The organism is Paenibacillus sp. BIC5C1, from assembly GCF_032399705.1.
Lineage (GTDB): Bacteria > Bacillota > Bacilli > Paenibacillales > Paenibacillaceae > Paenibacillus > Paenibacillus taichungensis_A.
Window position 1 is genome coordinate 6,860,880 of the sequence record NZ_CP135922.1, and the last position, 115,343, is coordinate 6,976,222.

Consider the following 115,343-nt stretch of genomic DNA (forward strand, 5'->3'; position numbering starts at 1 on the left):
GTGCTTCCGCCACAGCCTCAATGACTACTGCATGTTCATGGCGATCTTTTGCTGAAGCCAGCAGTGCTTCTGCACGGCGGCGGTCTTCAGCCGGATCTTCACTCCGGGCAGCAGACCCGGCGAGTGGATTGGCTCTCACTTTGGATCCTTTCCGGGTAACCAGCAATTCGGGACTCGCTCCGACATACGTCCGATGGGTGTCATTTCCCTCCTCAACAACAGCGCGATTATTCGTTGTTATATCACCTTTCAATTGAGATAGCTTCGTCATTGGAACTGCAAATGTATATCCGTGTGTGTTATCCCTGAACAAATTACGGAGTAACTGATGCGTGTTCACTAACGCCTGTGAAGTCACATGAAGTGTACGAGATAACACAACTTTGTGGAGATCGCCTTGATTCAGATTCAATAAAACGTTGTTTACGCTTTGTTGGAACATGGCTCCGGCAGGTTCTTCACGTACCTCACAATCCACCGCGGCTGGATATTTTCCCACCAATGCTCTGGCGTCCGGGGATAAGGGCTCAGCCCATTGGATCTTCTCTGGCACGAATAGCTCAGCAGAAGAATGTATCGGATCGAACGGAATGGCGCCAACCACAATCGGTTTCGGTTGGCCCAAGCGTCTCGCCTTTTCCATCAGCTGCTCCATCCGGTGAATGAAAAGCTGCGTTGCTTCATTACGCTTTTGTTCGTTAATACTAACCGCGCCCATGGAATCAGGTGTATTCTCTTCTGATACCTCCATGGCAGACCATCGAATCTGTTCCCCTTGAGCTAACAGGGTATGTTGCGGTGAAGACCAGAAAAAGGACGTCCCCTCCCGATATTGTTCCAGAAGGTGTAAGGCGGAAGTTGCAGCAACCGTACCCGCTTTTGACATGATTATCATCTCCTTATCTTGATTCAGGCACCTAACGTGGCGCCTCCGTCCACACACAAGTTATGCATCGTAATATGTCTAGCCTGATCCGATACCAAAAAAAGCACACTATCCGCGATATCCGATGGCAACGCCAGCCTGTTCAGTGGTATGCCCAGTCGATAAGCTTGCGGAGAACCCGCGATAACGGCCTGTGCTCCATGCTCATCCACCCACAATGCACGCTGCATATCGGTATCCGTCGAACCTGGAGATACAATGTTACAGCGGATATGGTCTGAGGCGTATTCAAGCGCCAAACATTTGGTGAACATGGTTGAAGCCGCTTTGGAAGCTACGTAAGCAGACATGTGCATCCGGGGCACGCCAGAAGCATTTGAACCGACAGTAACAATCGCTCCTGATTGACGTTCGGCCATGTATCGCACCACAGCACGGGACATGTAAAATACACCATGTGTATTCACATCAAAAGTTCTTGTCCATTCTTCATCACGGAGCTCACTCACAGCCCCTGTGTATAGTACTCCCGCTGCATTCACCAGAATGCCAATCGGACCTAATGTCTTCTCAATACGCTGGATTGCATCTTCAACGGATTGACGGTTAGATATATCCATAGGACAGGCTGTTGCCTGATGACCCTGACTATGCAGATCTGTGACCAGTTGATTCAACTGATCCTCACGTACGTCGAAAGCTGCAACAATAGCGCCCTGCTCGGCAAGCAACCTTGCCACGGCTTCACCGATGCCTTGCGCAGCCCCGGTGACTACGGCTACTTTTCCATCAATCCCTGTGTAACTCACTCCTGTTCCTCCCTTGCATTACTGCTCCCTCTCCTGTTGGAGAGATATGTTAGCCTGCTGAACCTGATTGGATCATCCGTAAATCCATAACATTTCACTCCGCTTGTCTTTCGCCCAATCTCCCTACCGATACGTCAGATTAAAAATACTGTCGCCTCTTTCCTTCTACGACTCCGGGCTGCAGGCAAAACGCATCGTACGACTAATCAGAAACGGCAATACGGATACATGGTTTTCTTCTTCAAACTCGGTATATTTAATGTCCAGACCCGGCTGATTCAGCGCCGATAACCGTTCTGTAAGACTCGAAGCCTTATCGTTGTTGCGGGCAGGATGCGTCTTCTCCTGTTCACCCATGCCAATCCACACCTTGACGTTCACGGGATGCTGCTCCAGCCGTGCGACAAACTCCTGTTCCTCCGCCTGCATGACGTTCTGATTCCAGTGAAGGGAAGGACTGCCGGCAATGTAATAGCGGAAAGCTTCCGGTTTCTTGAACAACGTATGCAAAACGAACAATCCACCAAGGGAATGACCAAAAATAGCCTGTCTGCTCCGGTCAATCCGGAACTGCTGTTCCATATCCGGCTTCAGCTCTTCTTCAATAAACTGCAAGAATTCATCGGCTCCACCCTGCTTCGGTAAAGGCGTTCCATCCGAATTCTGTGTATATTCTGTTGTCGCTTGCGGGGTAAAGTCATAGTAACGGTGCGGTGAAAAAGGGCCCGCCGTTGGATACCCGATGCCAACAACAATGGCCGGAAGTGCTCCGGTCTTCTCCGGTCTGCGGCCCTGTACACGAACGGCCTCCACCATGGTGCCAAACACCGAGTTGGCATCCAACAGGTAGATCACCGGATATCCTGATGGCGGTGGCGCTTCTGCCGGTTGGAATACCATGATCTGATAGGCATGATTGCCGCTCTGTGATTTCATGGTCCATTGTTCGGCACGTGGAATCTGTACGGTACTGCGTGCGATATGTTCAAGGGTGCCAGATGCGGGTTGATTGGGCTGAAACTTCATTACGGATGGTTCCTCCTCGTTGTTCTGCGTATATAAGATGAATACTGAACTACACATATTTGTATGAGATTGATTCTCATTACCAATTATAAGAGAGTCCATCCTGCTGTCCCATGGACGATATCCAGAAATGGTTTTGATTATCTCCATATTTCCACATTTCTGTAACTTGCCTGGTTACCCCTAAAAATAAAAAAACTCCCTCACGAAATACCTGAAACGCTGGAATTTTTCCAGTTGTTTCTGGCACTCCGTAGGGAGCTACATTTCTCATATTGTGATCAATACATCAATAGATTGTCTCTATTATTGCGTTAACGCCTTCAGCGTGTCGTCAATGACATGACCGTAAGCAATCAATCCGCCGCCCAGCCACGGAGCTGGCTCCACTGCGTATACATGTCCAGCTTTAACGGCTGGCATGCTATTCCATACTTTCGTATCCGTCATTTCCTTCATGCTCCCAGGACCCTGTTCCACCGTGAAAATAAAGTCGGCGTCAATCTCAGGCAACACCTCGGTCGATACCGTTGCGCTGTTCTCCGTTTGCACCAGTGTTGGCTTGCCAAGTCCCAATTGCTGATATACCACGTAACCACTAAAGTAGTTACCACCCATCATACTGATCCCACGAGGTGCAAAACGAATAATCGCTGCTTTCTTGCCCTCGGTCACTTTGGCGAGCTTGGCCTTGGCATCATCTACCTTGGCATGATACGTTTCAATGGCTTTTTCGGCCTCGGCCGTTTTGCCCAGCAGATCACCAATTACCTGCAAAGACTTCTCGACATCACCCGAAGCATTCGTAAATACGTAGGTTGGTGCAATTTTCGAATAACTCTCATATACACCGTTCTCGGCATATTGGGCCGTGTGTAGAATAATGAAATCCGGATTGTACGCCATCAGTGCTTCAGGAGAAGGCAATCCACTGGAGAAATCCAGTGTTGGCACTCCGCTTAACTGATCCTGAAGGTAAACATGGCCTTGCGTACCACTCGCCCACTGAGCTACCGGTTTAACGCCTAGTGTCAGCAGAGAGTCTTCCAGATAAGGTGCAAAAACACGCTCTGTATGCTCAGGAACGATAACATCATGTCCCAGATCGTCTTTGACAGTTCGTTCACCTTTGGTTTCTTCCGTGTTCTCTTCGGATACAGCAGTCCCTGATGAGGCCGTAGTCGAAGCCTCCGTTGTTGGCTGCTCTTTCTGTGCTTCTCCCTCATTTTCTGATTTTGAGCCACAGGCTGATAGCAGACCCGTAATCAATACCAGTACGAGCAAGGCCGAGAAACCGGCACTACGAAATGGACGAACGGAACGGTGTCCGTTACCTTTTTTCTGTTGAAACATGACATATCCCCCTTGATAAACATTCTCATTTAGATAGATGGATTATATGTCATGTAGCCTGGGAATCACCATGGACGTTATCCAGATATACATTTGGACAATATCCCGTGAAAATCAGCAGCGCTTCATCCAGCATGCGCATCACACCTACGGCAGAGTAGTCAAACCAGGGATCACCTGTAATTAGATGAATCTGGTACTGCCTTACTGCCTTAAGCTGACGCCATACTGGCGAGTGTTGCAGACTGAGCCAGTAGGCACGTGATGCAGCTTCAGGACACACCATAACAAGAATCCGATCTGGATTTAGCGCAGCCAGTTGTTCCAAGGTTAACTGTGTGTTGGCCTGAACATCAGGGAACGTCTCCAGTTGTAATCCATTATTGTACAAGACTTCTTCAATGCCGGGATTTCGATACAAATACAGGTGCTGACCATACACTCGGACAACGATGACCTTCTCTCGGCCCACTTTCTGCTTTACGGAATCCCGTGCCTTCTCGACTCGCTGACTGTATACGCTAATCCACTGCTCTGCCTGTTCCTCCCGTTCCAGAAAAGCAGCAATCATGCGTAACTGCGCACGCCAATCCAAGTGATACTTCGGTACAAAACAACATGGTGCAATCTCAGCCAGCTTGGCCTGATCCTGTTCACCGATCTGGTCGGTACCCACAATAGCGTCCGGCCGAATATGAACCAACCGCTCCACGTTGGCTTCAAATCTCAAGCTGGTATAAGGGTCGGTCAGTCTCAGATGAGACTGAATCTCTGTCCGGTGCACGTTATAATAATAAGCGGTCCATTTGGGATCAATCGGCGCAGCGACAGGCATGACATTAAGCGCCAGCAGCTGTCCAATGATACTGGAGGAGCAGGTGGCGATTCGTTTCCTCGCATTTTTGGCATAATCCGAAGGAGATACGCCCACTTCCTTTTTAAATTTGCGGCTAAAATAATACTCATCGCTATAGCCTACTCTCAGTGCGATTTCACGGAGCTTGTACCCTGTTTCTTTCAGGTATCGTTTCGCACGATTAATGCGAAGATCGGTCAGATATTCCATTGCACTCTGTCCGTAGGTTTTCTTGAACAGATCCACGAAATATTTCGCACTGATATTGGCTTTGTGGGCGAGATCGGCAATAGACAATGGTTCGTCATAGTGCTCGTCCATATATACTTTTACCTTGGCAAGATCCGTCTTGGGACTGCGGCCGGTAACGGGCAAGTGCGCAGAGGTCTGCGAATCATTTTCCAGTAACATAAGGCCACTCCTTTCGATCTGCTTGATCGGTTTGATATGAAAATGTACAGGGCATTACAGCCGGTACTATATTAGACTAACGAAAATGATAATCATTATCAATTAAAATATCACATTCTTTTCCATTCAGTCAATCCATATATGGAAGAATGTACACAGTTCGATGTTATGACTATCCCGTAAAAGGCAAAAAAGCTAACTGCGTGTTTTGAGCACGAGTTAGCTTTTGAAGAGATAATATATGATTAGGTTTGAAGAATTTTGAATTGAATTAATCCCGGCTCCGCAGCTTCCCAAGCAAACGAATAATTTCAATATACAGCCATACCAGCGTAACCATTAATCCAAATGCACCGTACCACTCCATATATTTCGGAGCACCGTTGTCGGCACCACTTTCAATAAAGTCGAAATCAAGTACCAGATTCAGTGCGGCCACAATAACGATGACGACAGAAATCCCGATTCCGATCAGGCTGTTGTCATGCAGATAGGGAACGGTAATCCCGAACAAACCAAGAACAAAACTGAGGAGATACATAATCATGATGCCTCCGGTTGCCGCGACAACCCCCAGCTTGAAATTCTCCGTAGCTTTGATCAGTCTAGTCTTGTATGCCATCAGCAGAGCAATAAAGACAGCCATGGTCAGCAATGCAGCTTGCAGCGTAATGCCGTTGTACAAGTATTCATATGTAGCCGAGAGGGCACCGAGGAACATCCCTTCAGCCACGGCATAGATCGGCACAAGGTAAGGCGCTGCAACAGGTTTAAATGAAATAATCAATGCGAGGATAAATCCGACGATTGCCCCTCCATATGCAAGAGGAAGCACTTCCTGCCCATTGAAAAACATCATCCAGGATGCAAATGCACTGCCCAGCAGAATTACCAGCGTAATAAACGCCTTGTTTACCGTACCGTTGATCGTCATTCTGGTCTGATACCGGTCATCTCCATAACCTCTGGAGTCTTCAAACGTACTATCTTTGAGTGTAGGGTTACCGCTACGTCCGATCAAAGCAATCACCTCTTCTATGTATTTGGTTAATCCTGTATTACCATCTCTACGTTCTACATTGCCATTTCTACGAACTACATATTAAATTGCATATTGAAAAATAAAAATTCTAATGCTTCCAAGCAGACGTGGGATGCAATCCGCAGATCACACCCTTGTCTGTTGACGCAAGGCATAGGCTATATGTCCCAAAACTTTGCGAAAAATACTTTACACTTTATTCAGTACATTCCATCATTTGATTCCCATTCTTATCGCTCTTGGGGCACATTCGAGATACTTATTTGTACAACACTTTATCTACATTGTATTTCGCACGCATCGTGTTGATGATATAGGTCTCGTAAATTTCGCGATCCACCGGATCTTCAATAACGCACACTTCAATGGTGGTTACTTCCTCGCGGTGTGACTTCATTGGTGATACGGTATCTTCAAAATGCTTCTTGATGCGCGGTCTTAATTTTCGTGCTTTCCCGACAAATAACAACTCATCATCGGCATTGTAAAACATAAAGATACCGCCCTTTTCCCGCGTAATCAGGTGGAAATCGGTGAATCCATAAATGTGGCTAAGCTGTGGATCAGCCTGCTTCGTGATAATGACATCTGGTGTTGGCACAGTAATATTAATCAATAGGTTCACTTCCTCATTATCTATAGGTTTACATCCTATCATATATTATAAAGGGAAACCATTTCATTAATAAGAAGCAAGATTCAAGCTTTTTTCAACTATTACGACAAATATTTCAAAAAAAAGGTTAACTTCCCTGATTCAAAGTGGTACTATAGGGGTATGAGGAAGAATTTGGGCACTAAGACATATGTCTTTATATCTACTTCCGTCTATTGTACCCTATGATTGATCATCTTTTTCATACTGAATTCTGTTACGCGCGCACGACAAGAGTACAGTTAGCAAGAACTTAGCCTTATAGCTTTAAGATTCATCATCTAATCGACCCTTGCAGCAAGCAAACGTAGAAAGATCCTAGATTTACGAAGCTAGTATAGAATTGGATTGACCTAGAAAGCCTGCAATTATAGCCGTACGAGAGTAAATAGACACACGTAGAAGGACAGACAGCTATCGATCCTAGAGAGACTAGTCATGCAACGCCAACCTAGAAAGTTATAGCAGCAGCACTATAAAAGATGGATCACGTTTCACCCCAGCCCGGCATGATGCCAGGGCTTTTTTACGTTTTGCCCAAACAACTAACCACTCCCGCAGGGAAACAGAGGTATCGTGGTTCTTTCTGCGGGGGTTATAATATGGCAAGATAGCAAATAAGGGAGTGATGGGATGTATTCCGATCTGCAATTGACGGAGGACCGCCCTGTATATATACAAGTCAAAGATTATATGAAGCGATTGATGCTCAAAGGCGGCCTGCAAGCCAAACAAAAGCTTCCTTCTACCCGCGAACTCAGTACACTCATGAAAGTAAGCCGCAGCACGATTCTGCTGGCCTATGCTGAATTGGAGGAAGAAGGCCTGATCTACGCGGTCAAAGGAAAAGGCAATTACGTTAGTTCAACCATTGATGCACCTGAGGCAACGTCCGGGTGGCAGCTGGACTGGAACGAACGTGTCAGTGACTACGCAATTCAGGCGGAGCAATATGATCTGATGAAGCATGGCTCAGGATCGGAGCGCGGTGAGATTTCATTTACCAGCATTGCGCCCGATGAGAAGCTGTTCGACATGCACAATGTAAAAAGAGCCTTTCTCGACCGGATGTCGCTTGAAGGTGAAGTGCTGTTGAATTACGGATATGCGCAAGGCTACAGGCCTCTTATGAAGTATCTGCTGCAATATATGGAAAATAAAGGTGTTGACCTGACCGGCAAGGATATTCTGATTACCAACGGATTTACGGAAGGTTTTGATCTGGTACTGGGTGCACTTCGCAAAAAAAGCGGTAGGGCCCTGTGCGAAAACCCGACACACCATACCGCTGTTAAAAATCTGAGGCTTCATCAATTCCATCTCACCGGTGTGGATATGGAATCAGATGGTCTGAATCTGCGGCAGCTGGAACGGGAACTTGAAGCAAACCCGTATGATCTGGCCTATCTCGTACCCTCTTACCACAATCCAACCGGGATCGTCACATCACCTGCCAAACGGACAGAGATCATTCGGTTGATGAACCAGTACCATGTGCCGATTATTGAAGACGGCTTTAACGAGGAATTGCGGTATTCCGGTTCCCATGTCTCCCCTCTGATTGCCAGTGTGGGCAAAGGGAACGGACTCGTATATCTGGGTAGCTTCTCCAAGGTTTTGTTTCCGGGACTGCGCGTAGGCTGGGTCATTGCGGATGCGGCGCTGATTGATTATCTGGAAAGCATGAAACGGGCGCGCAGCATTCATACCTCGACGCTGGATCAGTCACTGCTTTATCAATATCTGAGCAACGGCAATTTCGAGAAATACTTGAAGCGTGCCCGCACGGAGTACAAGCGAAAATATGAGCTGGTCGTTCGCTGCTTGCGGCAGTATCTGCCGATGTGCCGGGTTTCCGGTGAAGGCGGCCTTCACCTGTTCGTACAATTTCCATCAGAATACCGCACGAGGGAACTGCTGGCGGCTTGCAAGGTAAAAGGCGTTACCTTCATGCCCGGGGATACCTTTTATCTTGAACCGGGTCAGGGACAAAACACAATGCGTTTGGGCTTCTCCCGGGTCAGCGATGAGAACATTCGCAAAGGCATTCGCATCATTGGCGAGACGGTTGCTCAAATGAGATGAGGAGGATTCACATGAAAGTTGGCGTTATTATGGGTGGCACATCTTCGGAGCGGGATGTTTCCCTGCTCACCGGACAGGAGATGATCAACCATCTGGATGGACAGAAGTATGAGGTTATTCCGGTGGAAATCAACAGCAAGCGTGATCTCATCGAGAAAGCCGCAGGATTGGATGTGGCACTGCTCGCTCTGCACGGCAAATACGGCGAGGATGGCACGATTCAAGGTACGTTAGAGTCGCTGGGCGTTCCTTATACAGGCTGTGGTGTACTCGCGAGCAGTGTATGCATGGACAAAGATATGTCCAAACGGCTCATACAGCATGCGGGTATACCTACTGGCGAGTGGCTTCAGGTAAGCAGTCTGAATGAATTGTCATCAACCGCTGTGCAGCAGTTAACATATCCCGTTGTGGTAAAGCCCAATTCAGGTGGTTCCAGCATCGGTACACAAGTGGTGCAGGAACCCTCGGCTCTTCATGCGGCTGTAGAAGCGGCTCTCGTTTGGGACGAAGTCGTCATGATCGAGCAATATATTGAGGGCGAAGAGATTACCTGCGCCGTTCTGGATGGTCAGATGCTTCCTGTTATCTCGATTCGTTCAAATGCCGATTTTTTCGATTACACCTCCAAATATAATGACTGCGGCGCTGAGGAGCAGGTCGTTCATTTGCCTGCCGATTTGCATAAACGTGTAGAAGCGGCGGCATTAACCTGTTACCGGGTGTTGAAATGCAGTGTATATGCTCGCGTGGACATGATGATTCGAGATGGCATGCCCTATGTGCTTGAGGTGAACACGCTTCCGGGTCTTACCCGAAATAGCCTGCTGCCCAAAAGTGCAGCCGCTGCTGGTATCTCCTTTGCCAGTTTGCTGGATTCCATTATTGATCTCTCGTTAAAAGAACGTCAAAAGGAGGCAACGCGATCATGAGTCTGAATGTATCGATTCGTAACAGTACCCCTGAAGATCTGCAGGATATGGTCATTCTTATGGATCAACTCGGTTATCCAACCACGTATGCCGAGATGAAGGTGCGTTATTCGCATATCGCTGCGGATTCAAACTTTGCAACGTTGGTTGCCGAAGTCCGTGGCCGTGTCGTTGGATTGATTGGTCTACAGACATCTTACCTATATGAAAAAAACGGAAGACACTGCCGCATCATGGCTCTCATCGTGCATGATCAGTTCAGAAGCTCCGGCATCGGTCGTCAGCTTATTCTGGAAGCAGAGCAGTGGGCAGCCACTCATGGCGTGGATTCCTTATCTCTAAACAGCGGTAATCGCCCGGATCGTGAAGCTGCGCATGAATTCTACCAACAGATGGGCTTTACCGCGGGAAGTACCGGATTTAGCAAAAAGCCTCAGGCTTTGCAGCATAGCTGACTGTTTACAACGTAACATCAAAAAAACGCCCATTTCCAACACAAAGGTCGGAAACGGGCGTTCTCTATTTCGCTATAAGTAATTTATCTTTTGGCCTTCATGGATTCATACGCAGCAAGTAACTCCTCTATAGCCACTCCATTAATCTTCATTCCTGCCACCTGGCACCGTTCCAACTGTACGTCGGATAGATCACAGTCATTGAAATGACTGCCCTTGAGATCACAATGCTCCCAACGCATGGGTACTCTGTCTTGGCCGAGATGTGTATCCTGAAATTGAACACCATCCAAAGCACAGAATTCAACCTTGCTATCTGTTAAACGTAAATCGGCCAGTAATATGCTGGTCATATTCAGATTGGTGAATTTACCCCCACTCAGGTTGCAATCGGTGATCCGGATATCCCGAAGATTGCTGGTGCTGAAGCGAAGTGAATCGAGATCAGCTTGGTAAAATTCATTAATCGACTCACCCTTAACGTTGGATAATTCCTCGGATGGGAGCTGGATTACAGGCTCTATTGTTATGATTTTCTCATATCCATATTCATCTTCAGACGCATAGAGACAGACATAACCCATTTTCTCATAAAAATGATGATTATCCCGCTGTCTTCCCGAGGTCTCCAGCTTCCATACCCCAATCTCAGGGAATTCGGCCTCAACAAGCCTGATGACCTGAGATCCTATACCCCGACCATGACAAACGGGATCAATAAAGATTTTATCCAGCCTCGCATGCCTGCTTCCCAATACATTGACACTGACTCCACCAATGGTGCATCCATCCCATTCAATAACGTAATAGTCCCATTCACGGATCACGTAACTGTGCATACGAACAGACGAATAGCCTGGTGGACAAAGGTTGCTGTCCGGAACTGTGTCTCCCATAGCCCAGACCCTGATCGCATGATCAAAGGCTCTGGTACATATCTCCGTAAGCACTTCAGCATCCTCTTGGCGTGCACGGCGAAGATGAACTTGAGATTGCAGCCCCAGTGAAGATGCTGGTGCCGGCTGTACTTTATATCGTTCAAAATAATCGTAGTCAGCCTGATCCGAAAGTTTTCTGCGAGAGACATAACGAAATCCAGCATGTTCAAGCACCTTGCGTGAAGGCTGGTTAAACGGCTTTACAATACCCACGATTCGATCCAACAGAGTATTCTCGAACAAGTATGTCGTTAAGGCATTCACTGCTTCTGTGACATACCCTTTATTCCGATAATCCCTTGAAATGGCGTAAGCCACTTCACGATCATTACTATCCAGCATGTCATTGGGAAACACACCACACCAGCCAATGATTTGCTGATCTTTGTTGTGCACAACAGCCAGCATGACCCTTACATCTTTCGGGTCGAACTGCTCGTAACTGCCAACAACGAATTGCAGAAAACCATGCAGCTGTTCCTCTGTCATCCTCCATTCGGGAAGAATATCCGTGATTTCGGGTTGTCGGGTTAATGCATACAGTGCGTCCTGGTCTTCCAGCGTTAGTGGACGTAATGTAATCGAACTGGATTGGATGGTCAATTGACTTTTCATATATAACACCTCTGGGGATATATTTGGGATGACACGACAAAGAGGAGCACCTCCAATAGAGGCACTCCCCGATTCGTTTCATCATTTCAGAAACGCCGAAGCTCCTCGTAATGGGTCAAAAAGGACACACGTATCCCGTTATTGGTCTAACGGAATTTTTTCGATGTGTTCTTTCATGATCATTACGAGAAATCTGGCATACTCTGAAATCCCCTCTCAACCTAAGGCTTACATACAAATCTTACTTATGGCCGGTCAATGAAAATCCAGCCTGTTTCTTTTTCCTTATCTACAGATGCCCCAAGAGACTCTGCCATAAAGCGCAGCGGGACATAGGTTTTGCCGTTTTTGCCTACATAGGCGGGTTCAACCATCGTTACTTCCTTGCCTGCAACGGTTGCCTTCTTGGAACCTACAGTCAGGATAATCTCATCGCCAGTGATATCGTCAATAACGACGATTTTATCCGACCCTTTGGTCCATTTCACTTCAGCATCCAATTCCTCGGACAGATAACGAAGAGGAACAAATGTTGTATTTTTAACAGTGATTGCACCATAGGATTCGTCGTCCGGATACAACATGACATATTTACGGGTGATTCCCGCTTCATCCTTCAACAGCTGATACACAAGTGAATTGGAATCAAAATTGCGCAACATCTGACCTGGCGTGATATCTCCCTGCATCAGATCAATTGCACCGTCCGTTTTGTCCACGGCATCCACAGTTACTGGTCCACCAATATTCCACAGTTCACTGTCACCGTATACGGATACCGATTTGATCGGCAGATCTTCAGAAGCAGGCAACGCTACTTTGAAATCATAAATCTGTTTACGGATATTCAGCGCGCTGTCCAGATAAAAGTCCAATTTGAGATTGGTATCTGTTCCGAATACCGTCTTCAGTTCAGGTGTTTCGGTCAACAAGCTGGCTAGTTCCTTGTCGTAATTGGCAAGAATCTCGTCAAGACCGCCCTTAATCGTTTCGTACAATGAAGCAACTTCGGCATCCCGTGATTCGCTAATCGTAGACGGAAGGGCACTGCCGTCGCCATTATCAACTGTGTTGATTGTAACGAGGATAGGGTAGAACACATCATACAGATCTCCAATCAGATCCTTGAGTCCTTGCTCGTCCTGAGCAACACTTGTCAGAAACGGTTTAACCATGGCAAGAAGCTCTTCTCCACTGATCTCCACATGCAGCTTGGAGAGACTCAGCGATTCACCGTTAACCGATTCCTGTACCGGGGTTACGGAAATATTTTTCGGGTTGGACAAATGCTTCAGCGCAAAGGTCAGCAATTTCGGGGAAAGCTCCTCAATCTGCTTCTCCAACGCCTTCGTATCTAGCATAGGAAGCGTGTCATCCTCCAAAGATATGTATAGAGGCTTTTGCGCTCCATCTACATCAATGACCATTTCCGATTTATCCATCGACAGATGGAAAGGCAATTTCTTTCCTTGCATACTTAGTGTCCCTTTGACAGACGCCGTGCTGGAGTCCTTCACTTTGGCATCTTCAATATCCAATGAAATGGAATTAATGAGTTCAATCATTTGAAGAGCATCCTCATCGACGAGGTTTGCTGTCGGTTCAATTTTTATATGCATGGACTGTTTGGATTCACCGGACTTGACGGTTGTACTGTTGACAACGGCTTTGCCAATATCTACGCCACCTACGGCTTGACATCCCGTAAGCGCAACCATCATCAAAACGAGTGGTACGGCAAGCCACTTCACTAGCTTGTGATTTTTGATACGATCTCCTCCTTAGGAAAAATGTGGTTCACTCCTATTATGAGGGTTATAGGTAATTGTTGTAAACCAGATCCATAAATAAATACCAAAAAAAGGCCGAACAAATGTCCGACCTCGGGTACGACGTATATTTAAATATTTGATGTAATTGGCTGCTATAACACTACGCCTATTCAAATCATAAACAGTTAAGTTTATTCTTTTTCTCTATCCTCTGCCTCTGTATCCTCATCCGATTCTTTACCATCGGTACGTGCAGGGGTTTCAAATTGATCCGGCTCGTCGTCTTGAATGGCTTTGTTCTCTTCATTCTGGTCCTGTGTCATATCGTATTCCCTCTCTTCTACCGGATTTCAGGCACAGTCTGTGCCTTGTTTCTATCAATAACCGGAATTATGAAGAACTAAACAAACGTAGGTGCGAAATTTCAATTTAAAATTTAGAAAATATAAAAGACAATCCCGTTCCCGCTTGCAGCCGTTGCCTGAAATAAAGCCTGAACATCATTCAGTGCCTGAACGATCTCCTGGAATGTCTCCTCTGCGTCCCAATCATCCATGACAGGATACACGCCCTCAGCTACCATTTGTTCCAGGCTAAACCGTTTCTTCAATTCTTCAGGTGTCAGTTGTTCTAACGCCATGTACGCCTCAAGCACCTGTTCATTGTTCAGCAGGAACAGATCCATGTCTGAATAGTTGCCCAGATATTGTTCACCTGCCAAAGGGACCACATATCCCAGAGGAGGCTGCCCCTCTACCACTTCACCAGTCAACGTAAACTGTAGCATCTGCCACATTTTATCGATATCCAGCTCGACCGAGCAATCATGTACACTGACTTCACCTGACTTAATGGATTCAACCAATTCATTGGTGACAACAAGATATCTGCCGGACATGCCCATACCCTTATCCCTCCTATGTATATACTTCTCTTCCTTCCCATTAACCGTGCATGTTGTACAAGAATCGGGGTAAAGAGGTGGAAAGGAACAATAATCTTCAAGGAGGAGCGGAATCCATGAAAAAGTTTGATTACAGCCTCAATTACGAGGAGCTTGATCTGCGCAAGCAGCCTGAACTGTATACCATTGGCCGGGGGGAACAAGGGGTATTAATGGTGGAGCCCTACAAAAGCGAGATTCTACCGCACTGGCGGTTCAAAACACCTGAAATTGCGAAAGAATCCTCGCAGAAGATCTACGAACTATTTTTGGAGTATAAGAAAAGGGATGACTTTGTCGGTATGGATATGGCACGCAAGTTTTTGCAAATGGGTTATACGCGGGCAAGGCGGTATACGAATCATAAAGGCGGACGCAAATATTCGAAGGAGGACGGCTCCATCCTGCCTTATCAGAATGATAAGGTGAAGGCTGAATCAGCAGCCATTTTCAAAGCACAATGGGAGATTGCCAAAACGGACCGGGATTATGTGAAAATGAAGCAGGAGCACCGGGAAAAGTACGAGTCGGAGAACACGCAGGAGCATGGGTGAAAATACATGATTCATGCAGATGTTCATTTTGATATAATGCAATACATCAAGCTTCATACACGAGATTAACGATGTACACCCATCCAAAGGAGCCCTCATGAACCCACCTAGCCACCATTTCGTTCTGACGCTTGTTTGCATCACCCTGTGTCTGTTTATTCTGCTTCCTCTGCCTGCGTCTGCAGCCAAGTCTGAACTTGCCAGACAACATGAAATGACGGCCTTTGGTCCGCTACAAAGCGATGTTGACGGGATGCAGCCGGGATGGAACCTGGGAAATTCCCTGGACACGGTCGGACCTGATGAAACGTATTGGGGAAACCCGCGAGTTACCCGCGAACTGATACAGCAGATCGCTGCTAAGGGATACCGAAGTATTCGCATTCCCGTCACATGGGATGGGCATATTGGGGATGCACCAGACTATACTGTTGATCCAGCATACATGGCTCGTGTTCAGGAGGTTGTCCAATGGGCGCTGGAAACCAATCTCTATGTCGTTGTGAACGTTCACCATGATTCCTATCTGTGGATTAGCCAACTGGAGACGGACCATGATCAGGTGCTTTCCCGTTATAAAGCAATATGGGCTCAGATTGCCACGCAGTTCAAAGATAAACCACGTAAGCTGATGTTTGAGAGTGTTAACGAACCGCGCTTTAACCGCGGAGCAACAAATGCAGGCGACATGGGCTCAGGCAGCAATATTAATGAGGCACGGCAGCTGGAGCTTTTGCATGAATTAAACACTGCATTTGTTGAGCTGGTACGAGAAACGGGTGGAAATAACAGCGAGCGCCCGTTAGTCCTGCCTACGCTGGAAAGTTCACCAACACAGGTGAGACTCGACAGTTTGAGGCAGACGATAGCCGGGCTGAAGGACCACAACCTGATTGCTACGGTGCATTATTACGGATACTGGCCGTTCAGCGTCAACATTGCAGGACATACCACCTTCGACACGGATACGAAAAATGATGCGGCCAGCACGTTCAACAATGTGTACAACACGCTGGTTGTTCAAGGTATTCCGGTTATTCTCGGTGAATACGGCCTGCTCGGTTTTGACAAACATACCGATGTCATCGAACAGGGAGAGAAGCTGAAATATTTTGAATTCGTCGGCCATCAGTCAAAAGAAAAAAAGATCGCGTCCATGTTATGGGACAACGGTCAGCATCTGAATCGGCAAACATTCCAGTGGGCTGACCCGGATTTATTCCAGATGATCCAAGCTTCCTGGACAGGACGCTCTGCCATAGGTGAAAGCGATCTGCTCTATTTCAGACAAGGTTCGCCTGTGGGAGACAGACAATTGACGATCAAGTTAAACGGAAACAAACTGGTTGCCCTGTATGCGAGTGATCAGATGCTGCAAGCTGGCACGGATTATTCGTTCACTGGCAGCACGTTGACCGTCAAAGCCGCTGCGTTATCCCGGATGATCAGCTCAAGTCAGAAGCTTGGGAACAACGGGATACTCACAGCGAAATTCAATCAGGGGGCAGAATGGAACTGGAATGTGATTGTGTTTACGGAGCCTGAGTTGAGCGGCGCAACAGGTACGGTAGACTCCTTCTCCATTCCTACCCAGTTTCAAGGTGATCAGCTTGCCACGATGGAGGCTGTGTATACATCTGGTGAGAATACCACGCCACAGGACTGGACACCGTATAAGGAATTCTTGAGTACATTTGCTCCTTCTTATGAAACGAATGAAATTAAACTACAGCCCGATTGGCTCAAAGAACTGCGCGACGGACAGATCGAGCTGACATTTCACTTCTGGAGTGGTGAGCTCATTCGCTACACTCTGATTAAGAACGGAAATCTGGTGACTGGCAAGGTACAAAATAATTGAAACTGATCGCGGGTTGGGATTGTACGACCCGTTGATTGCAATGGGCGCTGCTGGATGCAGCCTGACCTATGAAGTATTGAAGATTGTTCAAGTAAAGACGCTACCAGTGGGTAATCCCCGCTGGCAGCGTCTTTCGGTTTGGTAAGTTTGGTATGGTTAAGCCTGTGCCTTTTGCGGCTTGCCGCTTTTCGAACGGGGCCGAAGCATGCCCCCTACGATGCGCAGCATTTGTCTGCGCGGCATAAGGCGAGCAAACTGGGCCGTCCAGTAATTGGAGGCACCTGGCACAGCATACGGCTTGCCTGACGCCAACGCCTTCATCGCTACTTCCACAACATGCTCGGGCGTATCCCGTTTGCCTACCGAGGCCTCTTCGGCTCCTACTACGTCAAAGAATGAGGTATCGGTCGAGCCAGGGCATAGAGCCAAAAACTGAACGCCTCGCTTCCGGTTCTCTTCATACAACGCCTCTGTAAAAGAAAGAACGAAAGATTTCGTAGCCCCATATACAGCCATGTATGGGTCAGGTTGAAAAGCAGCCGTTGAAGAAACGTTGATGACGGTGCCGTTCCGTTTTTGCAGCATGCCTGGCAGGAAAAGATGGGTCATGTTCATGACTGCGAGTACATTCAGCATAATCTCTTCCTGCTGCCGTGCACCATCCACCTGTTCAAACATTCCATGCGTGGCAAATCCCGCATTGTTGATTAATACATTAACCTGTATGCCCCGATTCATACATTCCTCATAAACGTGTTGTGGTGCATCCGCCTGGGATAGATCCGCTACAATTACTTCCGTCTTCACTTGATAGGTTCGCTCAATCCGTTCTGCCAGTTGACGCAATTTGGACTCTGTTCGAGCCACCAAGACCACATGTTTGCCTTTTGACGCCATCTCCAATGCAAAAGTCTGCCCAATTCCTGAAGAAGCCCCCGTAATGAGTACCCATTGATTTTGAACCTGCTTCATATCTCATCCACCTTTTTCGGACACTCGTTTTTTATTGGAAACACTGTTTCCTAATGAAATCATCGTACTCCCTTGTCTTCTTACTGTCAACTTCTTTTGATCATTTGACGATTTCCAACGTAAAACAGTAGAATGACGATAAGAAACACGGTTTCCGTTAAACAACAATATGGATGTATGAGGATGAGATAGATGAAAGATCACAATTCGGGTTCCAAAGAATCCGCTCACACAGTTACTACCTTTCAGGAAGCCAGACTCCAGCACTCCGAAAACCTGCGCCAAAATATTGTGCATGCCGCCGCATCCTTGCTGCAAGAGCACGGCCCCGAGGCCGTTACAGTTCGGCGCGTGGCAGAACGAATGGAGTGCTCCACCAAAATCATATATAACCTTTTTGGCAAGAAAGAAGGGTTAGCCAAATACCTATATATGGAGGGGTGCTCCCTCCTATCCCAATCGTTTGAATCCGTGCCTCAGCAAGCATCATTCGAGAATTATTTTCGCGATCTCGCTTATGCCTACTGGGATTTCGGAATTACACAATCCAGCTTCTATCAGCTGATGTTTGGCGGTTCATTTGCAGAATTCAAACCAGATGCAGAGAGTCTGCAAGGAACAGCAACTGCTCTCAAACAAATTACGTCCCTGGTTGCGGCCTCAATTGAGCAGGGAATGCTTAAGGAGAACGATCTACTGCTTGCTGTCCGTATGATATGGGCCCCTCTACATGGTGTCATCCACCTGTACCTGGGAGGCCATATTGAGACTGAAGAGGCCGCGAAACGGCTATACGATCATACGTTGTCCATGGTTATTCTCTCCCTTGTTGGGGTATCTTCCAATGGCTAAGCCATGAATTGATAAGGAAACGAAAGAAGGAGCAGGCACTTCATCGCTCGGATGAAGGACCTGCTCCTTCTTATAATTATATATAAGGGATTACTATCGCTAATTAACGTGCGGCTTCGTTCTCAGCTTCCCAACGCGAAATTTCAGCACGTACTTTGGGAGCGACTTCTTTGCCGAGCAGTTCAATAGCTTTCATCACTTCTTCATGCGGCATCGTACCGAGGGGAGTGTGTAACATGAAACGTGTGATACCCACCTCTTTGCGCAGATAGATAATCTTCTGAGCCACGGTATCTACATCACCCACATACAATGCGCCTTCCAGACTGCGTGCCGCGTCAAAGGTTGCACGGCTGTAGTGTCCCCAGCCGCGTTCACGGCCCAGTATGTTCATTACAGCCTGAGCTGGAGGGAAGAATTTCTCCACGGCTTCATCTGTTGTATCCGCAATGAACCCATGAGAGTGGGAAGCCACAGTCAGTTTGGATGCGTCGTGTCCTGCATGTGCGGCTGCTTTTTTGTACAACTCCACCAGTGGTGCGAATTGAACGGGGCGTCCACCAATAATGGCGAGCACAAGTGGTAATCCAAGCAGACCTGCGCGGACAACCGATTCCTGGTTACCACCACTACCGATCCATACCGGAAGTTTTTCCTGTACCGGACGCGGGTAGATGCCCAGATTATTAAAGGAAGGGCGGTGTTTGCCTTCCCAAGTTACTTTTTCCGAATCACGCAGCTTTAAGAGTAGCTCCAATTTCTCGTCAAACAACTCATCATAGTCGTTCAGATCATAACCGAACAATGGGAATGACTCAATGAATGATCCCCGCCCTGCCATAATCTCCGCACGCCCATTCGAAATGCCGTCCAGCGTTGCGAAATCCTGAAATACCCGTACCGGATCAGCCGAAGATAGCACCGTTACAGCGCTGGTTAGGCGAATGCGTTTGGTCTGTGAAGCTGCGGCAGCCAGAATGACAGCTGGTGATGAAGCGGCATAGTCAGAACGATGGTGTTCTCCCACACCATACACATCCAGCCCCACCTGATCTGCCAAAACAATCTCTTCAACAACGTCGCGAATACGCTGCGCATGACTTATAAGTTCTCCTGTGTTTACATCTGGGTTCGTTTCCACAAATGTACTGATTCCGATTTCCATTGTCTATTCCTCCCTGTTATGAAGCGATCCGTCGTTTATCTAACCTATTGTAAGTAGATCACCTTTTGTTATTTGTCTTAATATTGAACTATTTTGAGGAAAAATACAAGTGCCCCCTGTTTTCCAGAGGGCACTTTCGTGACATATTCTTATCAAAATCCAATGATTTCATGATGATTTCTTTTTCCCAATGTACAGCAGATGAGACGAGATTCCCAGTATTGACGGGTCTTTGGCCGCCTCAATCATATACTGGATCAACTCATCGTATTCCCCGCGTTCTTTCCAATATTGCTGCTGCTCTTCTGTGAGCATGGCTCTCAGACTGGACGATCCAATCAGGTCTACCGTTTCGAATCCGTACTGCTCCATAAATGGGTTAATATCCTGTATATTAAAATAATACGCTCCCGTAAACCGTCCTTGATCCAGATGATCGAATGTCCCCTTTTCCACAAAAGACCGGATAGCTTCCATGTGGTCATGTGGTTTCCATTGCTGCGGGAATTGCAAAGAGGTAATGCCCATTCGCATCCGGCTCTGCATCGCTACAAACACAGTTCCCCCACGCTTGGTGACCCGATGCAGCTCCCGTACCGCAGCCACTCGCTCTTCTTCCGTCTGCAAATGATACAACGGTCCCAGCATCAGCGACGCATCATATGTCTCATCTGCAATACCGTCCAGATGGGTCGCATCCAACGCATAAAATCCTTCAAACTTCCGTGTCAAATCCAATTCCTTTGCCTTCTGCTGAGCCATATCCACAGATGCAGGGGTCAGGTCTGACAGCGTGACATGGTATCCGAGCTTAGCAAGCTCCATCGCATATTTGCCTGGTCCTGCGCCATTATCAAGCACAAGTCCGGTTGCCGGAAGTGACTCTCGGATATAATGCATATTAATGATGAACTCCAGCGGTTCCCGGTCCAACCTTCCCCACTCGTCAAATCTGGAATAATACTCAATCACACGTGATCTTTCCATAATTCTGCACCTGCCTTTTCTCAACATCAAGGCCATATAAAAAACAAAAAACCTGCCGCCTCAACTAAGAGGCGACAGGTCTGACCTTCGCGGTACCACTCTTCTTGATCCATGAACAGGATTGGATACATCATGCTCCAACCTACCCTGCCATAACATCTCAGGACCTGATGACGGAGGTTAACCGTCAGGATCTACATGAAGTCAGCGTATAGCATCATTTTTAACATCCAGCCCTTTGTGCGCTGAGCAATGATGATATTCACGTAACTACGGTTCGATTCTGCTGCTCACAGGTGAGTTGGGGATAGGTTGGACTGCCTTGCACCATAGCGACAGTTCTCTGAACCAAACCTTGTGCCTTAATACTCCTGGTCATTGCATGTGACTGTTAAATTTTATCCAGTATATTACTTCTAAATATTTCCTGTCAATTCTTATTTTCCAGCTGCACAGCTACTTCACGTTCCGGTTCTTCTGTGCTGTACATCCATGGATATACGGTTGCTGTATCCGATGTGTAATTATTATACCGATCAATACCCAGGTTTTTTCCGTCACCAGCAAATTGAGTTTTGGCCGGAGTACCATAACTTCGTTTGCCCTTTTGGATCGTATAGGTCTGATTAATTCCACCAAAATGTAGATCATCACTATATCTCTCCACGTACAAATCACCATCCTTACGGTAATATGTCCAATGGATTGTAGAACCGCCCAGATTCGAATTAATGTATTGTGGTTTCTCCCCAATCTCGGACAACGTAATCGGCTCAAATTCACCCTGAAAATAACTGACTTTATGGCGGGCATACAAGGTCATTGGGGTATCCTGATTAACTTCAAGACCAGAGGTCACTTCGAAGCGCAGTTCTGCTTCATGTGCCGGATCGTCCGACGGCCACACCCCTCCAATCAACTTGCTGCCATTTACATCAAGTGTGTATTGCAAATATGGTAATTGCATGAAATATTCGCTATGAGTAACGATCAGCCTGATTTGGGTGGGTGTAATTATGGCTTCCTTGATGACTGCTCCATCCGACTGCTCCTCCAGAGGTATATTTAGCATCCTTGTGCTAGTACCACTGAGCATCTCTGTTTTATCCAGACGTATACCAATATCCAGTGGTTGGTCCATTTTGCTTTCTTCTTTGCTATAAGCCAGTACATAACTTGCTGCTTGTTGCTTCAACTTTTCTAAGTTATAGAACTGTTCCGATATATATTCACCATGTTCTCCTGGCTTTCCATATATGCCTGCTGCATTCCCTTCCAGAATCTGTCCTTTCTGATCGTATATCTTTAAATACGGAAAAGCATAGTCACGAACCTCCGGTTGATCAAAGGTTAATGATGTAGACAACATAATCTTATTTTCCTTCTCGTTGAATGCGCTCACTACAAGTTCACCCAAACCATCCTTGTTGATATTGAACACCTGTGATTGCTGCTGTAAGGGATCTAGGGTAATTTCCTTTTCTTCCGGAACTAACACTTGGATTCCACCTACAGTGAATTCGACATTCGCTTCTTTTCCTGATGGTGTCCACTCCGTCTCAAAGTACCCTTTAAACTTCCCATCGGTCTGATCAGGAACATGGTAATACCTGCCTTCGATCAGTTTGCCACTCTCATCCCGCATGCCAATAGAAGGGAATTGTAATGTATCACCTCTGTACTTACCAGGGTCCAATGTATACAAAATAACCGTGCGGTTATCATCGGAAAAGGCTGTATCTAAGGTTAAAGTCACCCCGTTGACCGTTACGGACTGATTCAGTTTCTGTCCAAGCTCCTTTTGCATGGCATTCTGGATACCACTACGGTCATTTAAAAGTTCACCCCAATTATAGTGAACTGCTGCATATACTGGCGTCGCCATAAGAATAACTGCAGCGGTTCCTATCAGTGCAGTCTTTTTCCATTTGATCTGTTGCGGCATATGTTCTTTACTCTCTGATATATGAAGCTCTGGGCAGCGCTCCTGATCCTGTCGAATTTGATTCCACATGGCATCAAAATCGGGATAGCGAATATCCGCATCATTTTTCAGATGACGAGACAACAGATTTTCCGTATGCTTCACTATACATTTCCCCTTTCTGATGTTGCTTTCTGGCTTGATCCCATTTTTTCCTAAGCAATCGAATACCCTTATATACTCTTGACTTCACCGTTCCCAGTGGCACTTCCAGAATCTCGGCAGCTTCGGATAAACTTAATTCGTTCATATAACGCAGCAGAATCGCTGAACGTATCTTTTCAGGCAACTCATGAACCCATTTTGCCCAGACCTCGGACTCCTCCACATGTTCGATCAACGTATCAACCGGATCAGCGGTTCGTTGAGGGGTGAGAATAAACTGCCTTTTCTCCCGCTGTTTGGCTGTGCGTTCCCTCTTCAGAAAGTTAAGACAATGATTCACCGTAATTCTCATCAGCCATGTCTTCATGTATTCAACCTTCTGCCAATCCTGACGAAATACCGTAATAAAAACATCGTGGCATACATCTTCTGCATCCTGAGCATGATGGAGCATGTAATAACAAGTTCGGTACACATCCTTGTTGTACATCTCAAACAATTCCTTTTCGTTCAAAAGCTTTCCCTCCTTTCTCTGCATCAGCCATCTCAAATCTATAGACAAAGCCGATCCTTCAAAGGTTCATTCTTACCCTTTCTCCACTCAACAAAAAAGAACCTTCACTTCCACAGCATTGCAGAAATGAACGTTCTTTATGGGTTAAGACAAGACCAGAAACATGGCATTCCAGCGATACCTAAGGGGATTTGCTAGATTTTTTTCACAAACTCGGACTTCAGCTTCATCGCGCCCAGGCTGTCGATTTTGCAGTCGATGTCATGGTCACCGTCAATCAGTCGGATGTTTTTGACTTTGGTTCCCTGCTTAACTACCAGCGAGCTGCCTTTCACCTTCAAATCCTTAATGACCGTAACAGTATCGCCATCATTCAGGACATTACCATTGGAATCGCGTACTACTTTAGTTTCTTCCGCATTTTCTTCTTCTGACGCTAGCGCCCATTCGTGCGCACATTCTGGACACACCAACAAATTACCGTCCTCGTAAGTGTATTCGGAATTACATTTGGGGCAATTAGGCAAATTAGACATATGTACTAAACTCTCCATTCATTTTGTGGCTTCCTCGCAAGTATACGGGAATACAGTCCATTCTTCCACATAGGTACGAGTTTCATTGATTTAAACTAAATTTAAGATTACCCCGCCCCCTGATTTAAGGATGGTTCCTTATACTGAAGCTATAATTGAAATTCTTTTCTCACTTGAAATGCTGATATACATCCTATAAAAGGAGTTACTGCTTATGTCTCCCTATGTTTTTCCTGTCCAAACGGCTTTCTTTATTTTTGTCCTCATCGCCATGTTTCTGCTCGTGCCTTGGTTGATCTACGGATATCGGAAAGATGGATTTTTTAGCTGGTCACGATTTGGCGTCAGCTTTTCATTTATTTTCTACTTGCTGGCTGCATATTGTCTGGTTATTCTTCCTTTCCCGACCACTCGTAATACCTGTGCGCAGCAAGCAGCGGATACCGTATATTACAACCTTGTTCCGTTCACCTTTGTAAAAGATATTATGAAAGAAACACCAATCATCTGGTCTCAACCCTCCAGCTATATGGGAATGATTCAGGGCAGAGCTTTTCTGCAGGTTCTGTTCAACGTAATGCTTCTCATGCCACTTGGCGTTTATATCCGGTATTTTTGGCAAAAGAGATCTTACTGGAAACAGGCCTTGTTAAGCGGATTCGGCTTATCCCTGTTCTTTGAGATTACCCAAATCACCGGTTTCTACGGTTTTTATGATTGCCCGTATCGATTGTTTGACGTGGATGATCTCCTGCTAAATACTTCTGGAACGGTGTTTGGATTCTTCGCAGCTCCCATCCTGCTTGCCTTATTCCCGTCTCGTGCAAGTATTCAGGCGAAGAGCGAACAGATTCTGGAACAAGATAAGGTCTATCCTGTGCCTCAGTTGCTCGCACTTATCATTGACGGTGTAGTTGTCGTATTCCTGTCCAATCTGATGTCCATTTTCAATTGGAGTAATACAAATGTGATTGTCAGTACGCTAAATACTGTGATCGCCATGCTGTTTGTATTTTTCTTTATTCCATCCTTGCGAGATGGCAAGACTCCAGGTTCTGCCCTAATGCGGTTTAGATATGTTAACCGGGAAACTGGCGAGCCTTCAAGCGCATCCCTGTTTAAAAGGTTGCTGGCACTTTACGCCCCTTGGATCTTGGTTACCGTAGCCCAATTCATAACCGATTATGCCTTTCTGAACGAAAATGCGATGCTCGAACCTTATAAGGTGTGGATCTCTGTCGGAATTTTTGGTCTGCACATGCTTATTCTCTTGGTATTGTTTGTTCATGTCATGCTGGTGCTGTTCTCCCGGGGCAAGCGATCTTTTTACTGTGACGATGTATCCAAGACACGAGCATCCCGAAAGTAAATGCTGTACTCTGGCCACTCACAACACATAGGTTCAGGTGAAAAATAGTACCGTTGTGTTTGCCATTACAGTCGGCAAGTTTGATCCATCGTAAAAAAGGTGTGCCTCGTCAACTAATGACGAGGCACACCTTTTAACTATGTTGAGATGAAGTCCAGAGGACGTCGAACTATAGCCCCAGCAGCTCACGTTTGGAAGCTTCCGGGTCATGAACCAACTCCACTTCATGATTGAAAATCAGCGTAGCGCGATCATCTTTGTAGGCAGGCCAGTTCACACCTGCTGTCTCAGGCTTGCCCTGTTTGGCAAACGAAATCCATGCATCCTGCACTTTACCCGCAAGTTTTACCGCAGCGGCATCCGGTTCGGCATTCATAAACTTCAATACAGGTAACGTATTAAAAGCAAAAAAGATATCGATGCTATGAATTGATTTATGTAGCAGTGGATGCTCCGGCATCACCCAATCAAAGCGATACATCCATACAGGTGCATGTTTCTGCTGAGCTGCCGCATATTGCACAGCCGAGCGCCAGAAGAACAGATCTGTCATCACTTGGGCTTGACCATCTGCAGTTTTGGGATAACTGTCCGCAATGGCTGCCCGATTCTCCAGATCAGGTGTCATAAAATCAACAGCTTTCACCATGTTGATCTCTTCGGAGTAAGGTACCTGAGGCTGAATGAACAACGAGCCTTCATGCAAAGTGGTTCCGATCAGTACAGGGATATCCTGTGCCGCGCCCTCCTCTACTGCCTGAAGAGGCGACTTCGGAAGTGTAACTCCCTCCAGTACGGGCTGGAACAACAGGGCCATGCCTGCACCGCTTTGTTGTTTGACCGTTTCGCCAGCAGCGATGATTTGCTCCACTGGAATGGTTTTGAGTTTATGCAGGTCATCTGGTGTTACCCCCAGAACCTTCAGCATGCCATCACGAATGGCTGAGGCCTGCTCTGCTGGCACAACTTGTGAGGCTCCACTTTGCATAATGGCACGGTGGAACAATACTTTGGCTGCTGGCATCGCCATCAAAGCCGCAATACTCATGCTGCCCGCAGATTCTCCGAATACAGTGACATTATGCGCATCGCCGCCAAAAGCTTCGATGTTGTCCTGCACCCATTGCAATGCAGCAATCTGATCCAGTAAACCCACATTGGATGCAAAACCCTCTCCAAGCGGAGCCAAATGCAGGAACCCTAGCGGCCCCAGACGATAGTTGATCGTCACGACGATAACGTCTCCCCGGAGGACGAGTTGTGTTCCATCGTACATCGGCTGGCTGCCAGCGCCTGAAACAAACGATCCGCCATGAATCCATAGCATCACGGGAAGCGGCTCATGGCTTTCTTTTTCAGGTGCCCATATATTCAGGTAAAGACTATCTTCCGATTCCACCGGAGGCTGTCCGGATATGGCCTCAGTTTGAGGATTTCTTGGCTGCATATTTTCAGGACCGAATTGTTTCGCCTCTCTGACTCCGTCCCACGACTCGGGTGGAACCGGAGCCTGAAAGCGTAATTCACCCACGGGTGGCGCAGCATAAGGAATACCTTTCCATACGCTCGCTCCATGCAAAAGCTCTCCTTGAACCGTGCCATATCTTGTATTCACTTGAAGTTCCCTCATGCGCACATACATCCTCTCTACTGATCGATAGTTCCAGCTTACGGCTGGTGTAGCTCAGATCCGAGTGTAACTTTGAGCTGACGAAATTCTGTCTCAGGTTTATTAAATAACGTACACGATGAATAATTTTGTATTGATTCAACGCCCTTTCGTACGTACTGTACTGGCAAGGGTGTTTCCACTTATTTGAGTATAGATCTACGCGATACCCATTTACAAGTTTGTCCAGATTTAAGCGCCACTGCTACGTTTCACGTGGAACTTTTACAGCAAACATAAAGACCCCGCTTCAATTAACGAGCGAAGTCTTCTATTGCTGTTCTGCATATTCCATCAACTTTCCCGATGTATGGATTAATTACCGCCGTTTACTTTTACCGGATAATGAACCGTATATTCTGCGCCTTCAATCCAGCTCCCGGTCACATGATTACGTCCCTTAACGACAACCCGATCACGGTATACATCCACATGCAAACTTTCACTTCCCTCCAGATGCTCATCCTCATCCGTCCAGAGATAAGCTACAGAGGAGGCATTAAACATCGTTGGCAGCTGTCCGCCACCTTCGTACATGGTATGCTGAGCCTCTAATTGCCAATGGGTGTGCCCAGAGAAGAGGATGACCTGCGGATAACGACTTAGCACAGCCTTTAATGCTGCATCCTGATTCACGCCATGCCAACCTTGTTCCTTCATGGAACCCGCAACTGTATCCATCAGTGGTTGATGGAGAAAGGCAAAAATCGGCTGCTCAGGCAATGCTTGCTCCGACAGTTTTGTTTCCAGCCATTGCAGTTGATCGGCAGACATATCACAATCTTTCGGATGAGGCTGCTCCGTACCCAGGAAGATATAATGATACCCGTCGATCCAGTGGTCGTGGTACGATCCGTTCATCCCTGTGATTGCTGTAAAATCACTCAACCGCTTATGCCACAACTCTTCAGTTGAGATGGAATTCTGGTTTTTTTCAATATCATGAGCCTCGACCTGGCCCATATCCCCTGAATACCCCAACACCTCACCCACCTCGTGCTGGGTCATGGTGGTCAAGTTCAGCGGTGGATCTCCCCATAGAATGGCTCCAATATCATGATTGCCTACGGTATAACGTATTGGAGGCAGTGATTCGCCGTGAGCCCGCAATATACGCTGCAACTCCTGGTATTCTTGAGGCAGTCCACGATCGGTCACATCGCCCACATGCATAATTCCGCTGCTGCCATGGCTATACGTTGCGATGTCTTCCAGCGCTTTCTCCAGATGACGGTTATGGATATGATCAGCCTGCTCTCTCACATGAGTATCTGTGATGACCTGGAAGCTGATTATCGGCTGTTCGTGTTTATTTTCATTTCCCATCAGGAATCACTCCATTTCAGTCCAATAATGCCAATCAGAATAAAGCCCATCCAGACGATCGACATCGCCTTCAGACGTTCACCCAGAAAGTAATGTCCCACTATCCCAATCAATGTAATGCCTACGCCCGACCAGATGGCATAAGCAACCCCCAGCGGCATATACTTCACAGCAAAATTCAACAGGGTAAAGCTCGCTCCATAACAGGCAAACATAAGAATGGAAGGCCATACGCGGGTAAAACCATCCGAGACCCTCATCAGAATCGTACCACTGAGCTCCAATCCAATCGCCAGAGCAAGCAGTATCCATCCCGTATATGAATGACTCGTCATCGGTTTACCTCAACTTCCAGCAATTCATCAAACGAACGAACCGTAAGATCCGCAAGCTTGATATGAGCAGGTTCACCCACAGCAATCTTCCAGGCAGCTCCCGCAGCACGGGCCATCTCCATATCACCATCCGTATCGCCAATGACGACAACTCTTGCAGTAGGTACACCCAGACGCTCACACGCCAGCAACAACATGTCAGGAAACGGTTTTCCCCGTCCAACCTGATCCGTTCCTACAACTACGGTGAAAAAAGATTCTATCCCCATCCACTTTAAATGACTTAGGGCATTTTCTGTCTCATCCGCTGTGACGACACCCATTTTCAGTCCTTTGCTGCGACACTGCTCAAGAAAGGCAAGGACGCCTGGAAGGGGCTGAGCAGGGCGCTCCTTATTCATTGCGTATTCTGCCTGCAGCAAACATTCCCTCACAATAATTTTCGCTTCCGCCCAGCTTAATCCTGCACGATAGCCATGCCAAGTTAATACGGCGTAGACTTCCTCCATTGTTCCCATAGCAAGGGGGCCTCGCACATCATAACCGTTCATTCGTCCCTGCTCATCATGGAATGTTCCCCATATATGAGGAATCTCTGCTGCATTGAACTGAAGGCCACGAGCAGCAAGCTCTTCCCGGAAGTTCTCCATCACACGATCGGTCCAGAAGCCCCACATGGCTGTAAAATCAAGCAGAGTCCCATCCTTGTCAAATAAAATAGCCTCAATTGGGGTAGAAAGGCTCCCCAGCGTCAATTCGGGCATTGGTTACGCTCCTTGTCTGCTGAATTACTAAGTCAGAAAAGCGGTACAACACTGCACCGCTCTTCCAAGTTAAGCTTGTTTCCCCTTGTTATTTCACGCGATCCAATTCTTTTTGGGCCTTTTCTTTGGCTTCTTTCAGCGCTTGTGCTGCTGGAATGTTATTAATCTGTACCTGATCTGCTGCATCCTTCAGCGCAGCATTGATTTTGCCTCCAGTCGGGTCCTGGAACGGAGCCGAAGCATGGGAGGCCTGCTGCAATGGAACCTTGATTTGCGGGTTCTCTTCACTGAATGTTTTGAAAGCAGGATCTTCTTGAGCAGATTGACGAACTGCAATGTAACCTGTGTTCATGGACCAAGCTGCTGTATTCGCTGTTTCCGAGAAATACGTCAGCCATTTATAAGCTGCTTGCTGCTGTTCCGGACTTGCTTCGGCCGGGATACCTGCCATGATCGCACTCGCCACAGGCTTGCCTTGGCCTACACCTTCCCAACCCGGTTGTTCCATGGCTGCAACGATGCTGAAATCCAGATCTCCCTGGTCACCGCTGGAACCGGTATATCCGGCTGCTTTATTTTTCATAACATCATCAATCGTTTTGTACCAGTACTCCCAGCCTTGGCCGCCAAAATGAATACCCATGGTCTTGTCCTCATTAATCCACTTGCGGAACAGCTCCCACGTCTCTACCCATTCCGGTGAATCAATCGTTACAGTCTTGCCGTCATCACTCAGAATTTTCCCGCCTTTGCCAAGCACGGCGTCAATCATGTTATCGCTACCCCACATTGGCTCCCACCCGTAGAAGGTTGTCTTGCCATTCTCCTGCTTGCTCATCTTCGCTGCCGCTTCAGCAAGTGCCTCCCATGTCGTCAGAGTGGCTGGATCGATATTATTCTCTTTTAGAGCATCCATACGGTAATACATGATCTGAGTTGTTCCGTACATCGGTAAGAAATACTGCTTCCCATCTACTTTTCCCTGCTCCAGGAAGGTCTGCACGTAATCTTCCTTGTTAAAGCCCTGATCGGCAGCGGTCAGCTCATCCAAGGATGCATAGTACCCTTTGCGCGCCCAGTCGATATTGGAGCTTAGTACAGCGGCGGGTACTTTTTTCGAGGCAATGGCAGCCTGGAGTTTTTGTTCGGTTTCCGTGTAATCTGCTTGTACAATTCCTTTCACAACAACTTCGCTCTGGGATGCATTGAAGGCATCAATCGTCTTCTTCATGTTATCTCCCAGGTTGCCACCCAGACCATACCAGAACTCAATCTCGACAGGACTGCTTGATGCAGAATCAGCTCCATTCGCAGCAGCTGCATCTGAACCCGTGCCTGTACCGCTATCAGCTGAGGAACCACATGCGGTGATCAGGGCGAAACTCGCAGCCAGTACCAGCGACATGCCCCCTCTCCACCTGAGCTTTAATTTGTTCCGCCATTTCATACTCGCTTGACTCAATTTCATTTTGATTCCTCCTATATAAAGTATGTTGTGAAAATCAGTTCTTGTTCACGCCGGCAGTAATATTCACACTCTGCATGATCGTTTTCTGGGTAAACAGGAAAAGGATCAGCAGCGGTGCGATGGTAAAGGCACTGGCAGCCATGATCTGCGGCCATGCCAGACCGTAGGCTCCACCCTCCACGAAAAAGCTGCGCAGACCTGCGGATACCAATTGCAGATTCGGGTCTTTGGTAATGAGCATCGGCCAGAAATAGTTGTTGTACTGGTCAATGAACGTAATCAACACCATCACGGCAAACGACGAGCGAACCAGCGGCGTCATAATGGTCCACAGAATGCGGAAGTGCGACGCCCCATCCAATTGTCCAGCTTCCACCAGTTCGTGAGACACCTGCATAAATGCCTGACGGATCAGGAAAATGGAGAACACACTGACACAGTTGGACACAATCAGTCCGGTATAGGAGTCCAGTAATTTAAGTTCGCTGAGCACCAAATAACTGGGCAAATAAACGGCGGTACTCGGAATCATGTAGCCTACCAGAATCAGTCCGGTGAGTACCCCTTTTATACGAAAGCGCATATGGGTGAGTGCATAGGCCATCATGCTGGAGTTAATGACCTGAATCAGACAGATCGCAGCCGCTACCCCTGTACTATTCAGAATGTAACGGGCAAATGGAGCAGCTTGCCACGCATCCACATAATTGTTCCAACGGAACGTTTCGGGCCAGAAGGTTGGCGGGAACTGCCAGATCTCGTCATTGGTTTTGAAACCGCTAATGACCATCCAGTAGAACGGAAATGCCATCGTCAGACTCACCAGCGCAAGCAGCAGATAGCGAAGTGCGGTAGCAAATCCTTTTCCCGTACGAGGGACCTTCCGTTTCTGCACTTCTTCACGACTATTATCTTTTCTAGTTTGGTTGGTTAAAGTGGTCATGTTCATTAGTAATGCACCAGGCGTCGGCCGAGCAGGAAGGATACTCCTGACAGCAGAACGCAGATCAGAATAATAACGACGGCGATGGAGGAAGCCTCGCCCACATTGAAGGACTCAAATGCAGATTGATAATACATGTAAAGAAGTGTTCTTGTTGATCCAGCTGGTCCTCCTTGCGTCATCACGTTGATCTGGTCATAAGCCTGCAGCGACTGGATCGTCAGGATGATGGACAGGAAAAACGTGGTGGGTGAAATCAACGGCAGTGTAATGCTTCGGAACTTGTCCCAGCTGCCTGCCCCATCAATCGATGCCGCTTCAAGCAGATCGGATGGCAGGTTACGCAATGCGACCAGGTAGAATACCATGGACCAGCCAATTGATTTCCACAGCGTGACGATGAGCACAGCTACCAATGCCCAGTTCTGATCTTTCAGCCAGCCTATCGGGGATATGCCGACCCAGCCAAGCAACAGGTTGGCCAGCCCCACTTCAGGTTCGAAAATCCAGGACCACGCAATGGAGACTGCGACAGTCGGGGTCACCCAAGGGGAGAACAGCAGCGTCCGGAACAGGCCGGAGGACTTAATCTTGCTGTTCATGAGCATGGCCAGCGCCAATCCACCCACAATCGTGGGCACTACACTTCCAAGACCGAACAACAGCGTAACTTTTAATGAACGGTAAAATTCAGAATTGGTTAGCAGATAGCTGTAGTTATCCAAACCGACGAATAATTTGTCAGGACTCATGAAGTCCCAATCCGTAAAACTCAGATATACAATGTATCCCAAAGGCCCAAGCCAGAAAATGAGTAATGGGATAAGGGCAGGAAGGGTGAAGAGAACCGCTTCTGTCTCCCTCCATAATTTCACACGCAATTTGCACACTCCTAATCGTCCAAATTTTATTTAATTTCTCTAAAAATCACGCCTTAAAACTCCCTTTAATCTCTTCTGTACAAAAATGATTGTATAATACATTTGAAAAAACTAATTCCGGGTTATGTTAAAATAACGCGAGGTCATGTAAAATATGAAAAGGAAACAGGGAGTCCCATCCATATACTAGAGGTGAGATTGTGGGAAAAGAAGCTGCCGAGGACCAGAACCATTCGTCGTTGTCCTATCGGCCCGAGCTGAGGGAGAAAGTCATTGACGCCATTGCCAATACCATGGATCTGTATGGAGTCAATCATTCATTTGGTCAACTGTATGGCATTATGTATTTTGAGGATCGCCCGATGACGCTGGAAGAGATGAAAACGTCCATGAACATGAGCAAAAGTAATATGAGTTATGCTGTACGTTCGCTTACCGAATCTCAGATGATCTATAAATTGGAGGAAAAGCGGGAACGCCAGGATCAATATCTGGCGGAAACCAACTTTTTCCGTACGTTTCAAAACTTCTTCGGGGCCAAGCTTCAACGGGAAATCGACGTGATGCAGGAAAGCCTTCGGGAGGTGATTCCGCAGTTATCGGAGATTATTCTTGCCAGAACAACTCCTCCGGAAGAACGGGAAGACGCATTGCGAGATTTGCATAAACTTCAGCATGCCGGGCAGTATTATGATTGGTTGCAGGGATTTGTAGACCAACTGCGGGATGGTGTTTTTTACAAAGATGCCCCACATGAAAGTGATTAAACACGCTAAGGAATCATATACGCTTTATTATGAATAGCATTCACTCCGTCCGTTAAACTAAAAAAAGTCAGCTCAACAACGCCGATGGTTGCAGGACTTGTACTGGCTTTCAATAATTAAAAGAGGAGCCCCACCATTCTTTCATGGTTGGGGCTCCCCTTTTATAAATATGGTTATCTTATTTCTGTGCCGCAGCCTCAATGTCTGCATAAGCCCAGTGTGTTGCAGGTACGTCTGTAAAAGATGGCGTAGTTACACCTGTTACCGGCGTCCGTTTGAACAGTACGTTTAATACTTTCACCGCTTCAGCGCGGGTCAGTTTGCTGTCCGGTTTAAATGTACCATCGTTATACCCTGTCATCAGGCCAGCCGATTGTACGTAGGCAATCGCATCGGAAGCCCAAAGGTTAGCAGACACATCTGTGAATCCAGCACCATCCGTTGCTTGCGATGTGCTGCTTGTTGCATCTGCGCTTTGTTGCTGCATCCAGCGGTACGCAATGGTCGCCATTTGTGCACGTGTAATTGAACCCTCTGGCGCAAATTGAGTGGCGTTCATACCGTTCATGATACCTGCGGATTGCGCTTTTTCAATATCACTCGCTGCCCAATGGGTTGCAGATACATCGGCGTAGTTTACAACGTTCGCAGATGCAGTTCCCGCATCATCAGACAGATTACGAGCCAGCATTGCTGCCATTTGCGCACGGGTTACGAATGCATCCGGGCGGAAATCAGCACCAAATCCGTTGATATACGGGTTGTGCGAGCCTTTGGAAGCTTTCAGTCCATCCACCACAACGAGCGTGAACGTGCTGAATTTGTTAACTGTAAATTCGATACCTTCACTGGAATCGCTGAGACTCACCAGTTTGCCTTGAATCAACTCTTTCGTACCGTCACTGTGTTCAATGTACACAGCCAGGTTGTCCAAAGCTTGTTGGCGGGCAGCAGGGTCAGTTGGCAGACTGTCGCGCAGCGGCAATGTCAGTGTTACTTCATGGCTTTGCATATTTGTTTCGATTTCTACTGGACGAGCCAGTACTTTCACGTTTGAATTTGGAGTAATCTGTTGAATCAATCGCTCTTTCTTCGCACGCTCTTCCACATCCTTACGCTCGGATTCCTTTTTCAACGGAACGACGCGGAAGTACAGATCTTGGTCAAATCCGGCAATCGACTTCGTTGGAACCGAGATAATAGCGTTCTCTGTGGAAATCTCAAGATTAAGCCCACCATCATTCAGCTGTTTCACCGCTGCTTTTGGCAGTTCAATGCGTGTCTCAGACACAGCATCTTTGGCGTCAGGGATGACAATGCGTGCCGTGTTCATGTTCAATTGCTTCGCTTTTTCCACCGATTCCTTAGCAATCGCCTCAGACATTTTCACGAGGTCCTTGATCGTGCCGTCTGCCTCGGTTGTACGTGTAATTGGCGTTTTAGTAAGGTTGGTGCCATTCGCTCCGTTCACGTCCACGACGATTTGTTCCTGCTTGGTCGTCGGTGTAGTCGTTGCAGGTGTAGTCACTGACGATCCATCACCTGTGCTTGAGCCAGGGTTGGTCGAACCATTGCCGTTATTGCTATCGCCATTTGCCGTGAAGACAATCTTCACCGCACGTCCTGGCAATAAGTCACTGATGGCTTTGTAACGAACCCATACCGTTTTGTCACCACTAAAATCAAATTTCTGAATAGAAGCAACATCAATCCAGGTCTGTTTGCCATTGAGGGAAATCTCCATCGTGTCATTCAAGCCCGTTATGGTGTTGGTGATATCATTTCCCGTTACATTAGGAGCCGTAAAGAATCGGTTGAAGACATACTGTAGATTCCCAACATCCTCGTAGCGGTCTTGTTCATTAAGCACCCATTCGGCCAGTTCTTTTCGGCCTTCCGTGCTGAGTTCAGCTCTTTTGGACAAATCAAGGGCACCTGTGCGTCTAAATTTATAGTTATCGAAGAATGCTTCCCCTGCAATCCATTCGTTCATGGCATGATCAAGCCACTCATCCATTAGCGGAATAGAAGTAGCATTCTCAAAGGATTCCAAATGCATAGAAAAGAGACTCAGTACAATCTCCGGATTAACAATATTCCCTTTAAATTCTCCTTCCAACCTTTCAAAAGCCACCTGATGCAAGTATTTATAAGCAAAAACACCTTTATCTACTTGGCTACGGTCCAAATGTTGTTGCCCCAGGCTGCGCAGCACATATGTTTGTTGGTCATTAAAATAATCGGGTCCATCCACCAACTTTTGTGCAAATAAATCCAGTTTGTTTTTAAGAACGTCGAATTCCTTCTGCCCCCAGATGGATTGTGCCAGAACAGCGAGTTCAATCATATATTGAACCTGATCTTTATTTCTATAATCGTTCTTCACATAATCAATCAGGAAACCAGCAATGAATTTCTTAACTTGCAAGGATTCATAGTATCCATTCGGTAAATTAATTTCCAGATCAGGATTTTCCACGGCCAGAATCATACCATCAATATCGTTGCTACTCTTTGCAGCATTTACAGCAGCCAACGCATCAATTTCATTACCAGGGAAAAATTCGTTAAATGTAGTCTGAATGGATTCAAAACTTGCATATCCATTAGTCGGTCTTTCAGTAAGCATATGATCAGCCAACTGTTCCTGCTCTTCTGGTGTCAAGTTATTCCATTTACTGATATTCAAAGGGAAGCTTCCAAGTGGAGTTTCCGGGTCATTGGAGTTATACGACTCAATATCTGACTGAATGTCAAACATCTTTTGCAACACTTCCAACATGTCTTCTGATGTTTCTACCTTATTTATATAAGGGGTATCGTCCAGAGCTGATTCTGTGTAATCCAGTATATCCGAGATCTTAAGGTTTCTTGTGAGTTTACGCTCATATATAAATGCGGTCATACGTCTTTCAACTGCGGAGGAATTGAAATAAAAGCGAATGTGCTCATAGTATGGATCATTAGCTTCCATATCATTGAAATATTGAATTCGCTGGTCTTGTTTATTGAAAAATTCATCAAGGATTTCTCTGGAGTCTGCTCCTCCAATTTTGCGAGGAAGTTCTAAAGTCTGTAGAGCCAACTGTACCAAATATTGAACTTGTTCCTTATTTTCAAACCCATCAGATGTCGGTGGACTTGCATACAGCAGCATGTATACTGCGATGTCAAACTGATCATCCTCAGACAACATGTTGAAATCAGGCTCAGCTACCAATTGCTTATGACGAAGCAACTCCAACACTGCCGGGATAAAGTTGGCGTTCTCTCCTTGCTGATTTCTTTTCTTATAATCGTTCAATTGGCTTAATAGAGCTTCACTATCCGGTTCAAAGAACGCATCAAAGGCTGCCTGAACTTCCGATACCGTTTCATAACCGTTTTGCGGCTTGTGATCAATCATCCATTGAGCCAGTTCAGATTTCTTGGTTGTATCATTTTCAATTGTGGACATTTTCTCCATATCAAAAACAAAAGGTTGAATATCAGGATTTTGCTTGAAATCTATATGTGGCTGAATAAATCCGTAAATTTCATAAAGTTTATCAAGTGATTCTCCCATACTTAATGTATCTATTGCTTTATTTATTTCTCTATAACCAGATATTTTTGAGACCATAAATTCGAGCTGACTATTAAAGTACGTTGGAAAAGAAAAGTCTTTAAATGTAATATTATAAAACAATATGTCACTCACAAACATTTTCAGATCTGCACCCGTTAAACTTGTATAATCATTTCCAGCTTGTACCCACTCAGTTTTTCCTACATTTGGGAAATAGGTATACCATTCTGCTAGCAGGCTATAAACTAGAGTGATGTTTTCCTGCAATGTGCTCGTCTCAATCTGCTTTGGAAGTTTGATGAGTTGGTACACTAAATCAAATACGTACTTGATTTGATTGTCGTTCTCATATGAGAATTCGAGTGGAAGCAGCATCACCATACCTCTGGCAATTTCATATTTTTGAATATCATTGAATGCTACATAATCTTCCGGTAGTGGAAACAAATTTTGTTGTTCAAGTAAATTTTGAACATTAGCCATTGTAACCTCTGCATCTGATTCAATATACGACTCTCTCTCCATATTTAGCTGCTGAAAGAGGGTAGGAGCTGGACCCGCACTTGCAACCCCTCCCACACTAACTACCTGTAATATCAAAACCACAGCTAATAAACAACTTATAAGCTTCTTGTAATACATTTAACGTTGTCCTCCTTGTCTCATGTTTTTTAGGCTTCATGTCTAATCGCCTATCAATCTAGGTCTAGTGTAGTACGCAACTCTGAACGGATTCTGAACATTCACTCCAATAAACGGAAAAAAATCCGGCCAGTAGGTGAAAAACAGGCCGGATTTCAAATATTTTTCGTCATTATTCATCATTTTTATTTCTGCATTTAATTATAGAGTCCTAAATTTCATAAATTTAAGAGGGTTCTCAAGCCCCTGTACACATACACCGCTCCTTGCACAACAAACAAGTAGGCGCATCAAATCATCGTATATCCACCATCCACAAACAATGTGCTTCCTGTCGTAAATGTATTTGTCATGAGATACGTAACCGTATGCGCAATCTCCTCATTGTAGCCCACACGCTTGAGCACAGACAGCTTCTCATAGTCTTTGAAATGTTCGCCGCGAGGTGTACCCTCCTGCCCCTCTCGCCAGATGGTTCCGGGGGATACGACATTCACACGAACAGGCGCCAGCTCCACTGCAAGTGCTTTTCCCAGACTTTCAATTGCCCCGTTACATGCAGCGTAAGAGGCACCGCCATCCAGCGGGCGCTGACTGAATCCGCCCGACATTAACGTGATCGAACCCGAATCCGATAGATATGCAGCAGCATATTTGGCAGCAAAATATTGAGGCCAGAACTTGCCCTTGAAGCAGCTTTCGGCCGTCTCCCGATCTGAAGTTAACGGACCACGAGTGTATGCAGCTCCAGGGGTGAACAGGTGATCGAATGCGCCAACCTGATTGAAAAATTGTTCGATTTGCTGTTCATCCTGGTTATCCAACACATAAACTTCGATGGACACCTCGCCAATCTTATCTTTGCCTCCGACATGAGCAATCTGCTTCCTCGCTTCCTCTAGCCTGGTCTCCGATCGTCCCGCGATAACCACATGTGCGCCAGCCTCAGCAGCCTGCACAGCTGTTGCAAGTCCAATTCCAGAGCTTCCTCCGATAATCACGACACGTTTATTCTCCAGTGTAAATGGACTCATTCTGCATCTTCCTCTCATAGCGCCAGAACTTTCGTTGTACCAGCGTTTTGTTCATTATTATTGAAATCAACAACGCTGAACAGTACGCAATTGGATCGTACCAGGTACGAAAATTCGTACTATTGGAACCAGATGACACAGTTATTACTGCCCAATTCACACAGACAAAACAAGCGGAAAGTGAAAAAATCAGGTATGATGAAGTTATATAGTTGTTTAATTCGAGGTGAATACTATGAATTTACAGGAACCACGGTTACAAGGTGTACTCGTTACGCTGGAAGCCATTAATGGAAAATGGAAACCGCTCATCCTGTTTATTTTATTGAAGGAAGGCACGAAGCGATTTGGTGAGCTAAGACGCATGATTCCCGATGTAGCGCAGGGCACGTTAACGAAACAGCTGCGCGAGCTGGAACAGGACCAGATTATTGTGCGCACTCTCTATGGCGATGTTCCACCAAAGGTGGAATACAGCCTGTCCGCACACGGGCAGACGATTGGTACGCTGTTGGATGGCATGTGTGGCTGGGGCAAAGCGCATCTGGAATATTTGAATGAAACCCAGCAGAGATTTAATGCGGAGAAATTAGCCGGGACCTCCAACATGAAGCAAAAGCGGAATAAAAACAACAAGGTTTAGCCTTTTACCGTTTAGGAAACAAACTTGTTTAAGACAAGCACGTCAGCTATACTTTCGTTCAGATGCACAACGGGCGAGGGGGATATGTAATGTTGCAGCTTTCGGAAAAACAGGCACAGGATATTGTCGATAAAATGATGCAAGACATTCCGTACAACATCAACATCATGAATGAGCAGGGCATTATCATTGGAAGCGGACAGAAGGAACGCGTAGGCACGATTCACCAGGGAGCGGTCCGTGCCCTGACCACCGGTGACCGCGTCGAGGTCTGGCAGGATGGCAAACTGGAGAAAATGGGCACCAACGAACCGATTCGGATCAATCATCAGCATGTCGGTGTCATCGGCATATCCGGCCATCCGGATGAAGTCCGGCCGTTCTGCAACATTGTGCGTACAACCGTAGCTCTCCTGATCGAACAACGTAATCAATTGGAAAGTCTGGCCCATGAAGCTTCTCGGAAAAAAGCCTTTCTGGAACGGCTGCTTGCCCACTCCGGTTCCTATTCAGAGAAGATCAGGCGGGAAGCGGCGCAATACCATATCGATCTGCAGCTCCCGACGGTTCTATTATACATTCGCTTTCCCCATGAAGCCCCTGAGTTTGGCACGGAGACAAGCCGGGCATTACTACAGCTTCCCTCGTTCTCAATCGAGGAGAATGGTCACGTGCAGATTATTCTGATCCAGAGCGAATCGGACGTTGACTCCATAATCCAGCTTGTACATCAGGAACAACCTCAAGCCTTCATCTCTGTTAGCAGACGGGATGCCAGTATATCCGCCAGTTATGAACAGGCAAGATCTGCGATGAATATTTTGCTCGCGCTTCGACCTGTGGCACCATTGATCCGTTATGATGATGTACAGTTTCTGGTGCGCTTCAGCAAAGCCAACCTGGCCCGCCATAACAATGTCGTCAGTAAGCTGGAGGACACAGCCGATCTGCTGGACACACTTCGCAGTTTCATTCATCACAATGGCAGCATGTCAACGACTGCAGAGGATCTCAACATCCATCGCAATACCCTGCAATATCGGCTCAAACGGATCCAGACCCTTACAGACAAAGATCCGCGCAATTGGCTGGAGCTCATTGAACTTACCCACGGTCTACTCGCGTCTTATCAGTAGATCCCACAACAAAAAGAGACTGAACCGGAATGCCCTGTTACTTGTGGACGTCCCTACGTTCAGTCTCTTTATACTCTTGGAACCCCTCATAACCGAACCACAGAATGTTAAGAAATCAGTCCCAATCTCAGCACCCTCGCAATATTCTCGGTTGTGCGCTCCACATTCTCCGGGCCTTCGCGCAGAAGTTGTTCCAGATCAGCCGCACCTGGCACAATACCAAACACCGCGTCAATACCTTCAGTGTACAACGTATCTATCCCTTCACCAACGTAACCTGCAATGGCGATAACTGGCTTGCCTGCTTCCTTGGCTGCCCGTGCCACACCGTAAGGGGTCTTTCCAAATTTCGTTTGAAAATCAATGCCGCCTTCGCCCGTAAATACCACATCCGCATGTACCAGCTTATCACGCAATCCAGTGTATTCAATGACAATTTCAATGCCTTTGCGCAACACAGCCTGTGTAAAAATCAAAAGTCCTGCGCCCAAACCACCTGCTGCACCAGCACCCGGCACATCACGTATATCCTTGTGCAGCTGCTGTTTGACCACGTCCGCATAATGGGATAGATTCGCATCCAGCACCTGCACCATCTCCGGTGTAGCTCCCTTCTGCGGTCCAAACACCCGCGAGGCGCCATGCTCCCCACATAACGGATTGGCTACGTCACAGGCGACAATGAACTCCACATCCTGCAATCGTTCATCCAGTCCAGTCACATCGATATGCGCCAGCTGATCAAGTGCCCCACCTCCACGCGCAAGCGGCTGGCTGGCCGCATCCAGGAATTTTGCGCCAAGCGCTTCGGCCATACCTGTACCACCATCGTTAGTCGCACTGCCGCCGATTCCGATAATGATTTTGCGCATCCCCTGATCCAGACACGCCCGAATCAGCTCTCCAGTACCATAGGTTGTCGTGCGAAGCGGGTCCCGGGTTTCCTTGTTCACTAGATGTATACCGCTCGCCGATGCCATCTCAATCGCTGCCGTTAACCCATCGCCCAGTATGCCATACTGTGCCAGTACAGGCTGTCCCAGCGGCCCGCTCACCTCTCTTTGGTGAATTACACCGCCAGAAGCATCCACCAGCGACTGCACGGTGCCTTCGCCTCCGTCAGCCATCGGTACATGAATATAGTTGGCGGTTGGATAGATTTTACGCAACCCTTTTTCCATGGCCACACATACTTCTTTCGCTGTCATGCTCTCTTTAAATGAATCCGGTGCCAGTACAAATGTCGTCTCTCTCATCTTCTCCCACCCCATCCGTGTTATTAAAGAATAAATCCGTAGATTAACGTCGCTACAATCGCCATCGTTCCACCCACGATCGCCTCATAAGGAATAACGCCCATCCGCTGCTTGATTGTCATCTTCATGCTGTCAGCCGAGACGTGGAAGTAATTGCCCTGTGGCAAGGAATCGATAACTGTCGCACCCGTGTGCACCATAACCGCCGCTGCGAGCGGAGCGGTCCCCATGTTCAGAATTGCATCTCCGAATGAACCGGTGGCAAGGATAACTCCTGTCGAGGTGGAAGCCGTCGCTGCCGCCATCAGAATACCAGCAATCGGCGCCAGGAAAGTACCAGATATCCCGGATGCTTCAATAAGACTTACCACCTGACCTGACAGGTCGGATGCAGAGATCAGTCCCGCAATGCCACCGGCTCCGACCAGAATAAGCACGGTGGCAGTCATTTTATTCAACCCAGAAGTCGTGTATTTCACAATGTTTTTGCTCTGCCCCATCGCCAGCATACCGATAATACCCGCAATCGGGAGAATGTACATCGCATCCACTTTGAATGTAGATAGTGCTGTTATACCTGTAATGGAGCCGATCGGATTAATCATCAGAAGAATGATGGCAACTAATGGTGCCACAATCGCTTTTTTCAGTGGTGGGTACTGTGATGTATCCACATCACCCTGCTCCGCTTCCTGATCGGTTACCATTACACCCTTGTTTTTAAGCATTGAAGCTACGATAACAGTTACAATTAATCCGCAGATGGCTGGAATCACACCTGCCAGCATGACATTGCTGAGATCCAGATCGAATCCCCGCGCCGCAGCAATCGTATTGGGATTTGGGGAGATAATATTCCCCGCCTTGCCTCCACCGGATAAAGCCAGCAAAAGCGCCAGCTTGGATATGCCCATTTTGTTACCGACGGATAGCGCAATTGGCGCTACAATCAGTACGGCCACGGGAATAAATACCCCAACGGCTGTAATAATCATCGTTGCCAGCGCCAAAGCCAGAATGGCCTTGCTGCCGCCAAATTTTCGCACGATGGCCTGGGCGATTGTCTCAGCTGCCCCCGACTCCATCATGACACCAGCCAGCACCCCGGCTGCCAAAACGCGGAGCACGGTACCCATGACACTTTGTGTGCCGTTCACCAGTATATTTACGGTCTCTTCCAGATTGGCTCCGCCAATTAAAGCGCCTACAATTGCGCCCAGAAATAAAGAGTAGACCGGATTCAGCTTCTTCAGAATCAGTATAATCGCAATCGCAAGTCCTGCCAGCGCGCCGATCCAGCTAATTGTTAAAGGTTCCATTGTCCATTGCCCCCCATGCACTTGTTGAACACGCTTTCATTATAGTTGCTGGTGAGCCAAATAAATATTGATGAACAGACGAAATTCATTGTGCACATGCACAATGAATAGTGGCAGGACCGAATATCCTGCCACCATTACACTAGCGTGCTTGGCCACTTCCTAGAGTAGCACACGGTGTTCCATTATATTTTTCATACTGATATGGGATTTGGATGGCCCTAGCTTCACAAGGGAGTCCTGGAACTCCGCAAGTTCTTCAATGGTTGCCGTCTGTACCTTGATCAGATAGTTGTACTCACCGCTAATCCGATATAAATCCGTGACCTCAACCGCCTGTTCACAGAAGCGAACGAATTCCTCACAATGCTCTGTTTTGAGCAAAATAAAAGTCGTTGTTCCACGGTTTAGTTTGGCCAGATCATAGATGGTTGAATATCCCGATATGACCCCATTTTCCTCCAGTTTGAGAATTCTCTCCTTGACCGAAGGTTGGGACATGTTCACCTCTTTGCTAATCTGTACAATCGGCAGGCGTGCATGGTGCTGCAGCAAACGCATAATCTGCTGGTCGATCTCATCTATAACATAACCCATTTGTAGACCCTCCTGAGTATCAGGCTAATTTAATAAGTTTTTTGGGATAAAAGAACTCATAAATTACAACTCTTACTCCATTATATCCTTTGATATCGCATGGTTCCAATGCACCGTTCCCTTTATACTTTAGAAAACAATCTGAAGAAGGAGTGATGAGCATGAGTGTAAACGGACTTGCTCACGTAGCCATTCAAGCACGTAATTATAAGGATACCCTCTCATTTTATACCGATGTATTAGGATTTAAAGTTGGCCACTCCTGGAGTCTGCCCGTCTTTCAAATTACCGAGGCGTGCATGCTGATCTCACCGGATCAACGCACCTGCATTGAACTGTTTGACCCCGGAGCCGTAATCGCGGCCGAAGGCGAACCAGCAGACTCTCCCGAAGCAGTGAAACATGGGGCCTTGCTGCATTTCGCCTTTTACGTAGACAATGTGGAAGAGATATACGAGCGAGCGCTTGCTCATGGTGCCAAGCCTTATGTTCAACCCGATTGGATCTCACTTGGTGAACCTCCACTTCAAGTTCGAAATGCGGTTGTGCATAGTCCAAATGGTGAAGTAATCGAATTCCTCGAAGAGGTTGATTTTGACCGTTCCTCTACACCATCGATTTAAGGTTATGCAAACCGAACAGCCTGTTGCCCGGAAATCCGTGGCGGCAGGCTGTTTTATACTATGTTATTTGAGCAATAGGACAGCGAGCGTATGGGCACTCCTTGCCCTCATTCCCTCTCTTCAATCCGGCGTATAATCGCTTAACTTCCCTTCATACACCAGCTGCAGTTGTTCACTTTGGCGAAAATCATCCGGGGTCACCAGCGCAGGCAGCTTGTTCCACAGTTTGATGCCTGAACGTTGCAGAATCTCGGCAACAAATTGCGAGCAAAAGTAGGAGTTGCTGAACTCTACTGGCTCCTTCAACGTAATGCCAATCACACCAAGCAGATTGTACATATATTTCTGGCGGCTGCGAATGAAGATGTGCAGCACCCGTTTCATTTTTTCCACCTCACGCTCCGTCACCTGAAGCTCATAAATGACACATGTGGTATTTGGATACTTGCTGTATGTACCTGTCTGAATATCTTCCTTCACGAACCCGCCGTTCAGCGGATTGCTCGGATGCTTGCGACCAAAGCTGTACAGCTCGGATAATTCCCGGTCAAATGAGATGGAGGCATGGTTGTATGGTGCTCTCGTGTAACTTTGAATGACTTTGGTAAACAACGTTCCCGTATTCGTAAGCAGGATATAGATGGAGCGTGGTTCTGTCATAACGAAATTTCCCCTTATCAAGTTGGTACTATTCCTTCATAATAACATAGGTACCCTATATTGGAATCTTACTTCTGGATAAGCAGGTGATTGTACTTGAGCAGTTCACTCTTTACCTTAACACTGATTTTTATTGCTTTACTGGTCATACATATCGTGTACAAAATCATTACGAAGCTTCAGCCGGACAAGGATTATTCGGGCATTGGCAACAAAATCAAAACCTGGTGGGGCATGTTGGTCATCTTCTGCCTCGCCACCCTCTTCAATCCGATTGTCTCCTTGATCTCTCTTATGGTACTCACCTTTTTCGCGCTGAAGGAGTACTTCTCCATGATCCGCAGCACCCGCAAAGCTGATCGTAGGTTGTTTCTATGGGCGTATCTGGCGATTCCGGTACAGTTCTACTGGATCTATATTGGATGGTATGGGATGTTTATCGTGTTTATTCCGCTATATGTCTTCCTGGTGTTGCCCCTGCCACGTCTGATTAATAAGGGCACAGTTGGCTTCCTTCGCAGTGTCAGCTCGACGCAATGGGGTTTGATGCTGATGGTATTTGGACTTAGTCATCTGGCCTACTTCCCGTTCGCAACACCGGAATATGGTTCAAAGCTTGTCCTGTTCCTGGTCGTGTTAACCCAGCTGAATGATGTGGTGCATTATCTGGCCTCGCTCTATCTGGGCAAACGTAAAGTGGTGCCCACGGCCAATCCTTTTTTGACATGGGAAGGGTTCGCCTGTGCATTCGTTATAACCACCGCTGCCTCTTATTTCATTCATCCTTACCTGACTCCGTTTGATGCACGTTTCGCGCTTTTCATCGGTGTGTTAATCGCTCTGGCTGGGTTCTTCGGAAGTCTGACGGTTTCTGTTCTGAAGCGGGATTTGTTAATCGGAGATGACAATAAGTTCGATGCGCTGAAAAAAAGCTACCTGAGCCGGGTCGACAGCCTGACGTACACCTCTCCGGTCATGTTCCACGTGGTGCGTTATTTCTTCGACTTTATGTAGGAGCAGCAGTATCTGTTACAGATACGAGGTGCGGAAACGCTCAGTCGATAGAACAAAGTGAGAGCTCACAATAAAAAGCAGCCTTTACGGCTGCTTTTACTCATTTATGGGCGAAATGAAGGCGCATGTATAATGTGCCTATTTCATTTTCCATTTTTGAATCCACAGAAAAGACGGCACATAACTATGATTTGCCTGATTATTTTAATTTAATTTCCTTCTCCGAGGTCACTTCTTTCCCCTCTTCATTGGTAAACACAAACGTGGCTTTGCCACGTTCACCCTTCATCTCATCCGAATAGATAAATCCGGAGAATTGCCCGTCACCACTGATATAAAACCCCTCTTTTCCATTCGCGCCATGCTCGATCGCTTCTTTGTAGGAATTCACAATCGTTACCGTGTTGGACGTCCAGCGCATCTCGGATAAAGCGTAGCCCTCAGGAATTTGTTTTATCGCAAAATCAAAGCTATTGCCCTCGGACGGCTTATCCGTCTGGTCAATGACGATCATGACCTGTCCTTCCGCATCAGCGGAGGATTCCGATTGGGCCGTAGGCTTGCCTTCATTTCCACTTTCATTCGCCTGATTATTGTTATTCTTCGCCTCAATATTGGGAACGGAACTATTTCCTGCTTCCTCTATGGGCTGCTTCGATTGTGGATAGGCGTGTTCCTGTACGGATTCGTTGTTGTTTTTCGCCCCACATGCACTGGTCAACAGCAAAATACATAGCGCAGACACCCAGAGTATAGATTTATTTTTATTTTTTTTCATCATTGGAACTCCCTCCATTGATCTAAAGTAACAAGCACGATGCATTCACCCAAAGAGAACTTTCCATTCAGCACTTCTATAGTAATTACTACACCATATCGTCTCACATTAAGCTCCATATTATGTAAATGAGTTATAAAACAGCTCGATTATTTCATCAATTGTGCGTGTTCACCAGAATGGATCAGGCGTAAAAAGGGGGCAAAGCAAGCGATCGGACGTTCCCGCGGAGTACGAAGCACCAAAATTCATGCCGTAGTTGATGCACTTGGAAAACGGATGTTGAAGTTCCTGACTCTGTCCAGGACTTTATTGGAAATTGTTGATTGTGATTTAGATAACATAAAGTTAACCATATTCATAAATAATGTTAATTTTATGTCATTCATCACTTAAATTGCTCTGATATAATTTCTGCTAGGTAGATAAAAGGGGAATAAATTGTTGAAAAATGAGCGACATCGAAAAATAAAGTAACAGCATCCCCCCCATTTGATATACAGCAGGGAAGGATTACTCGCTGCATGGAAATAGCTTTTAGCACATGGTGATATAAAAAACGATGGAACAGGAGATTTTAATCCATACGGGGATTAACTCAGTTATCAAGCGAGTAACTTGCGAAAACATTATTTTATAGTAGGAGTGTGAGATATGAAAAAAACATTATTGGCTTGTATGATGATAATGCTGATGTTAGCATCAGCTTGTGGAAAGGTTGAAACGATTTCAAGTTCAAATACATCTAGTGAGCCAAAACCTGAAGCAAAGGAGTCTACCAGTCCAGCTAGCACCTCCGAGTATTGTTCGCAAGGACGTGAAAAATTGGATAGTGAAACTGAAAAATTTATTTACGGAACTTGGAAAGTCAAGAAGCACCTTGGGTTTGCAAATTCTTATAATGATGCTTCTGAATATCCAACAGGGCAAAAATTTATTGGAGATGAAATTGTAATCAAAAAAGACTTTTTTTCATCAAAAGGATTAAAAAACTATAGTAATTATCAATATGAGCTGAAGAATCCATTATATGAAATTACATCAACATGCGATAACGCTGACGCATTTTATAGACTATATAAAATAGATATGCCGGATCTGAATGCTAATGATTTAGTAAAAGCCATCGATATAAGTGATCCATCAACAAAGCTCAGTATACCTGTTAGCGTAAGTTTCTTTGTTGTTAATAACGATAGGCTGATCTTATTATCAGAGGCGACTATTTTTGAGCTTGAAAAACAGATGACTAAATGAGTTTGCTTGTGGTAATAAATTCTGTGATAAAAGAAAGAAAGGTCAGCCATAAAGGCTGACCTTTCTTGTTTGTGTTGTAAGACGATTGAACTATAGTGTATATACTGGATATTTATGAGTATAACCCGAGCCTTTACAGAATAATTCAGCTTCTTCATTTCTACGTCTTTGCAAACTTCTATCATATGAAAATGCTTTACTTACTAGTTTAGAACAATTGTCAAGTTCCTGAGTTGAACGTGGCCCTTGGAAAGATGGGTAGATTAGCTTGTATGCAAGCAGAGCTACTACATCATCGGTACTAAGTACCCCAGAGCCTGCATTAAAAGTAAGCGAAACAAGTGCATCAAACTGATTTTGTGAAAGGGACATACCTGCAGGAAGTGACACTTTATTTACGGATGATACAGCACTTGCAGTATCATTGGTGAAAAATGTATTTGCCTGAGACTGAGTAATTGGAGAAGTATAACTGAGTCCCAAAGATTTTGATAGAGCGTCAGCTTGAGCTTGGGTTAAAGTTGTATTCGCTGTGTATGTTTTAGACTTTGTTATCAGATGTCCATATCCAACTGTTGGAAAGCCTTTTGGATCGGCATAGAATTTTAAGTTAAGTCCCTCATGCCCTTTCATAAAAGTTGCTCCATTAGCGCTTAGATTTGCCATAATAATCACTCCTGAAATTATTTTTAATAGAAGAACAATAAGGAGGAATCATAGCAAGAACAACCATTCCCAAGTTTTCTGCAATGCCGTATTGCCTTCACATATATATAAAGAGAAATGAGTCTCTTTTTTTACAACCACGCTCCAAATTTTATTTCAATTCACTAGTATCGAAAGTCTGTATCACCTCAATCATTTTGACATAGAGTTCCTGTCTTAAATCATCTCGATGATCGGGGGCACTCGTCGCAAGGAAGCTTTGATCTTTGATATAAAAGATTCTAGGATATGTAATGTTGCCTCCTGATCGTGGTGTTGCTGTGCTTGTACTAAAAGTTCGACCAACATAAAATCACCGCTTTACGTTTTTTTGTATTTCATTCTTCAAGGCATTAATGGCATCATCGCTTAGATAAGATATTTTTTTCGCCATGTCAAATAGTGAACATTATCCTTTAAAAAGTTGTTTTGCCGCAGGTGGGGCAATCGGTGTCTTATCCGGCTGGCTGCTTCTGGGCGAAGTCATTCGGGATTACGTCTATATGGGCGGGTTATGCATATTCCTGGGGATCTTTCTGGTAAACTGGACTGGACGAACAAATCAAAAGAAAACATCTTCCCAATAAACATGCTACTTGGTGAAATAAAAATATTCATGCCTGATTTTCGGCGATGCCCTGTGCATCGTTTTTTTATAATAGCAACAAGGATAAACTTTACTGATATAAGGACGTGCGCCCAATGATTTCTGCTGAACTGAAAGAACAATACTATCAGGCTCTGGTTGCCAAGGATTCGGAATACGAAGGTTTATTCTATGTAGGCGTCAAGACGACGGGTGTATTCTGCCGGCCTACATGCCCCGCGCGAAAGCCAAAGTTCGAAAACTGCGAATTCTATGAGACGGCGCAGCAGGCTTTGCTTGCTTCGTATCGCCCTTGCCAGCGCTGCCGCCCGTTATCTCATCCCAATCAGGTATCTGATGTGGTCCGCGTATTGGTGGAAGCCGTGGAGAACCATCCGGAGAAACGCTGGAAAGGCCAGGATTTTAAGGCATTATCCATTGACGAATCCACGGCCAGACGTCAGTTTAAGAAGCGATTTGGCATGACCTTTGTGGAGTATGCCCGTGCCCGTCGCATGGGACTGGCGCTGAAAAATATTCGCTCCGGTCGCACGGTCATTGATACCCAGCTGTCCACCGGTTACGAGTCCGGCAGCGGGTTCCGGGATGCCTTCTCGCGTATCATGGGCGCAGCACCTACACAAGTAGATGAAGAACATGTCTTGAAGGCGTCCTGGATCGACACACGTCTCGGACCCATGATGGCTGTAGCGGATGAGAAAGCATTATATCTGCTTGAATTCGTGGATCGCAGAGGTCTGGAGCGTGAGGTGGAACGATTGCGCAAACGGACGAAGTCAGCCATTGTACCTGGAGTAACAGAGCCGATTCATTCCATTGAACGGGAACTTGCGCAGTATTTTGAAGGCACGCTAACTGTATTCCTTACCCCGTTGTTCTGGTTAGGAACACCATTCCAAAAGAGTGTATGGGAGCAATTGATCGCGATCCCGCCGGGCGAGACGAGGTCCTATCAGGATATCGCGAATGCACTGGGTAAACCCACAGCATGTCGAGCGGTAGCACAGGCCAACGGAGCCAATCAGCTAGCCATTGTTATTCCTTGTCACCGTGTAATCAATGCCAGTGGTGAACTGGGTGGATACGGAGGTGGCCTAACACGCAAAAACTGGCTTTTAACTCATGAGAAACAGGGGATCTGAGTAACCCAAGAGAGAAGAAAAGAACGGCAAGTGGTATGAAGAGGATTACAGCTATGTATCGGAGGAGATAAGTTTTATGAGTACTCTACAAGAAAAGGCGTCGCTGTTCCAGCAATTCCATGTCAAAGGCAATCCATTGGTTCTGGTCAATGTGTGGGATGCCGGGAGTGCACTCGCCATCCAATCTGCTGGAGCAACGGCAATCGCTACGGGCAGCTGGTCAGTCGCTGCTGCCCACGGTGAACAAGATGGCGAAGCGATGCCATTCCGGCTGGTATTGGACAATCTGGCCCGGATTACAGCGAGCGTGAATTTGCCTGTAACGATCGATATTGAGGGAGGGTATGGCAGGTTTGCATCAGAAGTGAAGGAAACTGTGAGCCAAGTGATCCATCACGGTGCCGTGGGAATTAATATTGAGGATCAGCTCCCTTCTGGCGCAGGACTGTACGAAGTGGAGGATCAATGTCTGAGACTGTCGGCTGCCCGGGAAGCTGCGGATCAGTCAGGCATTCCATTATTTATTAACGCCCGCACAGATATCTTTTTGCAAAATGCACCTGAACGCCACAATCACGCTCTCCTGGAAGAAGTACTGACTCGTTCCAAGGCTTATGCAGAAGCAGGGGCCAGTGGTCTGTTCGTTCCGGGTTTACAGAATCAACAACTGATTCAGCAATTGTGTGAACGTTCGTCGCTTCCGGTCAACGTGATGGTCACATCCCATGAGCCTTCACCAAAACAACTTGCCGGGCTGGGTGTGGCACGCGTAAGTTATGGGCCTTATCCTTATCTGCAAGCGATGGAACACCTGGAAGAACTGGGGCAAAGTATTCTATCTGGAAACTAACAAAAAGGCGCGCTTCTCATTTTCATCAGAGGTAGGCATACTTTCTCATGATTTCGATAAAAGTGATTAATGTAAAGCGGTTATAAAATGATCATCAATGATGTGAATCCTCAAACAGGTGCTAGAGTGCGCCTGTTTTTTGATGCTTATCTTTTCACCTATGTATGTTATAATCACCACTACCCAACACTAACAGGAGGAAAATATGCTTAACGTTGAACAAAAGCTTGAAGTGCTGCAATCGTATCCCCAACTGCAACGCAAAGATGTTTCTCTCGGCCGTGTTAATTTTCACTACGAAGAAAGTGCGTACGAGAAAAAGATTGTTGCTCTCCATATTCATCCTAACGGTAACGGTTATATCTATGCAGGGCTGCTGCCCAACTATGAGACCGATGATAAAGGGTTCGTCAATATTCGTGATTATTCCGAAGCAGATCTACGCACATTGTTAGATGAAACCATCAAAGCGATGTCAACCAATCCCAACGCAGTAGAATCACAAGAGCCAGAACAACAAGCAAAAGCTGCTCCTACATTAGCAACCTCTACTAGTGGCGGAACATGGATCGATGAGGATGGACATACACTTACTTTAAAATATGAAGATGACATGTGGTATGTGTATTCCGGTGTTAATCTGGATATGGCTTTTGAATCTCGCAGCGAAGCTGGAGAGTATCTCAAAGAAGAAGGATTCAAACCACAAGCTCAGGCTTAACTCATACAATAAAACACGAGGCGTGTATGTACGCACTCGTGTTTTTCTGATCTGATCAGTCTTTTCTGCCTTTCATTGTAAGCGGCGCATTCTTCATCATGGGGTACGTGCTCAGAAGCAAAGCACCTCCAAGGACCCCCAGAGTGGTGAACAATGCGATGAGATTGACATTCGTAAACCACTGGACCCACATGCTCATGTCTGATAGAACAATTACCAGCGTGACGATTAAGCTAACCCCAAAAAACAGGACGAAAAAATTGCGCATCCCCAATCTAATCCAACAAACAGTTGAGAAGATGGATAACCCCAGCACCAGAAAACCAATCATCAGATCGATCCACAAATAGGAGAAAAATTGATATTGGCTTGAGTACAGCATGCCTGGTTGATAAAAGGTTACGCCAAGCGTTCCATATTCATGGAGAAGATGCATAATGAAATAGATGACATTCAGTATCGTAATTGTTCCTACGACCATCCATACTGAAACGATATAGAAGGATTTCATAAACTGTATTCGTGTACTACCCATACCTATCGCAACCGGAAACAATGTGATGATGCCCGCGACCGCAAAAGCACAGATTCCTCCGTACATTGGACCAAATAGTTGAGTCGTATACGTCACATTGAAGATGAATCCAATGGCCAAATAGACAACTGTAAGCATGAGTGTAATTGACGAGAAAATCATTAAATACCAGCGCATATCGTCCAGAATCAGCCGATTCGTACCTTTCACCGAGTTCATCGCTTAATCCCCTCCTGATTACGCGTCCTGTTGACCAAATAATCCTGTAATGTTGCCTTTTCAATGGAAAGCCCCTGTGTATGAGCGATGTCCTTCCACGTTTTCGAGTATGGCTCATCAATCATCACTTTCAAGGTAGATCCCATCTGGGAAGATTCTATGACCTTCACATCTGCAGTGACTCGATTAATATCTTCCATTCTCCCTGTTAGAAGAACTCCTTTTTCACGCATCTCTTCCATCGGTTGGTTAAACAACACTTCCCCGGCTTGCAGAACGATGAGGGACTCACATAAAGGCTGAATCTCCTCAATATGATGGCTTGATATTAGAATTAGACGCGGATTATCTTCATAAGTCTCCAATAAAGTATTGTAGAAATATTTACGTTTCTCAGCATCAAGTCCATTGGTGGGCTCATCAAGAATCGTTACTCTTGCGTTACTGGCAAGACCCAATATCATCTGAGCGGCAGTCTTCATGCCTTTTGAGAATTTGGTGATCTTCTTTTTCACTGGTAGTTCGAACATGTCGATTAGTTGCTCAGCGAGAGCCTGATTCCACTGAGGATGGAAGTATTGACCGAATCGAACCATGTCGTTGATCGTCCAATTTCTACCCAGGGGATGGTTCTCCTGGATATAACACAGGTTCTCTTGTGCGGCCAAGTTATTGTATGGATCCTGGCCCATCACTTGGATGGTTCCAGCATCAGGTCGGTTATGGCCCGCGAGTAGACTCATCAAAGTCGTTTTGCCGGCACCGTTTCTTCCCCACATTGCACTAATGATCGGCTCACTCTCATGTAAAGTCACGTTTTTTAGCACCGGCGTCTGTTGATAGCTGTAGGTCACCTGCTCGATCTGAATCATAACTCACTCTCCTTATCCTTCTTACCTCGGATCAAATCAACAATCATATCCTCATTCATATGAATCCGTCTGGCCTCTTCAAGTAAAGGCTTAATATATTCTTCGTAGAAATGCTGCTTTCGTTCAACAAGCAATGCTTCTCTTGCACCCTTTGCAACAAACATTCCAACACCTCGCTGTTTGTAAATGATACCTTTGTCCACGAGCGTCTGAAGCCCTTTGCGTGCTGTGGCTGGATTAATATTGTAAAAGCGAGAGAGTTCATTGGTTGAAGGAACTTGTTCCTCCACCTTCAATCTTCCGTCTACAATGTCATCCATAATCATCATGGATATCTGATGAAAAATAGGCTGAGATTCATCCAAATTCGATTTCATGCGATTCCAACTTTCATCCATCGTTAATTAGTTAGTCGGTTAGTTACTCATGCGACTAACTATAGTACACGGATACCAATATGTAAATAGGCGAAGCACTAATTAATCAACTTTTTCATTTTGGCTCGATTGTATTGATTAATAAGACCGTCCAGAACTACAGATTGCTGGATGACTTCAGGATGAAGCAGACTGCCGTATTCCGACTGCAAGCGGTGAAGCTGTTGTCTGGCTTCTTCGATCTGTGACATTAACTCCAGGCAATCCATAGTACCCCTCCTTTTTGTCATATTTTAGTTTATTATGCCAATCGATAGGCCGCAAGGGGTACGACATACTTATTCTTCCACCAGACGCAAAAAAAGACGCCTCTGAATGTATATTCAGAAGCGTCCCTTGGTTTAGGCTTATGTCCCTAAACCGTGGTCATTAGTTCGGTAAATTGAAGGGTTCGGAACTTCCTCAGTGGGGACAGGTCCAATAACAGGTGCAACGATGTTCACCACTATACTACATGTAACTATCAGCAAAGCCAGCTTTCTCTTCATTGAGTTTCTGCACCTCACTAATCAAATTTTTGTACTGCTGTATAGCTGTGTCAGACGCATAATCCCTATATTGCTCAAATAGCCCGACACCTCTAAGCATACCTCGTCCGTCACTAATTTCAAGTGAAAACCTCAAACTATTTAGAACAAAATCTATTCCCTTGGCAAATTCATCTTTTTTAAGGTAATAGGTTCCCAATCCTGCCAAGAGGCGAACATATCGATCATCCGTTACCTGTTTACTAACTTTCCCAATTCGATTACTTTGTTCTTGATAAGTGAAGTAGGATTCGTATTCCTTTAGTACATAGTCAATATTCATATCATAGCGGTTTGCAGCAGTCACAATGTCACACAGTGCAGGGAAAATCTCATTTTCTTTCGTTGAGATGTAATCGAGATAGTCAGGCAATATCTCAAACTGACCAGCCATTAATTGATATATATAGCGATTTCCCTCAGCCCATTCCTGAAATTGATTAATGACAACCATCTCATCCGAATCAGGCTCTTTTACCCAACTGTAGTCCGTATATAAAGAAACGTATTTCAGTGCAATTTCATAATTATTTAGATGAAAGTTAGCACTTCCAGATGCCAAATAGGCATACATAATATAAAAGATAATCGGTCGTTTCGTTTCTTCCTGTTTCCTTCTCCCATTCAACTCATAATGAATGGTCGCTTTTACTTTTAACTTTTCAGAGAGCTCCTGAACCTTGCTCCACCTGTGAAGAGATGCAAAGGCATTGATCAGTTCGTTGAGCGCATCCAGCTGATAACGCTCATCCAGCCGATCCACGTAGTATTCGAATTGGGCCGCGATGATTAGATTTCGTTGCTGATCATTGGTCAGCCCCAATCTGAATAGTCGATACTGACATAGTGCAAGCCGTTCAGAGTGTTGCATTTTCTCACTTTCGGCTATCGTTTCATATAGTAGAACGGCCGGTTTGAATTTACCAGCATGATAGAATTCTTCAGCCAGATCAAATAACAAAGGAATATAAGATAGATTATCCATCATCAGCCGGATAACATCTTCAATACAATTCAATTTATCCAATTCTGCACATCGATGAAGGAATGGTCCCAGTCTTCGCCAGTCAGGGGCAGCATGGACAAAACACTCATCTATATACAATTCATAGAAGTAACCTTCCTCAAGGTTCATAGCTGAAGTGATTCGGTCCAGCTGCTGCATCGCAATCGGACGATTCTTGTTCAAAATATTGCTCAGCGTACCCGAGTTAATTCCTGACGTTTCCGAAAAAAGACTAATGGACATCTGCTCACGCTTCAGATAACTCTCTAAATGATCGCGTATCGTGGTTGTCGGCTCCAAACTAACACCACCCTCCAAAATAAAAAAACCATAAACAGGATTAACGGTATGCAAAAGTAATTATATGTAATAATTAAGCAAGGGTCAATAAGATAAATTCAACTAATTTGTATTAATTACAAAATAATCCTTTTGTTAAAATAGAGGCCCTACTCTTATTTTATACCGGGAACGAATAAGCATCAAATAAAGGATAAAATAAAAACACGAGCGGTATATACGCTCGTGTTTTACATGCAATACAGCAGATCATTCTGCTATGTAGTGATTTGGGTTTTAAGGCAGAATATTGCCAGCTGCACGATAGATTTCGTACCACTCTTGGCGTGTAAGGTGAACATCGCCAGCTTTGATGCAATCCTGCAAACGCTGGATATTCATTGTACCTGTCACAGGCTGCATTTGCGCCGGGTGACGCAGCAACCAAGCAATTGCGATAGTCGTGTTGCTCACTTCATATTTAGCAGCAATCTCGTCGATCTTCGCATTCAATTCCGGGAACTTATCGCTGCCCAGGAATACGCCTTCGAAGAATCCGTATTGGAACGGGGACCATGGTTGAATCGTGATATCGTGCAGGCGACAGTAATCAAGAATACCGCCATCACGGTTAACCGCAGCATCGTTCTCCATATTTACATTGATTCCACTGTCAATCATCGTGGTGTTAGTAATACTCAACTGCAACTGGTTGGCTACCAGTGGCTGTTTAACGTATTTTTTCAACAGTTCGATCTGGTTCGGATTCTGGTTGGATACCCCGAAGTGACGCACTTTGCCTTCGCGCTCCAGCTGATCAAAGGCTTCAGCCACTTCTTCCGGTTCAACCAAGGTGTCCGGGCGATGCAGCAACAGAACATCCAGGTAATCGGTTTTCAAGCGTTGCAGGATGCCATCCACCGAATTCAAGATGTGCTCTTTCGAGAAATCAAACATGCCTTTACGGATACCGCATTTGGATTGAAGAATCATATTTTCACGAACCTGGGGATTCATCTGCACAGCCTCTGCAAAGATCTCCTCACACGCCCCGTTTCCGTAAATATCAGCATGATCGAAGAAGTTCGCGCCTGCTTCCATGGCGGAATGAACAAAATGTTCAGCTTCTTTGCTGCTTAATGAATTAATTCTCATGCAGCCAACGGCTACAACCGGTATTTCGAGTGCGCTGCTGCCAAGTTTAATTGTTCTCAAGATGATTTCCCTCCATATTCGAATAGTATCGTACATTCATTCTTGTGATCTTTGCCAACTAGTATATACTTGTCTTCCGTCTATGATTGTGACACAGAACTGCAATCGGTTTCAATGGAATTTTAGAATTCTTATATGGAATAATGGAGGTTTTTTTCTGCATAATCCACTCACCTATACTTCTTCCGGGACGATCACTTCAATATGTCGAGGCAGTACACTAATTCGAATGGGCAGAGAAGGCCCTTCTTCCCCATCCACATTTGTACGAATCGCTTCTGTAGTACGGACGTGAACTTCTTTTGCCGTAAAATAATCAACATCCTTATGATTCTTCAGGTTGCCAAACAATAGGGACGTTCCAAGTGTTACCGTATTAAAGACATTCATGCTACGGATCACAAAACAATGTATTAATCCATCATCCACCGCTGCTTCTGGGGACAATTTCTCGAAACCTCCAACCGAATTGGTCAGTGCCGCGAGAAAAAGTGGAGACTCCCCTTCCCAGAACTGCCCGTCATACTCAATAGTGAGTGGCTTGGCCGGTGTGTTCATCAGGTCTTTCAATCCTTCTTTCAAATATGCGAATGAACCCAGCTTCGATTTCTCTTCCGACGATACCGAGAACAACGCCTCTGCCAACGAACCGGCTGCCACCACGTTGGCAAACAGACGATCATTGATTTTACCGAGATCCACCCTATGAATCTGCTCCGAACGCAACTGACGAATGGCTTCCTCCGGATCAAGCGAGATATTCAATGCACGCGCAAAATCATTTACCGTACCCAGTGGCACCACACCCAGTCTGGGACGATGCTCCTGATCCATCATGCCGTTAATCGTCTCATGCAGCGTCCCATCCCCTCCGATGGAAATGACGAGATCACAGCCATCTTTGCAGGCACTCAGACAGTAGTTGGTCGCATCGCCCTCCCCGGCCGTCTCATTAACCACCACTTCATACTGCTGTGATTCAAGAATTTCTTGTACCTGGGACACATATTGCTGAGCCTCTTCTTTACCCGACGATGGATTACTAATGATCATGGCTTGGCGCATACCTGCATCTTCTCCTCCAAATGGCATTCTTTACTTCATCTATACCCTTTCTACCGTGGCGTTGAATAACATCTGGGGGAGTTGTACAATTTTTTTTGAAAAAGATGGCTGGAAGAGTGCAGTATGGGGTTTGTATCATATAGAATAGAAGGAGATGTTCTGCCTGTCATGAATTTCTTGTTCCTTTTGCCCCATGATGGGTTAATAACTATAGATGTGTTTATCTATTCTATCTGTCCATACCGTAACAATACTATTTTATCGACATAAATTGGTGCTCACCAAGTACATAAGAACAGTACACTTATCTATCATCAAAATCGGAATCGGAGGGAATTCATGCAATGAGAAGAATGACTCTACTATTTCTAGTCTTCATCCTGAGTCTTGGGGCGGCTGGGCAAGCGATGGCCTACACTACGGCAGACTTGGGCGAGGGAATCATCAAAGATCCTGCACTGGAGAACGGACTGAAACTGATTCTGAACAAACCGGTAGATTCCCCGCTAACCTCCTCCGATCTGGAGCAGTTGAACGTAGTGGATCTGAGCAATGCAGGCATTCAAAGCCTGTCCGGTCTGGAATACGCCACGAATCTGACTCACCTCCGGTTATATGGCAATGAGATTGATGACCTGACACCGCTAGCGCAACTGACTCAGCTTCGCGAGGTTGACGTTCGCAATAACTACATTACATCGATTGATGCACTGGCTGATTTGAAAGACCTGGGACGGCTGTATATCAGCAACAATTCCATTTCTTCCATAGAAGTTGTACGTGGATTCACCCGATTACATACGTTTCACGCCAGCGGTAATCAGATTACCAGTCTCTCCGCACTGGTGGATGCAGATGATCTTCAATGGCTTGAAATCTCGAACAATGCGATAACGGACCTGACACCACTGGCGGATAAGAGAAAACTGAAACAGCTCAATGTGGCCAACAACCACATTCATACACTGGATGTATTGGCTGATCTGCCGAATACACTTCAGAAGCTGAATGTGGCAGGCAACGAGATCTCCGATCTGATGCCCTTGGAACATATGACACGTCTGCAGGCGCTAGACTTCTCCGGAAATCAGGTTCAGCATCTGGCACCCTTGGAAGACCTGGTAGGATTGAGAGAACTGAATGCGGAGTCCAATCAGATCTATGATTTGGAGCCGTTACACCAGCTGTCCAAGCTGGAAGTACTCAAACTGTCCAATAACCGGGTGTGGGATCTGACACCGATTGCCGGTTTTACTTTTACAAGAAACAGCTCTGCAAATACAAGTACAATAACGGATATCTCGGCTTCCACTTCCTTGTCCTCCGGTACGCAGACCTCGGTCTCTGAACCGGAACCTGCCGGACTCACGGTGCAGAATAATTATCTGAATGTTGCGAGCGGCAGTGACACGATGCGCCTGCTAAACCAGATGAATGTGCGGGAGCAGAAACGTACTCCCCAGGGCAATTTTCAGCGGCTTATTGAAGGATCTGCCACGGCCTATGTCGGGGATCGTGCTTACGCACTGGAGGCTGCACCTTTTATCGATGAAGGACGGACCTATGTGCCGCTCCGTTTTGTCTCCGAGCAATTGAATGCCAGCGTGAACTGGAATCCGGATACACAGGAGGTTCAGATTGCGCAGAACGGTACAGTGGTTCGGTGGACCGTGGGCAACAAACAGGTGATTGTAGACGATACCCTTGCGATAAACGATGCCCCCCTGCTGATGAAGGATGGAAAGGCGTTTGTTCCGGTACGTTTTATTTCGGAGCAATTTAATACGACGGTTGCGTATATCGGAAGCAGCAAAACGATTCTAATCTTCGAAAACAAAGCGCAGAACGAGAATGTACAACCTTAATTATACCAAGCATAATTCAAGCACCAGGCACTTATCTCGACTTGTCTCGACTTGTCTCAATGCAAAATACCATTCATATGCTCCCCATGCAGATTACTGTATAACACAGCGAAGTCCCCGTCTGAACATCAGCGGGGATTTTTGGTGAGCATTAAACAACTGGATACGAGCGCACGGGATTCGATTGTTTAATCGAAAAAACGGATGCTGCCCACGGTCTGTCTGTACTCACTGGGACTCATGCCAGTCCATCTTCTGAACTGACGACTGAAGTGCGCAAGACTCGAATATCCAAGCATGGTGGCAACCCGAGTAAGATTAAGATCCGGCTGGTGTATCAGCTGCTTGGCCTCGTGAAGCTTCAGTTCGGACAAATATCTGCGCGGAGAGATGCCGTATACTTTCTGAAACGTCTCCAGTGCATATCCAGGGCTGATTTGAAGCGAGGCCGCAATCTCTTCAATCCGAATCTCCTTATCCCCCAGCCCCTCCCGCTGGATATTCTCGACATTGAACCGACTTTTGATTGCCTCGGCAATCAGTGATGCATAGTGCGCCACAGTAGGCGATACGGCTTCTTGGGAACGGGAGGAGCTTTGCTCTGCCAATATCGCCAAAATCTCCAGCAAACCAGCCTGCATACGGAACAGATCTGATGTTGTATATTCTTCTTTGTGCTGAAGCAGATCCACCCATTTCATCATGACTTCCGTTAATCGCTGATTATCCTCGCCGCCACATGGGAACAACATCTGCACATGTCTGCTCATCTCCTGGCGAAACAGAACCTCATCTACATTGAAATGGGCAATAAAGTAGGTCAACCCCTGCTCCTGATTGCATTCATTGGTATGTTTGCATCCAGGCGGGATAAGCAATATATCTCCTGCGTGGAGATCATAACGGATATTCTCCAGTATCGTCGTCTGCGAACCTTCCAGAATCAATATCAATTCAAAGGCCAAATGCGATTCCAGCGGTACTTGCCAGCCCTGTTTCACCTTCTGCATATGAGCACCAAACAGCTTGACGTTCCAGTCCGTTGCGGGCAGCCACCGGCTCTCCGGAGATAGATAAGAACGGTATGGTTCAGGAATGATCATGGATTGTCACCACCTTGGATTAGGGCAAATTTTACGTGGTTCAGCGTATCTTCTTTTGTAATGCGACTTGATATACTGACTGTACATCATACCTGAGATTCAAGCGAGGAGGAAATTCCAATGTCCCTGACATTACATGGTTATTCCACTACACCAGATCATGCGTGGAAAGAGATTTCTTATACATCTACAAATGAAAACGCTAACTTAAAGCTCACAGGTGAACAGCATCAGCTTGTAGAAGGATTTGGCGGTTGCTTTAACGAGCTTGGTTATATTGCCTTGTCCCACTTGAATGAGGAGCAGCGTCATGACGTATTTCATTCCCTCTTCCACCCGGAAGGTGAACATAAATTCAACATCTGTCGGCTGCCCATCGGCGCGAGTGATTATGCAGAGCAATGGTATAGTCACAATGAGGTGGACGGCGATGTGGCCATGGAACATTTTTCGATCGAACGCGATTTCAAATATCTGATTCCATATATCAAAGAGGCCCTGACCTATAATCCGAATTTGCAATTTTTCGCCTCACCGTGGAGCCCGCCTACGTGGATGAAGTCACCGAAAGCCTATAACTATGGAACGCTGCGCTGGGAGAAGGATATCCTGGAAGCTTATGCGCTGTATTTCGTCAAATTCGTACAAGCGTACAAGGATGCTGGCATCACCATCCATCAGGTCCATGTACAAAACGAAGTCATCGCGGATCAGAAATTCCCTTCCTGCATGTGGACAGGCGAGCAGCTGCGTGAGTTTATCGCCGACTATCTGGGTCCTGCTTTTGACAAGCATGGTCTGGATACGGAAATCTGGCTCGGAACGATCAACGCACCTGATCCGTGGGAAGAATTGATGAAGAAGAAAACGAATGATTTTGACGAATATGCCGGACTGGTGCTTAGTGACCCCAAAGCGTACGCCTATATCAAGGGAGTTGGTTATCAGTGGGCAGGCAAAAATGCCATCCAACGTACAGCCGCGAGCTACCCGGAGCTTCGTTACATGCAGACCGAGAATGAGTGCGGTGACGGCAACAATTCGTGGAACTACGCCAAGTATGTATTTAACCTGTACCAGCACTATTTCAGCAATGGCGTGAATGCGTACATTTACTGGAACATGGTTCTGGAGCCGAAAGGCCGCAGCACATGGGGTTGGGAGCAAAACTCCATGATTACGGTAGACCCGGATGGCAAGGAAATCATTCGGAATCCCGAGTATTATGTGATGAAGCATTTTGCTCATAATGTCGTGCCTGGTGCACGAAGAGTAGGACTGTCTGGAGCCTGGAGTGGCAAAGCCGTGGCTTTCCGCAACCCGGACAATAGTCTCGTCATTGTCATCAACAACCCGTTCAAGGATAACCGTGATCTGCATCTGGCGTATGAAGGGCAGACACTCCGGTTCGAGCTGGAGGCAGATTCTTTCAACAGTATCGTTATTTCCTAATCTTAGACAGTACATTATGAGAAAGAAATAGCGCTCTGCTCCGCTACCAAATCTGCGGAACAGGCGCTATTTTTTGGTGGATACAAGTGATGGATAAAGAAACTGACTATTCCAGCTTAAGGATTATTGGCGAGATAATTCCTCAGCCATTGCAGTGCTGGACGCTCTGTACCATTGGTATTCACCAAATGAGAACCAGATACCCAGGTTTGATTCTGGTTGTAGCCCCATAATGTTACACCTTTAACGGCGGAGTGCTGCCAGAGTACAGGGAATTTCTGCTGATAGCGCTGCAATTGGGTATTGTCGTCGCCCGTCATGTCCAGTTCTGACACATAGATGGGCAGTCCCGTTGCTGCCAGCTTATTCAGGACGGTGTTCATGGTGCTCACCGAAACCGTATCCATATTAAAGTAATGGGCCTGAATACCAATACCATCGACCAGGCCTCTGCTCTTCAAGATATTGATGATCTGAACGTATTGATCAGCTGCGTTGGGGTCACCGATAATGCCATATTCATTGATTAACAATTTAGAATTTGGAAAGGCTTGTCTTGCCTGTTGGAAAGACCAGATTACCCAATCCCATCCTGTCGCCCCGTCCCCACCAATGGCGTTGCGATAGGAAGGCTTGGCATGCAGCGGCTCATTGACCACATCGACAAAAGCCGCTTTGGGATAACGCTGGCCTGCCGCCTGAATCCATTGTGTCACTTCAGCTTTTTGATCTGCAGCAGATAGACTGTTAATCCATCCAGGCTGCTGACTTCCCCATACAAGCGTATGAAATTTAAATGGAAAACCATTGTTAACTGCATAGTTGTACGCCATGTCTGCCTGAGACCAATTCATTACGTTACGCGTGCCTTCAACGGCATCCCATTTGGTTGAGTTCTCCGGGGTCACCTGATTCCAATATGGACTAAAATTCGAGGGGACACTGCTGGCTATAATATTGCCCAGAAACTTGCTACCTTTCGCCAAACCTGCACTCACACTGCCGACCGCAACTGATGTAGCCAGTACACCTACCAACGCCAGTGAACCGACGGTCTTAAACCATTTGGACTTGAACATGATCATCCTCCTTTGAATTGTAATATTCGATTTAATAGCAAGCGCTTACAAATTTCATCTTACTGGATAAATTTGTAATTATCCATGTAAAAAGTATAGCTTGTCCCTCAGAAATTATAGATGTTGCGGACTAGCATGATGACTTAAGCAACTGAGTTATACTTTATTATATTTACAAATCTATAAATATAGATATAATGTAATTCTGAGAACTTATTATATCGCCCATATATTTTTATACAGGTAAGGAGGCATTTTTTTTATTCCGTTATATCTATTTTTCTATATATATAAATAAATTTGGAGGTTTACACTTTAACATGAAATCGAAATCACAACAGGTTAATCCGTTACTCATCCTCATTCTGGCGCTGGGTGTATTCGCCATCATCACTACAGAAGTAGGCATTATCGGAGTGCTTCCGCTGATTACACAGAAATTCAACATCACCGCTGCACAGGCTGGGTGGCTGGTAAGTATTTTCGCTCTCGTCGTTGCCGTGTCTGGCCCGTTCTTGACCCTACTCGTATCTGGTATCAATCGTAAAACCATTTTGTTAACTGCTGTGCTGTTATTTGCCATTTCCAACGTAGTATACGCCTACACAACCAGGTTCGACACGATGCTAATTTTCCGGATTATCCCGGCCATTTTCCATCCAGTCTTCTTCTCTGTTGCTCTCGTCACGGGTGCCAAGCTGGTCCCACCGGAAAAAAGCAGTCAGGCCGTTGCCAAAGTCTTTACCGGAATCACTGCCGGCTTTGCATTTGGCGTGCCCTTAACCTCCTATCTTGCGGAAAACTTCTCGTTGGAGGCTGCGTTCTGGTTCGGAGCGGTTGTCAGTCTCATTGCGTTCATCGGTATATGGATTTGGCTGCCCTCGATGCCTGTGCAAGAGAAGATGTCTTATGGCAAACAGATCGGCATTTTGCGTAAACCTGCACTGTGGCTAAATATTGCTACTGTCATTTTCATTTTTGCAGCGATGTTCTCCGTATACAGTTATTTCGCCGAATATCTTGGGCAAGTCACCCGTATGAGCGGTTCATGGATTAGTGTGATGCTCTTGGCCTTTGGTGTTATTATGATCGCCGGCAATTTGGTATTCGGCCAGCTTCTGCATCGGAATATTCCGAGGACCGTTCTCCTCTTCCCAGTGCTATACATGGCGGCATATTTACTCGTTTTCTATGCAGGTTCCTATTTCATTCCGATGATTATCATGGTATTCGTCTGGGGTGCGATTCACTCTGGCGGTCTGATTGTCAGCCAAACTTGGCTTACGACGGAAGCTCAAGAAGCACCTGAATTCGGGAATAGCCTCTTTGTCTCTTTCTCTAATCTGGGGATTACCCTTGGTACCTCCGTTGGTGGCTGGTTCATTGCCCAACTCGGCATCCATCAGGTCATCTGGAGCGGAATCATCTTTGGTCTGCTTGCTTTGGTATCCATCGTTGTCAAAATAAAATTATCCACCTCTCGTAGTCGTAGTTCAATGGAGACGGTATAAGAGTTAAGGGCCCCGTATACAATCAAATATGATTCGGGTGTTGTTGAGGAAGAAGTTAAACATATAAAGATATAAAGATACGTGTAGAGACTACTCTGATCATTTTCCAGTGAATTCCCATGGAACGATCCAGAGTGGTCTCTTTTATTTGTCATTTTGTGGTTTACATTTACCAAATGTTTATCTAGTATTAACTCCAATGATACATATCTTTACATAACACTAGATAACAAGGGAGATTACAACATGCGCAAATTTTCGCCGAAACGTTACGCCGGATGGCCCTTATCATTCCTCTTATGTGCTTCCATCCTCTTCGCACCTTTTGCCTCCACTCCGGCTCAGGCTGCTGAAGCAAACAAGGAAACCAAGATTACGTTGCTGGGAACATCGGATATTCATGGCCGATTTATGCCGTGGGACTATGCTCTGGACGGTCCGAATCCGACAGGCAGCATGACGCAGTTGTACACGATCGTGAAAAAAGTACGTGCTGAGAATCCAAATACGATTCTGTTGGACGCAGGCGACATGATTCAGGACAACTCGGCTGAACTGTTCAACGATCAACCTCAATCTCCCATGATGGTCGCAATGAACGAAATGAAATATGACGCATGGGTTATGGGAAATCATGAATTTAACTTTGGATTGGACGTATTAGAGAAGATTTCCTCACAGTTCAAGGGACAACCCTTGGTAGGTAACATTTTCAAAGAAAACGGCGACCGCTACATGCCTGCCTATACGATTATTGAGAAAGACGGTATCAAGGTTGGTGTCATCGGAATGAACACACCTATGATTACCGAGTTCGAGAAAGGTACGGATCACCTTGACGGCATCATTGTCAAAGATCCTGTAGAAGAGACCAAGAAGGCCATCGCTGAGCTGAAAGGCAAAGTGGACGTTATGGTTGGACTCATGCATATGGGACTGGATAACGAGAACGGGAACCCGGGCACCGGGGTTACGGATATCGCCAATGCCAACCCGGAGCTGGCTGCCATTTTTGCCGGACACATGCATACGCTGATTGAATCCCAAACGGTTAACGGCGTATTGATCTCCGAACCGAACAAATATGGTTCACACATTTCACGGATTGACCTCACGTTTGCCAAAGAAGGCGACAAGGTTGTACTGAAAAGCAAGGAAGCACAAGCACTCGCTGTAAAAGCAGCTGATGGCTCTTATGAAGTGTCCGATCCCGGACTGGAAGATACACTGCATCCGTTCCACGAGTTCGCTCGTGCCGATGCCAACATTGAAGTAGCCGAACTAAAAGGAACCAACCTGGTACCGGCTGATGAGATCAAAGGCATTCCTGCTGTACAGATTCAGGAGACACCACTCTCTGACTTCTTCACTGAAGTCATGCTGCATTATAGCGATGCCGACGTAGTCGCGCACCAGATCGATAACGATAAGGCCAAGCTGGATGTCGGACCGATCAAGAAAAAGGATATTGCGTTCAACTACCAATATACCTTTGGTGAAGTAACCGTATATGAAGTGACCGGACGTGATCTGAAGGATTACATGGAATGGTCTGCGGGTTATTTTAACTCCACACGTCCTGGTGATGTGACGATCAGTTTTGATCCGAAACGACGTGCTTCCAAATACAGCACCGACGATTTCTTCGGCGGAGTTACGTATGAGATTGACCTGACCAAACCTTACGGCAGTCGGATTACGAACCTCAAATACAGCAATGGCACAGTGGTCAAAGAAGAAGATACACTCAAGCTCGGTATGAATGCCTACCGGATGGAAGCCCTGATCGCCAAAGGTGGGGCACTGGAAGGGCGTAAGTTCAAACAATTGTGGTCCTCCAAGGATGCTTCGGCATTTGGCGAGATTCAAGGTACGATTCGTAATCTGTCCATTGCTTATCTCAAAGACGTGATGAACGGCGTCTACGAACCGAAAATCCAGCACAACTGGAAAATCACCGGTGTTGATCTGACAGCACCTGCACGTGCAGATATCGTAGAGCTGATTAATGATGGCATCCTGTCTGTTCCGACAACGGAAGATGGCAAGTATACCAATATTGCGTCCATTAACATTTTGGATGCAGTGACTGAAGAAGAAATGACTGTACTTGCCACTAAAGCAAACGTAAGTATCGCGAAATTCTCTGGCGTGAAAACCAAAGGTGAGTTCTATCAAGAGCTGAATAAAGCTCGCAAGGCGTCCACCGGCAGTGGTGAGGAAGAGACATCACCTGAGAAGCCCACAACACCAACGGTACCGAAGCCAGACACATCGAAACCCGACAAACCATCGACATCACCAAGTACAAGTAAACCGGGTACCGTCGTTAAAGGTAAACAAGCCAAGGTTACTGCGAACTACCTGAACGTGCGCGCCAGCGCTTCATCCAAAGCCAAAGTAGTTGCTGCCGTACCGAAAGGCACCGTCCTTGAGGTAATCAGTACAGATAAATACGGTTGGGTTAAAGTGAAACTGGATGGACGCGTAGCTTATGTCTACGGAAAATATGTAAGCATGCTGAAATAGAGTGCCAGTTGATGACTCTAGGTAATTAATCTATTCATAAGAAAGACCTCCTCCACAATGCATGTGGAAGAGGTCTTTTCTTTTTTGGATTTTAGAGCCATACGTTACGTGTTCATCTACTCCTGCGCCAAGCTTTGAACCTTTTTCACAAACTGCTCCAACTTGATTCCATTCGTTTGTTTGGTGAATTCAAGCGCCTCATTGGAGAACCCTTCGTAGGCAGAAAGGACATAATCCCCATCGACGATATAGTACGTGCCATAACGAGAGGAGTAATAACCTCCACGTTGCTCGGACTCTACTCCCTTTTTGATTGCTGTAACTATTCTCTGACCAGGCATAAGTTTTGGATCGAGCGCCGCAAACGCTGCGTTATAGAACAGAAATGTTTCCTTGGCTACATCTTCTCCTACAATTACTTCGTGCACCTTTACCTCGTAAGAGACGAACTCAGCTTCGTAGGGAGTCATTCCCGTAGTCTCCTGCTTTTCTGCCATTTTTCGTTCGGGTGTATCTGGTTCAGTAGTTATCACCATCCTGAAATTCGGAAGAACGCTCACAACCTCTGCCACAACAACTGCATCTGCGAAGTCCATGATCTTTCTAAAGGTCACTTTTTTCATCCATGGAGTCACGAGAGACTGTGGCGATAATGGGTAGTCCTCCCTCAGTTCCTGTAACCGTTCCTGGGAGAGAACATCTACAAAATCTGATTCATCATCAGCTGAGTTAGAAAAAGGGGCCGAGCAACCCAGTAGACCAAATGTTAACGTGATTGCAAACAACCAACACATTACACGAAGTTGTGTCACGCACCCTTCTCCTCCCTAGAGTTCTATCACCTTATATTAATCCCGCTTAACGTCCCAGCTCGCAAGCATGCCTTTCGCCATTTCCATATTGGATTCTTCGCCGGTGATTAACGCAAACTGAGCAACGATTGCCGGGTATGCCGCCCACTGCTCCCGAATATGCTCTAACATCCGAGGCCACACCCTTCCCCCTGCCTTCTCATAGCGATTGAGCAAATCCCGCAAGCCCTCCTCTTCGAAGAGCGCATAATAGATAACAAAATCCTTACCCGGGTCTGCAATCTCCGCCTCCGTCCAATCAATCAGCCCGGTAACCTGCTGGGCATCGTCGACGATAATATGCGGAGGATGCAGATCACCGTGATTGAACGTCGAATGTTCAGGCCAATAGCTGTCCGTCGTCAGCCACGCTTCCCACCGACTGGCCAGTTGATCCGGCACCTCAAATCTTTGTTTGATCTCTTCAATATTGGCTGCAAAAGCTTTACGAGCTTCTGTAGGCGTCTTGCTGCGCACGCCGCCCTTTACCGCCTCATCAGGATCAATGTTGTGCAATGCGGCAAGTGTAGCAGCAAGCGAATCGAAGAAATCATCGGATAAGCTTTCCTGCGCAAATCGCCATGCGTACCCTCCCCCTGCCGGATCAACGATCGCAATCGGTTCTCCATCAAGTAAAGGATAAGCGATCAGTTCCGGCGTACAAATCCGCCACACCGGTACCTCTACCGGTAGATGGCTTTTTACAACCTCCAGTACCTTACGCTCATTTTCAGCCCGTTCCCATACATCCTCACGCCGTGGCTGGCGCAGTATCCACTGTTGTCCCTGTTCATCGGTGGCAAACGCTACCCGAAAGTCCATACCGGATTCATTCATTTTCATGGATTCCTCAGCAATATGAAGTCCGTTCTTTGCAGCTAAAGTTGTTAGTTCCTTTTGAAATTCTATATGCTCATTCACGTTCGATTTTGTCATTTCAGGATCTCCCCTTTTCCTCAATAAAATAAAAAACACAGACATCCATGCCTGTGCAGTTCATTTTGGATATGGGGTGTACCTGAATGCTCGCCAAAAAATAGTAGTACATTAAAGAACCACTCTAGACGAGCGTTTCTTTAATGACTAGCGGCATACGTATAAATAGGCAAACCGATCCCGATGAGCTGCACACAGGCAGAAATACAGCAAGCGCAAACAAATGTTTCGCCATACTATCTCCATCGGATAAAATTTGCCACACGTATCCCTCCGTTCCGTAAGTTAAACATATGTTAACATATTCCATTTTCTAGTTCCAGCTTAAATAGTGCTTTATTGTTATTTTTTCAGCGATATGTAGGAACCTTGGTAGCTCAAAAACCGTCATACGTATAGAACCATTAAAAGGATGAGGTGAGCAACGAATGTCCATTGTGCAAAAATTATCCCTACTGCCGCTCATTTTGCTTCTGTTAACGCTAGGATGCTCAGAAGAATCAGCAGAAAAGGAGGAGGGGAAAGCTCCTGTTAGCGGAGTGATCACAGATTTTGTTGAAGAAACGGGACAGGTCCTCATCGATAATGAAGAAAATAGCGGTGTTGGATCAGGCCCCATCTTCATTTCACTTCATACGAACGCGGAACTTATCATCAATGGTGAAACCGTTGCTGCCCGTTTGGATGGAACATTGGTTGGACACCGAGCTGAAGTGTGGACAGGCCCGTCTATCGCCCAATCCTTTCCCCCGCAGACCACAGCCTTGAAGATGGTTATTTATGAATAGAGAATATAGCTAAGATACATTTCGTTTCACGTGGAACGCTTTGATACAGCTTCCTCCTTCGGAAGATATGCAATTTCCATAAGTACAGCCGTACAATTCCCTCGAAAAAAGAAGTTTGGCAGCATTAATCTGAATGCTCATAGCAATTACTCCGTTAGCGCACCCCTATATAGAGTATAATAAAGAGGTATACGATAAATGTACGGTGCAATGCTTGTATGTAAGCATATTGCATAATGCAATTCCAAAATTCCCTGTATTCAAAACTAACGTAAAAGAGGTTAACGATGAGTAAGCAACAATTTAAAGATTATGGACTTGGCGAAGAAATCGTAAAAGCGCTGGATAGCCTTGGGTATGAAACCCCAACGGAGGTTCAAACCAAAGTAATTCCAGTAGCCCTTGAAAATAAAGATCTTGTGGTTAAATCCCAAACAGGCAGCGGGAAAACAGCCGCCTACGGCATTCCAGTCTGTGAGCTGGTAGATTGGAACGAAAATAAACCGCAGGCTTTGATTCTCACGCCAACCCGCGAGTTGGCTTTGCAAGTGAACGAAGATATTACCAATATCGGACGCTTTAAGCGTATTAAAGCAACCGCACTATACGGTCAGTCTCCTTTTCATGTTCAAAAAGCCGAATTAAAACAAAGAACGCATGTCGCTGTAGGCACACCGGGACGGGTACTGGACCATATCGAACGCGGCACCCTGCCGCTGGATCGGATCTCATACCTTGTCATTGACGAGGCGGATGAGATGCTGAATATGGGCTTCATCGAGACGGTGCAATCCATTATTCAAGCACTGCCTAGCGAGCGAGTGACGATGTTATTTTCCGCGACGTTCCCTGAAGATGTAGCCAAGCTGTCACGTAAATACATGAACAATCCGGTCGAGATTGAGATCAAAGCAAGTGGTCTTACAACAGCCACGATTGAACATGCCGTGATTCACGTGCCAGAGGTGAACAAAACAGCACTGCTTCAGGACTTGTTCATTGTTGAAAATCCAGATAGCTGTATCGTGTTCTGTCGTACGCAGGAGAACGTGGATAAACTGTTCCGGGTCATGGCTGACCTCGATTATCCAGCGGATCGCATCCACGGAGGCATGGAACAAGATGAGCGCATCGAAGTGATGAATGCATTCAGAAGAGGACAATTCCGTTATCTGATTGCAACAGATGTAGCCGCGCGCGGGATTGATATCACGAATATTACCCATGTCATCAACTACGATATCCCTTTGGAAAAAGAAGGATATGTTCACCGTACAGGTCGTACGGGTCGCGCAGGGAAAACAGGCAAAGCCTTTACCTTGGTTACCCCGAAGGATGGGAGACGTCTGGCCGAGATCGAATCTTATATCGGATTTGCAATTCCTGTCGTGAAAGCTCCTTCCGAGGAAGCTGTTGACCGTCGTCGGGAAGAGTTCGAGAAGCGTTTGAAGATCGTGCCTGAACGCAAAAAGGACAAGCGTGAACAGTTGAACCAACAGATCATGAAGCTGAACTTCAACGGAGGCAAGAAAAAGAAACTCCGTGCGGTAGACTTCGTGGGCACCATCGCCAAGATTGAAGGCGTCACTGCAGACGACATCGGGATTATTACCATTCTGGATAATGTAACCGATGTGGAAATTCTGAATGGCAAAGGCCCGCTCGTGCTTGAGGTTATGCAAACTACAACGATAAAACGTATGCAGCTCAAGGTTCGCAAAGGTCATAAATAGGTTTTGAATCTGCTTAAATAGAATGTTATGCAAAAAGGGATAGTGGCTTATTTTATAAGTCTACTATCCTTTTTTTATATATTGAAATGAGTTAAATGACTCGCTATCGCCGCTATATTCAGGATAAAGTTCCATTTGTTCATCAGGGTACGCATTGTTCACTTGTACAAGATTCCATTTTTATTACACTAAATATGTAAACGCTTCACAAAGGACCGATATTAGGAGGTGTGTGTAATGGGCAACAGGAAAGCAGTATGGTTTCTGGTCTTCGCGCTCACGCTAACCATGTTTGGCCTTCATCCCGAACGGACCAGCGCGGCAAGCGTGAACATCACCAACGGTTCCGATTGGCTGGATACCGCTGGCAACCCCATTCAGGCCAATAGCGGAAACATTCTGAAAGTCGGCAGTACGTATTATTGGTACGGCGAGCATGCGGTCAGCGGCAAGTTTGACAGCGTTAATGTCTATACTTCCACCGATCTGAAGAACTGGACGTTCAGCAATGCTATTCTGACCAAGGATTCAGCCACCGAGCTGGCCTCCAGCAAAATCGAACGTCCCAAAGTCATCTACAACGCCGCCACAAAGCAGTATGTGTTATGGGCACATTACGAGAACGGTACAGATTACAATCTGGGGCGGGTTGCGGTAGCAACGAGTAGCACACCAAACGGTAAATTCACGTATGAGGGAAGTTTTCGACCTTTGGATTATGAGTCACGCGACATGACTGTTTTCGTAGATACAGACGGTACAGGTTATCTGATCACAGCATCCCGCAAGAATGGCGGAGCCAATGATACCATGGCTATTTTTAAAATGAACGCCAGCTATACCGGTGTGGAATCCTTTGTGGGTTGGCAATTCGAGAACGCCTATCGTGAAGCTCCTGCCGTTGTGAAAAAGGGCAATCGCTACTACCTCTTCACCTCCCAGGCTGCTGGCTGGTATCCGAATCAGGGCGCGTATGCAACCGCATCGTCCATGACAGGCACGTGGTCCGCTCTTACACCTTATGGAAACCCATCGGCCTTCGGCTCCCAGATCCATGATATTGCTACGATTACAGGCAGCAGCACCACATCCTATATTTATATGGGCGACCGATGGAATCCACTCAATCTTGGTGAACATAAGCATATCTGGCTTCCTTTAACCCTGAATGATTCAAATGGAACCGCCTCACTGGAGTGGTACAAAGAGTGGAATATCGATGCTGTAACAGGCACGGTAACGCCCCCTTCTCTTGTTAATCACGCCCAAGGCAGAACAGCTACCGCCATCTCCACAGCCTCCGGCTCATCTGTATCCAATGTTAACGATGGCAACTATCAGACTTCTTGGGCAGCATCGTCCAATACTTGGCCAGCTTGGTGGCAGGTCGATTTCGGTGCACCGAAGACCATCACGGAGATCGATATCTCCTGGTTTATGTATAAAGGATCTGAGGGCTATTATAAGTACAAAATTGAGATCAGCAACGATGGCGTCAACTACTCCACCCTGGATCGAACCACTAATACCACCTATGGGTTTACGACCGACGCTGTACATTTTACCGCCCGTTATGTACGGATCAATATGGTCAACGCTGTCCTGTGGAACAATCCGGGTAACTGGTACACCCCAACCCTGCATGAGGTCAAAATGTTAGGCCCAGCAACACCTGATGCGACAAATTACAGCCGATTTAGTTCCTTCAATTATCCGGATCGGTACATCCGTCATTCCAACTTCACTGCACGGATCGACGCCAACGTCTCACCTGTACTGGATTCCCAGTTGCGCGTTGTACCCGGCTTGGCCAGCTCTACAGGCATCTCACTGGAGTCCATCAACTTCCCTGGCTATTTCCTGAAACGCAATGCCAGCAACAAAATCGTACTTGAAGCGTACACGGATACCGACACCTACAAAGGAGATGCCACTTTCCTGAGCAGCCCCGGCTGGGCTGACAGCACCAAAGTATCGCTCCAATCGTACAGCCAGCCCGGATATTACATCCGGCATTACAACTATGTATTGCAGCTGGATGCCATCAATGCCTCCAGCAGCGCAACGGTGAAGGGTGACGCCACGTTTGGGCGAACTGATTTCTAATTGATTGAGCAGCCTGTGTCTAGATAAGGAGGCCGCTTCTTCAGGGATCTTGACTGAAGGAGCGACCTCTTTCAGGCGTCCACCATTGCAGTTACGAGCTAATTGAACCATGTATACATAAAGGTCGGGGTATGTTATATTCGTCGTGAACTGATTTGGAGGGGATAATGATGATTATCACAATTGCAACTGGACCCATTTTTGAAGGATAACGCCTAACCGGTCCCATAACTGCGTGTTTCCTTCTCCATGAAGGTGTGAATCCCATGTCAACGTATGAAGTCATTCCCATGATGTATAATTCCAGGGAACAGATTAACGCGATTATTTTGCTTGAACAACAGTGTAAACAACTGGATTCCATTCACCTGAAAGCAGACCTTGACCATATTAGCAAAAAAGACGGAGATCACGCGCTACTCTGTTACCGTGATGGTAATTTGGTCGGACTCCTTAGCTGGTATCCCTCGGACGGCGTAATTGGAAACATTAATGCCATCGTACATCCGCACGAACGCCGCCAAGGTGTGTTCCGCCGTTTGCTAAATTTTGCTACCGCGGAAATGAAAATAGCAGGCATTAGGCAGCTTAGTTATCGCGTCCCGAACAATTCACCTTCGGGTCTAGGAACTGTTCAATCCCTTGGGGCCGTTCATGATCGGTCAGAGTACGCGATGCAGCTTGTGAACGAAGCCTTTTCGGCTGTACAATCTTCCGATTTGACTTTGTCAGTGGCGGAAGACCAGGACTTCGAATTTATGATCACATGCTCCGCCCAAGCATTTGGAAATTCCGAGGAATGGACACGCAACTATTTTACAGAAACCGATGAACCTAGCCGGGTCACGTATATTGCATGGAAGAACGAATTGCCTGTAGGGCTTGTCCGAATTAACGTTATCAATGAGACCACGGCCTTTATTCATAATTTTTGTATTCTGCCTGTTTATCAGGGCAAAAGGTTGGGCCGTACTGTCCTTGGCGCTTTAGTGGAACTTCTTATGAAACAACACTATACGGTTATTCGCTTGTCTGTAGTTACGGATAACGACCGTGCCTTGAATTTGTATCGCAGTGTTGGATTTGAGGTGCATTCCGAGTATCAATATTTCAGTGGATCTTTATAAAAGATCTCCTGCCGAGAGATCGTTTTCCCACTGAGGAAAACGATCTTTTTTATGGAGTATCCCTCTTGGCAATATAAACAACATTTAGAAAGATCATATCCCACAACTGAATACATAAGCAGGCGGCAGGTTACGGTACACTCTTGTCATGCTTACGTCTCCGAAAAACTGCTTGAGCAGGCTCCGTTTGAGCAACGTATATTGAAAAGTAATAAACTTGCCATCCTGCTTCAGGTGCTGTCTTGATTTCGTTAAAATGTCCAGTGATACCTCGGCAGGCAGACTCGCAAAAGGCAGTCCGGATACAATGTAATCAACCTTGTTCAGTCCATATTGTCGTATGTGCAGATCGACATGCACGGCAGAATCATGAATGATGTGTACATTCGGAAGATGATTGTACTTTTTGCGAAGCAACTGGCAGAAGCGGGCGTTGTTCTCAATCAGGATCAGGACCGTCCCCGGCTGCATGTTCGCAAGCAGCATTTCCGTAAACACCCCCGTGCCCGGCCCATACTCCACAATGCATGATGCACGGTCAAATGCGATGTCTTTCACCATTTTAGCTGCCAGATATTTTGAGCTGGGGGCAATTGCCCCAATCCATCGGGGACCCTGGATGTATTGCTTCAAGAAGGATAACCACTCCATGCTGTCCGACCCCCTAAGTTGATTTCTGAGATCACTATAGAATTCCAAATCTGAAGAAGCCATCAAAGCGAGGAAAATAGGAGAAGAATGATGAGAATTTGAGAGCGTGCTACATCTTATTCGGAGTGAATAAAGCTTGCGAATGCTGCGAGGTTAACGCGAAGAAATATCCATAAACAAAAACCAGCTAATGTTTGTCAAGCATTTCAGGTTGGATGAGTTCTCTTTTCGTGTTATACTTTTTTCGACCAACACGAATAACCTCCACGGCCATGGAGGTTTTGGTTAAATATGGATTACGCTTGGTAGGGCTGCCCCTTCTGCAAGATGGCGAAAATGTGATGCAACAGCTTGTTCGCGCAAGCGATCACAACCACCTTGTAGGGCTTGCCCTCGTTTCTTTTTTTCTCGTAGTACGAATGGATTCTTGCATTTGCATTCTTCCGCATTCCGCATTGCACCGCTAAATACAGCGATCGTCTGAGCCTTTTAGAGCCTCGTTTCGTGATTCGTGTACTGGTCGCTGTGAACTTTCCTGAACTGAAAATCCCTGGGTCAAGGCCTGCAAACGCCACAAGTTGCTTCGCATCACTAAACTGTTTTACATCACCTAGTTCAGCTACAATAGCTGCCGCCAATTTCATTCCAATTCCCGGGATGCTTTTCACAAGTTCAACTTCGGGTAGGCTTGCCGCTATTTCCTCCATTTGCTTTTCGAGCCCCTCCAGTTGCCCGATTATTGTCAGCAATAACGTGACCATCCCGAGAAGAGCCTGGCTTTGAGACGGACTACGCCGAGTTTTTTTCCAGTCACACAGCATTTCCTCCAGTTTTCCGACTTTTTCAATCGCCCACTGCTGGGAACGAGATTTTCGTGTGCCTCCTTGAATAATTTCAATCCAATCCGCTGTACCTTCCTCTAAACAACGGGCTAGTATCGTCAATGACGTTACCGAAAACACATTCGAAAATAACCCTTCGTACCTCGGAAACACTTGCTCCAATAGGGCTCTACTGTTCAGTTTTGCCTGCACAAAGATTCCTGTAACGAATTCATGCTGCCGTGTCAAATGTTGCAACTCCGTATACGTCTCATCCCAGGTCCGGTGCGGCTTCACGTCGCCACGGTAGTACATCTCTGCCAGATGCCAAGCATCCAGTGCATCCGTTTTGACTTTGCGTAGCTGGGCTCCCTTGGCTCGTTTGGACTGCAACGGATTCACCATATAGTAGGTGTAGCCACTTCGTTCCAAGTACGAAACCAATGCGCGATGGTAATGCCCTGTCGCTTCCAGAACCACCACGGGCGCCAAGCCCGTTTCGGCCTGAAGCGTGTCTAGCATGACCGAGAAACGTTCGAATCCATTCTTTTCATGTATAATCTCTACTGCTTTGCCATACGGTTCATTTCTCTTCCTAAACGCTTGAACTACACTCGAACCTTTGGCAACATCCACACCGACAACAGGTTCCATGTCCTCACTCCTTATCTTTTGTTTCGCCGGTCCTTTTCCACGATGGTTCCAAACCCATAGCTTCGCTTGTTATACGGGGTCAACTGCCCCTACCAGCCCAAACATGGTCTTTTGGAGGTCGTGGGAGAACTGTTTTTGTTACGAGGTCCTAGCCCCTAAAGCCGCCACGTTCTCCCGGCTCCCCCCATCGTAAAACGACCACAAAAAAAGGCCAACCAGTAATTACTGGCTAACCTGATAATACGAAAAGAAGCCTGTCGGATTACTCCTTAGGCCCTTAAATAGAATAAAACTAAACCATCTAAAATAACGATTAACGGTTTGAAAATCTGAAGATCAATTTTTCTCCATCATGCGTTTGGTCCTGGAGCTCCACATAGTTTCCCTGGGTATAGTTCGATACAGTCTTTCGCCAAAAGTGTTGACCCACTTTATTTTTCTCCGAAGGATTCGTGAACAACTCCCATCGGCCCCGATATCTCTGGAATACCTCTTTTGCAGCGTACTCTGCAATCCCCACACCTCTGAATGGCTGCATTAGAAAGAATTCATGTACAAAGAAATCGGTGTCTGCCGAACAATGCAGCGCAGTAGCCACAAATACAAAACCTGCTGGTACGCCATCTACTCTAATCAAAAATGTATAGAGAACGTTCGGTTTTTCCCACCATATGTTCTGGACATCATATTGATCCTGCAACGTTTTGTAATCATCACCCATTTCGAAAATCCCATGTTGATTCGGAGTGTGTTCTGTTTTCAGCCCATAATGTCCGGATAAATCATGAAGGTATAGAGGATACATGTTTTTGATGATATATGCCTCATGGTTATGCGCTAACTGTACTTCAATTTTCATTTTTACCCCCCACAGCTGACGTAATGTTTTGTTAGTAACAGTTCTATAATCTCATTGTATTGCTCTTCTTTCGCACAATATAGGCAACAAACCATTTAAACTAATCCCTACACAAAAAGCCACATTCGATTTCTCGAATGCAGCTCTAACCCTTAAATCACTTTTTGGAATATACAATTTTCTTGATACTGTCGATGGACAAACAAAATTGCTCTATAAGTTGGTCAATGGACCTGCCCGCAGCGAATAGCTGGCGAATCTCATCGTTCCTTTGCTTCAAAATCAACCTACTGCCCGAATTTTCGCCCCACTTTTGATGGGCTTCCTTCGGTTTGGGGATATACACCAACCCACCAGGGATATGGCGCTGGATCTCCTTTAGCAATGATTCAGGAAAGACCGTATCTGCATTAACATATTTCATATTTCTCCGCTCCTTAAAAGTTAAGATCTTTAAGGCAGCAGAATCAACCGATGAACACTTGTTATAACGCATTATATGGGTGTGGCGGAAATGGAATTCAAGCTCTATACAAACAACCGCCGTTGTTCATCGCATGGACTCTGCATAGAGCGGATCGTGAAACTTCTTATGAATTGGATCATGGTAGCCCCCCATTCGGTGAATCCTATATAAGTTACTTTCATGGTACTCTTATATGTTCCATATGAGAACACAATATCCTTTTACAACATTCAGTACTGGTTCAGACTTCGTTCCAGCATCTCTCTCACTTGTTGTTGCAGCTCCAGCGGCTCAATCACCTTCACTTCTGGTCCGTAGGAGAGCAGCTTCCGCGCTGTAAAAGGAAACTCTTCAGGTGGGACAAGTCCTCGCCATTCATTACCTTCAACCGACTTGAACAGTACATCTGATCCTGCCAGTCTTGCTCCAAAATCCGTGAATTGCAGTACGACTTCCACGCTTTCTCTATTTTCCTTATAATTCAGCCACTCTTGCAAACTAGGAACCGACTCGTCGATGGAATCCAGCATAACCAGCTCCTGCATGCGATCCACACGATACAACAGCACCCGATCCTTCCTCCGGGCCGGCATATACCAATACCCGTGATCGTAATAGATGCCGATAGGAATGACCTGTACTTTTTTATGTCCCTGCCGGGAATGATATATAAATTCAATCTCTCTTTTATCTACTGCTGCGCCTAATATCTCTGTTGTTAATGCCTCGACCTGCACAACATGATGTTGTAGGAACGTACTGTGCTGCCTCATCCGTGTAATTAGATCCTGTACATCCTGAGGTAAAGTTGAATAATATTCCTCGGCGAGATGCTCACGAATCGATCCGTACGGAAAATCCGGAACGTTCTCCAAATATTCAATCATCATAAACAAACCCAACGCCTCATGCTGTGTGAGTTGAAGAGGTGGCAAAATCCGATTAGGAAGCACTCGGTAACCCCCGTTCACTCCAACCTCCGTATATAACGGAAAGCCCAGCTCCTGCAGATCATTCAGATCTCGCTGGATCGTACGGATCGACACCTGAAAACGCTCCGCTAATTCACGAGCCGTAAATTTCTTTCTCGAATCCATGAGTCTCATTAATGCGAGTTTTCGATTATTCATATTCCCCCACCTAACTACGTCAACATTTGTCATAGTTGAAGTGTATCATACATTTCAGAAGGGAGCGATTGATATGTCTACCAATAAAGTTGTGCTTTACATTGCAATGAGTCTGGATGGGTACATTGCAAGACCGGATGGTTCGGTGGATTGGCTGTTCGATGTGGAAGGCGATGGTGGGGATAACGGGTATGGCAAGTTCTATTCAACGATTGGATCGGTGGTTATGGGACGTCTTACGTATAAAGAGGTTCTCAAGCTGTCAGAGGATTTCCCCTATGCGGATCGCCCAACGTATGTACTTTCCCGTTCCAAACAAGCCCCTGCACCACATGTACAATTTACGGACGAGGCTGTGGAGAATCTGATTCCTCGCTTGAAGCAGGACTCCAGCGGTGACATTTGGATTGTTGGCGGAGGCCAGCTGGTGCAAGCCGTTCTGGAACAACAACTGCTCGATGAGGTTGAGATTGCCATTATCCCGAAGGTTCTTGGTGAAGGAATTCCCCTATTTCCAATAGGAACGGTACCAACTCATTTCAAAATGATTCATACGTACACGCTGGGACAGATCATTTCTATTCGCTATCAGGTACAAGGGAATTAATCGTAGTATAAACATCTCCTCACGATGTAAAGCGCACAAAGAGAAGAGCCAGGTCCCTCTAATTCAAGAGAGGTCTGGCTCTTCCGATTTCAAATGGATCTGAATTAAAATTATTTCAAAATTCCCCTTAGATATTCCGCTAACGCATCAGCAGTCCTTCGATGAGATAACTCACCCGGATGACTTCTGGCGCCTACCGTCTCCTCGGTCGTATTGGGGAGCTGTATCACCGAAACTTTCGTATCTCCAGCCTGTTTCGTATAAGTGTGCACAGCACGATAGATCGCTGGCATCATTGGGAATCCAAGCATGCCGTATGCCCATACGAGATGTGCTTCTGGGTTGTTTTTACGAAGTTGAATTAGGAATCGGGTCGCGGCATTCTCAAAAGCAGCCAGATCCTCTTCATGATAAGTCCCATCTTCGTTCAGGCGTTGCTTATAAATCTTTCCGGTAACGGGGTCCTGCCACTCCGGGGTTTGAAAGGCTCCTCCATCATTGCTTCCCAGATTAACCACCACTACATCTGGCTGCCAGGAATTGAAATCATGCTTGTCCCCTGCACCAAGTGCTTCGTTCTTATCTCCGGTCACCAATCCACAGATTTGCTCGTAATAAGCAGGGATGTTCCCATTCGGATTGTTATCCCAACTCGTCAGCACACCCCAACCGCTCTGCGAGATGACGCGGTATTCTGCATTCAGTGCTTCTGCTGTCATAGCCGTATAATTATGTATGGCACTGAACCACATCGGAATCCAATCTTCTTCCGCTTTAGCACCGATCGCGCCTTCTCCTGATGTAATACTGTCGCCGATAAATTCAATTTTGTACGGTCTCTCCTCTACAGGTACGAAGACACCATCCGATTTCAACGCATGAATTTGCAGGGAACAACCTGGATCTCCACTCATGGCCTGCACATCTTTGACGATACGTACATTTTTCACCACATTCTCGTTCATGCCTCGGAATACACAGATCCAATACCTTCCCGCGGTTAACATCTGTCTGCTCACCGGGACACCGTTAATCAGAACGCTAATCCAAGGTTCATACAAGTCATAATCGGACTCGATCTCCACCCACAACTCAGAGCCTTTTACATTAAGTTCAACCGCACTTCCGGTCCAAAACAGGGTTAAGGGCGCAAGCTGTCCTGTTGTTCTGCCATGTACTTTGAGATTGCTGACATCAGACAACGCATACGATTGTAAACTCTCATTAACTCCCACGATGTTTCCTCCCGCATGATTATTACCCCAAAGGGGCAATCTCATCGAACTAGATTTTGAGAAAATAATCCACATGCTTCTGGTACTTCTCGTACCAGATTTTCCATTCTGCTTCACGCGATTCCAATGTACGGCCATCCAGCAATGCCTCAATGACGTTCAGGCAGACATGCCATCCCGCTAGATCTTTAGGTGTATGGCTTGTCATATGATGAATGGTTTCGATCAGCAGCAGACGACACCCATTCGGCTCTGGATACAGCTCAAATCGGACCCGGTCTTCAGCCCAAGTGTATTCTAGAACAGATCCAGGGATAAGCTCGATAATGTCGAGTTCCTTGAAGGTACCATCCGGCATATTAAACTTGATGCTTCCACCTTCCCGAAGGTCCGTTACTTCTAGTTCGGAGAACCATTTTGCAAGCTTTTCGTTTTCCGTCAAAAAGGACCATACATCCTCCGCAGCGTGCTTCCAATGACGTTCGAAACAGGCTGTTGTGCCATTCGGTGCTCGCTTCAAATCTGCAATCATAGCGTACCTCCTATATTACGATCAATGGGCTAAAGAATGTGGTTATGGGCAAAATTAACCGATATTATGCAATGCCTGAAGCGCTTCCTCTTTCGTTTTCAAAAAGAAAACATGCTTGCCATGGTTGCACTCATAGATGAAGTCCCTGAGGCTTTTGCTGTTGTATCCGTCAAAATCCCCGACTATGGCAAGCTTCACCTGATAATTCACGTATTTCTGCAAAATGTCACCCGCAAGTTTCGTCTTCAGTTCGAAGAAGTCTTCGGTAAGGTTGGATTTATCAATCAGGATTTTATGCGCGTCATCCGTGTATTTCACGGAGGCCATCAAATCCAGTGCATCCTGTGCATTGTTAATAACGATGTCATTACTTTCGATGATGGCAACCTTGGAGCTGCCCTGTTGATCAATAGTTATATTCATTTTATTTCTCCTTCTCCTCATTAAATTATTGAATTAATATTCGGTCATCCATAAATCGGGTGATATGTTGCACAGCATACCGAATATACTTGCTATCTTCATACAGCTTACTTAGCATAACGCCCCCCTCGATAATGGCGATGATGTTGCTGCTTACTTCCTCCAGTGCAATATCTGCTCTGAATTCCTTTTGCTCCACACCCTGAACTAGGACCTGTGTCAGCTCATTCAGCAGATTGGTCATGGCATGCTGTGCCCTTTCTTTCAGCAAAGGATGTGCATCATCACTTTCCACCGCAGTATTTAGTAGGGGGCATCCTCCTTCCAGCGTATTGTTTTCCATCATATCAATATAAACACCGCATATGGCGAGTAGTTTGTCTTTGGAATTTGTTACACCTTCAAGAGCCTGTGAATGGAATTGCAGCATCTGTGATACCGAGTAATCAAAAGCAGCCAGTGCTATCTCATCTTTAGTTTCAAAATGATTATAAATTCCACCCTTTCGAACGCCACAACGTTCTATAATTTTAGACAGGGAGGCACCGGTGTATCCCTTGGTGTTGAAAAGTGCTGCCGACTCACGAATGATATGTTCTTTGGTGATTTGGCCTTTGCGCAGAATGCTCCCCCCTATTCCATTCATACCGATTGGTCTTAAAATATCATACGCCTATGGCTTAATACAAGCACGTATTCACAGGTTTGATGTCATGAAAATGGAATTTCAAGGATATTGCATGAGCAGTATGGTTTATGTTATTTTAAAACAGACCGGTCGGTATTATTTTGTAAATACACGTTCCATCTAAGGAGAGTATTCGCCATGACCCTAACCATTCAACATATCCGCCACGCTACCTCCCTCATCACCATACAAGGAAAAACGATTCTGCTCGATCCAATGTTAAGTGATGCAGGAGAACTTCCGCCTATCCCCTTCACACGTCATATTCGTAGAAACCCTACGGTCCCACTACCTGTGCGACTGGAAACCTTCGATCACATTGATGCGATACTCGTTACACATTTGCATGTCGACCACTTTGACAAAACGGCAAAAAAGATACTGAGCAAAAAGATACCTGTACTTTGCCAGCCGGAGGATCAACAACGCATTATATCGTGGGGGTTCGAGAATGTATTCCCGATCGAGCAGTTCAGACACTGGGAGGGTATAGATTTTACAAGAATTCGTGGTCAGCACGCAAAAGGAAAAATCGCAAAACTGCTTGGCCCCGTATGCGGGTTCATCTTGAACACACCTGACGACGGATCATTGTATATTGTGGGTGATTGTGTCCTTACAGATCAGATTAAGCAAGTGTTCCATCAGCACAAACCCCGGATATGCATCGTCAATGCACCAAACGCTCAACTGTTATTTGGTTCCGTCATTACCATGGTACCCGAGGATATCGGTACAATCTTGAAGATTTCACCTTCCACCAAAGTTGTCGCTGTACATATGGATGCCATTCGACATTGTACTTCATCCCGGGTGGATATGTTGCATTACATGGGACTGCAACACCTGCTGAATTCTGTTGTCATCCCGGCGGATGGTGAAAGGATCTGCTTTTAAGTGCCATCGGGCATGTGCCGAGAAATGAAACTCTAATGCATGACGCCTTTTACGTAATAGGAATACCGGATTTCCAGCGATGGTACCATTCCTTGATATTTTCACTAACCGGCATATCGAGGTTCTGCTCCATTCTGCTCGTTAGAAGACGATATTGTTCTTCTACACCAAGAACCTCATTCATGGAATCATAAAGCCTCATCAATGCAAAGTAGCTTTCTTCTTCGTGGGGAAGCATGTTCTGAATGCTTTCAGCAACTTCAATGGCCTTCCTTTGCATTCCCCGCTGCTCGTAGAAATCAGATAGCTGTCTCATATGATACAACCATAAGTAACGCAGTCTTTCCCGTTCATGTTCAGCCCAGACATACTCGTAATTCCCGAGATACGTGCCTTCGTACATCCTTAACACCCGCTCGAAAGCCTCGGCTGTACTGTCATCGACAACCTTCCACTGGCGCATCTCGCTTTCCCACAGTTCAGTATCCAGTTGCGCATCCCCTGTTTCAAGCCTGTAACCGGCTTCTAGGTCTCCGCTCCGAATCGTAATCATATCCATGTGATGAGCTTTTAGCGTGCGACGCACGTGATAGATTGTCGTATACAACTGATGCTGCACCTTGGATTCTTCAAATTCTGGCCAGAGAAGTTCCAGCAGCGTGCTTCGGTAGACCATCTGATTGCGATGATGCAGTAAATAGGCGAACAATTCCTGTGCTTTGCTGGTACGCCATTTGACAGTCTGTGCGTCCATACCCGGAAGCTTGAACCGAATCTGATTAAAACAGCAAATTAACGGCAACTTGATATCACGTGTTATATTCACACGCTTTAATTTTAATTTTTCATTTACCCGTAATAAGGTTTGACGCAGACGCCCTTGTTGGATCGGCTTCATGATATAATCCAACGCATACAGCTCAAAAGCACGTACAGCATATTGGTCATAACTGGTCACAAAAATAATTTCGACACCCGGCGCAGCCGCCTGAATCTGCCGACCCAGATCCAACCCGTCGATTTCCGGCATATGGATATCCAGAAACACAACATCAGGCCGATGAAGAAGTACGCCTGTCATCACCTCTGTCGAATCGGAATATGTAGCAACCACTTCCACACCGTCTAATTCACGTTCTATCGATTTTCTAAGCCCAATCAGTGCCAATCGCTCATCGTCAACCAATATGACTTTCACAGGAGCTTCCTCCTCGACCCGCTGTCATCAAATTTTAATCATCATTATATCACAGCAGTATACTTAAAAACCCATGGCCTACATATGAGTTTGACCATGGGCATCCTTAATTAAATTCGCTTTGGGAATGGATACGACAAATGCGGAGCCCCTATCGCCTTGCGAAGTCGATTCCACCCTGATTCTTCCTTCCAGGGACTGAACGATATCACGTACATGGGACAGGCCGATTCCGGTTGCTGCTATGCCCACTTCATTGAACTTGGTCGTATACCCTGGCTCGAAAATTACGTCTCGCTTCGCCTCTGGTACCCCTTTTCCAGAATCGATGACTTCAAAATGCACATTTCCATCCTGCTGCAAAACTCGAATCCGGATCGTTCCTTCATTCTCAATGGCTTCCACGGCATTAGCAATCAGATTGTTCATCACCGTCAAGAGAGGAATGTAGTAAGGGGAGTCGCAATCATAGTGCTGCTCAATATGGATTTCAATCTTTTTGTTCAGCATTTCACTATATTTCCGGTTTCCTTTGGTCGCAAAGTTCAGTACCTCGGAAAGACTCATATTCACTGATTTTTCGCTATCATACAATTTCAACAGACCTGCCAGGATACGTTGGGAATCCTTTTTGACCTCATGAATCTGTTGGGCAATACCGAGCGTCCGCTGGCTATATTGGTTCAAGTCCTGCTCTCTGAGATCCCGATAAAGATCGTAACTGTCTACGGCAATGCCTTCAATCGTATTCATGGCTTTTTTCAGATAAAAGACTTCACCGTACAGACCTGAGTTCACACTTAGCATCTGCTCCATCCGCTTCTCTTGCTCCGCATGCAGCAATCGCATCTGCCTTACCGCAAAGCTGTTATACAGTCCGATGATAAAATAGCTGCGCAAACTACCGAGTACCAGCAGATAAAGCCATTCTTTCATATAAAAGATATTCGTCCCACTCAAGACACCGCGAATGAAAAGCTCCACGAGATTAGATGAAAAATCAATACAAGTAATTAATCCACCCAGCAGGAGAGGCGGTATTTCATGGAATCTGTCCTTGAACTTGCTGAGGCCGTAGGTGAACACGACATAATACATTCCCGCGCCCAGATTATCCTGCATGCTTTCGATAATCGAGATCGAATTCACATGATTCAGTAAATCAGCCGATTGAAAAATGAAGTTCGCAATCCCTGCCAATATTCCCGTCTTCACATAAGACAGATGTGGCATGATCATCAGCAAAAATAAAAGTATACTAACACCCAAACCAATCCGGAAGTAATCCTCCCGAAATGGATTTATTTTAAAAAGTGCTCCCACTGCTGTAGCAAGAGCAACAGCAAGCATTTGCACATTTTCGTTTCGAACCCAATTACGCATGATCATAATCCACCTACCATCGGAATATCAAACGATACAACCGTCCCTTCACCCAGCTTGCTTACAATCACCAATCCCTTACCGCCGTACAATTGGGTTAACCTGCGATGGGTATTGGCAATTCCGATTCCGCCAGTTCCATTCAGCCTGGCATCTTGCAACCGGGCAACCTTATCCGGCGCCATACCTATGCCATTATCCCTTACTTCAATACGGGTATACCCTTCTTGTTGAGTAATAGTCAGATACACCGTACCGCCTTTTTTCTTATTTAACAGTCCGTGTCTAACGGCATTCTCGATCAATGGCTGAATAGATAGCGGAGGTAGGGTCAATTGCAGATTCGGCTCCACATTCCATTCAATCGTCAACCGATCTTCAAAGCGTGTCTGTTCAATAAACAGATAAGCTTGTACCAGTTCCAACTCGTGGGACAACTTCACCAATTCACCGGTATTCAGATAATTGAAGCTGATTCGCAGATAGGATGAGAAGGCTTCGCCTAACTTTCTCATATGTTCGGTATCGATATCACTTAATACCATTAGGGAGTTGAGTGTATTGAACAGGAAATGCGGCTGGATTTGAGCTTGTAAGTAAGCAGCTTCTATGCGCACTCGTTCCTTAATGGAACGATTTAATGTGATCAGTGCCCGGATTCGATATTTTAATTCAAGTGCATCTACAGGCTTCTTTACATAATCATTGGCTCCTGAAGCAAATCCCGTATAGATATCAGGCTGCTGGCTCCGTGCGGTCAACAGTAACACAGGTAATTCTGACATTGAAAATAGTTCCCTGATCTTCTGTGTTAGCTCATACCCTGACATCTGAGGCATCATCACATCCGCGATAAGCAGATCCCATTGTCGTGTTCCTAATAGCTCCATGGCCTCCTGTCCCGAGTGGGCAGTAACAATGGTATAGGCTTCCGTGGATAGCATACTTGTGAGGACATCCAAATTAACCGGATCATCATCAACCACCAGAATGGAAGCTGTAGTCTCCTGTGAAAATGGCAGATGCTCCAATCCGGTAGCCACTTCCAACTGTTCATCCGAAGCATGAATGATCCATTGATCCATGGTGTCGTGATTTGAATGATCTGCCTCTTGCTCTGTCCGAACAAGCTGCGGGTGCGAGACGCTAACCCCCTTTGCTATTGGCACATCAAAGCTGAACACGGAACCTTCCCCTGGTTCAGACTGAACTGTCAGTACTCCACCATGTAATTCCACAAGCTGCTTGCAGATGCTCAATCCAAGACCAATTCCCTGTCCATCATTGATTCCGTCAGCCCCTTGCTCGTAAGGAAGGAATATTCGTGAACAGGTTGCCTCATCCATGCCGCCCCCTGTATCAGCAATATGTACAAACGCACGGCCGCCGTGAATTTCTGCATGCACAGTGACAGCTCCTGCCTCTGTATACTTCATCGCGTTATGTAGCAGATTATACAAAATTTGAACAAGTCTCTTCTCATCTGCCCATATTAAAGGAAATGACTCCGGTATCTCCATCCTGAGGCTGACGGGTTTGCGCTCTGCCATGAATTGCAACATCGAGATAACGCCAGGTACAACAGACTGAATGGACAGCCGCTCCTGACTGAGCACAATGCGCTGTTCTTTCAAACGAACCACATCAAGCAGGTCCCCCAACAGATTAGACATCCGCCGGCTGATGGTAATCAATAATTCCATATCCTTCAGACTGCGCTGATCGAATCGATCCTTCTGTTGGGTGACCAGATTTTGTGCAATACTCATAATGCCGTGCAGCGGTGTTTGAAGCTCATGTGAAGTATTGGCAAGAAACTGGTCTTTAATTTTGTCTGCCTTCTTTAACTCTGTGTACAAATCAATGATTTCCCTGGCATTCCGGAAATACTTCTTGAACCAATAAGAAGAGAAGCCAATAATCGCCAGTACAAGATCAATCGGATAATATACAGTACTGCTGCTCTGATTGCTCTCAAAGGCACTCCATAGAACGTTGGACAGGATGCCTGCAGCGGTAAGCAGAAGAAATATTAGGTCATGGTCCTTCTGACTTCGGATCATCATCTGAATCACGAGATACCCGAACCACACAATGGATGCCAGCATAAGTGCATTAACTAGATTGTAGTGAATGATGGTATACACTGTCCTCACAGGCAAAACGGCCAAGATAAAACTATAGATGATCGTTACAATCAAGTAAAAGCGGAACCATGATTTACGCAGGTTGACCGCTGATAACCTTTGGAATAATAAGAGAATGCACACATTTTGCCACAATACAGAGATGACCCTTATTTTGATACTCCAGGTAAAATTAATGGGAAGCCATTGCAGCAGCATATTATCATGACCAACCATAATCGTGATAGCTACTGACAGGGTTAACACCGCAGCAACAAACAGAGCCTTTTCCTGGGGATGTAGTGCATAAAGAATAGCTGCGTAAACGGTATGAAAAATGAGAATAAGAAAAATAGCCAACTGAAAGGCGATAGAATGTCCACGTACAAACTCCACTGCATCCTCAGAACCAAAACGCACAGGTTTAATGACTCCACCTTTATAGGGGTGATCATAGTTGGCCACACGAATGATCAAATCCATTGACGTAGCTCCAGCCTGTTCATAGGTGGAAATGTATGAAGTTCTATCCGGCGTATAATCTTCCTCATTCGTCGCTACCTGTCCTGCCCCACCAATCGTTTCTCCGTTAAGTTCAATCTCGGATGAACTCTGAATACCCTTGAACCAGAACTCGACTGGTGTCTGGAGCGGATCAGTCAAAATACGAAGTCGATACGTCCCATATCCGAATGAACTTCCTTCTTCTTGATGGAGGGAATCCCGCCATGAACCAGGAATAACGATAGTACCCGCTTGTTCCTCCCTTTCCTTAATGTCCCTGTACGTTAATAGCTCTCCGGGATAGAAATCCCATTCTCCATTGGCAAACATCGCGGGAGAGTTATCCAGGTCGACTCCACGCAGGTCGAGAACGCCTTGTACAGCCATATGGTCATTGGAAACGTAAAAAATGACTGACCAGGCCCATCGCATTGTCAATAAGACACCCAAAAAAATAAGAAGGATGGCAATGTGTTTGTAACGTGAGCTGGGTTTATGTTGTAAAGAGTTATGTAAAGATTGCATATTTATGTTCTGACTCTCCGGTTACTTGAGTCTCTCTCCATTCTGGCACATATAAGCCTATACTGCTTCTAGACACCAAAGATCATAGTCCAATTCTATATATAACAGCATTATATCATAGGCGAAATTAGGGTTCTGAGGACATTTTACAGTCATCGACTGCTTTTAACAGGTATCGATTTCTCCTTTTATTTTAATTTTATAAAATTTAATTGTATACTATTAATTATATATCCATTAACTCAGCCAGATGAACATAGAGAGGATGATTCCGCATGTCAGATACCAATCAGCTATTCGGACAAGCCCTGGTCAAATCACTAATCGGAGAACGCGGACATATTCGTATCGCACGCGCTCTACCGGATATTAGCGTAGAACTAGCTAGTCGCAAACATGAACATATGCCATACAGTATCTATCAATTGGTGAAACATATGCATTACTGGCAACAATTCATGTTGGAGCATTTGGAAGGAAGAAAGCCGCAGCTTCCAGCGAATGTGATGGAGAGCTGGCCAGAAGAGACGGGCCCTCAGGATGAAGCTGCGTGGGAGGCGGATATTCAGGCATTACTGAATGGGGTGGATCGAGCGGTAACGATTGCCGAAACGGTTCAGTTGGATGACCCACTGCCGTATTTCCCAGGCGAAACCAAAGCCGGACTTCTGCGCAACATCGCATCTCATAACTCGTACCATCTGGGCGAGATTGTGCTGCTGCGTCGCTTCTACGGTGCATGGCCGCCACCAGGAGGCGGATTCCCGGCCTAATGAACGAAATTTCCACTGTATAGTTTGTACCTTCACAAAAAAATAGCCTGCTTCCTTTATTTCAAAGGTTCAGGCTATTCTTCAATCATCCCGATTCATCTTCTCAAAAATATTAACTAATTGTGCTCGATCCTCTTGGGTCAGTTTCTGGAATAAATTTTTACGCAGCTTCTGCCCCTCCAATATTGCTCTTTCGAGGACTTCGATCCCTTTATCGGTAATGTTCAAATATATAATGCGGCGGTCAGCTTCATCTACCATCCTGAGGGCTAATTTCTTGGCAACCAGCTTATCAGCTAAATAGCTGAGCGTTGGCGGGGTCAGGCCCAGTAGTTTGGCAATATCCGAAGGTCGACTTTTTCCATTTTGATTGAGATGACTGAGTACAAGCACATGAGAGACGCCGAGGTCCTCATTAAACGATTTGTTCCACTGTATAATCAATTTATTGGTGAAATTGTCCATGTTGTGTATGAGCTCAAAAATGTTCTGTTCTTCCATGTGATCCTCCTCGAAAAATAAAACAACAGCCCTCATTCAACTTAAGGGCTGTCATCATTTTACACGCTATTGGGCTGAGTATCCACCATCGATAACCAGCTCAGATCCTGTAATGTACGAAGAATCATCTGATGCCAGGAACAATGCAGCGTTGGCAATATCGACAGCCTGCCCCAGACGTTGCAGAGGCGTTGCCTGAATGAGTCGGTCAAGCAGTTCCTTCGATGTGTTCAAGGCTTGAGTCATTGGTGTTTCGATGATCCCAGGGAAGAGAGCATTGACCCGAACACCTTGACGACCAAAGGTTGTTGCCGCCGCTTTGGATAATGCGCGTACCGCGCCTTTGGATGCTGAATAGTGGTTAAAGCCTTGTCCAATCAAAGCGGTGTATGAAGAGATATTGACGATGGACCCTTTCTTTTGTGCTGCCATATAAGGAGCTACATGTTTCATACCAGCAAATGGGCCAAAGCCATTAATGGAGAGCATTTTCTGCCAATCCTGTGCATCGATCTCCTCAAACGGCTTCTCAGAGGAAATGCCTGCATTGTTGACCAGAATATCAATTTTGCCAAAACGTTCGTTCACTACTTTCGCCAATATCTCCCAATCTTCATCCGAGGAAACATTCAACTTCATTCCGTACACATTCTCTTTTTGGCTTGCTTTCTCCAGCGCTTCCTCATTAATGTCTGCAGCAATAACGATGGCGCCTTCCTTTGCAAAGAGATCCACCATGCCTTCACCAATTCCTGAAGCTCCACCAGTAATAATAGCGACTTTATTATCTAATCTTCCCATATGAAACTCTCCTAACGTATTTTATTTGTACATCGCTGCTTTAGTTGTTAGTCGGATTGTGTGATTTCATAAACTGTTCAAAATCCGGAACGGTTGGATTGGCAATATAATGGCCGCCCTCAACCTGAATGGTCTGTCCGGTAATGAATTTGGACTCATCTGAGGCCAGGAATACGACGGTGTATCCAATATCATCGGGCTCACCGTGATAAGGCAGTGCGTTATATTTTGCGAACATATCCAATACGTCCGGAGGCATATTGTTCTGGGCTGCCGGGGTCAAGATCAATCCGGGCGCAACAGCATTGCAACGAATGTTATGCTTGCCATATTGGGTGGCAATATACCTTGTCAGATTAACAACTCCTGCTTTTGAGGCACCATAGGCAACCCGAACCGCATCGCCAGTAAAGCCAGCCATGGAGGCTGTATTAATGATGGAACCTTCACCCGCTTCAATCATATGAGGGATGGCGAATCTACAACCGAGCAACACGCTTTTCAGATTCACATTCATCAGCCGATCCCACTCGTCCAAATCTACGTTAACCACATCCAAATCCTTCTTCAGATTGGTCAGGCCAACATTGTTGAACAGACTCGTGAGTTTACCATATTGTTGCACCGTAAACTCGACAGCTTCCTTAATCGAAAATTCGTCTCCGGCATCAACAAAAACGGCTACTGCTTCTCCGCCTTGAGCCTGAATATTCGCTGCCGCTTCCTTTGCCCCATTGACATTGAAATCAGCAATAACGACTTTTGCTCCTTCTCTCGCCATCAATTGGGCTGCGGACAATCCTATTCCAGAAGCGCCTCCAGTTACAAGGGCTACTTTGTCTTTCATTCTTAACATGGTTCTCAAGCTCCTTTCATAAAGAAACCGAAAATAAATAACAGCTCTATTATTTAGATGACTAAATATTAGATGTCTAAATAATAGCAGAGGAATGGTCTTTCTGCAACGCATTCGGCCCTGTATCCTTATTTTGGATCTTTATAGGGAAGCAAGCGAGTGTCTTAAAAAAAACAGCCCTCATGGATTTGAGGGCTGTTTAGAATCAATTCTCTTAATCTGTTTATCGATCCATGTTTTCTGAGAAACTTTGATAATTACTTTCCATCCTCCGTCCCAGAGACAGGATAAGGCTTGCCCGCAGGATCATCCGGTGTCAGAATGTACCACTGATCATATATCACGTTATTCGGATCCGATTCGGATTTCTCTGGCTTACAAGTAAACTGATACACAGATATATCCTTTCCGCGCAATGTTACAGTCATCGCAAGCTCCGGGTCTCCCCAGCTTGGATATTTCTCACGATACTGTGTGTCAATAATTTCGCTTTGAAAAGAAGGACTAGTCATGAAGGCTGTGGTTTGAGTGAAAAGTCGATATATTTCTTTTTCGTCCGGCTCAGTCTTGACTGTATAAGCGACTTCGACCCGAGGTGTGGAATAACGAATTTCCGTCTTTTGGATAGCAGGAAAATCTCGCTCGACATTCTGCCGAAAAGATTTGACTTCCTCAGAAGAAACTTTGGTGTACGTAGTACATGCTGTCAAAAATAGAACCAGAGCCAGAATATTCACAGCATGTATTATTCCTGCACCATGTTTGATGCCAGACATCCAATCACCTGCTTTACTTGAAATACATGAATCCCCCGCCTAATGTACGATTCCCCGTTATGGCATCAAAATGAGTTCGATAATTGATGCTCCTGCGTTGGCCCCAGGTCGAAACAGCAATCCATCTGCTGTCTGTAGTGTCTCGATAATACTTGGTAATCGTCATCCAATGCCATTCATATTCGTAATCATCAAATTTGGACAGATTGAGGGTCGCAACAGGAGAGTTGAGGCTCAGTCCCGCCTTTATATACGCGGCTGTATTATCCAGTGTAAATGCCGAATTATCCGTGACTCTGCTTAAATTCACCTTTTTATCCTTTGCATAACTCTCCACTGCAGATGCAAAGCCACTCACTGAAATTTTACCCAAAATACCCGGGCTTACGTAGTCATACATCTTATCCATATGAGCAAGAAAATCCTGCTTTGATGTCGTGTTGCCACTATACAAGTTACCATAAACCGTAGGGTTCGTAATCTTGGCCAGATAGTTGGTGATATTGGCTGCAGCAACCGGACCGCATCCCCGTTCTTTATGCGTATTTTGAGAGTACCAGTTCTGGTTGCCTCCATAACTGTATCCTGAACCATCCTGTACTGGCACAAACATGGATTGATTGGCCTCAACGGTAAGGCTTACTTCTTCTTTGGCAACCGCAGCGGTAGCGCGAGTACTAATATAATTCTGTAGAATTTGATTCATGTAATCCTGATTTTCTTCTGATTGGATGGTTTCATACTTTTGATGTAATTCATCCATATTGACTTCTACAGCTTCAGTAATATCCCGCAGGGATTGAAAATTATTATCCATCTCAAAGTATTGTTTATTGCCTTTGTCTGTCACCTGCACCATATAATTCATTGGTGGCACAAATACTATTTTTCTTTCCTCAGATTTCTCCATAATGGACGGTCTGGATATGGATTGATGGAGCCGCTGTACGACTGAGTCATCTATAAAGATATCGTATGCATCATAACCATCCCTTAGTGCCCCTACTGAAATATAACCAATCTCTCGTTCTCCCTCGACCAGAGGAACTGCGTAAGCAATGATCTGATCATCCAAATTGTAGAGAGGAATCATATTGGTTGAAGCTTCAATAATACGATCTTTGGTCTGAATATCATTGGCCATATAACCCTGTATATGCTTTTGGGCAATTTGCAGAACCTCCAAATCAGTCAGCATTAGTGCAACGGATATATCTTTTATTTTTTCACTATCTTGAACGAGCATGTTTTCCTCAGACTGAATGGGATCTGCCTTAACAGAAGACACAGGTACAGATGAAAGAAGAAGAAGAAAAGCTATTACAGAAAGAAATCGCTGCATTTTATTTTGCATAAGAGCCTCCCAATATAATATATTTGCATATCAGAACCATGTATTTAATTCAACAATTCAACACAGTCATACACCCACCCGGCACTTAACCAATTGCCCAAATCGCTGGAGCCGCTAATCGGTGTAATTGTCACCGTGTTGGACCCACTAACGAAATAGGACGCCGGAATATTCCAGGAAAAGGTTGTGTTGTTACCCCGATAGGTTCCAATCGTAAAGCTGCGCGAATTGGGTTGGGAGGAAGCTGCGGGATTCGTTAACGTTTGACCATTAATTGTTACACTGGGTCTCCCATTGTTGTATGCTGCCGTAATACCGATGTTAAGTACATGCGAAGATGCCGCTTGGGAAGAGTTCAGGCTAAATGTAACGGTTGTCGGCGAGTTTTGTCCACGGAACTGAATCGCCGGGAATTTGTTCGTTGCACTGCCGGTCGCATAACTGACAGGACCCCAGCTTGGATTACGGCTATCGGAAGGATGACGAATTGGAATCGTCTGGCCGTTCAGGAACTCCCGCGGCGTACCATCCCAATTCCCAATGCGCCAGATGCTGGATGCTTTACTTGGATCGTTATTGATTGTGCGCGTATTCAGCGTTGTGGTTGATCCTCCCGTCACGTTCACACTTTCGGTATAAACAGCCAGTTCCCCCTTATACACGGTCATGGTGTATGTACCTGGAATCATGCTGTATTTGGCAGCAGCCCCGCTGGAAGAGGCATTCACCCAGTACTGAGCATTGCTGTTGGCAAAACCAACCGTATAGGCATAACTCGTATCCATGCCGGAAAGCCCGTTAAGCACGACATTACCTCGACTGGAGACCCAGCCTGTCAGGTTCAGACCCGACATCCAGCTAAAATCAGGCACACTTGGTGTGGCACCGGTAGTGAAAACCAATGCGTACGGTCCATGCAGGCCCATACGCCAATTTTCAGTCTGAGCATGCCCCGAGTTCATGTAATTGTAAACTTCCGTATCTCCGCCGCTTTGAAATTGGATATCACGGAAGAAGGGTCCTCCCGAGCTTTTCTCACGGTCGCCATAAGCCATAAACACACCCACACCGCTGCCTGTAACACCTCGAATGGTCAGATCCTTGGCCAGATCGTTACCGTAATACTTTGAGGTGGTCTGTCCATTGGCGTAACCAAAGACATCCTGGCTCTCAATTGCTCCGGTATTATTCCGATTGTTTGAATTGGCCGGAACCCCCGTCAATACACTGCCGTTGCCCCGGAAAATATAGCGCAATTCCCCCACAGAAGGTTCTGCTGTAACATATGTCGCCATATAAATGATGTTCTCACCACCACGAGATGCATAATAGTGGGTGAGTGTGCTGGTTGAAACGGTGATCAATACGGTCGATCCCGAAGGAGACGTGTTCCATGTTACATTGGCAGACCCTAAACCAGAACCGATATGGGACGCCTTGCTGGAGCCGCTTAACTCCGTTCCGTTCATTTTGGCAGATATAATATCGCCATTGGTTTTATTCACTGTATATACCAACCCTGCCCCCGTGTTCACTTCAATCCTGGACCCGTTATCCGCAACATTAATGGTCGCTGCGTGTCCGGTGGATGTTGGATATAATACAGCTGCTGCCATCATCACCAGTAATAGAACTGAACTGAATCCCTTCTTCGCTAAACGTCTGCTCACGAGCTAATCCCTCCCTGAAATAGTTTTTTACGTTCTCGTAATGGACCAAAATCAGATTTAAATATCGGATATGCGATAGCCGAACTATAATTAAAGCGCTTTCATTACAGTGTATGACAAACGAGTCTCTGTCTCATCTCGGTATTCCTGCTGTGTGTTGCATGTCCATGCGGGTCAATTTTCTTCCCTATCGTCCTCTTATATCACCACCTCCCATATAGAAATATTCTGCACCCAACTTACTGGTAATACCAATAAAATAATACCATTATATTACATAACGTGGCAATGAAAATAGCGACCGTTCACCGTAACCCTACCGGAGATCAATCGCCTCAACTTCCCTTATCAAAATATCTGTACTCCATCACGGAGTACGGTCAACGAATGACTCCTTTATTACAGGCCATGAATGATTCGGGCGAGGATCACATGGATCATTTGAAGGAGCTTTATGGGGAAGATCCGGCGGCAGAGCTGCCCGAACGCAGCTAAACAAAACACACGGTGATCTGGCTCTCAACATGCTGCGCTTCTTCTACCTTACGGAATGAGAGGATCTCAACTGAAAGAGCTGCACCCCTTGTAACGGATGCAGCTCTTCAATATTTTGTATAACAGGAAGCTTTAACTTTCTCTACAGTGAACCCTCAAGGTTTGCAGGTTGATTTCCCTCATTCACCAGGCCTTGAATAAAGGTCTCAACATTGGGCGCAAGCCAAGTGATCTTGTAGCCTTCTGCTTTATTCACATGAACAACCTCGGGCTCACCGGCATTGCCGGATTCACGATAATCCAGCATCACGACCTCTGAATCGGAAGGACACTCACATAGAATGACACCAATCTCGGGATAACCCCCTTTTTCTATGATCGCTCGACTTCCCGTTTCTCCACACAATGAATGGGCCTTCTCCCGTCCAACACCCAGGATATTGAAAATTTCAACTTGAATCTTCCCACCATTCTCCGCCTGACTAACCGGAAAATAACGATAGTGGGGAACACCACCATTATGTAGTTTCATCATGTTCACATAGAATGTCGGCAGCTTGAACACCAATTGATCCTCCACTGCTTCAATTTGCTCTTCCGTAGGTGGGGACAACACATATTGATCGACGTACGCAGGACTGTCATTCCAAAAGCTCGTCGATTCGGGGTGGATCCCCGGTGCTGCTTCGATGGTGATTTCAGTCGCCGAGTGGACTATATCCACGGGCTCCTCTACCGCTTCTTCTGTGAGCTCTTCTGCTGATTTATTCCGAATCCATTCCAGGAACTCCTGTGTATCCTCATCTCCCGGATCTAACCGATCCGCTGCTTCGAAAGCTACACGCGCGTTCTCATATTCCTCCAAATAATAATACGCCAGACCAATGCGGTAATGCCAAAGCGGGTCATTTTGTCCCTCTTCTTCAACCGACAGGAATTGCTCCACCGCCTCCTGGTAACGTTCCATATTATTCAACGCTCTACCCAGATGGTTGACCAGAATATAATCCCGCTCCTCTTCCGGAACCTCTGTAATCGCATCTACAATCTCTTCATATTCATCTTCTTCATGCCAAGCTTCTAGCCGTTCCAAGAGTTCATCATTCATTGATCTTGCCTCCCTCTCTTATTCGTTGTAGAAATTATATCATTTTGTGTGTCTTGATTTAAGTCAATGCAGATCATTCAAGTCCTGATTAGCGATATTGTTGTCTCGCGGGCGTATCTGCTCACTTTATCCAAACAAAAAACACCCGCCTTTAATTAATCGACGGGCATTTAATAAATCGACTCATCTCTATTTTGAAATGGAATCTGTTTTAATAATAAAAGATATCTCTTGAGTAGTATCTTTCCACTTACAAAGCAGTCGAAAACCTCTCAAGACAGCACCTGGTTCATAATCCTCACTATTAGAACTCGCAAACGTTAACTCATTCACTGGAAGAGTAAAAGATCCTGTTCCAGAATTGAATTCCATCGTAAGTTTTGTTAGATCTGGCTGCTTATATTTCAGTTCCCCTTTCTCGGTCAGAACATAATCAAGCAATTCGTATGAATCTGGCGCTGATTTTTGATTATCAAATTTAATTGAAATAGTCTCTCCTATCTTTACATAGGGAACAACAGAATCTGAATTTTTGAGTATGGATTGAAAGGAATCCATATTCCAGTAGTCTTGTTTATCCCCGGCTATTGAAATAACAGTTGGAGTAATTTCCTTATTGTTGGCTTTAATTTCAATCTCACCTAATTTAGCAACAGAGTTATTCGTAATTTTTTCATCACCTCCACAAGCAGTAATTACAGTGCAAATCGTCAGACATACTACAAAAAACATTAAACTCCTCACATTACACTCTCCTTAACTGTCTTATTTCAAATCCAATGAAAATTGTCCCTACCTTTACAGAGATAGGGACATATAATATATTATAGCAAAAATCCGATATAAACCTCAGAAATCAGTTCAATTTTCCTTCCAAATAGGTAACTTTTGTCATTTTTGGAGTGTTTTTTTAACTTTCTATTTACAACACCTGTCCTGACGATCAATGAGCCATTAGTCTTCGCTTAGCCTTGCACCCTTTCCACTCAAAAAGAAATAAGAGCGCCACCGGATAGGTAAGCGCCCCTATATTATTCATCCAACAACGTTCATCTTGCCAAAGCTCATTCAAGCTCAATTAAGAAGCCTAATTCGCTATCCTTATAGATGCGATCCACCGCTTGCATCGAGCAATTGTCCCGTTACCCAGCGACTGTCCGGCGAGGCCAGAAATGCAGCAATATCTGCAATATCCTCTGGCTCACCCCATCGGCCAAAGGCGGAAAGGCCAGCCGCATATTTTTGTCCCTCGGTATCCTGTAACGTTCCAGCATTCATCTCGGTATTAATAATTCCCGGCTGGATGGCGTTCACCGTAATATTTCGACTCCCTAGTTGCTTGGCGAGAAGCAGCGTAAACGTATCAATCGCTCCTTTGGACATGCTGTATGTAAACACTCCCGGAGAAGCAACCCTGGTCACAAAGGACGATATGTTAATGATACGACCCCCATCATTAATTCGCGACAGAGCCTGCTGCGTCACAAAAAGTGGTGCTTTTACATTAAGATTCATGACCTCTTCGTAGGATGCTTCTGTCGTCTCTTCAATCCCAACGATCTGCCCGATCCCCGCATTATTCACCAGAATATCGAATCCACTGGCCCCTGTCTGATTATGGATAGTCTCATCCAACTCAGCAAATAAATGATGAATACCGTCCATCGTTCTTAGGTCAGCACCAATCATGCAGGCGTTGCCCCCATCTTGCTCAATCTGGCGAACAACTGCTGCCGCATCATCCTGTCTGTTTCCATAGTGGACTGCTACATATGCGCCCTCCTGGGCCAAACGGAGCGCGATACTTCTACCAATCCCCCGGCTTGCCCCAGTAACTAAAGCCATTTTACCTTTTAAGCTGTTCATGTGCTCATCTCCTCTTTCCTAATTTCAAGAATAGTTATATCACGGAGTCATTTTTGAAATGTTGCTCTTTAATTTTCCGCCCGAAGAGAGCAACATTTCAAAGTGTTATTTCTACAATCAGCGCTTCAAGTGAAATGACTTTTTATGGACACAAAATTATATATTATATATAATTTATAATATATTTATAAAACACTATATCTTTTTGGAGGCGTTATCATGGGCAGATTATCAGGCAAAGTAGCAGTAATTACAGGTGCAGGCAGCGGCATGGGGGCTGAACAGGCTCGTTTATTCGCCAAAGAAGGCGCAAAGGTTGTCGGTGCTGATATGAACATTGAGGGTCTTCAATCCGTAATGGACGAAATCAAAGCCGCTGGCGGAGAAGCTATCGCGGTTAAGCTAAATATCTCCTCCCCTGAAGAATGGGAGAACACAATCCAAACGGCTGTAGACACATACGGCAAAGTCAATGTTCTGGTCAATACAGCAGGCGTTGCCGGTCCATTTGTCGCCAAGGCCGCTGAGCATGATGTAGATGAATGGGATAAATTGATTGGGATTAACCTGAAAGGGGCCTTCCTGGGCAGCAAATATGCCATCCCGGAGATGATCAAGACTGGCGGAGGTTCTATCGTCACGATTTCTTCCATTGGAGGTTTAATTGGTGGACAAGGGGGCACAGGATACGGTGCTGCCAAAGCAGGTTTGATTGGGATGACTCGTAACATCGCAGTTGACTATGGTAAGGATAATGTACGTGCAAACGTCATTTGCCCGGGGCAGATCAGAACTCCGATGTCCGCAGTTCTTGAAACGGGTGAGGCTAAAGAAGCCAAACAATATTATTTGAACAAAACGCCACTCGGACACTTCGGTGACCCGATTGATATTGCTTATACAGCATTGTTCCTTGCATCTGAAGAGTCCAAATTTATTACAGGTACAGAGATTATCGTAGATGGCGGCGTGATGGCTAACTAAGCTAAATACAAAGAAGAGACAGCTACAACTATTGTAGTCTGTCTCTTTTTATTGTCTCATCCTTGATATTCAAGGACTGTCTGGTTAATATTTCGAATGACTCTTTTGCTTTTTCAAAGTCACCGTCCACCAAGGCGTTAACAAGCGCCTCCAAATAACGGCTGCGAATTTCGGTTCGCTCTACATCGCCCCAATTCATTTGGGAGTAGACATTGGTTATATAGGTGATATCCGAGTAAAATTTGATAAATGCAATATTGCCAGCCACCTGGAAAACGTAACCACACAATTGATGCACCTTCACCACATACTCCAAAATATTTTTTTGGTTCAGCTGTTCCTTCGCTTCTTTTAGATACTGCTGGAGCTGATGTCGGGTCTCCTCGTTCCACTTAGATCGGGAATAATCAATTCCTATTCGGAACAATTCAATTAATGCAGATGTGTAATCTGCCATCTCTTCTTCCGAGATAGCCTTTACACGGACACCTCTTCTTGGCAGTCGTTCAATGACACCTCTGCTCTCCAGAATATAAAAAGCCTCCCTCACCGGGATATTACTCACATTTAGCTCTTTGGCGATATTGGATTCAATTAACCGGGTATCCTGTACCAGCTCACCTGTAAATATTTTCTTTAATATATAATTGGCTATTTGATCCGGCAACTGGCTTCTCTCATTGTCCAATAATGAAGAGAAATGATGATTTTGCATATCGATAATCCCTTCTACTCTGATTCGTTCTCCAACCTACTTTGTCTTCATAACAAGCGAGTATGTATTGAAAATCCATGATTGCCTCATATCTTCGGCAGCTTCCTTGCTCATCCGAACTGAGGTCTTCTGCTCGTGTAAACCTTCTGGTGCAGGTACGAAGAACCGCAGCAATTTGGTTATTTTTTTGATTTCATCCGCCACTTCATGAAATAACGTATACGTTAGCGGATGATGATCCTGAATATCCTCGTATATATAATACTCACCTTTCTCATCCTCCATATGAATTGCAAGTCCTTTGGGAAAAGATAGCAAGATAGACGGTAATTCATCCTCCGCCCATTGTCCAAAATATGGAAAGCTAATGCCTTCGTTTTTCACAAATAAACCGGACTTTTCCTTATCGAGCATACTCAAGATCGAATATACAAAGTAAGGGCGAATAACCTCCCCTTCCTCTTTTTCGGTTGCCGTATAGAAATTATAAAATTGACTATATGCCTCATATATCTGATTGTAATCATATCGGGTCTGGGCGAGGTTGGGACTTATGAAAAGGACCTGTTTCTGCTCAAAAATTCTCAAAACAGATTTGAATTGTTCGGGCGTTATAAGATATGAAAGTTTATAAAACCCACTGTTTTTCAATCGATTCATCGGATCTCACCGCCAAGTATAGATTCATAATCGTTGAAGCAATTCAGCCATGTGACACTTCATTCCAGTCATGAATTATTATATCGCACTACAGGGTGTTCTCCAAAACAATATCAAAATAAGAGCGAAAGGGTTCGCGTTATACGAACCCTCTCGCTCTTTAAAAAAATTGAGTTATGCATTTTTCGCCAGAATTATACTTTAGGATCTGGCGAGTGGCGAGTAGCTTATACATGCTTTTACAACCCTTCGATAAGTGCCTTGATTGAGCTGTCACTCTCCAGTGCGCGGATGATCATCGTCACGGCTTCAGCCCGTGTAGCTTTGCCGCTCGGCGAGAATACGGAAGAGGATAGCCCTTGCACCAGATTGGCCGATGAAGCCTGCGCGATTGCCGCCGCTGCCCAGTTACTGCTGTCCACATCACTGAAGCTCGTCGGAGCACTAGTTGCAAGTGCATTCAGGTCAAGCACACGAGCAATGATCGTCACCATCTCAGCGCGGGAGATCGTTGCATTTGGTTTGAAGCTGCCGTCCGCATAACCACCAATCACTCCCTTATCAGCCAAAGCACTGATGTAACCCGCAGCCCAATTTGAGCTTGTATCCTTAAAGCTGGCGGAAGCCGTGCTTTCGCCCAGACCCAATGCCCGAGCAACCATGGCGGTAAATTCCGCTCTGGTTACAGATGCATTTGGCTGGAATTTGCCGTTTGCATAACCGTTAATTATGCGCAGCTTCACGGCAGTACTGATATTTCTGTCAGCCCAGTGACCTGTGACATCGTTGAATTTCTTATTTTCATTTTTCGTCGCCGCAATAGCTTCGTTCACTGCCTTCAGCACCGTTTCCTGACTCACAACACCCGATTTGAACGGATTAACCTGTGTTGTTGGCGGTACTGTAGGTTCCGTTGTAGGAGGTGTGGTTACTGTTCCCGAATCTGTTCCAGAACCCGTTGATGGTGTGGATGGTGTTGGTGTAGTGACCGATCCACCACCTGTACCCGGTGTACTTGGGGTTGTTGGGGTTGTACCCGGATTCGTTGTATCTGCAATCACCAGCGCGATGCGGTTGTTCTCGTATTTAACCTGGGTAGTATATTTGCTTGGCAGGCCATCCACCTGAACAGAGGCAAATTTGCCGCTTTGCTGATTGGAACCATGGCTTACAAGTGTGATCTCACCCGCGCCAGGTACATAGCTGCTGGCAAAATTCACATGCAGTGTTCCGGCGGTATTCACCATACCTTTAACGTCGAGCACATCATTTGCAGAAGCTACGTTGAGTTCCAGCGTCCCGTCAGCAGCCTGCGTGTAGTTGCCTTCAATGTTCCATTTGCCCGTCACGCTCTCCGTAAGTGTACCCCCGCTGTTGACCACATCGCCATTACCAAAAGCTGTAGCTGTATCACCTTCCAGTGTACCCTCATTAACCTGGGTACCGCCGGAGTAGGTGTTAGCCCCCCGCAGTTTCAATGTACCGCTGCCTTCCTTCGTCAGCTTGCCGGTACCGGAGATGTTGTTCTGCCAAATGTCTATGGCGTTGAAACCACCCTTGCTGGCATCCATCGTAACCGTTACATCGCTGTTGAAGGCGCCGTATCCGTCAGCAGCCGCAAACAGATTAAGACGTCCCCAACCTTCCGGATCATCCAGCAGCGGGTAACCCGATTCGATTGCGGTTGTTGCCAGTACAGCACGACGCTGATCCGCGCTCAGGTAAGGCTGTCTGGTCTCGGTCAGCACTTCGGCCCCCTTAGGCACCGCCACGGGCTCCGTTGTAGAACCGATCTGCGGGAAGCCGTAGGTCAGACGTTGGGTGAACTCAGCCTTGTTCTTCTCATAGTCGGTAAATCGGTCTTCTGCTGTTCCAGTCTCCTTCAAAAGCACGTTATGCGCCTGATCGTACGCCGCCTGCTTCAATTCCGCATTCTCAGGATCATTCAAAGCACCGGCTGCCAGGGCAGTTGCAAGCACACGTCCGCCCATGACATCCAGCGGGGAGTGCATTCCGGCAACAACTCGGTTGTTGCCCATCTCCGATGCACGCGTAACCAGTTCCTGGAATCGTTCAGGGGTTGCATAAGCTAATGCAAGCGCAGCAAGGTAGGACGCATTGGTATGTCCACTCGGGAAGCCGCCGTCGGAGGCCGCCTCTGAAACGTCTTTGATTGCCGGTCTCAGCGTTGGCACGACAACCTCATTCGTATTCAGCCAGCGGAATGGACGCATATAACTGAAGAAATTTTTGGACGGATTCGATGATGCCGCGTTCCCCCGCAAGGCTCCGACCAGATCTACCATTTTGCCCAGATCGGAATTTGAATCTCCGGCTTTATTGGTAGAATTACCGTCGTCATACTTCTTCGTCGTTGCATCTTCGGGAATGCTTGTAATTGTGGTGTATGTGCCTGATTTTTCACGATACACATCAGCCAGCGAACCCAGCCCCTCGGTTGCACCATAGGATTGGTTCGTACGGTCTGTATAATATGCTGCATCCTCTTCTGCCTTGGTGCGAGTTGCAGCGATATTCGCTACATATTGAATGTTGTAATCCAATATATCAGCTTTAAGTTTTGTGCCATTATCCCATGAATCACCTGGCGTCCAGAGGTCCAGGAACTTGGACAGCGTGTCTAGGGCCGGGTTGGTCTCAAGCGTGTTGTTGGATGAGCTATTGTTCTTATACGTATCTACGAAATACCCCCATGCCGGCTCTTGCGGTAATGGAACTGGTGCATCGGTTGATACTGCGAGCGCAGCGCCTGATGCCATTGAATTAGAGAGAAGCATCACACCCATCGCAGCGGCAAACATTTTTTTCTTGTTTTTATTAGCCTTCGTTTTCAATTCTTTTCGACTCCCATCGTTTTGTAGTTGGTCTCGAATCGGTCTCAATGTAGCACCCGGCACGCTGAACCAGCAATAAAACAATTTCGCCATTGTATCAATTTCGGAGCAATCTCGCCTTTTTTCGACATTTAACATTCGCTTAATATAAATCTTGAACTTTGGTGGAATCTCGTAGTGTATAATCGTCGCCGGGAGGAATGCCTCATGAAAAAATGGAGCTCCGCATGGGCGAATCTTGCGATTTCGTACGGTTCCATCGTCGTCGTTATTGTGCTGCTCATATGCTCTTTCTTCTATATCTATTTCTCACGCAGTTACAATGAAGAGTTGCAGAACAAGAATCAGCTGATTCTTGAAAATACAACACAAACCATTGAAGGAACGATCCTGCAAAGGGTGCAGCAAATCTATCTGGACCTGTCACTCGACAAGTCTGCGGATATTCGACTGTTCGCTGGACCATCTACCCGGAGCGGGCTGGACAGCGTCATTGACCTTCAGGAATTACTTAAGTCCAAAGTTGCCGGCAACACGGACATGATTCAGGCCATACATCTCTATTATCCTGGACAAAACATCATGCTATCGTCGCTATACGGCCTGCGCTATAACGCCGATCAAGGGGAAGGCTCGACTTATTATTCAGATTGGCTTCAGGACATGCGAACAAGCAAGCAAAATAGCTTATGGACAGCTTCACGCCAGGTGCCTCAGGATATTTTCTCCAGCGTGTCAGGTGGCGGAAGCAACGCCCTGTTTACGTACGCGCACAGCTATCCTTTTCAGTCCACAGGCGAAACCGGAGATGTCTTTATTGCAATAGATGTAAAGGAAAGCGCGATAAGCAGCATCATCGAGAATATGATGCCCTCACAATACAACAGCACATTTATCGTTAACCCGATGGGTAACGCCATTAGCAATGCCAGTACAGACACTCCGGGTCAGTCAGGGGAATACGGTGCCAGCATCAAGAAAGCTTTACAGTCCGGAAACGAGAAGGGCAGCTTTGACGACAAGATCGGCAATACATCGGTTGTTGTGTCCTACCAGACCCTGCCTTCGACAGGATGGACTATCTATAGCGCAATGCCAGCCAGCTTCTATTATGAGCAATCAATCATGGTACAGAAGCTCATCCTCGGCATCTGCATCATCGCCATCCTGATTGGTCTGGCGCTGTCCGCAGTACTGGTCAAAGCCAACTACAGTCCGATTAAACGCCTCGTTAACCGAATTAAGGACTTATCCGGGCCTACACCCAAACATATTTCGAATGAATACCGACTGATCGACAGTGCCTTCTTGCAATTAAGCGATAAGGTGAGCAGCCTTGAGGAAACGCTGCTGGCCAACAGCCCGGCCATCAAGCACAACGCCGTACTGAATTTACTGCACGGTAGCTATAGCCCAGAACAGTGGGCGGAAGAACGGACTGCACTGGGCATTTCACAACCCTATCAGGGATACTGCTGCTTGCTCCTAAATACCGCGGTAGTCCACATGGGACTTAGCTCGGAGAACCTGTCATCGGTCATATCAAGATTGATCCATGGGCTGGAGTCCCTATCCTTGCCGGACAGCCGCCTGATTGTCGAGGAACTGCCGGATAAGAAGCTGGCGGTTATTCTGTGTACGGATATAGCTTCTGAACCGCTGCTGGACAAGCTGTCCCGGCTTCTATTGTCAGAGGCACGACAGCAGTTCCAGCCTAATATTCAGCTGTCGTCAGGCTCCTGGGTGCAGGAGCTTGCCGATGTGCACAGAAGCTTCAGCGATGCCCAGGCGTTGATGAAATACGCGTATTTCCTGCCCGAGCTCCATATCCTGAAGGATCGCAGCATTCTCCAGCGGGAGCACAATATGGATGAAATTCCGCAGACCCTGCTTGCCAAGTTCAGGGACAAGCTTCATGCCAGACAGCCGGATGAGGCTGTTGCCGCTGTTGACCAGTTCATTGCCACGATGAGGGAAGGATTATATCCCGCAGACTATTGTCATTTTATGCTGGCGAATGCGGTATTCGTCTACTCGGATGTTGTGAAAAATGTCCGTTACAAGCATCCCCTTCAGCTCGGTCATTCCGATCTGTACCATGAGTACATCAGTATCGCCAATATCGTGGCATACCGCGACTGGCTGGTGGAGTCGGTCACGGTATTTATCTCCGAAACGGAGAAACGGAACAGCGACCGGGCCGTCTCCACCATCGGGATTGCAAAACAATATATTGAGGAGCATTTGTCCGAAGATCTGTCACTGGAGGCCGTAGGAGCGCAGGTGTTCATCAGTCCCAAATATTTGAGCAAGCTCTTTAAAGAAGAACTTGGCGTCACCTATACCGACTATGTCACTTCCCGGCGGATGGAACGGGCCAAAGAACTGATTGAGAACAACAACATGACTATTGAACGGATCGCAAGTTCCGTCGGCTACGGAACGACTGCCTATTTCATTAAACGGTTCAAGGAAATGTACGGCTGTACGCCGGGCCATTATTTACGCAAGAATGCTTCGGCAGAAATTGCGGAAGCTGGATCTTAAGGTGAGGAAGGGTTGCGGATGAAAAATAAGGGATGGCTGCGCGTTACTGCACTTCTCGCAATGCTGATTCCGGTAGGCATGATCAGTATCCTCAGCGGCTGCGATCTGCCACTCGGGCAGAAGACCACAACGGATAAGCAAGAGGCCCATTCGGCTTCTCCCAATTCGCGCTACCACATTTCATGGACGATGCATCAGAATGTTCCAGTGCCTGAGGATGCGGAAATGCTCAAGTACGTGGAAGACAAATTCGACGTTGATCTCGATGTATGGAACCTTGAAAACAACAAATATGAATCCCTTCTCGACATGAAGCTCGCCCAGGGTGCCATTCCCGATCTGTTCCGTATACGCCAGCCGCAGGATCTGCTCAAGTACCAGCAGCAAGGCGTACTGGCCGAGATTCCTGTGGATATGCTCAACACATACGCTCCGAACCTGATGAGTGTCATCCGGGAAAATGCGCCTGCTTACGAAAATGCCGGAATGATTGACGGAACCTATTATGGTATTCCTGTTATTAATCCGACCAACATCTATCGTACCCCGGTCGTTTTCCGGCAGGACTGGCTGGACAAGCTTGGCCTGTCGGTGCCGCAAACGCTGGCTGATTTTGAGAAAGTAATCTATGCCTTCACCAACGATGATCCTGACGGCAATGGGATCAAGGATACCTATGGCTTGTCCAGCGAAGGCATGAACGTTGTATTTGGTGCCTTTGGGCAAATCGTTTTCGCGGATCAGCTCTACTTCAGCATAAAGGATGGAGAGCAGGTCATCGGGGCACTTCAGTCTGAAATGAAAGAAGCACTGCGATATTTACGCAAATGGTACCGGGACGGCGTGATCGATCCCGAGTTTATTACCGGGGAGAATAAGGGCAGCTACAAACACCTGTCTCACGCCTTTATTAACGGCAGGATCGGAATGACCTCCATGGGCAATTATTATCACTGGATTCAGGATGGTGATTACGTGGACTGGAGTTATGGCTCGAATGGTCATGCCGTAGAGACTCCGGTGCAATCGACCTTTAACGTGAAGGAGCTGACCGCCAAGAACCCGGAGGCCCGGGTGGTGTTCGGCAGACCGTTTAGCGGACCATACGGGCAGCTCGGCTCCAAGGGATACGATATGTTAATGAGCTTCACGGCCATCGGCGCAGATGCCGTCAAGGAACCAGGCAAGCTTGCGACGATACTTCGAATTCTGGATGATGTCAGCGCAAATCCTGATCCTAACGAGGCGGCTACTCTGGCCTTAGGCGTGAAGGGCAAGCATTGGACTTGGACGGATACGTTTCCGCAGAATACGGTCATTCTTCCTCCGTACGACAAGATGTTCAGTTATCAAAACGCAATCGGCGCCAATCTGGGCATGACCGTGCCTCTGAAGCAGACCGGGCGGCGAGAGCAGTGGGCTTCGACCCTCGGGCTAGACCAGGAAGGCATTTACAACTCACTTGAGGTAGCAACCCCCTCCCTTGCCAAAAACGGAGCAGAGCTGATCAAGCTGAAGAACAAGGCCTACATCTCCTTCATTACAGGCGAGAGACCGCTGAGCGAATTTGATGATTTCGTGGAGGAATTTTTGGCCATAGGCGGCGCGGAAGTACTAAGCGAAGCGAACGAACGAGTGAGTGATGTGAATGAGTGAGTGAGTGATGTGAATGAGTGAGTGAGTGATGTGAATGAGTAAATGAACCGAAAAAAGAGCAGCTATCCACTGCTCTTTTCTGTCTCGGCCTCCATATTCACATGTGATGGACTTAAGCCAAATACTCCGCCATAATCTGCTCGATATCAAACGGGGTAATTCCTTGCTCCACCGAATAGATTGTATCGGCCTGATCCAACGAATCTACCAGCTCACCTCTGGCCTTTGCGTGGAGTGTGAACAAGTCGTAGAGATCCGGTTTGCGCAATGTGGTCAGGGCTTTGCCCATCAAGACCATCCCTTTTTGATTACCCTCAACATTGTTGTAATATTCTGGGTGTCTGGTCAGCGCCAGATCCGTCCAGATGACTGTACGCTCCACCAAATCCATAATAACGGGAATCGTGATCTGCGTATCTGCCGTGATATCAATCTTGTTCGCCACCGTGGACGGCTCGAAGATCTCGCCAGAGCCTGGCTTTTTCCGCATCATCCAGCCCACAAAGCATTCCGGCAAATCGCAATATGGATGACTCGTAAAGGAAAGCAGACTCGCCACCACATAACGTCCGCCATAATCAACAATCGACGGAATATGCAGGTCAATAAACTCACTTGCACCATGAGGTGCTGTCACGATATCCCCGCTGTGAACGGCCTTATAGTTGGATGAACGCAGATTCGTATAGGAGATGTGCTCTACATAGTTCCAGTTCTCATCGTACATCACCGCAGACAGATCGATATCTACGCGCCCCGTTGATTGACCGTTCACGGTCCCTTCCTTCCACCAGTTGAAGAAACGAATCGTATCTCCTTCGGCCATCGGCACCCGACTTCCCCGAACAATCGTATGAAGGGCCTTGCTCGCCGATCTTTGGGAAAAGGGAACCAGATAATCTTGAAGCTGTGGATCGACATACGTCTTCCCAAGCGAAGGAAGGGCGGCGAAACGCTGCACCAGCGCTTGTTCACACATTTGCACAACTTTCTGACATGTATCATCGTCCATCTCTGGAAGCTGATTCGGAATGGCGAAAGCCTTCGCTACATTACCTTTCGGGAAAAATACACGCAGATCCTGCGGTTCATTACGCTGGGTAAAATGCTGCTTCACCTGCAACAATACCGGTGTCGATACGTGCTCCAAAATTTCTCCGAACGCCAGCAATACATACTCCTTATCCGTGGTAGAACGCAACAGGTGATCCAATCTTCTCGCAAATTCACCAGGACGCTGCTTCAACAGCTCAATTAAACTCCACACATTCTGGTATTGGAAGGCAAGCTCCACACTTCCGTTAAAGGTCGTAAACGATTTGTTATTACGCAAGATATCAAAAGCTTCCTCGCATCGGGGGTACCGCACCTTATATTCAGATGGATGCAGAATTTCGCCCAGACGAATCCAGCGATCCTTGTAACGGAGCATGTCTTCCGTAATCGAACCGCACTGTTCCAGAAGACCAAGCAACAGGCGTCTCTCACGGCGCTTGAATTTACGGAAAGGCGAAGCTTGAGCCAGACTGACATCGCCATCCGACCAGGCTACAGCAAGACGAAGGACATCCGTTGCCGTTCTGAAATACGGGCCGATTCGGTCGATATTGGCCTTTTCATATTTTAATAAGGAAGCTACTACGAACCCCACATTTTCCTTGAAAGGAATCTCGGCTGGCAACAACGCATCTACTTCATCCGGTTCCGCATGTTCCAGCACCGTATCGATATCTGCTTTGTCTGTCTCCGAAATGGAGCCCTTCGCTTCAATGAGCTGACGGATGAGTGTCTGAAATTCAGCCTTGTTGCCGAGGCCAATGACTTTCAGGTTCACTTTATCCAGCAAAGGTACTCTTACCACGGGTTCATGACTCGGATATACCAAGGTCAGATAATGAAGGATGGCATTCAGGTAAAGTTCCACCTCATCTTCCTCCATCACCTGCGCCGGGAATCCAGGATACATTGGTCTGTAGTCCACATGTGCGCCGACCATGATTCTCAGATCAGCCACAACCTGGACCACCAATGCTTCAAATTGTTCCTTGGATAACGTTTGCACCGCCTGCATCAACTCATCCGAGAAGGTGTATCCAAGCGTTTCTATATTTTTAAGGGCCGTCGCCAAATAAACCTTCGGCAGCTGTTTCTCCCCTTGTTCTTGCTCGATCATGAGTTTGTTCGCTCTGCGCAAATAGATGGTATTGTTCATGATAAAAGAGTCCAGGAAAGCCATATCCCTAAAAACTTGGTCTGGTGTAGAAGGAAGGAATATGATAGCCTGGACGCCTCCTCTCTGAATTGAGATCTTCAGGAAAGCGGCAACCCTAAGTTCGCCAATGAAGTTAGAAGGAAGGATCGCCATAGCCTGAAGGCCAAAGGCCGAAGTTTGTGACCCGAACCTTTGATGAACCCATCATCTCAGATTCCACGATCTCCCAACAGGGCGAAAGTATTACGACTGAATAATTAAGGGTGAATTTTCCGACTTGCATAGAGTAGTTCTGGAGGGCGGCATACACTAATGGTACATAAAAAAGAGCTAAGCACGGTTATAGCCGGCTTAGCTCTTTATCGCACCTACTATAGAGCAGGCCGCATATATCTCGTTACATCCGAACGACTGATTTCTCAGCCGTCAGCCCAAGCACCCGAGCGGTTGACGCATGTACCTGGTTTAGAAGACTAAGATTGTCGACCAGTGACTCGCCATAGGAAGGAACCATTTCCTTGATCTTTGGTTCCCAGGCATCCATATGCTGCGGGAAGCACTTCTGGAGGATTTCCAGCATCACGTGAACAGCAGTTGAAGCACCCGGTGAAGCTCCGAGCAATGCCGCAATCGAGCCATCCGCCGCAGTGACTACCTCCGTGCCGAATTGAAGGGTTCCTTTGCCGCCTTGAGCCGTGTCCTTAATCACCTGCACACGCTGGCCCGCCAGTACCATATCCCAATCCTCACTCTTGGCATCTGGAACAAAGTCACGCAATTCGGCCATGCGTTGTTCCTTGGATAACATGAGTTGTTGGATCAGGTATTTGGTTAGTGAGATTTCTTTGACGCCTGCCGCGAGCATCGTGAGCAAGTTATGCAGCTTCACGGACGTAATCAGATCGGCATTGGAGCCCGTTTTTAAGAATTTTGGCGAGAACCCGGCAAACGGTCCGAATAGCAGCGACTTCTGATTCTCAATAAATCGGGTATCCAAATGCGGAACAGACATTGGCGGAGCACCCACCGAAGCTTTTCCATATACTTTGGCATGATGCTGTTCCACGACTTTCGGATTTTTGCACACCATAAAGATGCCGCTAACCGGGAAGCCGCCGATATGTTTACCCTCAGGAATGCCGGATTTTTGCAGCAAATGCAAACTTCCGCCGCCCGCACCGATGAAAACGAATTGTGCGGTGTGCCGTTCGACGGTTCCGCTCTTCAGATTTTTCACGGCTAATTCCCAAGATCCATTGCTTGTGCGTTTCATATTTTTCACGCTATGTTGGTAGTGGATATCCACGTTTTGGCTCTTTAAGTGTTCCATTAGCATACGCGTTAAAGCACCAAAGTTAACGTCCGTACCGGAGTCAATTTTGGTGGCTGCAATCGGTTCATTGCCCGTGCGGTTTTTCATCATCAACGGAATCCATTCCGCCAGTTTTTTCTTATTATCCGAGAATTCCATGCCAACGAATAACGGATGTTTCGCTAACGCTTCAAAGCGTCTTTTTAGAAACTGGACATTCTGCTCTCCATGTACATAACTCAAATGAGGGAGCGGCATAATGAAGTCCCGCGGATTACGAATCAGATTGCTTTTGACGAGATAGGACCAAAATTGCCTTGAGATTTGAAAATGCTCATTCACCTTAATCGCTTTGCTAATATCTACGGATCCGTCTGGTCGTTCAACGGTATAGTTAAGTTCGCACAATGCTGAATGCCCGGTTCCGGCATTATTCCATTCGTTGGAGCTTTCCTCCCCCGCACTGGCGAGCTTCTCAAAAACCTTAATATTCCAGTCTGGTGCCAATTGTTTAAGCAAAGTTCCCAAAGTTGCACTCATAATTCCGGCACCAATCAAGATAACATCTGTACTCGTTTGTCCCTGGCTCATGTCTACCGTCCTTATATCCTATATTTGCCAAAAGGATGTAAGCGTTATCGATTTGGCATTGCAGCAAGCCCCATTCTTGAACAGGCCCGCCCCTTCTCTGAATGAATATAACCTTGATCTAGTGTATCAATAATATGGGTCAATTTAAATATGCAATTTGAAGATATTTGCTATTCCCTCAGTATACGCTAGTTTATGTCAGATAGATAACCCGGTTATAGGGCTGAAAGATTAATTTGTTCAATAAAAAGAGACAATTCTGGTTGCATGGCCTGAATTGTCTCTGGAAGGTGAGAGGAATTGATATTTGGGTTAGTGTTTATCTGTTTGCACACCATAATAGTGTTTTTATTGAGACTCCAGTTCCAGCAAACTGTTCTCTAGTATTTGAATGTTTTTACTCTCCATTATTTTAGAGTTCAGTACAGCAACAAAATTTATGAATTCTCGGGCATTTCTTACAATTTCCTTAGTAAAAGAAGCTAAGTTAACATTAGCGCCTTTCCAAGTTGAATATCTAAATTCCTTAAACGGCTCCGTAATAAACAGATCCAGAATGACTTCTCGATCAGTATCTTCAACTAAACTGACTTCTAATTCCTTTTCCTGGGATTTAAACTCAAGCCACAAATTAGCGCTATCCGGAATTCGATATGCAACATAATTATGAACTTTAACCATTTTGGCAATGGTTATTAAGTCAACAAACCATCTAATGAGTCTTTCATTACCAAATGGACAATCTTCGAAGAACATGCCGTACTTATTACCGTTAAAGTCCAATTCAATAATTCCCTCTATATCATGTTTCGTCTGATCAAATTGCTCCGCGGACATTTGTTTAATTTCATCAAAGTTATCAATTGCTTTGAAAGAAATAGCGAACATATTCAAGCACTCCTAATCTAATAAATCACCAATTTTATATATATGAGTTCCATATACAGAATCAACATTACCATTTCTAATGAACACCTTAATCGGTTCATTAAAAACAGTAACGGTATGCAACCCTTCGTTTACTCCTTGTTGTTTCAGCTGATTGACGGCCACCGTTGACGCATCAGTTATTTTTTTATCCGACCACTCTTTATTAAAAAAAGATTTCCTACTTAACATTTCATTAATCTGCTCTTCAGACATTTTCTTTTGGAGATATGGAAGTTGTTGCTTCGTACTATTTACAGAATGTCTATTAATAACATGATCAATTAGATTTTGACTCAAATTAACTTTCTGCTCAACGGCTTTTGGAGATGCTTCAACCACACTCTTTTGAGTATTCCCCAAATTCG

The 115,343-nt window shown here is 46.1% G+C and carries 101 protein-coding genes and 2 pseudogenes (2 of these 103 cut by a window edge); 32 read left to right on the forward strand and 71 right to left on the reverse strand.

Annotated features, from left to right (window positions below; translation table 11 throughout):
* The 7 genes from dhbC to RS891_RS30665 all read right to left on the reverse strand — a co-directional run.
* A protein-coding gene (gene dhbC / locus RS891_RS30635) for an isochorismate synthase DhbC (RefSeq protein WP_315794027.1) crosses the window boundary here: on the reverse strand, positions 1-886 show its 5' portion. It extends 449 nt beyond the left edge of the window; only the first 886 of its 1,335 coding nucleotides appear in the window; the start codon lies at positions 884-886; its stop codon lies off the left edge, out of view.
* 23 nt (positions 887-909) lie between these two features.
* Entirely contained in the window at positions 910-1,695 is a 786-nt protein-coding gene (locus RS891_RS30640; protein ID WP_315794028.1) for a 2,3-dihydro-2,3-dihydroxybenzoate dehydrogenase, read from the reverse strand.
* A gap of 165 nt (positions 1,696-1,860) precedes the next feature.
* Positions 1,861-2,721 carry an alpha/beta hydrolase gene (locus tag RS891_RS30645; protein ID WP_315794029.1) on the reverse strand — a complete coding sequence of 287 codons (861 nt, stop codon included), beginning with the start codon at positions 2,719-2,721 and terminating at the stop codon, positions 1,861-1,863.
* Between the two features lie 306 nt (positions 2,722-3,027).
* Complete coding sequence (locus RS891_RS30650) at positions 3,028-4,074, reverse strand: ABC transporter substrate-binding protein (RefSeq protein ID WP_315794030.1); 1,047 nt, start codon at positions 4,072-4,074, stop codon at positions 3,028-3,030.
* A 49-nt stretch (positions 4,075-4,123) separates the two neighbouring features.
* The gene (locus RS891_RS30655; protein WP_315794031.1) at positions 4,124-5,341 is read right to left on the reverse strand and encodes a helix-turn-helix domain-containing protein; all 1,218 of its coding nucleotides are present in this window, start codon (positions 5,339-5,341) and stop codon (positions 4,124-4,126) included.
* 271 nt (positions 5,342-5,612) lie between these two features.
* Entirely contained in the window at positions 5,613-6,362 is a 750-nt protein-coding gene (locus RS891_RS30660; RefSeq protein WP_064641623.1) for a Bax inhibitor-1/YccA family protein, read from the reverse strand.
* 280 nt (positions 6,363-6,642) lie between these two features.
* A complete protein-coding gene (locus RS891_RS30665) occupies positions 6,643-6,999 on the reverse strand; it encodes a nucleotide excision repair endonuclease (protein ID WP_090902968.1) in 357 nt (118 codons plus the stop codon).
* Positions 7,000-7,671: 672 nt separating this feature from the next.
* Here RS891_RS30665 and RS891_RS30670 point away from each other — a divergent pair.
* From RS891_RS30670 to RS891_RS30680, 3 genes are read left to right on the forward strand one after another with little or no spacing between them, the layout of a single operon-like run.
* Positions 7,672-9,123: a MocR-like pyridoxine biosynthesis transcription factor PdxR gene (locus tag RS891_RS30670; RefSeq protein ID WP_113053183.1), complete on the forward strand. Its 1,452-nt coding sequence runs from the start codon at positions 7,672-7,674 to the stop codon at positions 9,121-9,123.
* 11 nt (positions 9,124-9,134) lie between these two features.
* Entirely contained in the window at positions 9,135-10,055 is a 921-nt protein-coding gene (locus tag RS891_RS30675) for a D-alanine--D-alanine ligase (protein ID WP_315794032.1), read from the forward strand.
* Positions 10,052-10,510, forward strand: a complete 459-nt coding sequence (locus RS891_RS30680; protein WP_315794033.1) for a GNAT family N-acetyltransferase — start codon at positions 10,052-10,054, stop codon at positions 10,508-10,510. The genes RS891_RS30675 and RS891_RS30680 overlap by 4 nt, the downstream gene beginning before the upstream one ends.
* An 83-nt stretch (positions 10,511-10,593) precedes the next feature.
* On the opposite strand, the gene RS891_RS30685 is transcribed toward RS891_RS30680, so the two are convergent.
* From RS891_RS30685 to RS891_RS30700, 4 genes are all read right to left on the reverse strand, one after another.
* Complete coding sequence (locus RS891_RS30685) at positions 10,594-12,063, reverse strand: GNAT family N-acetyltransferase (protein ID WP_315794034.1); 1,470 nt, start codon at positions 12,061-12,063, stop codon at positions 10,594-10,596.
* 245 nt (positions 12,064-12,308) lie between these two features.
* Positions 12,309-13,814, reverse strand: a complete 1,506-nt coding sequence (locus RS891_RS30690) for a copper amine oxidase N-terminal domain-containing protein (RefSeq protein ID WP_315794035.1) — start codon at positions 13,812-13,814, stop codon at positions 12,309-12,311.
* 212 nt (positions 13,815-14,026) lie between these two features.
* Entirely contained in the window at positions 14,027-14,158 is a 132-nt protein-coding gene (locus RS891_RS30695) for a hypothetical protein (RefSeq protein WP_258530623.1), read from the reverse strand.
* 113 nt (positions 14,159-14,271) lie between these two features.
* Positions 14,272-14,739: a YfbM family protein gene (locus RS891_RS30700; RefSeq protein ID WP_113053185.1), complete on the reverse strand. Its 468-nt coding sequence runs from the start codon at positions 14,737-14,739 to the stop codon at positions 14,272-14,274.
* 116 nt (positions 14,740-14,855) lie between these two features.
* Here RS891_RS30700 and RS891_RS30705 point away from each other — a divergent pair, with 116 nt between their 5' ends.
* Positions 14,856-15,332 (forward strand): DUF4385 domain-containing protein, encoded by a 477-nt coding sequence (locus RS891_RS30705; RefSeq protein WP_315794036.1) that lies wholly within the window; start codon positions 14,856-14,858, stop codon positions 15,330-15,332.
* Positions 15,333-15,429: 97 nt separating this feature from the next.
* Positions 15,430-17,193 carry a cellulase family glycosylhydrolase gene (locus tag RS891_RS30710; RefSeq protein ID WP_315794037.1) on the forward strand — a complete coding sequence of 588 codons (1,764 nt, stop codon included), beginning with the start codon at positions 15,430-15,432 and terminating at the stop codon, positions 17,191-17,193.
* Positions 17,194-17,349: 156 nt separating this feature from the next.
* Here the strand turns inward: RS891_RS30710 and RS891_RS30715 are convergent, their stop codons facing one another.
* The gene (locus tag RS891_RS30715) at positions 17,350-18,165 is read right to left on the reverse strand and encodes an SDR family NAD(P)-dependent oxidoreductase (protein WP_315794038.1); all 816 of its coding nucleotides are present in this window, start codon (positions 18,163-18,165) and stop codon (positions 17,350-17,352) included.
* Positions 18,166-18,357: 192 nt separating this feature from the next.
* On the opposite strand from RS891_RS30715, the gene RS891_RS30720 reads away from it, so the two are divergent.
* Complete coding sequence (locus RS891_RS30720) at positions 18,358-19,017, forward strand: TetR/AcrR family transcriptional regulator (RefSeq protein ID WP_315794039.1); 660 nt, start codon at positions 18,358-18,360, stop codon at positions 19,015-19,017.
* Between the two features lie 103 nt (positions 19,018-19,120).
* On the opposite strand, the gene RS891_RS30725 is transcribed toward RS891_RS30720, so the two are convergent.
* The 5 genes from RS891_RS30725 to RS891_RS30745 form a co-directional block, all read right to left on the reverse strand.
* Positions 19,121-20,182, reverse strand: a complete 1,062-nt coding sequence (locus RS891_RS30725; protein ID WP_315794040.1) for an LLM class flavin-dependent oxidoreductase — start codon at positions 20,180-20,182, stop codon at positions 19,121-19,123.
* Positions 20,183-20,350: 168 nt separating this feature from the next.
* Positions 20,351-21,169, reverse strand: coding sequence for a class I SAM-dependent methyltransferase (locus RS891_RS30730; protein ID WP_113053191.1), 819 nt, complete (start codon positions 21,167-21,169; stop codon positions 20,351-20,353).
* Positions 21,170-21,599: 430 nt separating this feature from the next.
* Positions 21,600-23,258 carry a DUF4179 domain-containing protein gene (locus tag RS891_RS30735; RefSeq protein ID WP_315794041.1) on the reverse strand — a complete coding sequence of 553 codons (1,659 nt, stop codon included), beginning with the start codon at positions 23,256-23,258 and terminating at the stop codon, positions 21,600-21,602.
* Entirely contained in the window at positions 23,215-23,772 is a 558-nt protein-coding gene (locus RS891_RS30740; protein ID WP_113053193.1) for an RNA polymerase sigma factor, read from the reverse strand. Before RS891_RS30740 ends, RS891_RS30735 begins: the two co-directional genes overlap by 44 nt.
* A 194-nt stretch (positions 23,773-23,966) precedes the next feature.
* Complete coding sequence (locus RS891_RS30745; protein ID WP_076287691.1) at positions 23,967-24,308, reverse strand: zinc ribbon domain-containing protein YjdM; 342 nt, start codon at positions 24,306-24,308, stop codon at positions 23,967-23,969.
* Between the two features lie 214 nt (positions 24,309-24,522).
* On the opposite strand from RS891_RS30745, the gene RS891_RS30750 reads away from it, so the two are divergent.
* Complete coding sequence (locus tag RS891_RS30750; RefSeq protein ID WP_315794042.1) at positions 24,523-25,677, forward strand: VanZ family protein; 1,155 nt, start codon at positions 24,523-24,525, stop codon at positions 25,675-25,677.
* A gap of 169 nt (positions 25,678-25,846) precedes the next feature.
* Here the strand turns inward: RS891_RS30750 and RS891_RS30755 are convergent, their stop codons facing one another.
* The 7 genes from RS891_RS30755 to RS891_RS30785 all read right to left on the reverse strand — a co-directional run bounded on the left by RS891_RS30755 (position 25,847) and on the right by RS891_RS30785 (position 33,063).
* Positions 25,847-27,307: a carboxylesterase/lipase family protein gene (locus RS891_RS30755; protein WP_315794043.1), complete on the reverse strand. Its 1,461-nt coding sequence runs from the start codon at positions 27,305-27,307 to the stop codon at positions 25,847-25,849.
* Positions 27,308-27,661: 354 nt separating this feature from the next.
* On the reverse strand, positions 27,662-28,672 hold the full coding sequence (locus RS891_RS30760; protein ID WP_315794044.1) for a metallophosphoesterase family protein: 1,011 nt from the start codon (positions 28,670-28,672) through the stop codon (positions 27,662-27,664).
* A complete protein-coding gene (locus RS891_RS30765; protein ID WP_076287289.1) occupies positions 28,672-29,007 on the reverse strand; it encodes a DMT family transporter in 336 nt (111 codons plus the stop codon). Before RS891_RS30765 ends, RS891_RS30760 begins: the two co-directional genes overlap by 1 nt.
* Positions 29,004-29,771 carry an HAD family hydrolase gene (locus RS891_RS30770; RefSeq protein WP_113053198.1) on the reverse strand — a complete coding sequence of 256 codons (768 nt, stop codon included), beginning with the start codon at positions 29,769-29,771 and terminating at the stop codon, positions 29,004-29,006. The genes RS891_RS30765 and RS891_RS30770 overlap by 4 nt, the downstream gene beginning before the upstream one ends.
* Before the next feature lie 88 nt (positions 29,772-29,859).
* Positions 29,860-31,239: an ABC transporter substrate-binding protein gene (locus RS891_RS30775; RefSeq protein WP_113053199.1), complete on the reverse strand. Its 1,380-nt coding sequence runs from the start codon at positions 31,237-31,239 to the stop codon at positions 29,860-29,862.
* Positions 31,240-31,273: 34 nt separating this feature from the next.
* Positions 31,274-32,188, reverse strand: a complete 915-nt coding sequence (locus RS891_RS30780; protein WP_315794045.1) for a carbohydrate ABC transporter permease — start codon at positions 32,186-32,188, stop codon at positions 31,274-31,276.
* Positions 32,188-33,063 carry a carbohydrate ABC transporter permease gene (locus RS891_RS30785; protein WP_063565861.1) on the reverse strand — a complete coding sequence of 292 codons (876 nt, stop codon included), beginning with the start codon at positions 33,061-33,063 and terminating at the stop codon, positions 32,188-32,190. The genes RS891_RS30780 and RS891_RS30785 overlap by 1 nt, the downstream gene beginning before the upstream one ends.
* A gap of 200 nt (positions 33,064-33,263) precedes the next feature.
* On the opposite strand from RS891_RS30785, the gene RS891_RS30790 reads away from it, so the two are divergent.
* The gene (locus RS891_RS30790) at positions 33,264-33,830 is read left to right on the forward strand and encodes a GbsR/MarR family transcriptional regulator (RefSeq protein WP_113053200.1); all 567 of its coding nucleotides are present in this window, start codon (positions 33,264-33,266) and stop codon (positions 33,828-33,830) included.
* Between the two features lie 178 nt (positions 33,831-34,008).
* Here the strand turns inward: RS891_RS30790 and RS891_RS30795 are convergent, their stop codons facing one another.
* Positions 34,009-38,040 (reverse strand): S-layer homology domain-containing protein, encoded by a 4,032-nt coding sequence (locus tag RS891_RS30795; RefSeq protein ID WP_315794046.1) that lies wholly within the window; start codon positions 38,038-38,040, stop codon positions 34,009-34,011.
* 290 nt (positions 38,041-38,330) lie between these two features.
* Positions 38,331-39,074, reverse strand: a complete 744-nt coding sequence (locus tag RS891_RS30800; RefSeq protein ID WP_315794047.1) for an SDR family oxidoreductase — start codon at positions 39,072-39,074, stop codon at positions 38,331-38,333.
* Positions 39,075-39,309: 235 nt separating this feature from the next.
* On the opposite strand from RS891_RS30800, the pseudogene RS891_RS30805 reads away from it, so the two are divergent.
* Together RS891_RS30805 and RS891_RS30810 are read left to right on the forward strand one after the other, a co-directional pair.
* Positions 39,310-39,636, forward strand: a pseudogene (locus tag RS891_RS30805) (winged helix-turn-helix transcriptional regulator); the annotation flags it as partial.
* Between the two features lie 170 nt (positions 39,637-39,806).
* The gene (locus RS891_RS30810; protein WP_315794048.1) at positions 39,807-40,853 is read left to right on the forward strand and encodes a CdaR family transcriptional regulator; all 1,047 of its coding nucleotides are present in this window, start codon (positions 39,807-39,809) and stop codon (positions 40,851-40,853) included.
* Positions 40,854-40,960: 107 nt separating this feature from the next.
* On the opposite strand, the gene RS891_RS30815 is transcribed toward RS891_RS30810, so the two are convergent.
* The 3 genes from RS891_RS30815 to RS891_RS30825 form a co-directional block, all read right to left on the reverse strand.
* Complete coding sequence (locus tag RS891_RS30815) at positions 40,961-42,109, reverse strand: glycerate kinase (protein WP_315794049.1); 1,149 nt, start codon at positions 42,107-42,109, stop codon at positions 40,961-40,963.
* A 23-nt stretch (positions 42,110-42,132) separates the two neighbouring features.
* Entirely contained in the window at positions 42,133-43,428 is a 1,296-nt protein-coding gene (locus tag RS891_RS30820; protein ID WP_113053206.1) for a GntP family permease, read from the reverse strand.
* 162 nt (positions 43,429-43,590) lie between these two features.
* Positions 43,591-44,025 (reverse strand): Lrp/AsnC family transcriptional regulator, encoded by a 435-nt coding sequence (locus tag RS891_RS30825; protein ID WP_113053207.1) that lies wholly within the window; start codon positions 44,023-44,025, stop codon positions 43,591-43,593.
* 161 nt (positions 44,026-44,186) lie between these two features.
* Between RS891_RS30825 and RS891_RS30830 the strand changes: the two genes are divergently transcribed.
* Positions 44,187-44,648 carry a VOC family protein gene (locus tag RS891_RS30830; protein ID WP_315794050.1) on the forward strand — a complete coding sequence of 154 codons (462 nt, stop codon included), beginning with the start codon at positions 44,187-44,189 and terminating at the stop codon, positions 44,646-44,648.
* A 120-nt stretch (positions 44,649-44,768) separates the two neighbouring features.
* On the opposite strand, the gene RS891_RS30835 is transcribed toward RS891_RS30830, so the two are convergent.
* The gene (locus RS891_RS30835) at positions 44,769-45,308 is read right to left on the reverse strand and encodes a C40 family peptidase (protein WP_076287277.1); all 540 of its coding nucleotides are present in this window, start codon (positions 45,306-45,308) and stop codon (positions 44,769-44,771) included.
* A 96-nt stretch (positions 45,309-45,404) separates the two neighbouring features.
* On the opposite strand from RS891_RS30835, the gene RS891_RS30840 reads away from it, so the two are divergent.
* Positions 45,405-46,322 carry a phosphatidate cytidylyltransferase gene (locus RS891_RS30840; protein ID WP_113053209.1) on the forward strand — a complete coding sequence of 306 codons (918 nt, stop codon included), beginning with the start codon at positions 45,405-45,407 and terminating at the stop codon, positions 46,320-46,322.
* A 199-nt stretch (positions 46,323-46,521) separates the two neighbouring features.
* Here the strand turns inward: RS891_RS30840 and RS891_RS30845 are convergent, their stop codons facing one another.
* Entirely contained in the window at positions 46,522-47,103 is a 582-nt protein-coding gene (locus RS891_RS30845) for a hypothetical protein (protein ID WP_315794051.1), read from the reverse strand.
* Positions 47,104-47,286: 183 nt separating this feature from the next.
* Between RS891_RS30845 and RS891_RS30850 the strand changes: the two are divergent.
* Positions 47,287-47,373: pseudogene (locus RS891_RS30850) on the forward strand (IS5/IS1182 family transposase); the annotation flags it as partial.
* Between the two features lie 381 nt (positions 47,374-47,754).
* Positions 47,755-48,357 carry a hypothetical protein gene (locus RS891_RS30855; protein ID WP_113053210.1) on the forward strand — a complete coding sequence of 201 codons (603 nt, stop codon included), beginning with the start codon at positions 47,755-47,757 and terminating at the stop codon, positions 48,355-48,357.
* Between the two features lie 90 nt (positions 48,358-48,447).
* On the opposite strand, the gene RS891_RS30860 is transcribed toward RS891_RS30855, so the two are convergent.
* Positions 48,448-49,023, reverse strand: a complete 576-nt coding sequence (locus RS891_RS30860; protein WP_113053211.1) for a lysozyme — start codon at positions 49,021-49,023, stop codon at positions 48,448-48,450.
* A gap of 431 nt (positions 49,024-49,454) precedes the next feature.
* Between RS891_RS30860 and RS891_RS30865 the strand changes: the two genes are divergently transcribed.
* From RS891_RS30865 to RS891_RS30880, 4 genes are all read left to right on the forward strand, one after another.
* Complete coding sequence (locus RS891_RS30865; RefSeq protein ID WP_315794052.1) at positions 49,455-49,649, forward strand: hypothetical protein; 195 nt, start codon at positions 49,455-49,457, stop codon at positions 49,647-49,649.
* 115 nt (positions 49,650-49,764) lie between these two features.
* Positions 49,765-50,811, forward strand: a complete 1,047-nt coding sequence (locus RS891_RS30870; RefSeq protein WP_315794053.1) for a bifunctional transcriptional activator/DNA repair enzyme AdaA — start codon at positions 49,765-49,767, stop codon at positions 50,809-50,811.
* A 76-nt stretch (positions 50,812-50,887) separates the two neighbouring features.
* Positions 50,888-51,661 (forward strand): isocitrate lyase/PEP mutase family protein, encoded by a 774-nt coding sequence (locus RS891_RS30875; protein WP_315794054.1) that lies wholly within the window; start codon positions 50,888-50,890, stop codon positions 51,659-51,661.
* Between the two features lie 205 nt (positions 51,662-51,866).
* Positions 51,867-52,382 carry a hypothetical protein gene (locus RS891_RS30880; RefSeq protein ID WP_315794055.1) on the forward strand — a complete coding sequence of 172 codons (516 nt, stop codon included), beginning with the start codon at positions 51,867-51,869 and terminating at the stop codon, positions 52,380-52,382.
* A 55-nt stretch (positions 52,383-52,437) separates the two neighbouring features.
* On the opposite strand, the gene RS891_RS30885 is transcribed toward RS891_RS30880, so the two are convergent.
* The 7 genes from RS891_RS30885 to RS891_RS30915 form a co-directional block, all read right to left on the reverse strand.
* Entirely contained in the window at positions 52,438-53,136 is a 699-nt protein-coding gene (locus RS891_RS30885; protein ID WP_315794056.1) for a hypothetical protein, read from the reverse strand.
* Positions 53,133-54,008, reverse strand: a complete 876-nt coding sequence (locus RS891_RS30890; RefSeq protein ID WP_113053216.1) for an ATP-binding cassette domain-containing protein — start codon at positions 54,006-54,008, stop codon at positions 53,133-53,135. The genes RS891_RS30885 and RS891_RS30890 overlap by 4 nt, the downstream gene beginning before the upstream one ends.
* Positions 54,005-54,385, reverse strand: a complete 381-nt coding sequence (locus tag RS891_RS30895) for a GntR family transcriptional regulator (RefSeq protein WP_315794057.1) — start codon at positions 54,383-54,385, stop codon at positions 54,005-54,007. The genes RS891_RS30890 and RS891_RS30895 overlap by 4 nt, the downstream gene beginning before the upstream one ends.
* A 98-nt stretch (positions 54,386-54,483) precedes the next feature.
* A complete protein-coding gene (locus tag RS891_RS30900) occupies positions 54,484-54,654 on the reverse strand; it encodes an aspartyl-phosphate phosphatase Spo0E family protein (protein WP_076287270.1) in 171 nt (56 codons plus the stop codon).
* A 241-nt stretch (positions 54,655-54,895) separates the two neighbouring features.
* Positions 54,896-56,278 carry a transcriptional regulator gene (locus RS891_RS30905; protein WP_315794058.1) on the reverse strand — a complete coding sequence of 461 codons (1,383 nt, stop codon included), beginning with the start codon at positions 56,276-56,278 and terminating at the stop codon, positions 54,896-54,898.
* A 276-nt stretch (positions 56,279-56,554) separates the two neighbouring features.
* Positions 56,555-57,472, reverse strand: coding sequence for an aldo/keto reductase (locus tag RS891_RS30910; RefSeq protein ID WP_315794059.1), 918 nt, complete (start codon positions 57,470-57,472; stop codon positions 56,555-56,557).
* A gap of 174 nt (positions 57,473-57,646) precedes the next feature.
* Positions 57,647-58,537 (reverse strand): diacylglycerol/lipid kinase family protein, encoded by an 891-nt coding sequence (locus tag RS891_RS30915; RefSeq protein ID WP_113053220.1) that lies wholly within the window; start codon positions 58,535-58,537, stop codon positions 57,647-57,649.
* A gap of 344 nt (positions 58,538-58,881) precedes the next feature.
* Between RS891_RS30915 and RS891_RS30920 the strand changes: the two genes are divergently transcribed.
* A complete protein-coding gene (locus RS891_RS30920) occupies positions 58,882-60,402 on the forward strand; it encodes a leucine-rich repeat domain-containing protein (RefSeq protein WP_315794060.1) in 1,521 nt (506 codons plus the stop codon).
* Between the two features lie 188 nt (positions 60,403-60,590).
* Here the strand turns inward: RS891_RS30920 and RS891_RS30925 are convergent, their stop codons facing one another.
* The gene (locus RS891_RS30925; RefSeq protein ID WP_315794061.1) at positions 60,591-61,505 is read right to left on the reverse strand and encodes an AraC family transcriptional regulator; all 915 of its coding nucleotides are present in this window, start codon (positions 61,503-61,505) and stop codon (positions 60,591-60,593) included.
* 120 nt (positions 61,506-61,625) lie between these two features.
* Here RS891_RS30925 and RS891_RS30930 point away from each other — a divergent pair, with 120 nt between their 5' ends.
* Positions 61,626-62,957, forward strand: a complete 1,332-nt coding sequence (locus tag RS891_RS30930) for a glycoside hydrolase family 30 protein (RefSeq protein WP_315794062.1) — start codon at positions 61,626-61,628, stop codon at positions 62,955-62,957.
* 116 nt (positions 62,958-63,073) lie between these two features.
* On the opposite strand, the gene RS891_RS30935 is transcribed toward RS891_RS30930, so the two are convergent.
* On the reverse strand, positions 63,074-64,036 hold the full coding sequence (locus RS891_RS30935) for an endo-1,4-beta-xylanase (RefSeq protein WP_315794063.1): 963 nt from the start codon (positions 64,034-64,036) through the stop codon (positions 63,074-63,076).
* 320 nt (positions 64,037-64,356) lie between these two features.
* On the opposite strand from RS891_RS30935, the gene RS891_RS30940 reads away from it, so the two are divergent.
* Entirely contained in the window at positions 64,357-65,547 is a 1,191-nt protein-coding gene (locus tag RS891_RS30940) for an MFS transporter (protein ID WP_315794064.1), read from the forward strand.
* Positions 65,548-65,793: 246 nt separating this feature from the next.
* Complete coding sequence (locus tag RS891_RS30945) at positions 65,794-68,076, forward strand: 5'-nucleotidase C-terminal domain-containing protein (protein ID WP_315794065.1); 2,283 nt, start codon at positions 65,794-65,796, stop codon at positions 68,074-68,076.
* Between the two features lie 116 nt (positions 68,077-68,192).
* Here RS891_RS30945 and RS891_RS30950 read toward each other — a convergent pair whose 3' ends face one another.
* Positions 68,193-68,888, reverse strand: a complete 696-nt coding sequence (locus RS891_RS30950) for a hypothetical protein (protein ID WP_315794066.1) — start codon at positions 68,886-68,888, stop codon at positions 68,193-68,195.
* A 36-nt stretch (positions 68,889-68,924) separates the two neighbouring features.
* Positions 68,925-69,863, reverse strand: coding sequence for a macrolide 2'-phosphotransferase (locus RS891_RS30955; protein WP_315794067.1), 939 nt, complete (start codon positions 69,861-69,863; stop codon positions 68,925-68,927).
* A gap of 428 nt (positions 69,864-70,291) precedes the next feature.
* Between RS891_RS30955 and RS891_RS30960 the strand changes: the two genes are divergently transcribed.
* The 4 genes from RS891_RS30960 (at position 70,292) to RS891_RS30975 (ending at position 75,617) form a co-directional block, all read left to right on the forward strand.
* Positions 70,292-70,651 carry a hypothetical protein gene (locus tag RS891_RS30960; RefSeq protein ID WP_113053229.1) on the forward strand — a complete coding sequence of 120 codons (360 nt, stop codon included), beginning with the start codon at positions 70,292-70,294 and terminating at the stop codon, positions 70,649-70,651.
* A 287-nt stretch (positions 70,652-70,938) separates the two neighbouring features.
* A complete protein-coding gene (locus tag RS891_RS30965; RefSeq protein ID WP_113053230.1) occupies positions 70,939-72,384 on the forward strand; it encodes a DEAD/DEAH box helicase in 1,446 nt (481 codons plus the stop codon).
* A gap of 288 nt (positions 72,385-72,672) precedes the next feature.
* On the forward strand, positions 72,673-74,490 hold the full coding sequence (locus RS891_RS30970; protein ID WP_315796496.1) for an AbfB domain-containing protein: 1,818 nt from the start codon (positions 72,673-72,675) through the stop codon (positions 74,488-74,490).
* Between the two features lie 266 nt (positions 74,491-74,756).
* Positions 74,757-75,617, forward strand: coding sequence for a GNAT family N-acetyltransferase (locus tag RS891_RS30975; protein WP_315794068.1), 861 nt, complete (start codon positions 74,757-74,759; stop codon positions 75,615-75,617).
* A gap of 93 nt (positions 75,618-75,710) precedes the next feature.
* On the opposite strand, the gene RS891_RS30980 is transcribed toward RS891_RS30975, so the two are convergent.
* The 5 genes from RS891_RS30980 to RS891_RS31000 form a co-directional block, all read right to left on the reverse strand.
* On the reverse strand, positions 75,711-76,268 hold the full coding sequence (locus tag RS891_RS30980; protein WP_315794069.1) for a class I SAM-dependent methyltransferase: 558 nt from the start codon (positions 76,266-76,268) through the stop codon (positions 75,711-75,713).
* 296 nt (positions 76,269-76,564) lie between these two features.
* The gene (locus tag RS891_RS30985; protein WP_315792330.1) at positions 76,565-77,743 is read right to left on the reverse strand and encodes an IS110 family RNA-guided transposase; all 1,179 of its coding nucleotides are present in this window, start codon (positions 77,741-77,743) and stop codon (positions 76,565-76,567) included.
* A 313-nt stretch (positions 77,744-78,056) separates the two neighbouring features.
* Positions 78,057-78,602 (reverse strand): GNAT family N-acetyltransferase, encoded by a 546-nt coding sequence (locus RS891_RS30990; protein ID WP_315794070.1) that lies wholly within the window; start codon positions 78,600-78,602, stop codon positions 78,057-78,059.
* Positions 78,603-78,759: 157 nt separating this feature from the next.
* Positions 78,760-79,026, reverse strand: coding sequence for a CD3324 family protein (locus tag RS891_RS30995; RefSeq protein ID WP_315794071.1), 267 nt, complete (start codon positions 79,024-79,026; stop codon positions 78,760-78,762).
* 272 nt (positions 79,027-79,298) lie between these two features.
* The gene (locus RS891_RS31000) at positions 79,299-80,198 is read right to left on the reverse strand and encodes a helix-turn-helix transcriptional regulator (RefSeq protein WP_315794072.1); all 900 of its coding nucleotides are present in this window, start codon (positions 80,196-80,198) and stop codon (positions 79,299-79,301) included.
* A gap of 73 nt (positions 80,199-80,271) precedes the next feature.
* On the opposite strand from RS891_RS31000, the gene RS891_RS31005 reads away from it, so the two are divergent.
* Positions 80,272-80,805 carry a dihydrofolate reductase family protein gene (locus RS891_RS31005; protein WP_397386876.1) on the forward strand — a complete coding sequence of 178 codons (534 nt, stop codon included), beginning with the start codon at positions 80,272-80,274 and terminating at the stop codon, positions 80,803-80,805.
* A gap of 110 nt (positions 80,806-80,915) precedes the next feature.
* Here the strand turns inward: RS891_RS31005 and RS891_RS31010 are convergent, their stop codons facing one another.
* The 4 genes from RS891_RS31010 to RS891_RS31025 are packed head-to-tail and all read right to left on the reverse strand — an operon-like array spanning position 80,916 to position 83,641.
* On the reverse strand, positions 80,916-82,040 hold the full coding sequence (locus RS891_RS31010; RefSeq protein WP_315794073.1) for an SGNH/GDSL hydrolase family protein: 1,125 nt from the start codon (positions 82,038-82,040) through the stop codon (positions 80,916-80,918).
* 49 nt (positions 82,041-82,089) lie between these two features.
* Positions 82,090-82,572: an SRPBCC family protein gene (locus RS891_RS31015; RefSeq protein WP_315794074.1), complete on the reverse strand. Its 483-nt coding sequence runs from the start codon at positions 82,570-82,572 to the stop codon at positions 82,090-82,092.
* A 54-nt stretch (positions 82,573-82,626) separates the two neighbouring features.
* Positions 82,627-82,995, reverse strand: coding sequence for a DUF4180 domain-containing protein (locus tag RS891_RS31020; protein ID WP_113053242.1), 369 nt, complete (start codon positions 82,993-82,995; stop codon positions 82,627-82,629).
* Between the two features lie 25 nt (positions 82,996-83,020).
* Positions 83,021-83,641: a TetR/AcrR family transcriptional regulator gene (locus RS891_RS31025; RefSeq protein WP_315794075.1), complete on the reverse strand. Its 621-nt coding sequence runs from the start codon at positions 83,639-83,641 to the stop codon at positions 83,021-83,023.
* Between the two features lie 180 nt (positions 83,642-83,821).
* Here RS891_RS31025 and RS891_RS31030 point away from each other — a divergent pair, with 180 nt between their 5' ends.
* Positions 83,822-84,580: an MBL fold metallo-hydrolase gene (locus RS891_RS31030; RefSeq protein ID WP_113053243.1), complete on the forward strand. Its 759-nt coding sequence runs from the start codon at positions 83,822-83,824 to the stop codon at positions 84,578-84,580.
* Between the two features lie 49 nt (positions 84,581-84,629).
* Here the strand turns inward: RS891_RS31030 and RS891_RS31035 are convergent, their stop codons facing one another.
* The 3 genes from RS891_RS31035 to RS891_RS31045 form a co-directional block, all read right to left on the reverse strand.
* Positions 84,630-85,778, reverse strand: coding sequence for a response regulator (locus RS891_RS31035; protein ID WP_113053244.1), 1,149 nt, complete (start codon positions 85,776-85,778; stop codon positions 84,630-84,632).
* A gap of 78 nt (positions 85,779-85,856) precedes the next feature.
* Positions 85,857-87,161 carry a sensor histidine kinase gene (locus RS891_RS31040; protein WP_315794076.1) on the reverse strand — a complete coding sequence of 435 codons (1,305 nt, stop codon included), beginning with the start codon at positions 87,159-87,161 and terminating at the stop codon, positions 85,857-85,859.
* Positions 87,162-87,163: 2 nt separating this feature from the next.
* Positions 87,164-90,223, reverse strand: a complete 3,060-nt coding sequence (locus RS891_RS31045) for an ATP-binding protein (protein ID WP_315796500.1) — start codon at positions 90,221-90,223, stop codon at positions 87,164-87,166.
* A gap of 368 nt (positions 90,224-90,591) precedes the next feature.
* Here RS891_RS31045 and RS891_RS31050 point away from each other — a divergent pair, with 368 nt between their 5' ends.
* Complete coding sequence (locus RS891_RS31050; RefSeq protein ID WP_315794077.1) at positions 90,592-91,089, forward strand: DinB family protein; 498 nt, start codon at positions 90,592-90,594, stop codon at positions 91,087-91,089.
* A gap of 81 nt (positions 91,090-91,170) precedes the next feature.
* Here the strand turns inward: RS891_RS31050 and RS891_RS31055 are convergent, their stop codons facing one another.
* From RS891_RS31055 to RS891_RS31095, 9 genes are all read right to left on the reverse strand, one after another.
* Positions 91,171-91,590: a MarR family winged helix-turn-helix transcriptional regulator gene (locus tag RS891_RS31055; RefSeq protein ID WP_113053248.1), complete on the reverse strand. Its 420-nt coding sequence runs from the start codon at positions 91,588-91,590 to the stop codon at positions 91,171-91,173.
* 66 nt (positions 91,591-91,656) lie between these two features.
* Positions 91,657-92,391, reverse strand: a complete 735-nt coding sequence (locus tag RS891_RS31060) for an SDR family NAD(P)-dependent oxidoreductase (RefSeq protein WP_113053249.1) — start codon at positions 92,389-92,391, stop codon at positions 91,657-91,659.
* A 40-nt stretch (positions 92,392-92,431) separates the two neighbouring features.
* Positions 92,432-93,247 carry an SDR family NAD(P)-dependent oxidoreductase gene (locus RS891_RS31065; RefSeq protein WP_113053250.1) on the reverse strand — a complete coding sequence of 272 codons (816 nt, stop codon included), beginning with the start codon at positions 93,245-93,247 and terminating at the stop codon, positions 92,432-92,434.
* Positions 93,248-93,504: 257 nt separating this feature from the next.
* Entirely contained in the window at positions 93,505-94,023 is a 519-nt protein-coding gene (locus RS891_RS31070; RefSeq protein WP_315794078.1) for a hypothetical protein, read from the reverse strand.
* Positions 94,024-94,036: 13 nt separating this feature from the next.
* Positions 94,037-95,377 carry a cysteine peptidase family C39 domain-containing protein gene (locus RS891_RS31075; protein WP_315794079.1) on the reverse strand — a complete coding sequence of 447 codons (1,341 nt, stop codon included), beginning with the start codon at positions 95,375-95,377 and terminating at the stop codon, positions 94,037-94,039.
* A 44-nt stretch (positions 95,378-95,421) separates the two neighbouring features.
* Positions 95,422-97,047, reverse strand: coding sequence for a rhamnogalacturonan lyase B N-terminal domain-containing protein (locus RS891_RS31080; protein WP_258530629.1), 1,626 nt, complete (start codon positions 97,045-97,047; stop codon positions 95,422-95,424).
* A 637-nt stretch (positions 97,048-97,684) separates the two neighbouring features.
* Positions 97,685-98,650 (reverse strand): SMI1/KNR4 family protein, encoded by a 966-nt coding sequence (locus tag RS891_RS31085; RefSeq protein ID WP_315794080.1) that lies wholly within the window; start codon positions 98,648-98,650, stop codon positions 97,685-97,687.
* Between the two features lie 189 nt (positions 98,651-98,839).
* Positions 98,840-99,394, reverse strand: a complete 555-nt coding sequence (locus RS891_RS31090) for a hypothetical protein (protein WP_315794081.1) — start codon at positions 99,392-99,394, stop codon at positions 98,840-98,842.
* 357 nt (positions 99,395-99,751) lie between these two features.
* The gene (locus tag RS891_RS31095) at positions 99,752-100,516 is read right to left on the reverse strand and encodes an SDR family oxidoreductase (RefSeq protein WP_113053254.1); all 765 of its coding nucleotides are present in this window, start codon (positions 100,514-100,516) and stop codon (positions 99,752-99,754) included.
* Positions 100,517-100,735: 219 nt separating this feature from the next.
* Between RS891_RS31095 and RS891_RS31100 the strand changes: the two genes are divergently transcribed.
* Positions 100,736-101,500 carry an SDR family NAD(P)-dependent oxidoreductase gene (locus tag RS891_RS31100; protein WP_315794082.1) on the forward strand — a complete coding sequence of 255 codons (765 nt, stop codon included), beginning with the start codon at positions 100,736-100,738 and terminating at the stop codon, positions 101,498-101,500.
* A gap of 28 nt (positions 101,501-101,528) precedes the next feature.
* Here the strand turns inward: RS891_RS31100 and RS891_RS31105 are convergent, their stop codons facing one another.
* The 3 genes from RS891_RS31105 to RS891_RS31115 all read right to left on the reverse strand — a co-directional run bounded on the left by RS891_RS31105 (position 101,529) and on the right by RS891_RS31115 (position 105,682).
* Entirely contained in the window at positions 101,529-102,215 is a 687-nt protein-coding gene (locus RS891_RS31105) for a GntR family transcriptional regulator (protein WP_315794083.1), read from the reverse strand.
* A 36-nt stretch (positions 102,216-102,251) separates the two neighbouring features.
* Positions 102,252-102,875 carry a hypothetical protein gene (locus RS891_RS31110; RefSeq protein WP_315794084.1) on the reverse strand — a complete coding sequence of 208 codons (624 nt, stop codon included), beginning with the start codon at positions 102,873-102,875 and terminating at the stop codon, positions 102,252-102,254.
* Positions 102,876-103,114: 239 nt separating this feature from the next.
* Positions 103,115-105,682, reverse strand: coding sequence for an S-layer homology domain-containing protein (locus RS891_RS31115; RefSeq protein ID WP_425476097.1), 2,568 nt, complete (start codon positions 105,680-105,682; stop codon positions 103,115-103,117).
* 255 nt (positions 105,683-105,937) lie between these two features.
* Here RS891_RS31115 and RS891_RS31120 point away from each other — a divergent pair, with 255 nt between their 5' ends.
* Together RS891_RS31120 and RS891_RS31125 are read left to right on the forward strand one after the other, a co-directional pair.
* Positions 105,938-108,277 carry an AraC family transcriptional regulator gene (locus tag RS891_RS31120; protein ID WP_315794086.1) on the forward strand — a complete coding sequence of 780 codons (2,340 nt, stop codon included), beginning with the start codon at positions 105,938-105,940 and terminating at the stop codon, positions 108,275-108,277.
* A gap of 18 nt (positions 108,278-108,295) precedes the next feature.
* On the forward strand, positions 108,296-109,933 hold the full coding sequence (locus RS891_RS31125) for an extracellular solute-binding protein (RefSeq protein ID WP_315794087.1): 1,638 nt from the start codon (positions 108,296-108,298) through the stop codon (positions 109,931-109,933).
* A 112-nt stretch (positions 109,934-110,045) separates the two neighbouring features.
* On the opposite strand, the gene RS891_RS31130 is transcribed toward RS891_RS31125, so the two are convergent.
* The 4 genes from RS891_RS31130 to RS891_RS31145 all read right to left on the reverse strand — a co-directional run.
* A complete protein-coding gene (locus RS891_RS31130) occupies positions 110,046-112,145 on the reverse strand; it encodes a TerD family protein (protein ID WP_315794088.1) in 2,100 nt (699 codons plus the stop codon).
* Positions 112,146-112,542: 397 nt separating this feature from the next.
* Positions 112,543-114,048, reverse strand: coding sequence for a malate:quinone oxidoreductase (locus RS891_RS31135; protein ID WP_315794089.1), 1,506 nt, complete (start codon positions 114,046-114,048; stop codon positions 112,543-112,545).
* 348 nt (positions 114,049-114,396) lie between these two features.
* The gene (locus RS891_RS31140; RefSeq protein WP_315794090.1) at positions 114,397-114,936 is read right to left on the reverse strand and encodes a hypothetical protein; all 540 of its coding nucleotides are present in this window, start codon (positions 114,934-114,936) and stop codon (positions 114,397-114,399) included.
* Positions 114,937-114,948: 12 nt separating this feature from the next.
* On the reverse strand, positions 114,949-115,343 hold the end of the coding sequence (locus tag RS891_RS31145) for a WXG100 family type VII secretion target (protein WP_315794091.1). 748 nt of this gene lie beyond the right edge of the window; the window shows 395 of its 1,143 coding nt (coding positions 749-1,143); its start codon lies off the right edge, out of view — the gene reads right to left on this strand; its stop codon occupies positions 114,949-114,951.

Coding starts and splice junctions, on each gene's coding strand:
- RS891_RS30915 (WP_113053220.1), bottom strand. CDS start 58,537: ATGCGCCAAGCCATGATCATTAGTAATCCATCGTCGGGTAAAGAAGAG.
- RS891_RS30700 (WP_113053185.1), bottom strand. CDS start 14,739: ATGGGCATGTCCGGCAGATATCTTGTTGTCACCAATGAATTGGTTGAA.
- RS891_RS30920 (WP_315794060.1), top strand. CDS start 58,882: ATGAGAAGAATGACTCTACTATTTCTAGTCTTCATCCTGAGTCTTGGG.
- RS891_RS30685 (WP_315794034.1), bottom strand. CDS start 12,063: ATGAAAAGTCAATTGACCATCCAATCCAGTTCGATTACATTACGTCCA.
- RS891_RS30900 (WP_076287270.1), bottom strand. CDS start 54,654: ATGGATTGCCTGGAGTTAATGTCACAGATCGAAGAAGCCAGACAACAG.
- RS891_RS30985 (WP_315792330.1), bottom strand. CDS start 77,743: ATGGAACCTGTTGTCGGTGTGGATGTTGCCAAAGGTTCGAGTGTAGTT.
- RS891_RS30770 (WP_113053198.1), bottom strand. CDS start 29,771: ATGCCCGAATTGACGCTGGGGAGCCTTTCTACCCCAATTGAGGCTATT.
- RS891_RS30880 (WP_315794055.1), top strand. CDS start 51,867: ATGCTTAACGTTGAACAAAAGCTTGAAGTGCTGCAATCGTATCCCCAA.
- RS891_RS30980 (WP_315794069.1), bottom strand. CDS start 76,268: ATGGAGTGGTTATCCTTCTTGAAGCAATACATCCAGGGTCCCCGATGG.
- RS891_RS30800 (WP_315794047.1), bottom strand. CDS start 39,074: ATGAGTCCATTTACACTGGAGAATAAACGTGTCGTGATTATCGGAGGA.
- RS891_RS31060 (WP_113053249.1), bottom strand. CDS start 92,391: ATGGGAAGATTAGATAATAAAGTCGCTATTATTACTGGTGGAGCTTCA.
- RS891_RS31135 (WP_315794089.1), bottom strand. CDS start 114,048: ATGAGCCAGGGACAAACGAGTACAGATGTTATCTTGATTGGTGCCGGA.
- RS891_RS31105 (WP_315794083.1), bottom strand. CDS start 102,215: ATGCAAAATCATCATTTCTCTTCATTATTGGACAATGAGAGAAGCCAG.
- RS891_RS31110 (WP_315794084.1), bottom strand. CDS start 102,875: ATGAATCGATTGAAAAACAGTGGGTTTTATAAACTTTCATATCTTATA.
- RS891_RS31130 (WP_315794088.1), bottom strand. CDS start 112,145: ATGAACAATACCATCTATTTGCGCAGAGCGAACAAACTCATGATCGAG.
- RS891_RS30890 (WP_113053216.1), bottom strand. CDS start 54,008: ATGATTCAGATCGAGCAGGTGACCTACAGCTATCAACAGACGCCGGTG.
- RS891_RS31085 (WP_315794080.1), bottom strand. CDS start 98,650: ATGAATGATGAACTCTTGGAACGGCTAGAAGCTTGGCATGAAGAAGAT.
- RS891_RS31120 (WP_315794086.1), top strand. CDS start 105,938: ATGAAAAAATGGAGCTCCGCATGGGCGAATCTTGCGATTTCGTACGGT.
- RS891_RS30930 (WP_315794062.1), top strand. CDS start 61,626: ATGTCCCTGACATTACATGGTTATTCCACTACACCAGATCATGCGTGG.
- RS891_RS30710 (WP_315794037.1), top strand. CDS start 15,430: ATGAACCCACCTAGCCACCATTTCGTTCTGACGCTTGTTTGCATCACC.
- RS891_RS30870 (WP_315794053.1), top strand. CDS start 49,765: ATGATTTCTGCTGAACTGAAAGAACAATACTATCAGGCTCTGGTTGCC.
- RS891_RS30945 (WP_315794065.1), top strand. CDS start 65,794: ATGCGCAAATTTTCGCCGAAACGTTACGCCGGATGGCCCTTATCATTC.
- RS891_RS31025 (WP_315794075.1), bottom strand. CDS start 83,641: ATGAATGGAATAGGGGGGAGCATTCTGCGCAAAGGCCAAATCACCAAA.
- RS891_RS30935 (WP_315794063.1), bottom strand. CDS start 64,036: ATGTTCAAGTCCAAATGGTTTAAGACCGTCGGTTCACTGGCGTTGGTA.
- RS891_RS31020 (WP_113053242.1), bottom strand. CDS start 82,995: ATGAATATAACTATTGATCAACAGGGCAGCTCCAAGGTTGCCATCATC.
- RS891_RS30725 (WP_315794040.1), bottom strand. CDS start 20,182: ATGGAAATCGGAATCAGTACATTTGTGGAAACGAACCCAGATGTAAAC.
- RS891_RS30750 (WP_315794042.1), top strand. CDS start 24,523: ATGTCTCCCTATGTTTTTCCTGTCCAAACGGCTTTCTTTATTTTTGTC.
- RS891_RS30645 (WP_315794029.1), bottom strand. CDS start 2,721: ATGAAGTTTCAGCCCAATCAACCCGCATCTGGCACCCTTGAACATATC.
- RS891_RS31115 (WP_425476097.1), bottom strand. CDS start 105,682: ATGGGTGTGATGCTTCTCTCTAATTCAATGGCATCAGGCGCTGCGCTC.
- RS891_RS31015 (WP_315794074.1), bottom strand. CDS start 82,572: ATGATTGCAGATTTGAAGCGAGCACCGAATGGCACAACAGCCTGTTTC.
- RS891_RS30940 (WP_315794064.1), top strand. CDS start 64,357: ATGAAATCGAAATCACAACAGGTTAATCCGTTACTCATCCTCATTCTG.
- RS891_RS30715 (WP_315794038.1), bottom strand. CDS start 18,165: ATGAAGCAGGTTCAAAATCAATGGGTACTCATTACGGGGGCTTCTTCA.
- RS891_RS30855 (WP_113053210.1), top strand. CDS start 47,755: ATGAAAAAAACATTATTGGCTTGTATGATGATAATGCTGATGTTAGCA.
- RS891_RS30680 (WP_315794033.1), top strand. CDS start 10,052: ATGAGTCTGAATGTATCGATTCGTAACAGTACCCCTGAAGATCTGCAG.
- RS891_RS30695 (WP_258530623.1), bottom strand. CDS start 14,158: ATGACACAGGACCAGAATGAAGAGAACAAAGCCATTCAAGACGACGAG.
- RS891_RS30895 (WP_315794057.1), bottom strand. CDS start 54,385: ATGAAATCGAATTTGGATGAATCTCAGCCTATTTTTCATCAGATATCC.
- RS891_RS30875 (WP_315794054.1), top strand. CDS start 50,888: ATGAGTACTCTACAAGAAAAGGCGTCGCTGTTCCAGCAATTCCATGTC.
- RS891_RS31055 (WP_113053248.1), bottom strand. CDS start 91,590: ATGGAAGAACAGAACATTTTTGAGCTCATACACAACATGGACAATTTC.
- RS891_RS30760 (WP_315794044.1), bottom strand. CDS start 28,672: ATGGGAAATGAAAATAAACACGAACAGCCGATAATCAGCTTCCAGGTC.
- RS891_RS30925 (WP_315794061.1), bottom strand. CDS start 61,505: ATGATCATTCCTGAACCATACCGTTCTTATCTATCTCCGGAGAGCCGG.
- RS891_RS30965 (WP_113053230.1), top strand. CDS start 70,939: ATGAGTAAGCAACAATTTAAAGATTATGGACTTGGCGAAGAAATCGTA.
- RS891_RS30860 (WP_113053211.1), bottom strand. CDS start 49,023: ATGGCAAATCTAAGCGCTAATGGAGCAACTTTTATGAAAGGGCATGAG.
- RS891_RS30780 (WP_315794045.1), bottom strand. CDS start 32,188: ATGAACATGACCACTTTAACCAACCAAACTAGAAAAGATAATAGTCGT.
- RS891_RS31040 (WP_315794076.1), bottom strand. CDS start 87,161: ATGCGTAATTGGGTTCGAAACGAAAATGTGCAAATGCTTGCTGTTGCT.
- RS891_RS30820 (WP_113053206.1), bottom strand. CDS start 43,428: ATGGAACCTTTAACAATTAGCTGGATCGGCGCGCTGGCAGGACTTGCG.
- RS891_RS31030 (WP_113053243.1), top strand. CDS start 83,822: ATGACCCTAACCATTCAACATATCCGCCACGCTACCTCCCTCATCACC.
- RS891_RS30830 (WP_315794050.1), top strand. CDS start 44,187: ATGAGTGTAAACGGACTTGCTCACGTAGCCATTCAAGCACGTAATTAT.
- RS891_RS31050 (WP_315794077.1), top strand. CDS start 90,592: ATGTCAGATACCAATCAGCTATTCGGACAAGCCCTGGTCAAATCACTA.
- RS891_RS31065 (WP_113053250.1), bottom strand. CDS start 93,247: ATGTTAAGAATGAAAGACAAAGTAGCCCTTGTAACTGGAGGCGCTTCT.
- RS891_RS30655 (WP_315794031.1), bottom strand. CDS start 5,341: ATGTTACTGGAAAATGATTCGCAGACCTCTGCGCACTTGCCCGTTACC.
- RS891_RS30845 (WP_315794051.1), bottom strand. CDS start 47,103: ATGATGAAAAAAAATAAAAATAAATCTATACTCTGGGTGTCTGCGCTA.
- RS891_RS30755 (WP_315794043.1), bottom strand. CDS start 27,307: ATGAGGGAACTTCAAGTGAATACAAGATATGGCACGGTTCAAGGAGAG.
- RS891_RS30995 (WP_315794071.1), bottom strand. CDS start 79,026: ATGAAATATGTTAATGCAGATACGGTCTTTCCTGAATCATTGCTAAAG.
- RS891_RS30810 (WP_315794048.1), top strand. CDS start 39,807: ATGTTGCAGCTTTCGGAAAAACAGGCACAGGATATTGTCGATAAAATG.
- RS891_RS30675 (WP_315794032.1), top strand. CDS start 9,135: ATGAAAGTTGGCGTTATTATGGGTGGCACATCTTCGGAGCGGGATGTT.
- RS891_RS31005 (WP_397386876.1), top strand. CDS start 80,272: ATGTCTACCAATAAAGTTGTGCTTTACATTGCAATGAGTCTGGATGGG.
- RS891_RS30670 (WP_113053183.1), top strand. CDS start 7,672: ATGTATTCCGATCTGCAATTGACGGAGGACCGCCCTGTATATATACAA.
- RS891_RS30720 (WP_315794039.1), top strand. CDS start 18,358: ATGAAAGATCACAATTCGGGTTCCAAAGAATCCGCTCACACAGTTACT.
- RS891_RS30745 (WP_076287691.1), bottom strand. CDS start 24,308: ATGTCTAATTTGCCTAATTGCCCCAAATGTAATTCCGAATACACTTAC.
- RS891_RS30955 (WP_315794067.1), bottom strand. CDS start 69,863: ATGACAAAATCGAACGTGAATGAGCATATAGAATTTCAAAAGGAACTA.
- RS891_RS30865 (WP_315794052.1), top strand. CDS start 49,455: ATGTCAAATAGTGAACATTATCCTTTAAAAAGTTGTTTTGCCGCAGGT.
- RS891_RS30835 (WP_076287277.1), bottom strand. CDS start 45,308: ATGACAGAACCACGCTCCATCTATATCCTGCTTACGAATACGGGAACG.
- RS891_RS31100 (WP_315794082.1), top strand. CDS start 100,736: ATGGGCAGATTATCAGGCAAAGTAGCAGTAATTACAGGTGCAGGCAGC.
- RS891_RS31045 (WP_315796500.1), bottom strand. CDS start 90,223: ATGCGATGGGCCTGGTCAGTCATTTTTTACGTTTCCAATGACCATATG.
- RS891_RS30970 (WP_315796496.1), top strand. CDS start 72,673: ATGTTTGGCCTTCATCCCGAACGGACCAGCGCGGCAAGCGTGAACATC.
- RS891_RS30990 (WP_315794070.1), bottom strand. CDS start 78,602: ATGAAAATTGAAGTACAGTTAGCGCATAACCATGAGGCATATATCATC.
- RS891_RS30975 (WP_315794068.1), top strand. CDS start 74,757: ATGTCAACGTATGAAGTCATTCCCATGATGTATAATTCCAGGGAACAG.
- RS891_RS30825 (WP_113053207.1), bottom strand. CDS start 44,025: ATGGGTTATGTTATAGATGAGATCGACCAGCAGATTATGCGTTTGCTG.
- RS891_RS31140 (WP_315794090.1), bottom strand. CDS start 114,936: ATGTTCGCTATTTCTTTCAAAGCAATTGATAACTTTGATGAAATTAAA.
- RS891_RS30775 (WP_113053199.1), bottom strand. CDS start 31,239: ATGAAATTGAGTCAAGCGAGTATGAAATGGCGGAACAAATTAAAGCTC.
- RS891_RS31075 (WP_315794079.1), bottom strand. CDS start 95,377: ATGCAAAATAAAATGCAGCGATTTCTTTCTGTAATAGCTTTTCTTCTT.
- RS891_RS30885 (WP_315794056.1), bottom strand. CDS start 53,136: ATGAACTCGGTGAAAGGTACGAATCGGCTGATTCTGGACGATATGCGC.
- RS891_RS31095 (WP_113053254.1), bottom strand. CDS start 100,516: ATGAACAGCTTAAAAGGTAAAATGGCTTTAGTTACTGGGGCAAGCCGG.
- RS891_RS30815 (WP_315794049.1), bottom strand. CDS start 42,109: ATGAGAGAGACGACATTTGTACTGGCACCGGATTCATTTAAAGAGAGC.
- RS891_RS30765 (WP_076287289.1), bottom strand. CDS start 29,007: ATGACGAGTCATTCATATACGGGATGGATACTGCTTGCTCTGGCGATT.
- RS891_RS31125 (WP_315794087.1), top strand. CDS start 108,296: ATGAAAAATAAGGGATGGCTGCGCGTTACTGCACTTCTCGCAATGCTG.
- RS891_RS30795 (WP_315794046.1), bottom strand. CDS start 38,040: ATGTATTACAAGAAGCTTATAAGTTGTTTATTAGCTGTGGTTTTGATA.
- RS891_RS30705 (WP_315794036.1), top strand. CDS start 14,856: ATGAAAAAGTTTGATTACAGCCTCAATTACGAGGAGCTTGATCTGCGC.
- RS891_RS30730 (WP_113053191.1), bottom strand. CDS start 21,169: ATGGAAAGATCACGTGTGATTGAGTATTATTCCAGATTTGACGAGTGG.
- RS891_RS30650 (WP_315794030.1), bottom strand. CDS start 4,074: ATGTTTCAACAGAAAAAAGGTAACGGACACCGTTCCGTTCGTCCATTT.
- RS891_RS31070 (WP_315794078.1), bottom strand. CDS start 94,023: ATGTCTGGCATCAAACATGGTGCAGGAATAATACATGCTGTGAATATT.
- RS891_RS30960 (WP_113053229.1), top strand. CDS start 70,292: ATGTCCATTGTGCAAAAATTATCCCTACTGCCGCTCATTTTGCTTCTG.
- RS891_RS31000 (WP_315794072.1), bottom strand. CDS start 80,198: ATGAATAATCGAAAACTCGCATTAATGAGACTCATGGATTCGAGAAAG.